Annotated in this window: 104 protein-coding genes and 1 tRNA gene; 35 read left to right on the forward strand and 70 right to left on the reverse strand. The window is 66.6% G+C overall.

Annotated features, from left to right (window positions below; translation table 11 throughout):
- On the reverse strand, nucleotides 1-526 hold a 526-nt coding region (locus tag BDI24065_RS27640), incomplete at its 3' end, for an outer membrane protein assembly factor BamE (RefSeq protein WP_175033954.1).
- Nucleotides 527-668: 142 nt separating this feature from the next.
- Between BDI24065_RS27640 and fur the strand changes: the two genes are divergently transcribed.
- On the forward strand, nucleotides 669-1,097 hold the full coding sequence (fur, locus tag BDI24065_RS27645) for a ferric iron uptake transcriptional regulator (RefSeq protein ID WP_043191276.1): 429 nt from the start codon (nucleotides 669-671) through the stop codon (nucleotides 1,095-1,097).
- A gap of 159 nt (nucleotides 1,098-1,256) precedes the next feature.
- On the opposite strand, the gene BDI24065_RS27650 is transcribed toward fur, so the two are convergent.
- The 3 genes from BDI24065_RS27650 to BDI24065_RS27660 form a co-directional block, all read right to left on the reverse strand.
- Nucleotides 1,257-1,775, reverse strand: a complete 519-nt coding sequence (locus BDI24065_RS27650) for an ureidoglycolate lyase (RefSeq protein ID WP_175033955.1) — start codon at nucleotides 1,773-1,775, stop codon at nucleotides 1,257-1,259.
- 14 nt (nucleotides 1,776-1,789) lie between these two features.
- Complete coding sequence (alc, locus tag BDI24065_RS27655; RefSeq protein WP_175033956.1) at nucleotides 1,790-2,797, reverse strand: allantoicase; 1,008 nt, start codon at nucleotides 2,795-2,797, stop codon at nucleotides 1,790-1,792.
- Nucleotides 2,798-2,901: 104 nt separating this feature from the next.
- Nucleotides 2,902-4,224, reverse strand: coding sequence for a C4-dicarboxylate transporter DctA (locus tag BDI24065_RS27660; RefSeq protein WP_175033957.1), 1,323 nt, complete (start codon nucleotides 4,222-4,224; stop codon nucleotides 2,902-2,904).
- A gap of 212 nt (nucleotides 4,225-4,436) precedes the next feature.
- Here BDI24065_RS27660 and BDI24065_RS27665 point away from each other — a divergent pair, with 212 nt between their 5' ends.
- On the forward strand, nucleotides 4,437-5,159 hold the full coding sequence (locus BDI24065_RS27665; protein WP_175033958.1) for a FadR/GntR family transcriptional regulator: 723 nt from the start codon (nucleotides 4,437-4,439) through the stop codon (nucleotides 5,157-5,159).
- A 45-nt stretch (nucleotides 5,160-5,204) separates the two neighbouring features.
- Here the strand turns inward: BDI24065_RS27665 and cynR are convergent, their stop codons facing one another.
- Nucleotides 5,205-6,095: a transcriptional regulator CynR gene (cynR, locus tag BDI24065_RS27670; protein ID WP_175033959.1), complete on the reverse strand. Its 891-nt coding sequence runs from the start codon at nucleotides 6,093-6,095 to the stop codon at nucleotides 5,205-5,207.
- 312 nt (nucleotides 6,096-6,407) lie between these two features.
- Between cynR and BDI24065_RS27675 the strand changes: the two genes are divergently transcribed.
- Complete coding sequence (locus BDI24065_RS27675) at nucleotides 6,408-7,607, forward strand: MFS transporter (protein WP_175033960.1); 1,200 nt, start codon at nucleotides 6,408-6,410, stop codon at nucleotides 7,605-7,607.
- 108 nt (nucleotides 7,608-7,715) lie between these two features.
- Here BDI24065_RS27675 and BDI24065_RS27680 read toward each other — a convergent pair whose 3' ends face one another.
- The 4 genes from BDI24065_RS27680 to BDI24065_RS27695 form a co-directional block, all read right to left on the reverse strand.
- A complete protein-coding gene (locus tag BDI24065_RS27680; RefSeq protein WP_175014534.1) occupies nucleotides 7,716-8,774 on the reverse strand; it encodes an L-idonate 5-dehydrogenase in 1,059 nt (352 codons plus the stop codon).
- A 10-nt stretch (nucleotides 8,775-8,784) separates the two neighbouring features.
- Nucleotides 8,785-9,741, reverse strand: coding sequence for a 2-hydroxyacid dehydrogenase (locus BDI24065_RS27685; RefSeq protein ID WP_175033961.1), 957 nt, complete (start codon nucleotides 9,739-9,741; stop codon nucleotides 8,785-8,787).
- Between the two features lie 69 nt (nucleotides 9,742-9,810).
- The gene (locus tag BDI24065_RS27690) at nucleotides 9,811-11,259 is read right to left on the reverse strand and encodes an MFS transporter (RefSeq protein ID WP_175033962.1); all 1,449 of its coding nucleotides are present in this window, start codon (nucleotides 11,257-11,259) and stop codon (nucleotides 9,811-9,813) included.
- A 142-nt stretch (nucleotides 11,260-11,401) separates the two neighbouring features.
- Nucleotides 11,402-12,175, reverse strand: a complete 774-nt coding sequence (locus BDI24065_RS27695; protein ID WP_041493006.1) for an SDR family NAD(P)-dependent oxidoreductase — start codon at nucleotides 12,173-12,175, stop codon at nucleotides 11,402-11,404.
- Nucleotides 12,176-12,326: 151 nt separating this feature from the next.
- Here BDI24065_RS27695 and BDI24065_RS27700 point away from each other — a divergent pair, with 151 nt between their 5' ends.
- Nucleotides 12,327-13,229 carry a LysR substrate-binding domain-containing protein gene (locus BDI24065_RS27700; RefSeq protein ID WP_175033963.1) on the forward strand — a complete coding sequence of 301 codons (903 nt, stop codon included), beginning with the start codon at nucleotides 12,327-12,329 and terminating at the stop codon, nucleotides 13,227-13,229.
- Between the two features lie 76 nt (nucleotides 13,230-13,305).
- Here BDI24065_RS27700 and gap read toward each other — a convergent pair whose 3' ends face one another.
- Together gap and tkt are read right to left on the reverse strand one after the other, a co-directional pair.
- Nucleotides 13,306-14,316, reverse strand: a complete 1,011-nt coding sequence (gene gap, locus BDI24065_RS27705) for a type I glyceraldehyde-3-phosphate dehydrogenase (RefSeq protein ID WP_174916851.1) — start codon at nucleotides 14,314-14,316, stop codon at nucleotides 13,306-13,308.
- Nucleotides 14,317-14,406: 90 nt separating this feature from the next.
- Nucleotides 14,407-16,479 carry a transketolase gene (gene tkt / locus BDI24065_RS27710; protein WP_175033964.1) on the reverse strand — a complete coding sequence of 691 codons (2,073 nt, stop codon included), beginning with the start codon at nucleotides 16,477-16,479 and terminating at the stop codon, nucleotides 14,407-14,409.
- A gap of 216 nt (nucleotides 16,480-16,695) precedes the next feature.
- Here tkt and speE point away from each other — a divergent pair, with 216 nt between their 5' ends.
- The 3 genes from speE (at nucleotide 16,696) to BDI24065_RS27725 (ending at nucleotide 18,916) form a co-directional block, all read left to right on the forward strand.
- Nucleotides 16,696-17,553 (forward strand): polyamine aminopropyltransferase, encoded by an 858-nt coding sequence (gene speE, locus BDI24065_RS27715; RefSeq protein ID WP_175033965.1) that lies wholly within the window; start codon nucleotides 16,696-16,698, stop codon nucleotides 17,551-17,553.
- A gap of 161 nt (nucleotides 17,554-17,714) precedes the next feature.
- Nucleotides 17,715-18,131, forward strand: a complete 417-nt coding sequence (locus BDI24065_RS27720) for a VOC family protein (protein ID WP_175033966.1) — start codon at nucleotides 17,715-17,717, stop codon at nucleotides 18,129-18,131.
- Nucleotides 18,132-18,148: 17 nt separating this feature from the next.
- A complete protein-coding gene (locus BDI24065_RS27725) occupies nucleotides 18,149-18,916 on the forward strand; it encodes a 16S rRNA (uracil(1498)-N(3))-methyltransferase (RefSeq protein ID WP_175033967.1) in 768 nt (255 codons plus the stop codon).
- 116 nt (nucleotides 18,917-19,032) lie between these two features.
- Here the strand turns inward: BDI24065_RS27725 and BDI24065_RS27730 are convergent, their stop codons facing one another.
- The 4 genes from BDI24065_RS27730 to BDI24065_RS27745 all read right to left on the reverse strand — a co-directional run bounded on the left by BDI24065_RS27730 (nucleotide 19,033) and on the right by BDI24065_RS27745 (nucleotide 23,688).
- Nucleotides 19,033-19,734, reverse strand: coding sequence for a hypothetical protein (locus BDI24065_RS27730; protein ID WP_175033968.1), 702 nt, complete (start codon nucleotides 19,732-19,734; stop codon nucleotides 19,033-19,035).
- Between the two features lie 221 nt (nucleotides 19,735-19,955).
- Entirely contained in the window at nucleotides 19,956-20,519 is a 564-nt protein-coding gene (locus tag BDI24065_RS27735) for a barstar family protein (protein WP_175014546.1), read from the reverse strand.
- A gap of 16 nt (nucleotides 20,520-20,535) precedes the next feature.
- Nucleotides 20,536-20,967, reverse strand: a complete 432-nt coding sequence (locus BDI24065_RS27740) for a ribonuclease domain-containing protein (protein ID WP_031398890.1) — start codon at nucleotides 20,965-20,967, stop codon at nucleotides 20,536-20,538.
- 378 nt (nucleotides 20,968-21,345) lie between these two features.
- Entirely contained in the window at nucleotides 21,346-23,688 is a 2,343-nt protein-coding gene (locus tag BDI24065_RS27745; RefSeq protein WP_302479477.1) for an NADP-dependent malic enzyme, read from the reverse strand.
- Nucleotides 23,689-23,823: 135 nt separating this feature from the next.
- On the opposite strand from BDI24065_RS27745, the gene thiL reads away from it, so the two are divergent.
- From thiL to BDI24065_RS27760, 3 genes are read left to right on the forward strand one after another with little or no spacing between them, the layout of a single operon-like run.
- On the forward strand, nucleotides 23,824-24,822 hold the full coding sequence (thiL, locus tag BDI24065_RS27750; RefSeq protein ID WP_175033970.1) for a thiamine-phosphate kinase: 999 nt from the start codon (nucleotides 23,824-23,826) through the stop codon (nucleotides 24,820-24,822).
- Nucleotides 24,812-25,363 carry a phosphatidylglycerophosphatase A family protein gene (locus BDI24065_RS27755; protein ID WP_175033971.1) on the forward strand — a complete coding sequence of 184 codons (552 nt, stop codon included), beginning with the start codon at nucleotides 24,812-24,814 and terminating at the stop codon, nucleotides 25,361-25,363. Before thiL ends, BDI24065_RS27755 begins: the two co-directional genes overlap by 11 nt.
- A 31-nt stretch (nucleotides 25,364-25,394) precedes the next feature.
- Nucleotides 25,395-25,895: a CinA family protein gene (locus BDI24065_RS27760; RefSeq protein ID WP_034186407.1), complete on the forward strand. Its 501-nt coding sequence runs from the start codon at nucleotides 25,395-25,397 to the stop codon at nucleotides 25,893-25,895.
- Between the two features lie 39 nt (nucleotides 25,896-25,934).
- On the opposite strand, the gene BDI24065_RS27765 is transcribed toward BDI24065_RS27760, so the two are convergent.
- The 18 genes from BDI24065_RS27765 to mpl all read right to left on the reverse strand — a co-directional run bounded on the left by BDI24065_RS27765 (nucleotide 25,935) and on the right by mpl (nucleotide 45,813).
- Nucleotides 25,935-26,993 carry a haloacid dehalogenase-like hydrolase gene (locus BDI24065_RS27765; RefSeq protein WP_175033972.1) on the reverse strand — a complete coding sequence of 353 codons (1,059 nt, stop codon included), beginning with the start codon at nucleotides 26,991-26,993 and terminating at the stop codon, nucleotides 25,935-25,937.
- Nucleotides 26,994-27,214: 221 nt separating this feature from the next.
- Nucleotides 27,215-28,042 carry an orotidine-5'-phosphate decarboxylase gene (gene pyrF, locus BDI24065_RS27770; protein ID WP_175033973.1) on the reverse strand — a complete coding sequence of 276 codons (828 nt, stop codon included), beginning with the start codon at nucleotides 28,040-28,042 and terminating at the stop codon, nucleotides 27,215-27,217.
- A 39-nt stretch (nucleotides 28,043-28,081) separates the two neighbouring features.
- Entirely contained in the window at nucleotides 28,082-29,143 is a 1,062-nt protein-coding gene (locus BDI24065_RS27775) for an aldose 1-epimerase (protein ID WP_175033974.1), read from the reverse strand.
- A 49-nt stretch (nucleotides 29,144-29,192) separates the two neighbouring features.
- Nucleotides 29,193-30,008 carry an SDR family NAD(P)-dependent oxidoreductase gene (locus tag BDI24065_RS27780; RefSeq protein ID WP_175033975.1) on the reverse strand — a complete coding sequence of 272 codons (816 nt, stop codon included), beginning with the start codon at nucleotides 30,006-30,008 and terminating at the stop codon, nucleotides 29,193-29,195.
- A gap of 29 nt (nucleotides 30,009-30,037) precedes the next feature.
- Nucleotides 30,038-31,054, reverse strand: a complete 1,017-nt coding sequence (gene araH / locus BDI24065_RS27785) for an L-arabinose ABC transporter permease AraH (RefSeq protein ID WP_175033976.1) — start codon at nucleotides 31,052-31,054, stop codon at nucleotides 30,038-30,040.
- A 70-nt stretch (nucleotides 31,055-31,124) separates the two neighbouring features.
- Nucleotides 31,125-32,636 (reverse strand): L-arabinose ABC transporter ATP-binding protein AraG, encoded by a 1,512-nt coding sequence (gene araG / locus BDI24065_RS27790; protein WP_175033977.1) that lies wholly within the window; start codon nucleotides 32,634-32,636, stop codon nucleotides 31,125-31,127.
- Nucleotides 32,637-32,703: 67 nt separating this feature from the next.
- Complete coding sequence (locus BDI24065_RS27795; RefSeq protein ID WP_175033978.1) at nucleotides 32,704-33,699, reverse strand: arabinose ABC transporter substrate-binding protein; 996 nt, start codon at nucleotides 33,697-33,699, stop codon at nucleotides 32,704-32,706.
- A gap of 102 nt (nucleotides 33,700-33,801) precedes the next feature.
- Nucleotides 33,802-34,581, reverse strand: a complete 780-nt coding sequence (locus BDI24065_RS27800) for an SDR family oxidoreductase (protein WP_175034024.1) — start codon at nucleotides 34,579-34,581, stop codon at nucleotides 33,802-33,804.
- Nucleotides 34,581-35,258, reverse strand: coding sequence for a 2-dehydro-3-deoxy-6-phosphogalactonate aldolase (locus BDI24065_RS27805; RefSeq protein ID WP_175033979.1), 678 nt, complete (start codon nucleotides 35,256-35,258; stop codon nucleotides 34,581-34,583). Before BDI24065_RS27805 ends, BDI24065_RS27800 begins: the two co-directional genes overlap by 1 nt.
- Nucleotides 35,259-35,280: 22 nt before the next feature.
- On the reverse strand, nucleotides 35,281-36,306 hold the full coding sequence (locus BDI24065_RS27810; RefSeq protein ID WP_175033980.1) for a 2-dehydro-3-deoxygalactonokinase: 1,026 nt from the start codon (nucleotides 36,304-36,306) through the stop codon (nucleotides 35,281-35,283).
- A complete protein-coding gene (locus BDI24065_RS27815) occupies nucleotides 36,303-37,202 on the reverse strand; it encodes an IclR family transcriptional regulator (protein WP_175033981.1) in 900 nt (299 codons plus the stop codon). The genes BDI24065_RS27810 and BDI24065_RS27815 overlap by 4 nt, the downstream gene beginning before the upstream one ends.
- A 348-nt stretch (nucleotides 37,203-37,550) precedes the next feature.
- Nucleotides 37,551-37,949, reverse strand: a complete 399-nt coding sequence (locus BDI24065_RS27820) for an EF-hand domain-containing protein (protein ID WP_175033982.1) — start codon at nucleotides 37,947-37,949, stop codon at nucleotides 37,551-37,553.
- Between the two features lie 82 nt (nucleotides 37,950-38,031).
- The gene (locus BDI24065_RS27825) at nucleotides 38,032-39,642 is read right to left on the reverse strand and encodes a S10 family peptidase (RefSeq protein ID WP_175033983.1); all 1,611 of its coding nucleotides are present in this window, start codon (nucleotides 39,640-39,642) and stop codon (nucleotides 38,032-38,034) included.
- 436 nt (nucleotides 39,643-40,078) lie between these two features.
- Complete coding sequence (gene mtgA, locus BDI24065_RS27830) at nucleotides 40,079-40,816, reverse strand: monofunctional biosynthetic peptidoglycan transglycosylase (protein ID WP_175033984.1); 738 nt, start codon at nucleotides 40,814-40,816, stop codon at nucleotides 40,079-40,081.
- A gap of 14 nt (nucleotides 40,817-40,830) precedes the next feature.
- On the reverse strand, nucleotides 40,831-41,697 hold the full coding sequence (gene aroE / locus BDI24065_RS27835; RefSeq protein WP_046544899.1) for a shikimate dehydrogenase: 867 nt from the start codon (nucleotides 41,695-41,697) through the stop codon (nucleotides 40,831-40,833).
- Nucleotides 41,694-43,781 carry a ribonuclease catalytic domain-containing protein gene (locus BDI24065_RS27840; protein WP_175033985.1) on the reverse strand — a complete coding sequence of 696 codons (2,088 nt, stop codon included), beginning with the start codon at nucleotides 43,779-43,781 and terminating at the stop codon, nucleotides 41,694-41,696. Before BDI24065_RS27840 ends, aroE begins: the two co-directional genes overlap by 4 nt.
- A gap of 80 nt (nucleotides 43,782-43,861) precedes the next feature.
- Nucleotides 43,862-44,431 (reverse strand): YqiA/YcfP family alpha/beta fold hydrolase, encoded by a 570-nt coding sequence (locus BDI24065_RS27845; RefSeq protein ID WP_175033986.1) that lies wholly within the window; start codon nucleotides 44,429-44,431, stop codon nucleotides 43,862-43,864.
- Nucleotides 44,428-45,813, reverse strand: a complete 1,386-nt coding sequence (mpl, locus tag BDI24065_RS27850; RefSeq protein WP_175033987.1) for a UDP-N-acetylmuramate:L-alanyl-gamma-D-glutamyl-meso-diaminopimelate ligase — start codon at nucleotides 45,811-45,813, stop codon at nucleotides 44,428-44,430. Before mpl ends, BDI24065_RS27845 begins: the two co-directional genes overlap by 4 nt.
- Nucleotides 45,814-46,059: 246 nt before the next feature.
- Between mpl and BDI24065_RS27855 the strand changes: the two genes are divergently transcribed.
- From BDI24065_RS27855 to BDI24065_RS27900, 10 genes are all read left to right on the forward strand, one after another.
- Entirely contained in the window at nucleotides 46,060-46,704 is a 645-nt protein-coding gene (locus BDI24065_RS27855) for a UDP-N-acetylmuramate--alanine ligase (RefSeq protein WP_069247084.1), read from the forward strand.
- 7 nt (nucleotides 46,705-46,711) lie between these two features.
- Complete coding sequence (locus BDI24065_RS27860) at nucleotides 46,712-47,263, forward strand: TlpA family protein disulfide reductase (protein WP_175033988.1); 552 nt, start codon at nucleotides 46,712-46,714, stop codon at nucleotides 47,261-47,263.
- Between the two features lie 194 nt (nucleotides 47,264-47,457).
- A complete protein-coding gene (aroQ, locus tag BDI24065_RS27865; protein ID WP_058901241.1) occupies nucleotides 47,458-47,910 on the forward strand; it encodes a type II 3-dehydroquinate dehydratase in 453 nt (150 codons plus the stop codon).
- A 66-nt stretch (nucleotides 47,911-47,976) separates the two neighbouring features.
- Nucleotides 47,977-48,450, forward strand: a complete 474-nt coding sequence (accB, locus tag BDI24065_RS27870; RefSeq protein ID WP_175033989.1) for an acetyl-CoA carboxylase biotin carboxyl carrier protein — start codon at nucleotides 47,977-47,979, stop codon at nucleotides 48,448-48,450.
- Nucleotides 48,451-48,534: 84 nt separating this feature from the next.
- Nucleotides 48,535-49,902, forward strand: coding sequence for an acetyl-CoA carboxylase biotin carboxylase subunit (gene accC, locus BDI24065_RS27875; RefSeq protein ID WP_021161890.1), 1,368 nt, complete (start codon nucleotides 48,535-48,537; stop codon nucleotides 49,900-49,902).
- Between the two features lie 2 nt (nucleotides 49,903-49,904).
- Nucleotides 49,905-50,807, forward strand: coding sequence for a 50S ribosomal protein L11 methyltransferase (gene prmA, locus BDI24065_RS27880; protein ID WP_175033990.1), 903 nt, complete (start codon nucleotides 49,905-49,907; stop codon nucleotides 50,805-50,807).
- A 45-nt stretch (nucleotides 50,808-50,852) separates the two neighbouring features.
- On the forward strand, nucleotides 50,853-52,208 hold the full coding sequence (locus BDI24065_RS27885) for a zinc-ribbon and DUF3426 domain-containing protein (protein WP_175033991.1): 1,356 nt from the start codon (nucleotides 50,853-50,855) through the stop codon (nucleotides 52,206-52,208).
- 73 nt (nucleotides 52,209-52,281) lie between these two features.
- Nucleotides 52,282-52,785 carry a thiol peroxidase gene (tpx, locus tag BDI24065_RS27890; RefSeq protein WP_011350875.1) on the forward strand — a complete coding sequence of 168 codons (504 nt, stop codon included), beginning with the start codon at nucleotides 52,282-52,284 and terminating at the stop codon, nucleotides 52,783-52,785.
- Between the two features lie 85 nt (nucleotides 52,786-52,870).
- Nucleotides 52,871-53,809, forward strand: a complete 939-nt coding sequence (locus BDI24065_RS27895; RefSeq protein WP_175033992.1) for a carbohydrate kinase family protein — start codon at nucleotides 52,871-52,873, stop codon at nucleotides 53,807-53,809.
- A 19-nt stretch (nucleotides 53,810-53,828) separates the two neighbouring features.
- Nucleotides 53,829-54,302: a glycine zipper 2TM domain-containing protein gene (locus tag BDI24065_RS27900; RefSeq protein WP_021161893.1), complete on the forward strand. Its 474-nt coding sequence runs from the start codon at nucleotides 53,829-53,831 to the stop codon at nucleotides 54,300-54,302.
- Nucleotides 54,303-54,529: 227 nt separating this feature from the next.
- Here BDI24065_RS27900 and BDI24065_RS27905 read toward each other — a convergent pair whose 3' ends face one another.
- From BDI24065_RS27905 to BDI24065_RS27935, 7 genes are all read right to left on the reverse strand, one after another.
- Nucleotides 54,530-55,246, reverse strand: a complete 717-nt coding sequence (locus BDI24065_RS27905) for a histone H1-like DNA-binding protein (protein ID WP_175033993.1) — start codon at nucleotides 55,244-55,246, stop codon at nucleotides 54,530-54,532.
- A 28-nt stretch (nucleotides 55,247-55,274) separates the two neighbouring features.
- Nucleotides 55,275-55,601, reverse strand: a complete 327-nt coding sequence (locus tag BDI24065_RS27910) for a hypothetical protein (protein ID WP_175033994.1) — start codon at nucleotides 55,599-55,601, stop codon at nucleotides 55,275-55,277.
- 82 nt (nucleotides 55,602-55,683) lie between these two features.
- A complete protein-coding gene (locus BDI24065_RS27915) occupies nucleotides 55,684-56,895 on the reverse strand; it encodes a ribonucleotide-diphosphate reductase subunit beta (RefSeq protein WP_039353057.1) in 1,212 nt (403 codons plus the stop codon).
- Between the two features lie 365 nt (nucleotides 56,896-57,260).
- On the reverse strand, nucleotides 57,261-60,257 hold the full coding sequence (locus BDI24065_RS27920; RefSeq protein ID WP_175033995.1) for a ribonucleoside-diphosphate reductase subunit alpha: 2,997 nt from the start codon (nucleotides 60,255-60,257) through the stop codon (nucleotides 57,261-57,263).
- A 451-nt stretch (nucleotides 60,258-60,708) separates the two neighbouring features.
- On the reverse strand, nucleotides 60,709-61,299 hold the full coding sequence (gene ampD, locus BDI24065_RS27925; protein WP_175033996.1) for a 1,6-anhydro-N-acetylmuramyl-L-alanine amidase AmpD: 591 nt from the start codon (nucleotides 61,297-61,299) through the stop codon (nucleotides 60,709-60,711).
- A complete protein-coding gene (locus BDI24065_RS27930) occupies nucleotides 61,296-61,613 on the reverse strand; it encodes a PP0621 family protein (RefSeq protein ID WP_175033997.1) in 318 nt (105 codons plus the stop codon). Before BDI24065_RS27930 ends, ampD begins: the two co-directional genes overlap by 4 nt.
- 13 nt (nucleotides 61,614-61,626) lie before the next feature.
- Nucleotides 61,627-62,520, reverse strand: a complete 894-nt coding sequence (locus tag BDI24065_RS27935; RefSeq protein ID WP_011350867.1) for a cytochrome C assembly family protein — start codon at nucleotides 62,518-62,520, stop codon at nucleotides 61,627-61,629.
- 89 nt (nucleotides 62,521-62,609) lie between these two features.
- On the opposite strand from BDI24065_RS27935, the gene ffh reads away from it, so the two are divergent.
- Together ffh and BDI24065_RS27945 are read left to right on the forward strand one after the other, a co-directional pair.
- On the forward strand, nucleotides 62,610-63,977 hold the full coding sequence (gene ffh / locus BDI24065_RS27940; RefSeq protein WP_174939063.1) for a signal recognition particle protein: 1,368 nt from the start codon (nucleotides 62,610-62,612) through the stop codon (nucleotides 63,975-63,977).
- A 94-nt stretch (nucleotides 63,978-64,071) separates the two neighbouring features.
- On the forward strand, nucleotides 64,072-64,623 hold the full coding sequence (locus tag BDI24065_RS27945) for a hypoxanthine-guanine phosphoribosyltransferase (protein ID WP_059528628.1): 552 nt from the start codon (nucleotides 64,072-64,074) through the stop codon (nucleotides 64,621-64,623).
- A 92-nt stretch (nucleotides 64,624-64,715) separates the two neighbouring features.
- Here the strand turns inward: BDI24065_RS27945 and BDI24065_RS27950 are convergent, their stop codons facing one another.
- Both BDI24065_RS27950 and BDI24065_RS27955 read right to left on the reverse strand, forming a co-directional pair.
- Entirely contained in the window at nucleotides 64,716-65,318 is a 603-nt protein-coding gene (locus BDI24065_RS27950; RefSeq protein ID WP_009688453.1) for a MarC family protein, read from the reverse strand.
- A gap of 21 nt (nucleotides 65,319-65,339) precedes the next feature.
- A complete protein-coding gene (locus BDI24065_RS27955; protein WP_175033998.1) occupies nucleotides 65,340-67,076 on the reverse strand; it encodes a proline--tRNA ligase in 1,737 nt (578 codons plus the stop codon).
- Nucleotides 67,077-67,304: 228 nt separating this feature from the next.
- Between BDI24065_RS27955 and BDI24065_RS27960 the strand changes: the two genes are divergently transcribed.
- Both BDI24065_RS27960 and BDI24065_RS27965 read left to right on the forward strand, forming a co-directional pair.
- Nucleotides 67,305-67,937: an RNA pyrophosphohydrolase gene (locus BDI24065_RS27960; protein WP_175033999.1), complete on the forward strand. Its 633-nt coding sequence runs from the start codon at nucleotides 67,305-67,307 to the stop codon at nucleotides 67,935-67,937.
- Nucleotides 67,938-67,964: 27 nt separating this feature from the next.
- Nucleotides 67,965-68,573 carry a CNP1-like family protein gene (locus tag BDI24065_RS27965; protein WP_175014577.1) on the forward strand — a complete coding sequence of 203 codons (609 nt, stop codon included), beginning with the start codon at nucleotides 67,965-67,967 and terminating at the stop codon, nucleotides 68,571-68,573.
- A 102-nt stretch (nucleotides 68,574-68,675) separates the two neighbouring features.
- On the opposite strand, the gene proB is transcribed toward BDI24065_RS27965, so the two are convergent.
- The 4 genes from proB to rplU form a co-directional block, all read right to left on the reverse strand.
- Complete coding sequence (gene proB, locus BDI24065_RS27970; RefSeq protein ID WP_175034000.1) at nucleotides 68,676-69,794, reverse strand: glutamate 5-kinase; 1,119 nt, start codon at nucleotides 69,792-69,794, stop codon at nucleotides 68,676-68,678.
- A gap of 90 nt (nucleotides 69,795-69,884) precedes the next feature.
- Nucleotides 69,885-70,997: a GTPase ObgE gene (gene obgE / locus BDI24065_RS27975; RefSeq protein ID WP_175034001.1), complete on the reverse strand. Its 1,113-nt coding sequence runs from the start codon at nucleotides 70,995-70,997 to the stop codon at nucleotides 69,885-69,887.
- Nucleotides 70,998-71,185: 188 nt separating this feature from the next.
- On the reverse strand, nucleotides 71,186-71,449 hold the full coding sequence (gene rpmA / locus BDI24065_RS27980) for a 50S ribosomal protein L27 (protein WP_006476999.1): 264 nt from the start codon (nucleotides 71,447-71,449) through the stop codon (nucleotides 71,186-71,188).
- Nucleotides 71,450-71,473: 24 nt separating this feature from the next.
- Nucleotides 71,474-71,785 (reverse strand): 50S ribosomal protein L21, encoded by a 312-nt coding sequence (rplU, locus tag BDI24065_RS27985; RefSeq protein WP_096718280.1) that lies wholly within the window; start codon nucleotides 71,783-71,785, stop codon nucleotides 71,474-71,476.
- 210 nt (nucleotides 71,786-71,995) lie between these two features.
- Here rplU and BDI24065_RS27990 point away from each other — a divergent pair, with 210 nt between their 5' ends.
- The 9 genes from BDI24065_RS27990 to BDI24065_RS28030 all read left to right on the forward strand — a co-directional run bounded on the left by BDI24065_RS27990 (nucleotide 71,996) and on the right by BDI24065_RS28030 (nucleotide 79,907).
- Nucleotides 71,996-72,991: a polyprenyl synthetase family protein gene (locus BDI24065_RS27990; protein ID WP_175034002.1), complete on the forward strand. Its 996-nt coding sequence runs from the start codon at nucleotides 71,996-71,998 to the stop codon at nucleotides 72,989-72,991.
- Between the two features lie 177 nt (nucleotides 72,992-73,168).
- A tRNA-Pro gene (locus BDI24065_RS27995) sits at nucleotides 73,169-73,245 on the forward strand.
- A 141-nt stretch (nucleotides 73,246-73,386) separates the two neighbouring features.
- A complete protein-coding gene (locus BDI24065_RS28000) occupies nucleotides 73,387-74,679 on the forward strand; it encodes an HlyC/CorC family transporter (RefSeq protein WP_175034003.1) in 1,293 nt (430 codons plus the stop codon).
- An 83-nt stretch (nucleotides 74,680-74,762) separates the two neighbouring features.
- Nucleotides 74,763-76,040, forward strand: coding sequence for a GspE/PulE family protein (locus BDI24065_RS28005; protein ID WP_175034004.1), 1,278 nt, complete (start codon nucleotides 74,763-74,765; stop codon nucleotides 76,038-76,040).
- Nucleotides 76,037-77,248 carry a type II secretion system F family protein gene (locus BDI24065_RS28010; protein WP_175034005.1) on the forward strand — a complete coding sequence of 404 codons (1,212 nt, stop codon included), beginning with the start codon at nucleotides 76,037-76,039 and terminating at the stop codon, nucleotides 77,246-77,248. Before BDI24065_RS28005 ends, BDI24065_RS28010 begins: the two co-directional genes overlap by 4 nt.
- A gap of 45 nt (nucleotides 77,249-77,293) precedes the next feature.
- Nucleotides 77,294-78,205: a prepilin peptidase gene (locus BDI24065_RS28015; protein WP_175034006.1), complete on the forward strand. Its 912-nt coding sequence runs from the start codon at nucleotides 77,294-77,296 to the stop codon at nucleotides 78,203-78,205.
- Between the two features lies 1 nt (nucleotide 78,206).
- Nucleotides 78,207-78,815: a dephospho-CoA kinase gene (gene coaE / locus BDI24065_RS28020; RefSeq protein ID WP_175034007.1), complete on the forward strand. Its 609-nt coding sequence runs from the start codon at nucleotides 78,207-78,209 to the stop codon at nucleotides 78,813-78,815.
- A gap of 110 nt (nucleotides 78,816-78,925) precedes the next feature.
- Complete coding sequence (gene zapD / locus BDI24065_RS28025; protein WP_039353119.1) at nucleotides 78,926-79,681, forward strand: cell division protein ZapD; 756 nt, start codon at nucleotides 78,926-78,928, stop codon at nucleotides 79,679-79,681.
- A gap of 25 nt (nucleotides 79,682-79,706) precedes the next feature.
- Nucleotides 79,707-79,907, forward strand: a complete 201-nt coding sequence (locus BDI24065_RS28030) for a DNA gyrase inhibitor YacG (protein ID WP_027788444.1) — start codon at nucleotides 79,707-79,709, stop codon at nucleotides 79,905-79,907.
- A 60-nt stretch (nucleotides 79,908-79,967) separates the two neighbouring features.
- Here BDI24065_RS28030 and BDI24065_RS28035 read toward each other — a convergent pair whose 3' ends face one another.
- From BDI24065_RS28035 to secA, 4 genes are all read right to left on the reverse strand, one after another.
- Complete coding sequence (locus tag BDI24065_RS28035) at nucleotides 79,968-80,411, reverse strand: NUDIX domain-containing protein (RefSeq protein ID WP_039353126.1); 444 nt, start codon at nucleotides 80,409-80,411, stop codon at nucleotides 79,968-79,970.
- Nucleotides 80,408-81,277, reverse strand: a complete 870-nt coding sequence (locus BDI24065_RS28040; protein ID WP_175034008.1) for an ATP-binding protein — start codon at nucleotides 81,275-81,277, stop codon at nucleotides 80,408-80,410. Before BDI24065_RS28040 ends, BDI24065_RS28035 begins: the two co-directional genes overlap by 4 nt.
- A 19-nt stretch (nucleotides 81,278-81,296) precedes the next feature.
- Nucleotides 81,297-82,538, reverse strand: a complete 1,242-nt coding sequence (gene argJ, locus BDI24065_RS28045) for a bifunctional glutamate N-acetyltransferase/amino-acid acetyltransferase ArgJ (protein ID WP_175034009.1) — start codon at nucleotides 82,536-82,538, stop codon at nucleotides 81,297-81,299.
- 144 nt (nucleotides 82,539-82,682) lie between these two features.
- Complete coding sequence (gene secA, locus BDI24065_RS28050; protein WP_175034010.1) at nucleotides 82,683-85,481, reverse strand: preprotein translocase subunit SecA; 2,799 nt, start codon at nucleotides 85,479-85,481, stop codon at nucleotides 82,683-82,685.
- A 256-nt stretch (nucleotides 85,482-85,737) separates the two neighbouring features.
- Between secA and BDI24065_RS28055 the strand changes: the two genes are divergently transcribed.
- Complete coding sequence (locus BDI24065_RS28055) at nucleotides 85,738-86,214, forward strand: DUF721 domain-containing protein (RefSeq protein ID WP_174934119.1); 477 nt, start codon at nucleotides 85,738-85,740, stop codon at nucleotides 86,212-86,214.
- 80 nt (nucleotides 86,215-86,294) lie between these two features.
- Here the strand turns inward: BDI24065_RS28055 and lpxC are convergent, their stop codons facing one another.
- The 18 genes from lpxC to coq7 form a co-directional block, all read right to left on the reverse strand.
- Nucleotides 86,295-87,212, reverse strand: a complete 918-nt coding sequence (gene lpxC, locus BDI24065_RS28060) for a UDP-3-O-acyl-N-acetylglucosamine deacetylase (protein ID WP_011350845.1) — start codon at nucleotides 87,210-87,212, stop codon at nucleotides 86,295-86,297.
- Nucleotides 87,213-87,452: 240 nt separating this feature from the next.
- Entirely contained in the window at nucleotides 87,453-87,959 is a 507-nt protein-coding gene (locus BDI24065_RS28065) for a peroxiredoxin (RefSeq protein WP_011350844.1), read from the reverse strand.
- Nucleotides 87,960-88,147: 188 nt separating this feature from the next.
- On the reverse strand, nucleotides 88,148-89,344 hold the full coding sequence (ftsZ, locus tag BDI24065_RS28070; RefSeq protein ID WP_011350843.1) for a cell division protein FtsZ: 1,197 nt from the start codon (nucleotides 89,342-89,344) through the stop codon (nucleotides 88,148-88,150).
- Nucleotides 89,345-89,461: 117 nt separating this feature from the next.
- A complete protein-coding gene (gene ftsA, locus BDI24065_RS28075; protein WP_165582120.1) occupies nucleotides 89,462-90,694 on the reverse strand; it encodes a cell division protein FtsA in 1,233 nt (410 codons plus the stop codon).
- 26 nt (nucleotides 90,695-90,720) lie between these two features.
- Nucleotides 90,721-91,473: a cell division protein FtsQ/DivIB gene (locus tag BDI24065_RS28080; protein ID WP_011350842.1), complete on the reverse strand. Its 753-nt coding sequence runs from the start codon at nucleotides 91,471-91,473 to the stop codon at nucleotides 90,721-90,723.
- Nucleotides 91,474-91,492: 19 nt separating this feature from the next.
- Nucleotides 91,493-92,434, reverse strand: coding sequence for a D-alanine--D-alanine ligase (locus tag BDI24065_RS28085; RefSeq protein WP_175034011.1), 942 nt, complete (start codon nucleotides 92,432-92,434; stop codon nucleotides 91,493-91,495).
- Nucleotide 92,435: 1 nt separating this feature from the next.
- Nucleotides 92,436-93,833, reverse strand: a complete 1,398-nt coding sequence (gene murC, locus BDI24065_RS28090; protein WP_175034012.1) for a UDP-N-acetylmuramate--L-alanine ligase — start codon at nucleotides 93,831-93,833, stop codon at nucleotides 92,436-92,438.
- Nucleotides 93,830-94,933 (reverse strand): undecaprenyldiphospho-muramoylpentapeptide beta-N-acetylglucosaminyltransferase, encoded by a 1,104-nt coding sequence (gene murG / locus BDI24065_RS28095; protein WP_175034013.1) that lies wholly within the window; start codon nucleotides 94,931-94,933, stop codon nucleotides 93,830-93,832. The genes murC and murG overlap by 4 nt, the downstream gene beginning before the upstream one ends.
- A complete protein-coding gene (gene ftsW, locus BDI24065_RS28100) occupies nucleotides 94,930-96,213 on the reverse strand; it encodes a putative lipid II flippase FtsW (RefSeq protein ID WP_175034014.1) in 1,284 nt (427 codons plus the stop codon). Before ftsW ends, murG begins: the two co-directional genes overlap by 4 nt.
- The gene (gene murD, locus BDI24065_RS28105) at nucleotides 96,210-97,724 is read right to left on the reverse strand and encodes a UDP-N-acetylmuramoyl-L-alanine--D-glutamate ligase (protein WP_175034015.1); all 1,515 of its coding nucleotides are present in this window, start codon (nucleotides 97,722-97,724) and stop codon (nucleotides 96,210-96,212) included. Before murD ends, ftsW begins: the two co-directional genes overlap by 4 nt.
- Nucleotides 97,725-97,752: 28 nt before the next feature.
- On the reverse strand, nucleotides 97,753-98,922 hold the full coding sequence (gene mraY, locus BDI24065_RS28110) for a phospho-N-acetylmuramoyl-pentapeptide-transferase (protein ID WP_006477019.1): 1,170 nt from the start codon (nucleotides 98,920-98,922) through the stop codon (nucleotides 97,753-97,755).
- Nucleotides 98,923-98,938: 16 nt separating this feature from the next.
- Nucleotides 98,939-100,345 carry a UDP-N-acetylmuramoyl-tripeptide--D-alanyl-D-alanine ligase gene (locus BDI24065_RS28115; RefSeq protein ID WP_175034016.1) on the reverse strand — a complete coding sequence of 469 codons (1,407 nt, stop codon included), beginning with the start codon at nucleotides 100,343-100,345 and terminating at the stop codon, nucleotides 98,939-98,941.
- A complete protein-coding gene (locus BDI24065_RS28120; protein ID WP_175034017.1) occupies nucleotides 100,342-101,880 on the reverse strand; it encodes a UDP-N-acetylmuramoyl-L-alanyl-D-glutamate--2,6-diaminopimelate ligase in 1,539 nt (512 codons plus the stop codon). Before BDI24065_RS28120 ends, BDI24065_RS28115 begins: the two co-directional genes overlap by 4 nt.
- A complete protein-coding gene (locus BDI24065_RS28125; protein WP_175034018.1) occupies nucleotides 101,877-103,724 on the reverse strand; it encodes a peptidoglycan D,D-transpeptidase FtsI family protein in 1,848 nt (615 codons plus the stop codon). The genes BDI24065_RS28120 and BDI24065_RS28125 overlap by 4 nt, the downstream gene beginning before the upstream one ends.
- Nucleotides 103,721-104,062 (reverse strand): cell division protein FtsL, encoded by a 342-nt coding sequence (gene ftsL / locus BDI24065_RS28130; RefSeq protein WP_009694564.1) that lies wholly within the window; start codon nucleotides 104,060-104,062, stop codon nucleotides 103,721-103,723. The genes BDI24065_RS28125 and ftsL overlap by 4 nt, the downstream gene beginning before the upstream one ends.
- Complete coding sequence (rsmH, locus tag BDI24065_RS28135) at nucleotides 104,059-105,000, reverse strand: 16S rRNA (cytosine(1402)-N(4))-methyltransferase RsmH (RefSeq protein WP_175034019.1); 942 nt, start codon at nucleotides 104,998-105,000, stop codon at nucleotides 104,059-104,061. The genes ftsL and rsmH overlap by 4 nt, the downstream gene beginning before the upstream one ends.
- A 23-nt stretch (nucleotides 105,001-105,023) precedes the next feature.
- Nucleotides 105,024-105,452: a division/cell wall cluster transcriptional repressor MraZ gene (gene mraZ / locus BDI24065_RS28140; RefSeq protein WP_006487094.1), complete on the reverse strand. Its 429-nt coding sequence runs from the start codon at nucleotides 105,450-105,452 to the stop codon at nucleotides 105,024-105,026.
- A 386-nt stretch (nucleotides 105,453-105,838) separates the two neighbouring features.
- Nucleotides 105,839-106,465 (reverse strand): 2-polyprenyl-3-methyl-6-methoxy-1,4-benzoquinone monooxygenase, encoded by a 627-nt coding sequence (gene coq7, locus BDI24065_RS28145; protein WP_175034020.1) that lies wholly within the window; start codon nucleotides 106,463-106,465, stop codon nucleotides 105,839-105,841.
- A gap of 276 nt (nucleotides 106,466-106,741) precedes the next feature.
- Between coq7 and BDI24065_RS28150 the strand changes: the two genes are divergently transcribed.
- A complete protein-coding gene (locus tag BDI24065_RS28150) occupies nucleotides 106,742-107,893 on the forward strand; it encodes a porin (RefSeq protein ID WP_175034021.1) in 1,152 nt (383 codons plus the stop codon).
- A 283-nt stretch (nucleotides 107,894-108,176) separates the two neighbouring features.
- Here the strand turns inward: BDI24065_RS28150 and BDI24065_RS28155 are convergent, their stop codons facing one another.
- The gene (locus BDI24065_RS28155; RefSeq protein ID WP_175034022.1) at nucleotides 108,177-109,850 is read right to left on the reverse strand and encodes a long-chain fatty acid--CoA ligase; all 1,674 of its coding nucleotides are present in this window, start codon (nucleotides 109,848-109,850) and stop codon (nucleotides 108,177-108,179) included.
- Between the two features lie 136 nt (nucleotides 109,851-109,986).
- Nucleotides 109,987-112,062: a molybdopterin-containing oxidoreductase family protein gene (locus tag BDI24065_RS28160; RefSeq protein ID WP_175034023.1), complete on the reverse strand. Its 2,076-nt coding sequence runs from the start codon at nucleotides 112,060-112,062 to the stop codon at nucleotides 109,987-109,989.
- Nucleotides 112,063-112,534: the final 472 nt, after the last annotated feature.

Genomic DNA, 112,534 nt, shown 5'->3' on the forward strand with positions numbered 1-112,534 from the left:
CGGACGCCGGCACGGCGGACGGGCTGGCGACAGCCTCCGGCGCCGGCGCGCTCGCTGCCGCTTGCGCGTCGCTCGCGGCGGCGGCAGCCTCGGCGGCCTTCTTCGCCGCTGCGGCCGCCTTCGCCTTCTTGCCGCCGCGGTCGCCGTCGATGTCGGCCAGCAGGTCGAGTTCCGAAGGCAGGTTGTCCGCCCCCGTCCAGCCCGCCAGGCGATCGCCCGAGAACGTCACGACAAGATCGCGCTGCTGGACGACTGCCGTCGAACCGCGCTTGAAGTAGAAGAGGTAATCCCAGCGGTCGGCGTGGAACATGTCGGCCAGCAACGGGGTGCCGAGCAGCGCGCGCACCTGCTCGCGCGACATGCCGATCTGCAGCTGCGCGGCCTTCTCCTGCGACACGAAGTTGCCTTGCACGACGGTGATCCGGTAGGGGGTGATGCTCTGCGCGATGCGCTGCGTCACGCTGTCGTACGACGAACAACCAGCCAGCGCGGCAACGGCGGCGGCAGCGATGATGACACTCCGCATGCGGCTCCTCTGAAAGTGCGAAAGAGATTCTGGAATCATTTCCCTCACCGTGCAGGCCCGCGTCGCAGGCCGCGCGTGTTTCTGGAACGGCGAAAAGCCGGTAACATTGAAGCCCTGCATTGTACTCTAGGGATGCCTAGCCATGACCAATCCGACGGATCTCAAGAATATCGGGCTAAAGGCCACCCTACCGCGCCTCAAGATTCTCGAGATCTTCCAGCAAAGCCCGGTGCGCCACCTGACCGCAGAAGACGTCTACCGGAACCTGCTCAACGAGCAGCTCGACATCGGGCTCGCCACCGTCTACCGCGTGCTGACGCAGTTCGAGCAGGCCGGCCTGCTCACGCGCAGCAACTTCGAATCCGGCAAGGCCGTGTTCGAACTGAACGAAGGCTCGCACCACGACCACCTCGTGTGCCTCGATTGCGGCCGGGTCGAGGAATTCTTCGACGCCGAGATCGAAGGCCGCCAGCAGGCGATCGCGAAGGAGCGCGGCTTCAAGCTCCAGGAGCACTCGCTCGCGATGTACGGTTCCTGCACGACCGAGAACTGCCCGCACCGCAAGCACTGACGCGCATCACCCGCATACGCAGCACGGCCCGGCCGGCATCTCGCCGGCCGGGCCGTGTTTTTTTCGGGATAGCGGCGGTGCGCCTCTGGCTTTCGAAAACCCTTCGATACGTCGGCCCGGGCTGCCGTCAGGCAGCCGGAGCCAGGCGTCTCGCGTGCGTCAGGCCGCGCAGGCCGGCTCGAACTCGAGCGCCCATGCGCGCTCGAGCGGGATCTCGTCGCAGTTCGGCTGCGGGCCGCCACGATCGACGATCACGAAATCGCTGACCGCGTCGAGCGCGAGCAGCGGATGGTGCCAGACGCCCTTCGCATAGTTCACGCCCTGCCAGCCTTCGGCCAGGAACGCGCGCATCGCGTCGGGCCGGAATTCGCCGGCGGGCGCGACCACGATCGCGTAGCGCGACACGGCCGCGAGCGGGATGAACGCCTGGCTGCCGTGCGGATGGCGCTCCATCAGCGTGACCGCGACCGGCAGCGCGCGCGGCTGCGCGCGGAACACGCTGACGAGCGGGCGGCCGCCGTCCGCGCACACGTCGATCGTTGCCAGGTCGTGGAAGCGCTCGGTTGTGCCGCCGTTGATCGGAAAATGCCGCGCGCCTTCGAGCGCGATCACGTCGCCGAACGGCGCGAACGCTTCGCGGGTCAGGCGCTCGACGCGCAGGATATGGGATCCGCTCATGCCGTTGCCCTCCTTCAAGCCGGCTCGCCCCACAGACGCAGGCGCGACACGCCGCCATCCGGGAAGATGTTGAAACGCACGTGCGTGACGGGGCCCAGCGCGGCAAGCTGGTCGAACGTATGGACGTGATCCATCTGCAGCTTCTGCTCGCCGAGCAGTTCGGCCCAGAACATCGCCTGCGTGACGAGCGAATCGTCGGTGCCGCCCGCGACCCGCGCGGCCTGCAGCGAGCAGCGGTCGGGGAAATTGCCCTTGAAGAACGCGGTGTCGACCTCGACGCGCCGGATGATGCCCGGCCGCGCGAGCGCGACGATCGCCCAGTCGTTGCCGGGCTCGCGGCGGCGCCGCGTTTCCCAGCCGTCGCCCATGTTCACGCCGCGCCCCGGCATCAGCATCTGCGACGCCGGGCCGAAGTGCTGGTTGTTCGCGGCCACCAGGTAGCCGCCGTTCTCGATCGCCGCGAGATCGACGAGCTCGCCGGCCGGCACCTGGCGCCAGTCGCGCTGCGGCTGGCCGTACACGCGCAGCCGCGCAAGGCCGCCGTCCGGGTACAGGTTCACGCGCAGGTGCGTATAGGGCTGCACATCGTCGACGCTCACGTAGTGATGCGAATTGCCCTGCAGCGTCGTCGCCGGGACGATCGGGCGCCACTGCGCGTCGTCAGGCGGCGTGTCGCCTTCGGCGACGCACGCGTCAATCGACGCGGCCGGCGGGAAGTCGCCGGTGAAATGGCTCGTGTCGAGGTCGACGCCGTGGATCACGCCCGGCCGCGCGAGCCGCACCACGCAGAAGTCGTGGCCGGTCGTGCGCTTGCGGCGCGTTTCCCAGCCGTCCATCCACTTGCCGTGGTCGTCGTACTTGCCGGGAATGAACACGGCCGGCTCGGGATTCAGCATGCGCTCCTTCGGCGCGAAGAACTCGTCGCTGGCGAAGAGCGCCTGCGCCCCGAGGCGCGGGTCGGCGAGGTTCATGTAACGCCGCGTAAAGGCCGGCGCATTCGGATCGAGGATGGGGGCTGCCATGTCGTCTCCTGTTTGATGACGTGCCGGCGCATCGAGGCGCCGGCCACATGAATGCGGTTTGCGCGGAACGGCCGGGGGCGAAACCGTTCCGCGCGAGGTTGCGCTCAGAGCGCGTGAGCCTGGTCGCCGGCGACCGGCGCAGCGCTGCCCGACGCGTCGGCCGCGACGTAGCGCAGCTCGCGGTTCAGCACGCGCGTCGCACGAGCGCGGTCGATGTCGTTTTCCCACACCGCGACGACGACCGTCGCGACGCAGTTGCCGATCAGGTTGGTCAGCGCGCGGGCGATGCCGACGAACCAGTCGACCGGCAGGATCAGCACGAGGCCGAGCACCGGAATCGCGGGGATCGCCGACAGCGTCGCCGCGAGGATCACGATCGCCGAACCCGGGATCCCGTGCGCGCCCTTCGACGTGACGAGCGACACGAGCAGCACGACGATCAGGTCATGCGTCGACAGCGGCGTGTTGGTGGCCTGCGCGATGAACAGCACGGCGAGCGTCAGGTAGATCGAGAAGCCGTCGAGGTTGAACGAATAGCCGGTCGGAATCACGAGGCCGACCGTCGAATCCTTGATGCCCATGTATTCGAGCTTGCTCATCACCTGCGGCAGCACCGCGTCCGACGACGCCGTGCCGAGCACGATCGACAGTTCCTCGCGCAGGTAGCGGATCAGCTTGAACACCGAAAAGCCCGCGAGCCGCATCACCGCACCGAGCACGACCGTGACGAACACGAAGCAGCTCAGGTAGAACACCGCGACCAGATAGCCGAGCTGCTTGAGCGACGCAACGCCGTACTTGCCGGTCGTGAACGCGATCGCGCCGAGCACGCCGAGCGGCGCGAGCTTGATGATGAAACCGATGATCCGGAAGAACACGTGCGACAGTTCCTCGATCAGCGAGTTGACGCGCTGCGCCTTGTCGCCGAGCAGCGACAGCGCGGAGCCGAACAGCACCGCGAACACGAGGATCTGCAGGATGTCGCCCTTCGCGAACGCGTCGATCGCGGTCTCGGGGATGATCTTCATCAGGTAGCCGGCCGTGTCCTTCAGGCTTTCGGCGTTCTTCGCGTACGACGCGAGCGAGGCCGCGTCGAGCGAGCGCAGGTCGATGTTCATCCCGACACCCGGGCGCGTGAGCCACGCGAGCACGAGGCCGATCCCGAGCGCGATCGTCGTCATGATCTCGAAGTAGACGACCGCTTTCAGGCCGACCCGGCCGACCTTCTTCAGATCGCCCGCATTGGCCATCCCGCTGACCACGACGCAGAACACGATCGGGCCGATGACCATCTTGATGAGCTTCAGGAAACCGTCGCCTAGCGGTCGCAACGACTCGGCGAAGTGCGGGAAGAACGCGCCGAGCGCGACCCCCAGGATCAATGCGACGACTACCCGGCCAAACAGCGAATTGAGGAATTTCGACACGGCGCTCTCCCGATCCAACGGTTGCAGTTTCGTCTGTTCATACTGGTAAGACCAGTGATGTTATGGTGGATAGTAGGAAGCCGATATAGTCGCGTCAAGGACGGACGAAATAGGGATTTCCCGCCCCCGCCCGCCCGGTTTCGATGCACCGGACAGGGGCAGATCGTGGCTTTCCCGTAGGTCGGGCATGCACCGCCTGCGTGCGGATTACAATGCCGGTCAGACCGGCCAAAGTTCACATCATGAAAAACGTTCCGCATACCGTGACCGACGCCGCCATCGCGACGATCCGCGACCGGATCGAGGCAGGCGTGTATCCGGTCGGCAGCCTGCTGCCGGCCCAGCGCCAGCTGTCCGAGGAGCTGGAGATCAGCCGCGCGTCGCTGCGCGAGGCGCTGTCGACGCTCGAGGCGCTCGGGATGCTGCGCATCCGCGCGGGCAAGGGTGTGTACGTCGAAAGTGCGCAGGCCACGGCCGCGCATGCATGGCGGTACGCCGAGCAGTCGTCGCCGCCCGACACGTACCAGATGCGCTACGCGCTCGAAGGGTTCGCCGCGCGGATGGCCGCGCACGTCGTCAGCGATGACGACATCGCGTGGTTCGAGGACAACCTCGCCGACCTGCACGTCGCGCTCAGCGAAAACGCGCTCGACGACGCGTCGCAGCTCGACTTCGACTTCCACATGCGGATCATCCATCTGGCCGGCAACGCGGCGATCGAATCGGTGCTGCGCAGCAGCGCGGACATCATGAAGGAAAGCCAGCGCATGCCGTTCTACCGGCGCGAGCTGCTGCTGTCGACGTGGCACGAGCACCGCGCGATCGTCGACGCGCTGATCGCACGCGATGCGGCTGCCGCGGGCACCGCGATCGAAACGCACATCGCGAACGCCGCGCAGCGCGCGGGCATCTTCTTCCCGACTCCGCGTACGTGACGGCCCGGGCGGCCGCCCGTCGCGCGCGCCGCCTGGTCGTACCGGTCAACCTCCCGACGGATCCCGATACGCGAGCGCTCGCTCGATGAACGCGCGCGCCGCGACGCTGCGGTACGCGCCCTTGCGCGTCAGCAGCGCCGCCGTGCGCGCGGGCAGCGGCGGATCGATCTCCAGCGCGCACAGGTCGGCGCTCTCGCGCGCGACGGCATCGGGCAGCACCGTCGCGAGCCGGCCGCACCGCACGAGCTCCAGCACCGCGCTGATCGTATTCGTCTCGATCGCGATCTTCGGCTGAGCGCCATGCTCGATGAAATACCGGTCGATGCTCTCGCGCGTGGCGAACGCGCGGCTCAGCAGCACCAGCGGCTCGCCGCCGAGCTCGGCCGGCGTCAGCGCGCGGCGGCGCCGTGCGAGACGGTGCGTGCGGCCCGTCACCAGCGCGAGCGGCTCGTCCCACAGCGGCAGCGCGTCGATGTCCGGCGCACGCGGCGGCATGAACGCAAAGCCCGCGTCGAGCCGGTCGTCGGCGAGCAGCGCCTCGATGCGCTCCTGCGGCATCGCGTCGATCGTCAGTGCGACGTTCGGATAGTCGGCATGGAACGCGTCGATCAACGAGCCGCTCAGGTAGGCCGCGAAGGTCGGCATCATCGCGAGCCGCAACGACCCGCTGCCGAGATCGGCGACGTCGTGCAGCGCGCGCTGCCCGGTATCGAGCTCGTGCAACGCGGCGCGCGCGTGGCGCGCATAGACCTCGCCGAACTCGGTGAGCTGCACCGTACGGCCCGAGCGGTCGAACAACTGCACGCCGAGCGTGTCCTCGAGCTGGCGCACCTGCTGCGACAGCGTCGGCTGCGAGACGTGCAGCGCGTCAGCCGCGCGCGTGAAACTGCGCTGCTCGGCAACGGCCAGGAAATAGCGGATGTGGCGGAGTAGCATGGCGGCCGACGTATTGGTTTTACCAATGAAGCGCATAACGATCCAGTCTTGGACGCTATGGTTCGATTCCCGCATCATACGCACATCCGTTCCCGTGCATCGCTGCTGTCACCGCACCGGAACGGCTCGCCCGGGCCCGCCCTGCCTCCGCCCGCCGCACGACGATCCGCCGCCCGCCCGATCCGGGCCCGGCCGCGATCCACCCGGCGCGCATCGGCTCACCGCCGATCCGTCGACGCCGGCCCCGATTTCCGTCACCCCGCGCAGCCGACGGCCCCATGCCGCCGGCCGGCGCCGCTGTTTTTCGCGACCATGGAACCGCATCACGACACCCATCCTCCCCTGACCCGCGGCATGACGCTGCTGTTCGCCTGCGCGTGCGGCATCGTCATCGGCAACATCTACTATGCGCAACCGCTGCTCGCCGCGATCGCGCGCAGCTTCGGCCGCGCGCCGACCGAGCTCGGCTATCTCGTCACGCTGACGCAGCTCGGCTATGCGGCGAGCCTGCTGCTGATCGTCCCGCTCGGTGACGCGGTCAACCGTCATACGCTGATCGTGCGGCTGCTGATGCTGAACGTCGTCGCGCTGGTCGCGGTCACGTTCAGCACGAACTTCACGATGTTCGTCATCGCAAACGTCGCGGTCGGCTTCGTCACCTGTTCGACACAACTGCTCGTGCCGTTCGCGGCGTCGCTCGCCGATGCACGCTCGCGCGGCCGCGCGGTCGGCACCGTGATGAGCGGGCTGCTGCTCGGCATCCTGCTCGCGCGCGTCGCGGCCGGTGCGATCGCCGACGGGTTCGGCTGGCGTGCGGTGTACGGCATCGCCGCGGTGATGGTGGCGGCGCTGACCGTCGTGCTCGCCGTGAAGCTGCCGAAGGATCGTCGCGACGCGCGCCTCGACTATGCAGCGCTGATGAAGTCGCTCGTCGCGCTGGTGCGCGCACAACCGCTGATCGCGCTGCGCTCCACCTACGGCGCACTCGTGTTCGCATGCTTCAGCCTGCTGTGGACGGGCCTCACGTTCCTGCTGAGCCAGCCGCCGTACAGCTATTCCGAAGGGCAGATCGGCCTGTTCGGCGTCGTCGGCGCGGTGGGCGCGCTCGCGGCGACGTCGGCCGGCCGGCTCGTCGATCGCGGGCATGGCAACGCGGCGACGGGTCTGTTCGCGGCGGCCGTGCTCGCGTCATTCGCGCTGATCGCGACCGGCGCGCACTCGCTCGCGGCGCTGATCGCGGGCATCCTGCTGCTCGACGTCGGCGTGCAGGGCATGCACATCTCGAATCAGAGCGTGATCTATGCGCTGGCCGGCAACGCGCGCAGCCGCGTGACGACGATCTACCTGACGAGCTACTTCATCGGCGGCGCGTTCGGGTCGTTCGCGGCGAGCGTCGCATATGGCATCGACGGCTGGCGCGGCGTGTGTGTCGCAGGCGCGGCGCTGTCGGGTGTGCTGATCGCGCTGTGGCTCGCATCGCAGCGCGTCGGCACCCGACAGGTCACGCAGTAATGCGGTAGCGCGTTTCCGCAGCACGACGAAAAAAGGCACGCCGCGCGAATCGCGGGCGTGCCTTTTTCATGACGTCGATACCGCCCGCCGCGCGCTAGCGCGTGATCGTCACGCCGCCTCGTCCGCGAAGTCGATCAGCACCTTCATCGCGCGCTGCCGGTCGCCGGCCAGTTCGAACGCGAGGTTCGCGTCGCGCATCGGGAACACACGCGTGACGGCCGGCCGAAGGTCGACGCGCCCCGCGTTGATGAGTTGCACGGCGAGCGCGAATTCCGCGTGGAAGCGGAACGACCCGCAGATCGACAGCTCCTTCGCGACCACGACGTTCTGCGGCAGGCTGACGTCGCCGCCGAGCCCGAGCTGCACGACCACCCCGCGCGGACGCATCACGTCCAGCCCGTCGCGCAACGCGCGCGCATTGCCCGAACACTCGATCATCACGTCGAACGTGCCCTTGTCGGCGCCGTAGCGCTCGACCCAGCCGGCATCGGCCGCCGCATTGATCGTGCGGTCGGCGCCGAGTGCGCTCGCCACTTCGAGCGGCGCCTCGACGACGTCGGTCGCGACGATCTCCGCCGCGCCGTGCACGCGCGCCGCCGCAACCGCCAGCACGCCGATCGGCCCGCAGCCCGACACGAGCACGCGCTTGCCGATCAGCGGACCCGCGCGCGACACCGCGTGCAGCCCGACCGCGAACGGTTCGGCGAGCGCCGCGAGCGACAGCGGCACGTGATCGGCAACCTTCACGCACTGCACCGCATCGCACACGAGCGCGTTGCGGAACGCGCCCTGCACGTGCGGCATCCGCATCGCGCTGCCGTAGAAGCGCATGTCGAGACACTGGTTCGGCAGCCCTTCGAGACAATAGCGGCACGCGCCGCACGGCCGGCTCGGATTGACCGCGACGCGATCGCCGACCTTCACCGACGTCACGTCCGGCGCCACTTCCGCGACCGTGCCGGCCACCTCGTGGCCGAGCACCATCGGCTGCTGCAGCCGGATCGCGCCGAAACCGCCGTGCCGGAAGTAATGGAGATCGGAGCCGCAGATGCCGCCCATCGCGACATCGACGCGCACCTGGCCCGGGCCGATCTCGCCCGCGTCCTGCTCTTCGACCCGCAGGTCGTTCGGCCCGTGGATCACGACACACATGCAACGCATACGCATGACCGCCTCCTCAGACGACCGGTGTGACCAGCGGCTCGCCGGCAAAGTGCGCGGCAAGGTTGTCGCGCACGAGCCAGCCCATCGCCTGGCGCGTCTCGATCGTACCGCTCGCATGGTGCGGCTGCAGCAGCACGTTCGGCAACGCGAGGAAACGCGGGTCGATGCGCGGCTCGTTCCAGAACACGTCGAGCGCCGCGCCGGCGATCGCATTGCGCTCGAGTGCGTCGAGCAGCGCCGGTTCGTCGACGGTCGTGCCGCGCGACACGTTCACCAGATAGCCTTGCGGCCCGAGCGCGTCGAGGACGGTTGCATCGACGAGGTGGCGCGTCGTCGGCCCGCCCGCGAGCGTGACGATCAGCAGGTCGCACCAGCCGGCCAGCTCCGCAAGATCGCCGAAGAAGCGGTGCGGGCTGTCCGCGCGCGGTGCGACGTCGAAGTAGCCGAGCTCGACGTCGAAGCCGGACAGCCGGCGCGCAATCGTCGTGCCGATCCGGCCGAAGCCGACCACGCCGACGCGCTTGCCGTAAAGCCGCGTGACGAGCGGCATGTCGCCGTCGCGCCATGCGCCGGAACGCACGTACGCGTCGCCGGCGCCGATGCGGCGCATCATCGCGAGCGCGAGCCCGACGCCGAGATCGGCCACGTCGCCGGTCAGCACGTCGGGCGTGTTGGTCACGCGGATGCCGCGCTCGCGCGCGGCGGCGAGATCGATCGCATCGGTGCCGACGCCGTAGCAGGAGATGATCTCGAGCTTCGGCAGCGCGGCGATCAGCTCGGCATTCGCACCGAGATCGCCGCGCGTTGCAATCGCGCGCACGCCGGCGCCGTGTTCGGCGAGGAACGCCGCGCGGTCGGCGGCCTCCCACAGCCGGTGGACCTGGTAGCCGGCCGACAGCCATGCTTCGTCCCACGGCTGGTAAGGGCCCGTCATCAGCAGTTCGGGCCGTTGGGTCGATTCGTGCGCCATCTGCGCTTGCTCCTGTCGAGGTAGGTTGAATGCGAAAGCGTGCCGGGCCGCGTCAGCCGCCCGGCACGTTCATGCGTGCCGCGCGAGCGCATCGGCGTCCGGTGCCGGCGCCGCCTGCGCCGCGTCGAACGGATCGTCGAGATCGCGGTTCAGCGTTTCGGGCATCCGCGACGTCGTGAACAACGTGATCAGCGTCAGCAGCACCAGGTACGCGGCGATCGGCACCCACGCGCGCACGCCGGCCGTGTGGTCGCCGCCGTGCAACGCGATCACGGTCGCGATGATCGTCGCGCCGACGAGCGGCGCAATCCCGCCCGCGAGCACCGCCGACACTTCGCGCGAGAACGACACGCCCATGTAGCGATGGCGCGCGCCGAACAGCTCGGGCAGCAGCGCGGCCTGCGCGCCGAGCATTCCCCAGTTCGCGAACCCCTGCGCGACCGAGATCGCAATCACGCTCGCGACCACGTTGCCGTGGCTGAAGATCCACCACACGGGAAATGCGAGTGCGAGCTGCAGCCACGCGAACGTGCGATACACGCGCACGCGGCCATAGCGGTCGCTGAGCCAGCCGGCCAGCGGCACCGTGCACGCGCCGACGGTCGCCGCGCACACCAGCGCGAGCGCGCCGATCGGCCCCTTCATCCCGATCACGCCGGCGAGATAGCTGACAGCGAGCGCCTGGTAGATCGACGAGCCGCCGTTCTCGGCCATCCGCAGGCCGATGCCGATCAGCAGCGAGCGCTTCGAATGCTGCACGGCGCTCTTCAGCGGATTCGCCGACACCTGCGCACGCTTCTCGAGCCGCACGAAGGTCGGCGACTCGTGCAGCCGCACCCGCATGTAGATCCCGACCGCGACGATCACCGCACTGAACAGGAACGGCACGCGCCAGCCCCAGCCGTCCGTCACTCGGTCGATGTTCGCGAGCAGCAGGAAGTAGACGGCCGCCGCGAGCACCGTGCCGAGCTGGATGCCGAGAAACGGCAGCGACGCATAGAAGCCGCGCTTGCCCGGCGGCGCATATTCGGTCATGAGCACCGCGGCGCCGGCCTGCTCCGCGCCGGCACCGAGGCCCTGCAGGATGCGCAGCAGGATCAGCAGCGCGGGCGCCCAGTAGCCGGCCGTCGCGAAGGTCGGCAGCACGCCGATCAGCGTGCTCGCGATACCCATCAGCAGCACCGTCGCCGTCAGCACGAACTTGCGGCCGATCCGGTCGCCGAGCACGCCGAACACGACGCCGCCGAGCGGGCGCACCGCGAAGCCGACGAAGTAGGTGCCGAAACTCGCGATCAGCCGCATCTCGGCGGTCTGCGCGGGAAAGAACAGCGGCCCGAACACCAGCGCCGACGCGAGCGTGTACAACGCAAAATCGTAGTATTCGAGCGCGCTGCCGAGCGAGCAGGTCCATGCCGCGCGGTTGAGCTGCTTCGTGTCGACGCCGCGGCGCCCGGCGGTCTCGCCCGGCGTGCCGGACCCTGCATCGTGCCGCGCGGGCGGCGGGGAAATGCGATCCATCGTTGTCTCCTGTCTCCTGCCTTCCGTTCCGGAACCGGCTGCGCATCGCGCGACCGGGACATCGGCCCGCTCGTCACGGCGGGCTCTTCTGGGAATTCGGATGCCGGCCGCAGCCGGCGCAACGGCGCGGGCGCGCCGCCGCTCAGACGGCGCTGGTCAAGCCGCCATCGACGAACAGCGTCTGGCCGTTCACGAAATCGGATGCGGCCGACGCGAGGAAGATCGCCGCGCCGCACAGCTCGTCGACGCGCCCCCAGCGGCCGGCCGGCGTGCGCTTGCACAGCCAGTCCGAGAACGCCGCGTCGTCGACCAGCGCGCGGTTGAGTTCGGTTTCGAAATAGCCGGGCGCGAGGCCGTTCGCCTGGATGCCGTGGCGCGCCCAGTCGGCGCACATCCCTTTCGTCAGCATCCGCACCGCGCCCTTGGTCGCCGCGTACGGCGCGATCGTCGGCCGCGCGAGCTCGCTCTGCACCGAGCAGATGTTGATGATCTTGCCGCGGCCGCGCGCGATCATGTGCCGCGCGACGGCCTGCGCGACGTTGAACACGCCGTCGAGGTTCACGCGCATCAGCGCATGCCAGTCGTCGGGTTCGAATGCGTCGAGCGGCGCGCGGCGCTGGATGCCCGCGTTGTTCACGAGGATGTCGATCGCGCCGACGCGCGCCTCGAAATCGTCGATCGCCGCGCGTACCTGCGCGTGCTCGGCGACGTCGAATACCGCGTAGTCGGCCGTGAAGCCTTCCTCGCGCAGGTGCCGCACGAGCGTCGCGGCCTTCTCCTCATTGCGATCGTTGATGACGATCGCCGCCCCCGCTTCGGCCAGCCCGCGGGCGAGCGTCAACCCGATCCCGCGACCGGAACCGGTAATCAGTGCGCGGCGGCCGTCGAGGCGGAACCGTTCAAGCGCGTTGGTCATGCGTGTCTCCTCGTGCCAGTCGAGCCGGCGGCCCATCGCGGCCGGTCTCGCGTTGACGGTATCTTCGGCTGCCGGCCGGGCGCCGCGCCAATGGTCTTTTTTGATCCGGTTATCATGAAACTTGATTACCGCCCTTGCCTGCCCGCCGTCCATGGAACTCAAGCAATTGCGCGCCTTCGTCACGCTTGCGGAAGAGCTGCATTTCGGGCGCGCCGCGCAGCGCCTGTTCATCGTGCAGCCCGCACTGAGCATGCAGATCAAGGCGCTCGAGGAAGAACTCGGCGCGCGCCTGTTCGAGCGCGACCGGCACAAGGTCGAACTGAGCGATACGGGGCGCGTGTTCCTGCCCGAGGCGCGCGCCACGCTGCAGCAGGCCGCGCGCGCGGAACAGCTGGCGCGGCTGTCGAGCCGCGGCGAGATCGGCACGCTGCGGATCGCGTTCGTGTCGTCGGTGCTGCCCGTGCTGCTGCCGGCCGTGCTGCGCACGATGCGCGAACGCTATCCGCTGATCACGCTCGAACTGAAGGATCTGCCGACGCCCGACCAGATCGCCGCGCTGCGCGACCGGCGGATCGATTTCGGGATGATCCGGCTGCCGGCCGCGTATGCGGGCATCGACACGCGCGTGGTGCTCGAGGAAGGCTTCGTCGTCGCGCTGCCGCTCGACCATCCGCTCGCCGCGCACGATGCGATCTCACCGGCCGCGCTGCGCGGCCAGCCCGCGTTCGTGCTCGCGCGCCGCTACGCGCCGGGCTTTCACGACGACATGCTGCTCGCGCTGAGCCGCGCGGGCACGACGCTCGAGATCGCGCAAGAGTTCGGGGAATTCACGACGATGCTCGCACTCGTCGCGGCAGGGATGGGAATCGGGCTGATTCCGGCGGAAGCCGCCAGCGCGCTGCCGCCGAACGTGCTCGCGCGGCCGCTCGACCTCGCCGGGCATCGCACCGGTATCGGCCTTGCGTGGACCGACCTCGACAGCCCGCTAAAGCGCGCATTCGTTGCCGCGCTCGAGCAGGTGACGGCAGCATCGAGCCATAACGGCGGGCAATAAAAAAGCCCGGCCGGAAAACCGGGCCGGGCTCGTTCGCTACGCAGGCCGCCTCGCGGCGGCCGCGCAACGTGCGGGATTACTTCGCGTTCGCGAACGCGACAGCCGTATCCAGCATGCGGTTCGAGAAACCCCACTCGTTGTCGTACCAGCTCGACACCTTGACGAGGCGGCCCGACACCTTGGTCAGCGTTGCGTCGAACGTCGACGAAGCCGGGTTGTGGTTGAAGTCGATCGACACCAGCGGTGCGGTGTTGTAGCCGAGGATGCCCTTCAGCGCGCCTTCCGATGCTTCCTTCATGATCGCGTTGACTTCCTCGACCGTCGTGTCGCGCTTCGCGATGAACGACAGGTCGACGATCGACACGTTGATCGTCGGGACGCGGATCGCGTAGCCGTCGAGCTTGCCGTTCAGTTCCGGCAGCACCAGGCCGACCGCCGAAGCAGCACCCGTCTTCGCCGGGATCTGGCTGTGCGTGGCCGAACGCGCGCGGCGCAGGTCTTCGTGATAGACGTCCGTCAGCACCTGGTCGTTGGTGTAAGCGTGGATCGTCGTCATCAGGCCCGTTTCAAGGCCGATCTTGTCGTGCAGCGGCTTGACGAGCGGTGCGAGGCAGTTCGTCGTGCACGATGCGTTCGAGATGACGGTGTGCTCGGCCTTCAGCACGTTGTGGTTCACGCCGTAGACGATCGTGGCGTCGACGTCCTTGCCGCCCGGTGCCGAGATGATCACCTTCTTCGCGCCGCCCTTCAGGTGCGCGCTCGCCTTTTCCTTCGTCGTGAAGAAGCCCGTGCACTCCATCACGATGTCGACACCGAGCTCGCCCCACGGCAGTTCGGCCGGGTTGCGGTTCGCCAGCACGCGGATCCTGTCGCCGTTCACGATGAGGTAATCGCCGTCGACCGACACTTCACCCGGGAACTTGCCGTGCGCGGTGTCGTACTGGGTCAGGTGCGCGTTGGTCTTCGCATCGCCCAGATCGTTGATCGCGACGATCTCGATGTCGTGCTTCTTGCCGTTCTCGTAGAACGCGCGCAGCGTGTTGCGGCCGATGCGGCCGTAGCCGTTGATTGCGACGCGAATCGTCATGGTCTATCTCCTGATGGCTGAAAAAAATTCGTTTCGTGCAGCTTCACGGTGCGACGCGCGCGAGGGGTAGCGCGCGTCGCGTATGTCTCTTTAGGCCAGCACGGCCTTGGCGGTCTCGACGACGTGCTCGACGGTGAAGCCGAAGTACTTGAACAGCACGCCTGCCGGCGCCGACTCACCGAACGTGTCGATCCCGACGACGCCGCCTTCGAGGCCGACGTACTTGTGCCAGAAGGCCGTCACGCCCGCTTCGATCGCGACGCGGCGCACGCCGTGCGGCAGCACGCGCTCACGGTACTCGGCGTCCTGGCGGTCGAACACGTTGGTCGACGGCATCGACACGACGCGTGCCGCGATGCCTTGCTGCGCGAGCGGCTCGACGGCCTTCATCGCGAGTTCGACTTCCGAGCCGGTCGCGATCAGGATGATCTTGCGCGCGACGATCTCTTCGTCCCAGTCCTTCAGCACGTAGCCGCCCTTGTCGATGTTCGCGATCTGCGAATCCGTGCGCGGGTTGAATGCCAGGTTCTGGCGGCTGAAGATCAGGCTCGACGGACGGTCGGCGGCAACCGCGTGCGTCCATGCGACGGCCGTTTCGACCGTGTCGGCCGGACGCCACACGTCGTGGTTCGGGATCAGGCGCAGGCTCGACACGTGCTCGATCGACTGGTGCGTCGGGCCGTCTTCGCCGAGGCCGATCGAATCGTGCGTGAACACGAAGATCGACGGCAGCTTCATCAGCGCGGCCACGCGCAGCGCGTTGCGGCTGTAGTCGGAGAACGTCAGGAACGTGCCGCCGAACGGCTTGTGGCCGCCATGCAGCGCGAGGCCGTTGATCGCGGCGCTCATGCCGAATTCGCGCACGCCGTAGTTGATGTGGTTGCCCAGCTGGACGCCCGGGCCTTCCGGATTCGCACGGACGGCCTTCGATGCCTTCCAGTTGGTCAGGTTCGAGCCGGTCAGGTCGGCCGAGCCGCCGAGCAGCTCGGGCAGCGCGGCAGCCAGACCTTCGATCGCCTGCTGCGACGCCTTGCGGGTCGCCACCGTCTCGCCGCGCTCGTTCGCGCCGGCGATGATCGCCGCAGCCTTCTGCGCCCAGTCGGCCGGCAGCTGGTTGGCCATCCGGCGCTCGAATTCGGCGGCTTCTGCCGGGAACTTGGCGCGATAGGCAGCGAACTTCGCGTCCCATTCGGTTTCCGCGCGCTTGCCGGCTTCCTTCGCGTCCCATGCCGCATAGACTTCCTGCGGAATCACGAACGGTGCCCACGTCCAGCCGAGCGCTTCGCGCGTCTTCGCGATTTCTTCCGCGCCGAGCGCCGCGCCGTGCACGTCGTGGCCGCCGGCCTTGGTCGCCGCACCCTGGCCGATCACCGTCTTGCAGCAGATCAGCGTCGGCTTGTCCGACAGCTTCGCCTTCGCGATGGCTGCGTCGACCGCGTCGACGTCATGGCCGTTTACGTGCGGGATCACGTTCCAGCCGTAGGCTTCGAAACGCTTCGGGGTGTCGTCGTGGAACCAGTTCACGACGTCGCCGTCGATCGAGATGCCGTTGTCGTCGTACAGCGCGATCAGCTTGTTCAGCTTCAGCGTGCCGGCGAGCGAGCAGGCTTCGTGCGAGATGCCTTCCATCAGGCAGCCGTCGCCGAGGAACACGTACGTGTGGTGATCGACGATCTTCGCGCCGTCACGGTTGAACTCGTCGGCCATCAGCGCTTCGCCGAGCGCCATGCCGACCGCGTTCGCGAGACCCTGGCCGAGCGGGCCGGTGGTCGTCTCGACGCCCGGCGTGATGCCGTATTCCGGGTGGCCCGGCGTCTTCGAGTGCAGCTGGCGGAAGTTCTTCAGCTCTTCCATCGGCAGGTCGTAGCCGGTCAGGTGCAGCAGCGAGTACAGCAGCATCGAGCCATGGCCGTTCGACAGCACGAAGCGGTCGCGGTCTGCCCAGTGCGGGTTCGTCGGGTTGTGCTTCAGATGACGCGACCAGAGCGCGACGCCGATTTCGGCCATGCCCATCGGCATGCCGGGGTGGCCGGAGTTCGCTTGCTGGACGGCGTCCATTGCGAGCGCACGGATCGCGTTGGCCATCAGGGTGGTGGAGGCGGGAGACGAAGTCGTCATGTCGAGTCCGGAGAACGAGTCGAGGAAACGGGGGCACGGCGGCATCCGGAAGCTCGAGCGTCGATCGTTCCCGGCGCGCGGTGCGGCGCCTGACGGACGCGAAGCGGACGGAGCCTACGGACGGGGCTGCAAAGCTCGTCATTTTAACAGATGGGCTGACATTTCCCTTGTCTGTGCACAGTGTTCCGGCACGGTTTTCCGTCAAACCGCCCGCCTCCTATAATTCAGACGTCGGAACTGCCAGCCCTGAGCCGCCCGCCCGTGAGCACCACGCTTCTCTTTCACCCTACGCCCGATGCCGCCTACGGCTTCCCGAACGCCCGGCGGCTCGCGCGCGTCGCGTCCCCGCACCAGCAGATCGAAGTCTGGGAGACCCCGCAGCTCGGCCGCCTGTTTACGCTGGACGGCCGGCCGATGACGTCGGTCGGCGACGAGTACGTCTATCACGAGTGCATGACGCACCCTGCCGCGCTCGCGCATCCGGCGCCGCGCCGGGCGCTCGTGCTCGGCGGCGGCGACGGCGGTGCAGCACGCCAGCTGCTCAAGCATGCGTGCATCGAGCGGATCGTGATCGCTGAACTCGACGACGAGGTGGTCGGGATGGCGCGCCGTTATCTCGACGACGTGCACCAGGGCGCACTCGACGACCCGCGCGTCGAGGTCGTGATCGGCGACGCCGCACATTTCGTCGAGTCGACCGTCGAGCATTTCGAGCTCGTCGTGTTCGACCTCACTCCGCCCGATTCGCCGGCGGCCGGCCTCTATACGCGCGAGTTCTACGCGCGGCTCAAGCGGATCCTGACACCGTGCGGCGCGATCTCGATGCACCTCGGCTCGCCGGTGTTCCACACGGCGCGCATCGCCGCGCTGCTCGACGACCTGCGCGCAAGCTTCGCGGTCGTCGATCCGTTGTCCGCGCACGTACCGCTGTACGGTTCGCAGTGGCTGATGGCGATCGCGAGCGACACGCTCGACGCGGCCGCGCTGTTCGCACACGACATCGACGAACGGCTCGCGGCACGCCGCGTCCAGGGCTTGCGCTACTACGACGCGCGGCTGCATGCGTCCCTCTTTGCCCTGCCGTGCGCGCTGCGCGATACACTGGGCGTTCGCCGCTGAACGTCCGCGCGGCCGCCTCGCTCCATTTTTCCATCGCGTCCTTGCAGGTTTCGTGATGCACGGCACCGGGGCGGAACGCCCCGGACACCGCGCCGCCCCCTGAACGAACGCCCAAGCATGGAATCGGAGCACGTGCCCAAGCGCCCCCACAGGAGATTTTCATGACCGATCCACGTCCGGCCAACGTGCCTTGGTTGACGCCCTACCTGGCCGTACGCAACGCGCGCGCGGCCATCGATTTCTTCAAGGCCGCATTCGGCTTCGAGCTGCGCGACGTGCACGACGAGGACGGCGTGATCATGCACGTCGAGATGGCCTATCGCGGCCAGCTGATCGTGATGTTCGCGCCCGAGGGGGCGTTCGGCTCGACTGCGCTCACGCCGAAGAGTGCGAACGCCACCGCGCCGCAGTCGTTCTACCTGTATGTCGACGACGTCGACGCCACCTGGCAGCGCGCGCTCGACGCGGGCGCGAAATCGCTGAGCGCGCCGCAGGATCAGTTCTGGGGCGACCGGTTCGCACAGATCGAGGATCTCGACGGCTACCGATGGGCGCTCGGGCGCCGTCTCGACGCATGACCCACACCGCTACACGCATGAACGAAGCCACCACCACCGCGGCCGTGCCGCGCTTTTTCGTCGACGCGGCCCTGCGCGCCGACGCCACGCTCGCGTTGCCGGCCGATGTCGCGCGCCACGCGCAGGTGCTGCGGCTGCAGCCCGGCGACGTGCTCGCGCTGTTCGACGGCACCGGCGGCCAGTACCGCGCCCGGCTCGTCGAGATCGACAAGCGCAGCGCGCTCGCCCAGATCGACACGTTCGAACCGGCCGAGGCCGAACCGCCCTATCGCGTGACGCTCGCGCAAGGCATCGCCGGCGGCGACAAGATGGACTGGGTGATCGAGAAAGCCGTCGAGCTCGGCGTGACGGCGGTCGTGCCGCTATCGACCGCACGCGGCGTCGTGAAGCTGTCCGGCGAGCGCGCGGACAAGCGCGTCGCACACTGGCGCAGCGTCGTGCGCGCATCGTGCGAGCAATGCGGGCGCAACCGCGTACCCGACGTCGCACCGGTCGCCGGCTTCAACGCGTGGCTCGATACGCTGCCGGCCGCACCGGCCGATGGCGAGCTGCGGCTGCTGCTGTCGCCGCGCGCGAGCATCCCGTTCGCGTCGCTGCCCGACGTGCCGCCCGCCGCCACCGTCACGCTGCTGATCGGGCCGGAAGGCGGGCTGTCGCCCGACGAGGAAAACGCGGCCCGCGCACGCGGGTTCACGGCGCTGTCGCTCGGGCCCCGCGTGCTGCGCACCGAGACGGCCGGCGCAGCCGTGCTTGCCGCGCTCGCGGCGCGCTGGGGCGGGTGGTAACGGGAAGTCGTGCCGCCGCGAGACGGTGCGGCACGCCCTGACCGCACGCCACCCGGCCGCTGCGCGACACGCGGCCGGCATCACCACCGGAATGCGACGCGCCGGTCTATCGCAACTTACTTGTCGCTCGACGAGCCATGCGGGATCGCTTCGGACAACGCGTCGAGCACCGGCGTCAGCACGTCTTGCGGGCTTCCGGTCGTCCAGCCGCCGTCCAGGCTGTAGACATCGATCTTGCCCGTTACGGGATGCGTGACGGGCGCCGCGTCCAGCACCTTCGCCATGCCGGAGCAGATCGCATTGAACGCGGCAATCCGGGCCGCATCATTCTTCAGGCGGCCGTTGCCGAGCTTCGCCTCCAGCGCCTTCGCGCCGGGCGCCACATCCGGGACGCGGCACGCAAATTCAACCGTCGCGATTGTTTCTCCGTCGCGAGCCGAGTTCGGTTGTTGCGACGACCCGGTTGCCTTGCACTCCGAGCGATTGATCGCACGCTGATAGGCCGCGGCCATGCTCTCGACCGATGGACGCAATGCGGCACTCGCCTTCGTCGGCATCGGCACCAGCAAGTCTTCGGCCATATCCTTGCGCATCGAATCGCCCATCTTCGACAGAACGTCGATGTTGAGTGCGTCCTTGCCGCTGTAACTCGAGCGTACGGCGTCGTTGAATTCGCGGGCTTTCGACACGTCGCCGTTGACGAGTGCGCCGATGTAAAGGTCGACGGTTTGCTCGGGCGTCAGCGGTGCTGCGTGCGCGGCGCCCGCCGCGACCAGCAGGGGCAGCACGACGGCGCGTGCGGAACGGGAAATATTCATGGGAAGACAGCCCTCTCTCGATGGTTTGTTGTAAGCACCCGATGCGGCGGCTGCCGCGGCCGGGCCGACCGCGATTGTCTCGAAAAAAGGTGCCCGATGAAAGGTCAATGTCAGCGAGCGACACGCCGCGCCGGCCCGGACGCATTGCGCGGGCGCAAAAAAGCCCGCTCGCGGCGGGCTTGTGGAGGGCGATTCACCGCATCGGCCACTGGCCGACGCGCTTACGCGAACGAATAGAACACGCGGAACGCAACCTTGCGCTCGGCCCAGAATTCGGCCGCCTCGCGGAACACGTCGAGCAGCGTCTCGCGCCCTTCCTTGTCGAACTTCTGCGCGATCGGCAGCCCGTCGAGGACGATCACGAAACCGGGCTGCGCGCCGGCCTTCGCGACGAGGTCGGTCAGGGAGTCGTACAGCGCGTCGTAGTTCTTCCCGAAATGCTTCGGGAACAGGAACGACGTCGCGATCGTTTCCATCACTTCCTGCTTCGACTGCGCGGCGCCGCAAAACGCATACAGGAAATGCTGGCCGAGCCGGCCGGCTTCGTCGGCAAGATCCTGCACGCGGAACGCGCGGATCGACTGCACGAGATTGGGTCGCACGGTCGTGAAAAGGCTCATAGGCTCCTCGTTCGATGAAAGCCCGGGTTCGGCTTCCTGTTGCTCCGGCGTGCCGCCAGCCTGCGCCGCCGCGTGCAGTTGGATCACGCGCTGAAACAGATTGCCGTCGCCGGCCGCGAACAGTTCCGCCGCCGCCGTTTCGTGCGCGTAGATGGAGTCGCTCATGCCATTCGTCCCGAAGTCATTCAACAATACGTTTAAAACTGTTGTAGTGGTCGCCCGTGTAATAACAGTTGTCGATCCGGCGCAATGGCCCGCCGCAGACGATCCGGCGCGCACCGCGATTGCGGGCACGCGGCGTCGGCACCGTGTACTCATGGTAGTAGCCGCGCTTCGCTTTTGGCAGGATCCGCTCGCGGTTGCCAAACACGACGCCGTCTTTCTCGTACGGATACGGACCGCCGGCGCCGATCAGGCCCAGCGTGGTCACGGCCTCGCGCGGAAGACGAGCGGTCGGAATCGTATCGAGCCCGCTCGCCGCCACGTCGGCCGGAACGGCCTCCCGTGCGTAAGCGGCGGAAACCAGACTGCCCGTCGGCGTGCCGACGATACCCATCGCGAACATCGCGAAGACGGACGCGAGCGCGCCGTTGCGGAGCCACTTGCGTGCCATGAACCAGGGTTCCCGCTGTTAAATCAAGTAGTTGACGACCAACAAAGGCGTTAGCGTAGCGTTATTGGCCGCGCGAATCAATGTCCGTTTGGGAATCGAAAGCGTCGTGATACCCGGAATTGCGCATTTTTTACCGAAATCACACTACATTTATCTTACATGGGATAAAATGCGGGCGGCATCTCTGGCATGGCGAGACTCTGCCTCCTTGCCACGCCGGCTACGCTGAGTGGAGAGAGATGCTGATGTTGCTTGAGGGAAGCGCGTTTGCGCCCTGCCCGCGGCGTGCCCATTGCGGGCACGCCTCTTTTTGCTTTTGTTTACAATTTCGCCCGACGCGCCACACCGGTTCGACCGGCCTGGCGCGTTCGTTTTGGCTCAACGCGTGGCGTTCACGTCGGCGACCAGCAGCGCCGCCATGTTGACGATGCGGCGAACGGTCGCCGATTCGGTCAGCACGTGCACCGGTTGCGCAGCGCCCAGCAGGATCGGCCCGATCGCGATGTTGTTGCCCGCGGCCGTCTTCAGCAGGTTGTACGCGATGTTCGCGGCGTCGATGTTCGGCAGGATCAGCAGGTTCGCTTCGCCTTCCAGCGTCGATTCCGGCAGGATTTCCTTGCGCAGCGCCGCGTCGAGCGCGACGTCGCCGTGCATCTCGCCGTCAACCTTCAGCTCCGGTGCACGTTCCTGCACGATCGCGAGCGTATCGCGCATCTTCTTCGCCGAAGGTGCGTTGCTCGTGCCGAAATTCGAGTGCGACAGCAGCGCGACCTTCGGCTCGATACCGAAGCGGCGCACTTCTTCCGCGGCCATGATCGTGATCTCGGCCAGCTGTTCCGGGGTCGGATCGACGTTCACGTGCGTGTCGACGAGGAAAATCTGGCGGCCCGGCAGCACGAGGCCGTTCATCGCCGCGTACACGCTGCAGCCCGGGCGCTTGCCGATCACCTGGTCGATGAAGTGCAGGTGGCGGTGCGTGGTGCTGATCGTGCCGCAGATCATCCCGTCCGCTTCGCCCTTCTTCACCAGCATCGAGCCGATCAGCGTCGTGCGGCGGCGCATCTCGACACGCGCGAGCTGCTCGCTGATGCCCTTGCGCGCCATCATCTTGTAGTACGTCTGCCAGAAGTCGCGGTAGCGCTCGTCGTGCTCGGTGTTGACGACCGTGAAATCGGTGCCCGGCGTCAGGCGCAGGCCGTAGCGCTGGATACGGTGCTCGATCACCGACGGGCGGCCGATCAGGATCGGCTTCGCGAGTTTTTCGTCGACGATGATCTGAACGGCGCGCAACACGCGCTCTTCTTCGCCTTCCGCGAACACAACGCGCTTCTTCTCTTCCGGCGCGGCGCGCGCGATCTGGAAGATCGGCTTCATCGTCGTGCCGCTGTGGTACACGAACTGCTGCAGGTGGACGCGATACGCCTCCATGTCCTCGATCGGGCGCGTCGCGACGCCGCCGTCCATCGCGGCCTGCGCGACGGCCGGTGCGATCTTAACGATCAGGCGCGGATCGAACGGCTTCGGAATCAGGTATTCGGGCCCGAACGACAGGTCCTGGATGCCGTACGCGGTCGCGACGATGTCGCTCTGCTCGTGCTGCGCGAGCTCGGCGATCGCATTGACGGCCGCGATCTCCATTTCACGCGTGATCGTCGTCGCGCCGACGTCGAGCGCGCCGCGGAAGATGAACGGGAAGCACAGGACGTTGTTGACCTGGTTCGGGTAATCGGTGCGGCCGGTGGCCAGCACCGCGTCCGGGCGCACTTCGAGCGCGAGTTCCGGCAGGATTTCCGGCGTCGGGTTCGCGAGCGCGAGGATCAGCGGGCGCTCGGCCATGCCCTTCACCATCTCCTGCTTCAGCACGCCGGCGGCCGACAGGCCGAGGAAGATGTCCGCGCCGTCGATCACTTCGGCCAGCGTCCGGGCTTCCGTTTCGCGGGCGAAACGCTCCTTGTCCGGATCCATCAGCTCGGTGCGGCCCTTGTAGACCACGCCCGCCAGGTCGGTCACGATGATGTTCTCGATTGGCAGGCCGATGTCGACCAGCAGGTCGAGACACGCGAGCGCGGCCGCACCCGCGCCGGACGCGACGAGCTTGACCTTCTTGATGTCCTTGTTGACGACCTTCAGCCCGTTCGTGACGGCCGCGGCCACGACGATCGCGGTGCCGTGCTGGTCGTCGTGGAACACCGGAATCTTCATCCGCTTGCGCGCTTCGCGCTCGACGATGAAGCAGTCCGGCGCCTTGATGTCTTCCAGGTTGATCCCGCCGAAGGTCGGCTCCAGCGCGGCGATCACGTCGACGAGCTTGTGCGGGTCCGATTCGTTCAGTTCGATGTCGAACACGTCGATGCCCGCGAACTTCTTGAACAGCACGGCCTTGCCTTCCATCACCGGCTTCGACGCGAGCGGGCCGATGTTGCCGAGACCGAGCACCGCCGTGCCGTTCGTGACGACGCCGACCAGGTTGCTGCGCGCGGTGAAGCGCGCCGCGTTGAGCGGATTCTCGACGATCTCCTCGCACGCGTACGCCACACCCGGCGAGTACGCGAGCGCGAGGTCGCGCTGGTTGATCATCTGCTTGGTCGGGGCGATCGCGATTTTCCCGGGGGTCGGGAATTCGTGATAGTCGAGCGCGGCTTCGCGGAGCTTGGCTTTGGAGGAGGCTTGGGTAGACATGTGTCTCTTGGCGGGCGGATTAGAATAACTCTTCGACGGCATTGTAGCGCCAATCATCGGCCGCCAGACCGGCGATTCGGGTGCAACAGCCGCGACAAAATTGTACCGAACGGTGCAGGAACGCCGCCGTTCGCCTCGTACAATGCCGTTCCTTCAACCGTTTCGGATCCATCCGCCGTGCCAGCCGCCCTCTCCGAGTTTTCGCTGATCGAACGCTTCTTCACGCGCCGCGCCGCGCAGGGCGCCCGTGCGTCGACGCTCGGCATCGGCGACGACTGCGCGTTGATCACGCCCCGACCCGGGAAATTGCTGGCCATTTCGACGGACATGCTGGTGGAAGGCCGCCACTTCTTCCCCGACGTCGCGCCCGACGCGCTCGGCCACAAGACGCTCGCGGTCAACCTGTCCGACCTCGCGGCGATGGGCGCCGAGCCACGCGCGTTTACGCTCGCGTGCGCGCTGCCGCGTGCCGACGCGGCGTGGCTGGAAGCGTTCAGCAACGGGCTGTTCGCGCTCGCCGAGCGCTACGGCTGCGAGCTGATCGGCGGCGACACGACGAGCGGCCCGCTGAACCTGTGCGTGACCGTATTCGGCGAAGTCGCGCCCGACGCGGCGCTGCGCCGCGATGCCGCGCGCGACGGCGACGATGTCTGGGTGTCCGGCACGCTCGGCGATGCGCGCGCCGGCCTCGGCGTCGCCCGCGGTGAATGGGCGGCCGGCGCGAACGAAGCAGCCGCGTTCCGGCGCGCGCTCGAGCGCCCCGAACCGCGCATCGCGCTCGGCCTCGCGCTCGCGGGCGTCGCACACGCGGCGCTCGACATCTCGGACGGCCTCGCCGGCGACCTGCAGCACATCCTGGATCGCTCGAACGTGCGCGCCGAAATCGATGCCGACGCGGTGCCGCGCTCGGCCGCACTCGCGACGCTGCCGCCCGACGTGCAGCGACGCTGCACGCTGGCCGGCGGCGACGACTACGAACTGTGCTTCACCGCGCCGGCGACGGCCCGCGCAGCGGTCGAAGCAGCCGGCGTGACGGCCAGTGTGCCGGTCACCCGAATCGGTACAATACGCGCGTTGTCCGCACCGTCGGAACAGCCCGCGATCGCGTGGCGCGACGCCGCCGGCGCGCCCCTCGCTCTCACGTTGCACGGCTTCGACCACTTCCATGCAGACTGACCCGACGCCCGCGCACGCCGCGGCCGAGCCCGGCGCCGCACCCGACGGCAACGCGCCGCGGCGCGCGACCGCGCGCTTCATGCTGTCGCACCCGGCGCACATCGTGTCGCTCGGCTTCGGCAGCGGGCTCGCGCCGATCATGCCCGGCACGTTCGGCTCGCTGTTCGGCTGGCTCTCGTTCGTGGTGCTCAACCGCTACCTGACGGTGCCCGAATGGTGGGCGCTGATCGCGGCCGGCTTCTTGGCGGGCACGTGGCTCACCGGTTTCACCGCGAGGAAGATGGGTTCGGCCGATCCGGGCGCCGTCGTCTGGGACGAGGTCGTCGCAATCTGGCTCGTGATGCTGTTCGTCACGCCCGCGACCTTCGTCGGCCAGCTGTGGGCGTTCGTCGCGTTCCGCTTCTTCGACATGCTCAAGCCGCCGCCGATCCGCTATTTCGACCGCCGCCTGAAAGGCGGGCTCGGCATCATGGTCGACGACCTGGTCGCCGCGTTCATGACGCTGCTCGTGATCGCCCTGTGGCGCTCCGTCGTCGGCTGACCGATTTCCCGACTCCCGTTTCCCGACGCGCATGCCAACCGATTCCGTCGTCCATCAGCTTGCGATCCGCGCAGGCAACAAGCTGCGTGACGAGCACCTGACGCTCGCCACTGCCGAATCCTGCACCGGCGGCATGATCGCCGCGGCGATCACCGACATTTCCGGCAGCAGCCAGTGGTTCGAGCGCGGCTTCGTCACGTACTCGAACCAGGCCAAGATCGAGATGATCGGCGTGCCGCCCGATCTGATCGACAAGCACGGCGCCGTCAGCGAGCCCGTCGCGCGTGCGATGGCCGAAGGCGCGCTGCGCAACAGTCGCGCGCAGGTCGCGCTGTCCGTCACCGGCATCGCCGGCCCGGCCGGCGGCAGCGAGAAGAAGCCGGTCGGCACCGTGTCGTTCGGCTGGAGCAACCGGCTGCATACCGACGTCGAGACGCTCGTGTTCAAGGGCGACCGCGAGCAGATCCGCACGCAGGCGGCCGCGCATGCGCTGCGCGGGCTGCTGAAGCTGCTCGACGAGCGCGAGGGCTGATCGGGCCGGGGGCGCGCGCCGGCTCCCCCGCCTGCCCGCTTACTGGATCGCGTCGGGCTTCACGACGATCCAGTTCTTGTCCGCCGTCACCGGCAGGCCGAGCGACTTCTGCTGCGCGGCCGATTCATCCGACCACGCGCGGATCTGCGCCATCTGCTTGTCCTTCTTGTTCACCCACACGCGCACGCCGCCGCGCGCGACGTCGGTCGCGTTCAGCAGCATGTAGCCGTCGGACGTCGGCGTGTCGCCCGCGACGAGCACCGGCTTCTTCCACTGGTCGATCCAGCCGACGATCGAACCGAGCTTGCCTTCGTACCACGTCATCGGGTTCATCAGGAACGGCGTGATCACCAGGCTGCGGTTCGCGGCCTCGTCGTACTTGCCGGCCTTGATCTGCAGCCGCGAGGTGGTCAGCGCGCCGGTCGCCGGGTTGCGCAACAGCGTCGTCACGCCGATCACGTTCTGCGGCTTCACGTTGTAGCCGTACTTCGGGTCGGACAGCACGAGCCGCGCCAGCTCCTCATGCGCGGCCGTCATCACGTAGACCTCGATGCCGTTCTCGCGCAGCGCGTGGTACAGCTCCTGCATCCCGCGGAAGAAGCGCGGCGGGTTCACCGTGCCGTCGACCACCTTGTCGCCCTGCCAGTAGCGGATCGGGATCGGCTTGCCGTCGGCGAGCATCGCATCGACGTGGCGCTTCAGGTCGGCCAGCGACTGCCCGGCGAACGCCTGTGCGATCCACGGGTAGCAGACCAGGTCGTCGATCTCGCACAGCCGGTAGTAATAGCTCGTCAGCGATTCCTGGTAGTCGGCGGAATCCTTGAACGGGATCAGCTTCAGCGACGGGTCGAGCGTGTCGCGCGTCAGCACGCCGCGGTTCTCGAGGTACGGCAGCAGCGACTCCTCGAGGTCGTAGCGATAGGTCGTGTTGTCGACGTCGAACACCGCGTAGTCGCCGCGGTTCGCATGCGCGGCGATCATCGCGTTCAGCGCCTTCGCGCTGTCGGCCGGCCAGTGCGAGAGATCCGCCGCATGGGCAAAGCTCATGCACAACGACGCGGCAAGCGCGCTCAGAAGACGTCGGAACAGCTTGGGCATGGCGTCGCTCCTTTCTTGACATTTTCGTTACGGATCGATGACAAGCGGCAGCATCGCGCGATTGGCGCGCAAGGATGCGGTGCGGAAGCGACGGGAAGTTGTCCGCGTGCGCCAGTGCGGGCCGGGCGGGCGGAGGAGCGGGAAAACGGGAGGGAAGCGGCGGGCCCGCGCGTGGGAGCCCGCCGCAACCGGCTGCCCGGGCGGGCAGCCGGCGCGCCCGATCAACGATGGGCGTTGATCGTGTCGCGGGTCTTCTGTGCGGCGAGCGCCGCGGCTTCGGCGAAATCCTCGCCGTTGCTCGCGTACAGGATCGCGCGCGACGAGTTGATCATCATGCCGGTGCCGTCGGCCGTGCGGCCCGCGTTGACCGTCGCCTGCACGTCGCCGCCCTGCGCGCCGATGCCGGGAATCAGGAGCGGCATGTCGCCGACGATCCCGCGCACGATCTCGATTTCCTTCGGGAACGTCGCGCCGACCACGAGGCCGAGCTGGCCGTTCTTCGCGTTCCACTTGTTCGCCGCGAGGTCGGCGACGACCTGGTACAGCGGCCGGCCGTTCGTGTCGAGGAACTGCAGGTCGGAGCCGCCCGGGTTCGACGTGCGGCACAGCACGATCACGCCCTTGCCTTCGTGCTCGAAGTACGGCTCGACCGAGTCGTAGCCCATGTACGGGTTCACCGTGACGGCGTCCGCGCGGTAGCGCTCGAACGCTTCGCGCGCGTACTGCTCGGCCGTGCTGCCGATGTCGCCGCGCTTCGCGTCGAGGATCACCGGCAGGCCCGGATGCTGGAGGTGGATGTGCGCGATCAGCCGTTCGAGCTGGTCTTCCGCGCGATGCGCGGCGAAGTAGGCGATCTGCGGCTTGAACGCGCTCGCGTATTGCGCGGTTGCGTCGACGATCTGCCGGCAGAATTCGAAGATCGCGTCGGGCTGGCCGTCGAACTGCGCGGGAAAGCGCGACGGCTCGGGATCGAGGCCGACGCACAGCAGCGAATTGGTGCGCTGCCACGCGGCGCGCAGCGATTCGATGAAAGTAAGCGGGGAAGACATGGCGGGTACTCGCGGCAAACCGTTGGTAGACCGCGTATTTTACCCGCGTCGCCGGCGCCCTTCGCGCGAAGCCGCATCGCTGCGTGCATCGGCGCGCTCGACGGTGAACGCGAAACGCCGCGTGAGCCGCTCGCCGGGCGCGAGCAGCGTCATCCCGTGCGCGGTCGCGCCGCCCGGCAGGTTCACCGCATTGATCGGATGATCGACCGGCTCGAAGCAGAAGAAATCCTCGCCGGGCGGCGTATAGAGCACGTACGCGTCGGCGTCGGCCGCCACCGTCAGCGACAGCCTGCGGCGCGGCCAGCTTACCGTCGCGTGGCCGCCCCAGCCGGTGAACGCATGATTGACGAGCGCGGCCGGCAGCGGATACGCGACGCCGAACTGCCAGGCCGGCGGCACGCTCACGTGCCGCACCGGCAGGAAATCGGCACCCGACAGCCACAGCCCGCCGGCGGCCGCGGCCAGCTCGGTCGCGGTGTCGCGCACGAGGAACGGATGCACGCCGAGCCCGAATGGCAGCCGCGCGCGCCCCGCGTTCTCGATCGTCAGCGCAATCGACAGCGTCGCATCGTCGAGTTCGAACGACTGGATCGCGCGGAACGCATACGGCGCACCGGCGGTGCGATCGAGCGACAGTTGCAGCGACGTGCCGGTCGCGTCGTCCACCTGCCACGGCGCGAGCCAGCCGTCGCCATGGATCGGCAGCGGCTCGTCGCGGCGGTTGCGCGGCACCGCGACGCTGCGCCCGTCGCATTCGAACCGCCCGTCGCCGATCCGGTTCGAGTAAGGCAGCAGCGGATAGCACGCGAGCTCGTTCGGGTCCGTCGCCGTCTCGGGGTGCTCGCAGCGGCGAAACACCGGCATCAGCGCACCGTTGTCGCCGCGCCAGTCGAAGCGCGCGATGCCGCCGCCGAGATGCGGCAGCACGTCGAGCCGCAGCGACGCGTTCGACAGCGTGACGGCCGCCGCATGCGCGGCGCCGACGCCCTGCGCGAAGGCAGCCGTCTGCGGGCCGGGGCTGACCGGCTGCGCGGCGGCGGCCAGGCGCGCGCGGCGCGACTGGCTGGTGGACGACGATGCGCTCGAGGACGTGGCGGTCATGGTGAACTCCTTTCCTTCGTCGAAGAAACGATGCGGGTCGTGCGGACGGTCAGGCCCAGCCGCCGTCGACGATCACGTCCTGCGCGGTGATCATCCGGCTGTCGTCGGCCGCGAGGAACAGCGCCATCCGCGCGAGATCGGCCGGCAGCAGCTCGGCATCGAGGCACTGGCCGGCCTTGATCGACGCGCGGCCCGCGTCGTCGAGCCACAGCCGGCGCTGCTTGTCGGTCATCACCCAGCCCGGCACCAGCGAATTCACGCGGATGCCGAACGGGCCGAGGTCGCGCGCGAGACCGCGCGTCAGCCCCTGCACGGCCGCTTTCGCCATCACGTAGACGGGATAGCCGCCGTTCTTCAGCATCCAGCTGATCGAGCCGAGGTTGACGATCGCGCCGCCACCCTGCTGCTTCATGTCGTCGATCACCGCCTGCGCGGCGAAGAACTGGTGACGCAGGTTCACCGCGATGCCCGCGTCGAACGATTCGGGCGTCACGTCGCCGATCGCGTGGCGCGTGTCGTTCGCCGCGTTGTTCACGAGCACCGCGATCGCGCCGATGCGCGCGCGGATCGCATCGATCGCATGGCGCAGCGCGTCGATGTCGGTCAGGTCGCACTGGAGGAACAGCGGCGCATGACGCACGTTCGGCACGTGCGCGAGGCTTTCCGCCAGCGCGGTACCGGCCGCCGCGTCGAGGTCGACGAACGCGACGCGCGCGCCCTGCTGCGCGAAGTGCTCGACGAACGCCGCGCCGATGCCGGTCGCGCCGCCCGTGATCAGCACCGCGCGATCCTCGAGGCTCGGGTAGCGGGCATAGCGCGCGTGGCTCGCGGCGTGCGGGTCGTGCGCGGAAGTGTCGATGGTCATGCGGTTCGTCTCCGTAAGAGCGGATCGGGTCAGTCGCGGACGCCGCGGTTCTTCAGCTGATCGAGCAGCACCGCCGCGAGCAGGATCGCGCCGCGCACGAGGTACTGGTAGAACGCGTCGATGTTCAGCAGGTTCATCACGTTCTCGACGGTGCCCATGATCAGCACGCCGATCACGACACCCGAGATCGTCGCGCGGCCACCCATCAGCGACACGCCGCCGAGCACGCATGCGGAGATCACGTTCAGCTCGAAACCCTGCGCGGCGTTCGGCTGACCGGATGTGATGCGCGACGCGAGGATCACGCCCGCGAGCGCCGTCACCGCGCCCTGGATCAGGAAGATGTACACACGCGTGCACTCGACGTTGATCCCCGCGAGCCGCGACGCCTCGGGGTTGCCGCCGATCGCGAGCGTATTGCGGCCGTACACGGTCTGGTTCAGCAGCACGCCGAACGCGATGAAGCACAGCAGCGTGACCCAGATCGGCAGCGACACGCCGAACAGCGACAGCCCGCCGAGCGCGATGAAGGTATCCGACGACACGCCGACCGCCTGCCCCTTCGACACGATGAAGCCGAGCCCGCGCACGATCTCCATCGTCGCGAGCGTCGTGATCAGCGCGTTGATGCGCAGGTACGCGATCACCGCGCCGTTCACGAAGCCGATCGCGGCGCCGGCCGCGACCGCCGCGACGATCGCGACGAACGTGTTGTCGGTCGCGTTCAGCACCATCGCGCACAGCACGCCCGAGAACGCGACGGTCGAGCCGATCGACAGGTCGAAGTCGCGCGACGCGAGACAGAACATCATCGTGCACGCGACCATCCCGATCTGCGAGATCGACAGCGCGAGGCCGAGCATGTTGTCGATCGAGAAGAAGTGATCGACGGTGAGCGACATCGTGATGAACATCACCGCGAAGATCGCGATCAGGCTGTATTCGGTCAGGTGCTGCCACCACTTCTGGCGGTCGCTCTGCTGCGGCACCAGCGCGTCGGCCGACGGCTTCACGGCGGCGCTGCCAAGGTTTTCGTTGACTTGCATGGTTGTGTCTCCTGCTCCTGCATCACGCGGCCCGCGCCGCGCGTGTCCGATTCGATTGTCGTGTCCTGCGTCAGGCCGCCTCGACGGCGCTCGTCTGCGGCAGCGCCAGGCTCAGCACCGCGTGCTCGTTCGCCTGTTCGCGCGGCAGCTCGCCCGCGATCCGGCCTTCGCGCATCACGACGATGCGGTCGGACACACCGAGCACTTCCGGCAGTTCCGACGACACCATCACGATCGCGCAGCCGCGCTCCGCGAGCCGGTAGATCACGTCGTAGATCTCGTGCTTCGCGCCGACGTCGATCCCGCGCGTCGGCTCGTCGAGGATCACGACCTTCAGGTCGGGCTCCGCAAGCCAGCGCGACAGGATCGCCTTCTGCTGGTTGCCGCCCGACAGGAAGCGGATCTTCTGGCGCCGGTTCGGCGTCTTGATCTTGAGTCGCTGGATGAAGCGGTCCGCCGTTTCGCTTTCGGCCTTGCGATTGATGAACAGCCCCGCGCGCAGCGAATGGCGGCGGCAGCTGATGTTGATGTTCTCCGCGACCGACGCGATCGCGATGATCCCCTCTTCCTTGCGATCCTCGGGGCACAGCACGATGCCGTGGCGGATCGCGTCGCCGGTGCGCTTCACGTCGATGCGCGCGCCGTCGAGCGTCAGCACGCCCGCGCGCCGGCGATCCGCGCCGTACACGAGCCGCATCAGCTCGCTGCGTCCCGCGCCGACGAGCCCGAAGAAGCCGACGATCTCGCCCGCGCGCACCGAGAAGCTCGCGGGTTCGCGCAATGCCGGGCCGTCGATGCCTTCGGCGGCGAAGCGCACGTCGCCGAGCGCGCGCGGCGCGTAATGGTAGATATCCGAAATCTCGCGCCCGACCATCTCGGCGACGAGCCGTTCGCGCGGCACGTCGGCCAGCGATGCGTGCGACGCGATCTTGCGCCCGTCGCGGAAGATCGTGCACGCATCGCACAGCCGGTAGATCTCGTCCATCCGGTGCGAGATGTAGATCAGCGCGCGACCCTGCGCACGCAGGTCGTCGACGAGCTTGAACAGCACTTCGGTCTCGCGATGCGACAGCGAACTCGTCGGCTCGTCGAGCGCGATCACGCGCGCATTGCGCATCAGCGCCTTGCAGATCTCGACCATCTGCCGCTGCGCGATCGACAACCGCCCGAGTTTCGCGTCGGGATCGAGGTCGACGCCCATCGCGGCGAGCCGCTCGCGCACGAAGCGCTTCGCCTCGCGCTTCCTCACCCAGCCGAACGCATTCGGCAGGCGGCCAAGCAGCAGGTTTTCCGCGACCGTCAGGTCGGGTACGTACTGCAACTCCTGGTGAATCACCGCGATGCCGGCCGCGATCGACGCGGCCGCACTCGCGAACTGCACAGGCTGGCCGTCGACCAGCACGCTGCCCGCATCGGGCTGGTATTCACCGCCGAGAATCTTCAGCAGCGTCGACTTGCCCGCGCCGTTCTCGCCCATCAGGCCATGCACCTCCCCCGCGTGCACGTCGAACGAGATGCCGTCGAGTGCGCGCACGCCAGGAAAGACCTTGCCGATATTGTCAAAACGCAGTGCCGCTGACACGTCGTCTCCCCACTTCCGGATCGATCGACCGCCGGCCGCCGCATCGCCGCGGCAGCCGGCGGGCCGCTTACTTCGATGCGAGCCCCATCTCCTCGCGCACCTTCGACACGTTGTCGCGCGTCGCGAGCATGCCCGTCGTCAGCGTCAGCGGCGGCGGTGCCTTGCCCTGCGTGATCCACGTGTACATCAGGTCCGAGGTTTCCTCGCCGTGGCGCTTCGGGCTGATGATCACGGTGCCGTAAAAGCCGGTCGGCTGCGGCTTCTTGAACTCGTTCAGCGCCGAATCGGAGCCGCCGATGCCGATGCCGATCATGTTGTCCGCCTTGAAGCCGCGCCCTTCGGCCGCGCGCACCGCGCCGAGCACGGCCTCGTCGTTCAGGCCGTACGCGACCCAGTGCTTGAACTGCGGGTTCTTCGTGAGCGCGATGTTCGCCGCGTTGAACGCGTTTTCCGTGTCGGTCTTCGCCTGCGGCGCCGCGATCACGTTCGCCTTCGGGAAGCCGGCGGCCACCAGCGCGTCGGTCGCGCCGCTCGTGCGGTCGTGCGCGGTCGGCAGTTGCTCGTAGGTGATGTCGATCGCGCCGACGTCCTTCATGTCCCAGCCGCGCTTCTTGATCTCGGCCGCGATGCCGTCGCCGACCTGCTTGCCGATGTTGTACGCGGAGATCCCCATGTGCGGCACCGCTTCGATCGGCTTGCCCGCGCCGTCGACGAGGCGGTCGTCCACCGTCATCATCTTCAGGTTGTGCGACTTCGCCTTCGCGACGATGCCCGGCCCGAGCTTCACGTCGGGCGTGCAGATGATGAAGCCCTGCGCCTTCTGCGCGGACAGGTTGTCGATCGCGCTCATCACCTTTTCACCGGACGGCGCGCCGATCTTCACGAGCGTGAAGCCTTTTTGCTTCGCCGCCATCTCGGCGAACTTCCACTCGTCCTGGAACCACGGCTCTTCCGGCTGCTTCACGAGGAAGCCGATCTTGACCGGATCGGCCGCGTGCACGACCGGGCTCCCGATCACCACCGCTGCCGCGGCGGCCAGCGTTACGAACGTTCTGCGTTTCATCTCCAGTGTCTCCTTGTCTTCATCGAACAGGATGCAGCCGCTTGTTGGTTTCGACGCAGCGTGCGCGCGGCCGTCGCACGTGCGGTCTTTCGAATCGTTGCGTCAGTCGTGATACAGCGCCGCGCGCCCGCCATCGACGGTGATGCACGCGGCATTGATGAACGGCGCCTCGTCGGACGCCAGGAACACGGCCGTCATCGCGACCTCCTCGGGCCGGCCGATCCGCTTCATCGGCTGCAGCGCGAGCGTCTCGGCGCGTGCGGCAGCCGGGTCGGGTTGCGCGTCCCACCAGTCGCGCGTGAGCTGCGTCTCGATGTAGCCCGGCGCGATCGCGTTCACTCGCACGTTGCGCGCCGCGTATTCGATGCCGAGCGCACGTGTGAGGCCCAGCACGCCATGCTTCGCGACCGGGTACGGAAAGCAGCCCGGGATGATCCTGAACGCGTGGGTCGACGCGATGTTCACGATGCTGCCGCGGCCGCGTTCGACCATCCCCTCCAGCGCCGCGCGGCAGCCATGCCACACGCCGTCGAGGTCGACCGCGAAGCAGCGGCGCCAGTCGTCGTCGGTCATCGTCAGCGGATCGGCGAACACGTTGATGCCTGCGTTGTTCACGAGCACGTCGAGCGGGCCGAATGCGGCCTCGGTCTGCGCAAGGGCCTCGCGCACCGCATCCTGCCGTGCGACATCCGCCTGCAGCGGCAGCACGCGCGCGCCGGCGATCTCACGTGCAATCCCGGCGGCCGTGCGCTGCGCCTGCGGGAAGTCGAGATCGACGAGCGCGACGGCCGCGCCCTCGCGAACGAACGCGCGGGCGATCGCGGCGCCGATACCCCGGCCCGCGCCCGTCACCATCGCGACCTTGTCCGCGAGGCGGCCCATCATGCCGCTCCGCCGCGTGCGACGCGCAAGCCGGCCTGGAACGCGCGTGCGTTCGCCGCGGTCGCGTCGGCCGACTGGCCGGGGCGGTACAGCGCCGAGCCGAGCCCGAAACCGTTCGCGCCCGCGCTGAGGAACGGCTCCATGTTGTCGGGCGAGATGCCGCCGACCGGGATCAGCGGCACCGCGCGGTCGATCACCGCGCGCCACGCCTTCACGACCGGCACGCCGAGCTGCTCGGCCGGGAACATCTTCAGCACGTCGGCGCCATTCGCGAGCGCCGCGAACGCTTCGGTCGGCGTCGCGACGCCCGGCGCGCTCGCGAGGCCGCGCTCGCGTGCGCGGCGGATCACGGCCGCGTCGCTGTGCGGCATCACGATCAGCGCGCCGCCCGCGTCCTGCACGCGGTCGACATATTCGGCGCGCAGCACGGTCCCGGCGCCGACGATCGCATCGTCGGGCAGCGCACGCCGCAGCGCCGCGATGCTGTCGAACGGATCGGGCGAGTTGAGCGGCACCTCGACGATCCGGAAGCCCGCTTCATAGAGCGCATGGCCGTGGTCGGCCGCTTCGGCGGGCGTGATCCCGCGCATGATCGCGATCAGCGGGCACGCGTCGAATGCACGCATCAGCGCGGCATGGGGCGTGTACGGCGCGGGCAAGGTCAGGTCGGACGGCATCGAAGGTTCCTCTGCAAACAGTTCATTGGTCGGCGCAGACGGGCTCGCCGTCTGCGCGCACGAGCCCGGCGCGCGACGCGATCCGCCACAGGCCGCGCTCGGTCGCATGCGCGACGACGCGCGCGTGCCGGTGGCCGAATTCCTGGAGCGCATCGGCGTAGCGCGCGCACAGGCCGTCATCGCCGATCAGCAGCAGCGCCTGGTCCGCGAGCGCGATGCCGCGCTCCGCGAGCATCGCGTCGAGCGCATTGAGCTCATGGCCGATCAGCAGGCCGGACAGGTAGTCGCCCTGCGCATCGGGCGCGAGCCGGTCGGTCAGGCCGAGCGTGCGCGTGCTGAAGATCGTCGCGAGCAGCCCCGTGTGCTGCGCGCCACGGGCGACCGAGACGCCGCGCACGAATGCCGCGCGATCGGGCGACGCGCCGGCGCGCATCGTGCGGCCAAGGATCGTGTGGTCGCGCAGCACCGCGAACAGCTCGCCCGTCATGAAGGTCTGGAAGCGCTCGATCAGCCCGTCCCTCACCCACGCCCATTTCGCATGCGTTCCCGGCAAGCCGATCAGTACCCCTGAACGATCTGCGCCAAGCATGGGATCGCTCGCGAGTGCACCGAATATCTGCGTTTCTTCGCCGCGCATCACGTCGGGCAATTCGCCCGTGGCGATGACGCCCGGGACGATCGAGATCGTCGTGCCGCGCGACGTCGTCACCGTGATGAGGCCCTTGACGAGTGCATCGGCACCGGCCGGCACCGCGACGTACGGCGCCTCGCGCCAGCCCTGCGCGCTGCCGACCATGCCGGCGGCGAGCACCGGCAGGCCGGGCGTGCGGTCGAGCCAGTCGCCGCACGCTTCCTCGAACACCGCGTCGAACGCGCGCGCACCGCCGCCGGGCACATGCATCACGCCCGCCGCGCGGCTGCGCGTGTCGATAAGCGCGCCGTGCGCGTCATACAGGTAAGCGCGCAGCGACGTCGTGCCCCAGTCGAGCGCGATCAGCGACGGGGTGGCGGAGCTGGCATCCGGAACGGGCCGGGTCGAAGTCGTCATCGTTTGATCCTGCGGGTACCCTGCGGCGGGCTCCAGCCCAGTTCCGCGGAAATGGCTCGCGCTTCGCGCTGCACGAGCGGAATCAGTTCGTCCATCCGGTCGTGCGGCATGTACGGAATCGTGCTCGCCACCGACACGGCCGCAACGATCGCGCCCGACGCGTCGCGGATCGGCGCGGCCACGCAGCGGATCGACGCCTCGTTCTCCTCGAGATCGAACGTGTAGCCGCCGGCCGCGTAATGCGCCATGCGCTGCAGGAACGCGCTCGTCTCGGGCCGGTTGTCCGGCTTGAAATTGACGCCGGCGAGCGCACGCCGGGCGGCCTCGAACAGCGAGCGCCACATGTCGGGATCGGTGTCGAGCATCATCGCCTTGCCGATGCCGGTCGATGCGAGCGGCATCCGGTGGCCGACGCGCGAGCGCATTTCGAGGCCGCGCGTGCCGGGAATCTTGTCGATGTACAGCACGTCGTCGCCGTCGCGCACGCCGAGATGGATCGTGTCGAGCGTCGCTTCCGCGAGCGCCTCGAGGTGCGGGCGCGCCACCGCGGTGAGCGGCATCTGCTCGAGCGCGATCGTACCGAGTTCGATCAGCTTCGGGCCGAGCAGGTAGCCGCCCTGCACCTGGCGCAGGTAGCGCGCCTGCACGAGACTGCTGACGAGGCGGTGCGTGGTGCTGCGCGTCGTGCCGAGCGCGGCGCCGATCGCGCGCATGTCGCGCGCGCCGTTCGCAATCGCTTCGAGGATCGCAAGACCGCGCAGCAACGTCTGCGTGCCGGCCTGCTGCGCAGCGAGATCGAGCGGCGTGCTGGTCGCGCCGATGCTGTCGGTCAGCGACGCATCGTCCGGCGTCGCACGCCGGGCGTCGAGGGCAAGTGTGTCGGGCATCTTGGTCATGGGGCGGGCTTCTTCAACGGAACCGGTGAAGCCGTTCGCACGACGCCGGAACGGCGTCCGGTATCGCGACGAGGCGGCGGTCGATGCACCGAGTAAAGCGCCCGGCGAACTTCATGGAAGGTGTCTCCGTATGCGTCGGGCGCCGCGCGATGCGTGGGTCCGAAGCTGTCGATGTGCTTCGGATTGTAGGAGCGCACGCACTCGTCTCCAATATTTGAATGCGTTGCCCAGATAATGAGATTCGACACGAATCCGCCGCATGCATGACGTCACGGCGGCGCCATGCGCAAGGGGGCGGAACCCGCCGTGTCGCAGGTTCCGCCCCCGTTTGCTTACCGCGTGCGGCGCTTACTGCTGGCTCGTACTGCGTGCCTGCATGTAGCGCTGCACGTCCGCGAACGACACGCGGCCGTTGCCACCCGAGTCGATCTGCCGGAAGTGGTTCGCGACATAGCCGAGGCCGGCCGCGCGTGCCTGCGACTCGGTGATCGAACCCGTGTTCTGCGAGTCGGCCGCGCTGAACTGCCGCGCGAGCTTGCGCACCACCTGCGCATGCAGCGCGGCGCCCGTCGTCCGCGTGCCGGCGGTCGGCTTGCGCGCGGCCGGCGGCACGTATGGATCGCCGAGCTGCGCCTGGCGCGCGCGCGCCGGTGCGGCGGCGTCGCTCGCCTGCGCGAATGCGGATACGGATGCTGCGGCGCCGACACAGGCGAGCGCCGCGGCAACGACGATGAAACGATTCTTCATATCAGGCTCCAGTCTGGAATGAGGTCGTCGACGGCAGGCGCGGCGCCACCGCGGGCGCGCGTCGCCTGCCTTGCGCATCGCATCAGTGCGCGGCCGCGTTGTAGAAGGTCACGAGGTCGGCTTTCTCCTGCGGACGCGACGTATCGTCGAGATAGACCATGTGTCCGCCCTGATAGTCCTTGATCGTCAGGTTCGGTTGCGTCCCGAGCCGCGCGAGGTCGAGCTCGGTCTGGTAGAACGGCGTCGCGATGTCGTGATACCCGTTCAGCGACAACACCTTCAGTTGCGGATTCAGCGACAGCGCCGCGGCGAGATCGGGGATCGTGTCGGGCATCGCTAGGCCGTCGTGCGTCCAGTCCCACGTGTTGATCGCATTGCTGCTCAACGAATACGCCGACTGCGCGGTGTACTTCAGCTCGTTCGGCAGGTACTTGCCGATCGTGTCGGTGAACGGCTGCGTGATGTACGTGCTCGACGGGTCGCCGCCGGATGCCAGCGGGCTCGACACCGGCACGTTCACGCGTGCGTCGTAGCGGCCGATCAGCGTGCCCGGGATCAGCGACAGCTGGAAGCTGTTGTCGAAGAAGGTCGGGATCACGTTGAAGTTCGCATTCCACAGCGACTGCTTCACGCCGGTCGAATTCACCATCGTCGTGACGAGGGTCGGCGGCGGCGGCGTATGGCTCGCCAGGTACGCGTTCACGGCAGGCGCGTAGCTGCCGGCCGTCAGCAGGCGCATCTGGTCCGCATACTGCGGCAGGCTCGACGGGTTCGGGTTGTCGAGCTGGTAGTACGCGCCGACGGTGCCATACGACGGCACGAAGCCCGCGCAACTCACCGGGCTCGACCCGTTGTTCGAGTTGCCGATGTAGTCGCTCGCCATGTCGCAGTTCACGTTGTAGTTCAGGATCGACGACTGCAGCACGATGCCGTCGAGCTTCACGCCGGCCGTCTCGAGCAGGTTCGCGAGCACGTCGGTGCGCGGCGTGCCGTATGACTCGCCGAACAGGTATTTCGGCGAATCGTTGCGCTGGTTCACGGTCAGGTAGCGCGTCACGAAATCGCGGAACGCGCCGCCGTCCTGATCGACGCCCCAGAACGTCTGGTTCGTGTTCGGCGCGACCGCTTCGGAGAAGCCGGTGCCGATCGCATCGACGAATACGAGGTCGGTCGTGTCGAGCAGGCTTTCCTGGTTGTCGACGAACGGGAACGTCGACGTGTTCGCGTTCGGGTCGCCCGTTTGGATCCGGCGCGGGCCGAACGAGCCGAGGTGCAGCCACACCGATGCCGAGCCGGGGCCGCCGTTGTACAGGAACGTGACGGGCCGCTTCGCCGCGGGCTGGTTGTCGGCCGTATAGGCGACATAGAAGAACGATGCTTCGGGCGCGCCGGTCTGCGGATTGCGCGCGACGAGGTGGCCGGCCGTAGCCGTGTAGCGGATCGTCTTGCCGTTGAGTGTGATCTGGTGATGCGTGACGGCGGCCTTTTCAACCGCGGCGGAGGCGTCGAGCGACGCGTTCGCGCTCGACGAATAACTGTTCGGATCGTTGTACGCCCTGTCCACCTGACTGGCGGGATCGGCTGAGTTGTCGGCGCTGGCAGCAGCGGACGATGTCACGTCGTCGTTGCAGGCCGTCAGAATCAGCGAAGAAAACACCACTCCCAACAACAGCTTCGCTTTGCTTGCTGGCATCGTTGCTTTCCTTCTCTCGGATGTTTTTGTGTCGAGCAGCCGGATAAGCCACCCCCCGCCTCGATTGCGGCCGATAAGCCGAGGCGCTGGCCAATATACGCGAGCCCGTCAGCTTTGAAAAATTTTGAAATATTTGGCTGAGGACAGGTGCGGTGCACACCTTTCAGGAATACTTCGGTTCGCGAAACGTTGCATTTCACGTACCTTTCACGGACTTTCTCGTTTAGCCGGGGATGCTAAAAATTCGCGAATTTCGTGCCATATCAGCCCACAAAATCGCACGGCGTCCGGTATTACTCAGCAAAACGAAATAGACGAATTCGTCTAAAGGATGTGGCCCGAAATGCGCGCGACATGAATGCGCTGCAGCGCACAAACGATCCGCGCATGGCGCACGGGCGGAGAAACGGTCAATGCGACGGCGCGAACGCGCCGCTCACTCCGATTGCGGCAGCTCGGCTGCCCCCATCCGGCGGGCAATGACTGCCGCGCGCTGCGCCTGGTACGCCGAGCCGCGGTGCGCGTCGAACCAGCGCGGCTTCGGCAGCATCACCGCGAGACGCGCGGACTGCCATGCGCCGAGCCGGCTCGCGGGAATCTTGTAGTAATAGCGGGCGGCCGCTTCGGCGCCGTACACGCCGCGCCCCCATTCGACGGAATTCAGGTAGATCTCGAAGATCCGCTCCTTGTCGAGCACCGTTTCGAGCATCCACGTGATGATGAGCTCCTGCCCCTTGCGGATGTAGCTCTTCTCGCGCGACAGGAACAGGTTGCGCGCGAGCTGCTGCGTGATCGTCGAGCCGCCCGCGACGATCCGGCCGCGCGCCTTGTTCTTCTCCCACGCCTGCAGGATCGCGTCGACGTCGTAGCCGTTGTTGGTCGCGAAAGTCGAATCTTCCGACGCGATCAGCGCGCGCTTCAGGTTGCGCGAGATCTGGTCGTACGGCACCCACTGGTGTTGAATCTGCGCGGGCGGCTTATCGCGCGACAGCCACCACGCGTCGGTGCGCATGAACGCGGTCGAGCCCGGGTTCACGAACGACCACAGCGCGATCTGCGCGAGATAGAACAGTTGCGTCGCGAGCCACGCACCCGCGAACACCGATCCCGCATAGACGATCCAGCGGGTCGGGCTCACCGTCCGCGTGTGCTGCGTGCCGCTCACCGCCACCACGTGCCGCGCTCCGCTCAGCTCGCCGCGAGCGCCTGGCGCAGCGCGGCCAGCACCGGTGCGCCGTCAGGCCGCACGCCGCGCCAGATGAAGAACGACTCGGCCGCCTGCTCGACGAGCATCCCGAGCCCGTCGGCCGTGCGCGCGCCGAGCGACGCCGCATGCTGCATGAACACCGTCGGCTGCGCGCCGTACATCATGTCGTACGCGAGCGTGCCCGCGCCGAACGCCGCCGCATCGCACTCCGGCAGCGCGGCATCGAGGCTGCCGGCCGTCGCATTGATCACCACGTCGTACGGCTCCGCGCGCACGACGTCGGGGCCGCCACCCGCGAGCGTGCAGCCCGCATCGTGCGCGGCCTGCATGAACTGGCCGACGAGCGCCTCGGCCTTGCTCGCGGTGCGGTTCACGATCGTGATCGACAGCGGCGCACGATCGAGCAGCGGCAGCACGACGCCGCGCGCCGCGCCACCCGCGCCGAGCAACAGGATGCGCGCGCCCGCCAGCGACACGCCGAGATTCGCTTCGATGTCGCGCACGAGGCCGACACCGTCGGTGTTGTCGCCGTGGATCCGGCCATCGGCATCGATGCGCAGCGTGTTCACGGCACCCGCCGCTGCCGCGCGCGGCGACAGCGTGTCGGCGAGCGCATGCGCTTCGAGCTTGAACGGCACCGTCACGTTCGCACCGCGACCGCCTTCGGCAACGAACGCGCGCACGGCCGCGTCGAAACCGTCGACCGGCGCGAGCCGGTGCGTGTATTCGACCGGCTCGCCCGTCTGTGCCGCGAACTGCGCGTGGATGAACGGCGACTTGCTGTGCGCCACCGGGTTGCCGAACACGACATAGCGGTCGGCGCCGCTCGTCGACGCAACCGCGGTCATGATGCGCGCCCCTCTTCGCCGGCGTTGCCGCTCGCGGCTTCGCCGCCATCCCCGGCTGCCGCGCCGTCCGCTTCCGCCAGCGCTTCGGCTTCGGTTTCGGCCGTCGCGTCTTCGGCGTCGATCAGCGTGTCTTCACCGCCTTCGGCGTCATCCTCTTCCTCGGCCGCATCGCCGCTCGTCACGGTCGGCGCGTCGAGCACGTTCAGCAACCGCACCGACGCCTCGATCGTCAATTCGTCGAGCGACATCACGTCGAGCAGCACGCGCGTGCCGCGCGCATGCACGCCGAGCCCCGGCACGTGCAGCAGCAGCGGAATTTCCTCGAGGCGCACGAGATCGCCCTTCACGACGCTCGCGACCACCTGCTTCTTCTGCTCCTGCGCAAGCCAGCGCAGGCACCAGAAATATTCCATCCGGCGCTGGTAGTCGGCGTAGGCCGTATAGGTGTCGTCGAAGCCCTGCACGACTGCGTACAGGTCGGCGTCCTTCGGCTTGAACGGTGCGGCGAGCTTCGCGGTGACGCCATGCTGCACGCACGCGAGCAGTTGCCACTGGTTCACGAGGTCGACGTAGCGGCGCAGCGGCGACGTGCTCCACGCGTACTGCGCGACGCCGAGGCCTTCGTGCGGCGCGGCCGTCGTCTGCATCCGCGTGCGCTTCGGGCCCGGCGCGCCGAAGCCGCGCTGCGAGCGGTAGATGCCCGGCACCGTGTGGTCGTGCAGGAATGCGCCCCAGGTCGAGTTCGCGAGGATCGCGAGCTCCGACACGATCAGGTCGAGCGGCGACCCGCGACGGCGCGGCGTGATCGACACGTGCTCGCCTTCGACGTAGAAGTTGTAGTCGGTGTTGCGCTGCACCTCGCGCTTCAGGCCGTAGCCCGCGCGCGCGACCTGGCGCTTCTCGAACAGCGCCTGCGCGAGCGGCCACAGCACGGCGATGTCGTCCTTGTGCGGATAGTCGCCGGTGCCGGCCGCGAGCGTCTCTTCGTTGACGAGCTCGTCGAGGTGGTTGTGCCGCAGGTTGTTCTTCACGAACACGAGCTCGGCGCGCGTCTCGTTCGCGACGATCTCCTGCGTTTCGCGATTGACGATGATGTACAGCGACAGCGCCGGGCGGTAATCACCCTCTTTCAGCGTGAACACGTCGACGACGTCGTCCGGCAGCATCGTGATCTTGTCGCCCGGCATGTAGACGGTCGACAGGCGCGTGCGCGCGATCGCATCGACCGCGTCGCCACGCACGATCCCGAGCGCCGGCGCCGCGATGTGCACGCCGATCCGCACACGGCCGTCGGCCAGGTGCTCGACCGAGAACGCGTCGTCGATTTCGGTCGTCGTGATGTCGTCGATCGAGAACGCCTGGACGTCCGCGCGCGGCAGGTCGTCCGGCAGCGCGCCGACCGCGACGGCCGGAAAGCCCGTGCCGTGCGGGAAGAATTCCGCGAGGAAACGCGCCTCGTGCAGCGCACGCGGCGACGCGATGCCGCCGCAGTCGAGCATCAGCCGCGCCGGCGACACGCCGCGCGCACCGGCCGCCGCTTCCATCGCCTTGTATTCGATCGCGTTCTTGTCCGGCCGCGTCAGCAGCCCGAGCACCTTGCCCGCGAACGCTTCCGGCAGCTTGCCGGCCTTCAGTTCCTCTTCATACTGCACCTGGACGAGCGCCTGCTGGCGCTTGCGCTCGAGCGACGCGAGCGCCATCTTGAGCTGCTCTTCCGGCGCGCGCTGGTACTGGCCGCGCCCCTTGCGGCGGAAGTAGACGGGCGAGCCGTGCAGTCGCAACACGAGCGCCGCGCGCTCCACCGGGCCGTACGTCGCGCCGAAGTATTCCGCGGCCAGCGCGGTATACGCGAACTCGTCGGCCGGCGCGCATTCCCACAGGAAATCCAGATCGATCTGCTGCGCGGCCGTGTCGGCCTCCTGCATCAGTTCGCTTGCGGCCGGCTTGTCGAATTCGATCAGCACGTCTTTCGCGCGCACCTTTGCACGCCGCCCGCCGGGCAACTCGACCTGAAACGCGTCGCCCTGGCGCGACAGCACGCTGCCCGCCTTGAAACTGCCCGATTCCTCGAAGAAAACGTTCACTCAGTACTCTCGTTCAGACTGCCGGGCGCCGCGTCGGCGGCGCCGCATGATGATGGGAATTCGATCGGCACATGGCCGGTTTAAGACGTCTTTCCGTCGCAAAACGCGAGAACGTCGTCGACATAGTCGGCAAATTCGCTGATCCCGTGATCGCTGCCTTCGATCACGCGCGTTTTCGCGCCCGGATAATGCGCGAGCATCTCGCGGTAATCGAGCACTTCGTCGCCGGTCGCCGCGAACAGATAGTAGCGTTCGGCACGCGTGATCGCCGGCACGCGCAGCGCATCGAGCTCATGCAGGTGACGACGCTCGACGACGATCGTGCCGCCGCCGTGGTACAGCGGCTGTTCGCCCAGATGCTGCTCGAGATCGCGCTGCGGCACGATGGCCGGATTCAGCAGCACGGCCTTCCAGCCGTGCTTTTCGGCCAGCCACGTGGCGTAATAGCCGCCGAGCGAGCTGCCGATGACGGTCACGTCGCGCGCGCCGGCCACCTCGGCTTCCGCGACCGCGATCGCTTCGAGCGGCGACACCGACAGCGACGGGCACCGCCACTCGCCGGTGCGGCCGAGTTCGGCCATGCGCGCGGCGAGCTGGCGCGACTTCTGCGATTCCGGCGACGACCGGAAGCCGTGCAGATACAGGATCACGTGCGGCTCCCGAGCGCATCGAGCAGCTTCTGGTGCACGCCGCCGAAGCCGCCGTTGCTCATCACGAGCACGTGGTCGCCCGGGCGGGCGGCCTCGACGACGCGCTTCACCAGCAGGTGCAGGTCGTCGAACGCGTGCGCCTTCTCGCCCAGCGGCGCCAGCGCCTCGGTCAGGTTCCAGCCGAGCGCGTCGCGCCCGGTCGGGGCGCCGTAGCCGAACACGAGATCGGCGTCGGCCAGGCTTGCCGGCAATTGCGACTTCATCACGCCGAGCTTCATCGTGTTCGAACGCGGCTCGAGCACGGCGAGGATGCGGGCATTCTCGCTGCCGATGCGTGCACGAAGGCCGGCGATCGTGGTTTCGATCGCGGTCGGATGGTGCGCGAAGTCGTCGTAGACGGTCACGCCGTCCACGCTGCCGCGCACTTCCATGCGGCGCTTCACGTTGCGGAACGACCCGAGGGATTCGGCCGCCTGCGCGGGCGGCACGCCGACGTGGCGCGCGGCCGCGATCGCCGCGAGCGCATTCATCCGGTTGTGATCGCCCTGCACCTGCCACGCGACTTCGCCGACACGCTCCGCGTGCGAATACACCGCGAAGCGCTCGTCGACCGGCACGCCGTCCTCCGCCGGCAACGCCTGCCAGCCGCCGTCGACGCCGAACCGCTCGACCTCGCTCCAGCAGCCGCGCGCCAGCACGCGCTCGAGCGCGTCCGAGCGGCCGTTCGTGACGATCCGGCCAACACCGGGCACGGTACGCACGAGATGATGGAATTGCGTCTCGATCGCGGCAAGATCCGGGAAGATGTCGGCGTGATCGAATTCAAGGTTGTTCAGCACCGCGGTACGCGGCCGGTAGTGGACGAACTTCGAACGCTTGTCGAAGAACGCCGTGTCGTATTCGTCGGCCTCGATCACGAAGAAGCTCGAATCGGTGAGCCGCGCCGACACGCCGAAGTTCAGCGGCACGCCGCCGATCAGGAAGCCCGGATTCAGGCCGGAGTCTTCCAGCAGCCACGCGAGCATCGACGACGTGGTGGTCTTGCCGTGCGTGCCCGCGACCGCGAGCACCCACTTGCCCGCCAGCACGTGCTCGCCGAGCCACTGCGGACCCGACACGTACGGCAGGCCGCGATCCAGGATCGCCTCCATCAGCGGATTGCCGCGTGTGACGACGTTGCCGATCACGAACAGGTCCGGTTTCAGGTCGATCTGCTCGGCGCCGTAGCCCTCGATCAGCGTGATGCCCTGCGCCTCGAGCTGCGTGCTCATCGGCGGATAGACGCCCGCGTCGCAACCCGTCACCGTGTGGCCCGCCTCGCGCGCGAGAACGGCGAGACCGCCCATGAAGGTGCCGCAGATGCCAAGAATGTGGATGTGCATAGATGAATGCTTTCGCGCCGCCGGGCGCCGTCGATTCGGAAAGGATGTGTGTGCGGGGCGCCGGACGGGCCGTGCGGCCGGCGCCCGGCCAACGGCTTTTGCCGCGACACAAAGATCACTATTGTAACTGACGGCCTGCGGTGCCCGGCGGCCCGAACGCTGCGCCCGAACGGCGCCCGCGCACCGGGCGGCAGGCCGCCGCACCCGCGCTCGGGCGCTGCGGCGATCGAGTATGATTGCCGGATCATGTCTCGCAAAACCCTTCTCGACCCGCGGCGCGTCCGCGAGGAAATCGCCCAGTCCGCCGCGCGCCTGATCGCGGAGGACGGTCTGGACTATGCCGGCGCGAAACGCAAGGCCGCGCGCCAGTTGCTGGGCGACACGCGCGTTGCCGGCGAATGGCTGCCGGATAACGACCAGATCGAGGAAGAACTGCGCGAGTACCTCGCCCTGTTCCAGAGCGACACGCAGCCGGACGAACTGCGCCGCCTGCGCGAAATCGCACTCGACTGGATGCGCCGGCTCGCCGAGTTCCATCCTTATGTGACGGGCGCCGTGCTGAACGGCACCGCGAACGCGCATTCGGATATCCATTTGCAGGCATTCACCGACAACCCGAAGGACGTCGCGATCTACCTGCTGAACCAGAACGTCCAGTACGACGTATCCGAGACGCGGCACTTCGCGGGCCGCGCCGACGTCGAGACGCTCAGTTTCCTGTGGCGCCCGCGGCGCGACGTCGATGCGATCGGCATCCACCTCGCGCTCTATGCGAGCGACGACCTGCGCGGCGCGGTCAAGGCCGACGCGCGCGGCCGGGTCGCCCGTGCGGATGCCGCCGCGCTGCGCGCGCTCGTCGAAGCAGGCAAGGCCCCTTCCGAACCGGAATGATTCAACGATGATGATGAAACGCATGTTGGCGCTCGCGGTGGTCGCGGCCGCCGCCGTTGCCGGCGGGCTCTCCGCCGGCCATTGGTTCCGCGGCACCGCCGACGACGGCGTCGCCGTCGCCGCACCTGCCGCACACGGCAGCCCGGTCGAACAGCTGTGGGCGGCGTCGCTGACGGGCACCGACGGCAAGCCGGCCACGCTGTCCGCCTTCAAGGGCCAGAAGGTCGTCGTCAATTTCTGGGCGTCGTGGTGCGGTCCGTGCGTCGAGGAGATGCCGGAACTCGTCGCGCTGTCGCACCAGTACAAACAGAAGGGCATCCGTTTCATCGGGATCGGCGTCGATTCCGAACAGAACGTGAAGAACTTTCTGCAGAAGGTGAAGGTCGATTACCCGGTATTCGTCAGCGGATATGCGGGCGCCGATCTGGCCCGTAATTTCGGAAACACCGCCGGTGCGTTGCCGTTTACGGTCGTCATCGACGAAACCGGCAAGATTCGCGAGACAAAATTGGGACAAATCCAGCCAGCCGAGCTGAAAAAGACGCTCGACGCGCTGTAAGCGGTTCGAACGGCAGCCCGCACGTTGGCGGCGATTTGCCCGTCGATCGCCGCAATTTCGCGTGAATTCGCCGATACTTTGGATGCGTGCCGGTAAATCTTGCGGGTCGCGCGCACTCGGCCGTTCGGCAAAACTAGACAAATTTCTCTAAATAGCGCTAAAGTTCGCGCAATTCCGCAGAAATAGAAGCGACCATGACACGATTGCTGGTGCTGCACGGCCCCAACCTGAACCTTCTCGGCACCCGGGAACCGGAGGTGTACGGCCGCGTCACGCTCGCACAGATCGATCAGGCGCTTGCCGCGCGTGCCCGGGAAGCCGGCGCCGAACTGTTGTCGTTCCAGAGCAACCATGAAGGTGCGCTGGTCGACCGCATCCAGGCCGCGCGGGAGGAACAGACCGATTTCATCCTGATCAATCCGGCCGCATACACGCACACGAGCGTCGCGATCCGGGACGCGATCGCCGGCGTTGGCATCCCGTTCGTCGAGGTTCACTTGTCGAACGTGCATCGCCGCGAAGCGTTCAGGCACCACTCCTACTTTTCCGACCAGGCCGAAGGCGTGATCTGCGGGCTCGGCTGGAAAGGTTATCTGTACGCGCTCGAGTACGCGCTGGACAAGCTGCAAGGCACGTCGCGCGGCTGATTTCGCGATCTAGATTCAGCGCCGGCCCCTAACCGGCGCTTTCACGTATTGAAAGGGGAATTCCCGATGGATCTTCGTAAGCTGAAAACTCTGATCGACCTCGTTTCCGAATCCGGCATCTCCGAGCTGGAAGTGACGGAAGGCGAAGGCAAGGTGCGCATCGTCAAGAACGCGCCGCCGGTCTACGTGCAGCCGACGGCTGGGTATGTCCCGCAAGTCAGCGCGCCCGTTCCGTCGGCTGCGCTGCCGACCGACGGCGCCGCTGCGCCGGCCGCGGGCGGCGCCGCCGCACCGGCTGTCCCGCAGGGCCACGTCGTGACGTCGCCGATGGTCGGCACGTTCTATCGCGCTCCGTCGCCGGGCGCGGACCCGTTCGTCCAGGTGGGCGACACGGTCAAGGAAGGCCAGACGATCTGCATCATCGAAGCGATGAAGCTGCTCAACGAGATCGAGTCGGACAAGGCCGGCGTGGTCAAGGAAATCCTCGTCGAGAACGGCCAGGCCGTCGAATACGGCCAGCCGCTTTTCGTGATCGGCTAAGTCCGCCGCGCGGCCTGCGGGCCGCGCGCCGCCGATGCCCGCCAGGCGCCGTTCGCGCGCCCCTCGAAGAGACGAATACTCGCTATGTTTGAAAAAATCCTCATTGCCAATCGTGGTGAAATCGCGCTGCGCATCCAGCGTGCGTGCCGCGAGCTCGGCGTCAAGACGGTGGTCGTCTACTCGGAAGCCGACAAGGAAGCCAAGTACGTGCGCCTCGCGGACGAAGCCGTCTGTATCGGCCCGGCCCCGTCGAACCTGAGCTACCTGAACATGCCGGCGCTGATCAGCGCCGCGGAAGTCACCGATGCCGAGGCGATCCACCCCGGCTACGGCTTCCTGTCGGAGAACGCCGATTTCGCGGAGCGCGTCGAGCAGTCGGGCTTCACGTTCATCGGCCCGCGCCCGGAAACGATCCGCATGATGGGTGACAAGGTCACCGCGAAGCAGACGATGATCAAGACCGGCGTGCCGTGCGTGCCGGGCTCGGAAGGCGCGTTGCCGGACGATCCGAAGGAGATCGTCAAGATTGCGCGCGCGATCGGCTATCCCGTCATCATCAAGGCGGCAGGCGGCGGTGGCGGGCGCGGGATGCGCGTCGTGCACACCGAGGCCGCGCTCGTCAACGCGGTCAACATGACCCGCGAGGAAGCCGGCCGTGCGTTCGGCAACCCGCAGGTGTACATGGAGAAGTTCCTCGAGAACCCGCGCCACATTGAAATCCAGGTGCTGTCCGACGCGTACAAGAACGCGATCTGGCTCGGCGAGCGCGATTGCTCGATGCAGCGCCGCCACCAGAAGGTGATCGAGGAAGCGCCGGCGCCCGGCATTCCGCGCCGCCTGATCGACCGCATCGGCGACCGCTGCGCGGACGCGTGCAAGAAGATGGGCTACCTCGGTGCGGGCACGTTCGAATTCCTGTACGAAAACGGCGAGTTCTACTTCATCGAGATGAACACGCGCGTGCAGGTCGAGCACCCGGTATCGGAGCTGATCACGGGCGTCGACATCGTGCAGGAACAGATCCGCATTGCAGCCGGCGAGAAGCTCACGCTGCGCCAGCGCGACATCCAGTTCCGCGGACATGCGATCGAATGCCGGATCAACGCAGAAGATCCGTTCAAGTTCACGCCGTCGCCGGGCCGGATCACGTCGTGGCATACGCCGGGCGGCCCCGGCGTGCGCGTCGATTCGCACGCCTACAATGGCTATTTCGTGCCGCCGAACTATGATTCGATGATCGGCAAGCTGATCACCTACGGCGCAACGCGTGAGCAGGCAATCAGCCGGATGCGCATCGCGCTGTCCGAAATGGTCGTCGAAGGCATCCAGACCAACATCCCGCTGCACCGCGAGCTGATGATCGATTCGAAGTTCGTCGAAGGCGGCACCAGCATCCACTACCTCGAAAACCGGCTCGCCCAGAAGCAGCAGGTCGCACCGGAAGAAGCGTAAGCATGAGCTATCGCGAACTCGTCGTCGAACTGGCCCGTGAGCATGCGGAGGCGCTGTCCGACGCGCTGCTCGAACTCGGCGCACTGTCGGTGTCGGTCGAAGATGCCGACGCCGACACGCCCGACGAACAGCCGCTCTTCGGCGAGCCGGGCCTCGTGCCCGACCGCACCGCGTGGCAGCACTCGCGCGTGGTCGCGCTGCTTGCGGCCGATCACGAGCCGGCCGTGCTGCTCGCGGCGGCCGCGAACGAGATCGGCATCGCCGAGGCGCCGGCGTTCACCGTCCGTGAAGTCGAGGAACAGGACTGGGTGCGGCTCACGCAATCGCAGTTCGAGCCGATCCCGATCGGCGAGCGGATCTGGGTCGTGCCGTCGTGGCACGATGCGCCCGATCCCGATGCGCTCATCCTCGAACTCGATCCCGGCCTCGCATTCGGCACCGGCAGCCACCCGACCACGCGCCTGTGCATGGAATGGCTCGAGCAGTCGGTGAAGCCCGGCCAGTCGGTGCTCGACTATGGCTGCGGCTCGGGCATTCTCGCGATCCTCGCGAAGAAATGCGGGGCGAACCCCGTGATCGGCATCGACATCGATCCGCAGGCAGTCGAATCGGCGCGGCAGAACAGCGAACGCAACCGTGCGGAAGTCACGTACGGGCTGCCCGATGCGTGCCCGGACGCCGAATTCGACATCGTCGTCGCGAACATCCTGTCGAATCCGCTGAAGCTGATGGCGTCGATGCTCGCATCGAAGGTCAAGCCGGGCGGGCGCATCGCGCTGTCGGGCGTGCTCGCGCGCCAGGCGGACGAAGTCGCGGCCGTCTACGCACGCTACGTCGACATCTCGGTCTGGCGTGAACACGAAGGTTGGGTGTGCCTCGCCGGAACCCGACGCGAAAGCCATTAGAATAGCGCTGTCCTTCACTCTGGCCAGCAGGCCGCCCGGCTCGACATGCTTCTTGCGACGCGCTGCCCTCATTGCGAAACCGTCTTCCGGCTGCAGCAGGAACAGCTCTCGCTGCATCAAGGGCTCGTGCGCTGCGGGCATTGCCACGAAGTCTTCAACGCATCCGAGTCGCTCGTTCCCGAGCACGCGCAGCAGCCCGAGCCGGTCCTGACCGAACCGGCTGCCGCGCCGGATGACGGCGACGCGCACCATCAGGCCCCGCCTCGGCTGTTCGCCGCCGAAGCGCCGGCCGGGTTGCCTTCCGACACCGATTACAAGCCGGAAGGCTGGGACATGTGGGCGCCGTGGCTCGATGCCGGCGTCGACCCGTCTCTGCAGCACAGCGTGCAGACCGTGCGCACCGAGCCGCTGATCCCGCTCGCCCTTCCGTCCACCGACGCCGGCGTCGTTCACCTGTCGGGTACGCCCGCACCGTTCGCGCCCTCCCCGGCCGAGCTGCCCCCCTCCGCTGCCGTCGAGCAACCGGCCGAATCGCTGCCGATGCAGACGCAAACGCAAACGCCGCAGGATACCGAACCATCGGCCACGCCCGTCGAGTACGACCCGCGCGAGCCCCGCTTCGTCACTCACCGTCCGTCGGACACAGATACCGCTCGCGAGACCGCCGAACCCGTCGGCACCGCGCACTTCGCGGTGCCGGACGACGAACGCGCGCCGCGCGAACCGCGCTTTGCGTTTACACCTGCGCCAGCCGTCACCGAAGCCAGGAAAGAGCCCGATACCGATACCGGCACCGCACGGCATGACGAGACGCCCGCCGCAGCCCCCAACGCACCGGCCGCCCCGTTCCCCGCTGCGCTGACCGACGACGATCGTCCGCACTTCGCCGTCACGCGCGAGACGCGCGCGCCGCAGCAGCGCGGCATGCTCGGCGGCTTTTTCGGCGGCCTCGTCGCCGCGGTGCTGGCCGTGCTGCTCGTCGCGCAACTCGCGTGGTGGCAGCGCGAGACGGTGATGATCTACTGGCCCGTCACGCAGGGCTGGTTCCGGCAGGCCTGCGCGCCGCTTGGCTGCACGGTCACGCCGCCGCGCGCGATCGACGGCCTGCGGCTCGATGCGACCGACCTGCGCCAGCTCGACGGCCCGCGCGAGCTCGAGCTGAAGGTGCCGCTGACGAACCGCTACCGCGTCGCACTCGCCTACCCGTCGCTCGAGCTGACGCTGCTCGACGATACCAACCACGTGACCGTGCGCCGCGTACTCGCGCCGCGCGACTACGTGCGCCCGGGCACGCCGATCGACGCCGGGCTGCCGCCCGGCGCGACGCAGACGATGGTCGTCCGCCTCGAAACGAACGGCACGCCCGCCTCGAATTTCCGCGTCCAGATTTTCTATCCGTGACGCGCCGCGGCGCGCGCCTGCGCGCCCGTCTCAACCCGCGCGCCCGAGCGGCGCGCTATTTCGGAGCACGAACATGAGCAAAGTTACGCTGGGTGGCAACCCGATCGATCTCGCCGGCACGTTCCCGGCCGTCGGCGCACAAGGCGCCGATTTCAAGCTGGTCGGCAAGGACCTCGCCGACCTGTCGCTCGCCAGCTTCGCCGGCAAGCGCAAGGTGCTGAACATCGTCCCGAGCCTCGACACGCCGACCTGCGCGACGTCGACCCGCAAGTTCAACGAAGCCGCATCGTCGCTCGACAACACGGTTGTCGTCGTCGTGTCCGCCGACCTGCCGTTCGCTGCGACGCGCTTCTGCACGACGGAAGGCCTCGAGAACGTCGTGACGGCTTCGACGTTCCGCACCGGCCGCGCGTTTGCGAACGCATACGGCGTCGACGTGACGAGCGGCCCGCTGAACGGCCTGACCGCGCGTGCAGTCGTCGTGCTCGACGCGCAGGACAAGGTGATCCACGCGGAACTCGTCGGCGAAATCAAGGACGAGCCGAACTACGATGCAGCGCTCGCCGCACTGAAGTAAGCTTTCTCTCGCTTTCCCCTGCCGCGCCGCGCCTTTCGCGCGGCGTTGTCGCGCAGGGCTCCTCATTTCTACAGGAACGCACACCTTGGCTACGTTGATTTGCGGCTCGATCGCCTACGATTCCATCATGACCTTCGAAGGGCGGTTTCGTGAGCACATCCTCCCCGACCAGGTGCACCTCATCAACCTGAGCTTCCTCGTGCCGACGATGCGCCGCGAATTCGGTGGCTGCGCGGGCAACATCGCGTACGCGCTGCACCTGCTCGGCGGCGATGCGCGCATCATGGGGACGATTGGCGCGCTCGACGCGCGGCCGTATCTCGACCGGCTCGATCAGCTCGGCCTGCGCCGTGACCACGTTCGCGTACTGCCCGACACGTACACCGCGCAGGCGATGATCACGACCGATCTCGACAACAACCAGATCACGGCGTTCCACCCGGGCGCGATGATGCAGTCGCACCTGAACCACGCGGGCGACGCGCCGGGCATCAAGCTCGCGATCGTCGGCCCGGACGGCTTCGACGGGATGGTGCAGCACGTGGAAGAGCTCGCCAAGGCCGGTGTGCCGTTCGTGTTCGATCCGGGCCAGGGCCTGCCGTTGTTCGACGGTGCGACGCTGCGCCGCAGCATTGAACTTGCGACCTATGTAGCGGTCAACGACTACGAGGCCAAGCTGGTGAGCGACAAGACGGGATGGTCCGAAGATGAAATCGCCAGCCGGGTCGACGCCCTCGTCATTACGCGTGGCGAGCACGGCGCGACCATCCGCCACAAGCAGGGCACGGAGCAGATTCCTGTCGTGCCGGCCGAGCGTATCTCCGATCCGACCGGCTGCGGCGATGCCTTCCGGGGTGGCCTGCTGTACGGCATCGAGCATGGCCTCGACTGGGCAACCACGGGCCGCCTCGCGAGCCTGATGGGCTCGGTCAAGATCGCCCACCAGGGGCCCCAGACTTACGTACTGACGCGCGCCGAAATCGACGCGCGCTTCGAGACTGCATTCGGTTACAGTCTCAAATGAATTTTGTGGGAGAGCAAAGATGTTGACGAAAAAGACCCTCACGCTCGCGGCCATGCTGACGGCCTCGCTGACGCTCACCGGCTGCTTCACCGCACCCGGTTCGGCGGATGTCTATAGCGTCGGCCAGGCGCAGCGCGAACAGACGGTCCGCATGGGCACGGTCGAAAGCGTCCGTGCGGTGCGCATCCAGTCCGACGGCGGCGGCAGCGCGATCGGCACGCTCGGCGGCGGCGCACTCGGTGCGGTGGCAGGCAGCGCGATCGGTGGCGGCAAGGGATCGATCCTGACCGCGATCGCCGGCGGTCTCGTCGGTGCCGTCGCGGGCAACGCGGTCGGCGAAAACCTCAGCACGGCGAACGGTGTCGAAATCACCGTGCGCCTCGACAATGGCGATCTGCGCTCGATCACGCAGGCAGCAAGCGGCGAAGCGTTCCGCGCCGGCGAGCGCGTGCGACTGCTGTCGAGCGGTGGCGTCACGCGCGTCACGCACTAACGGGTACCTCAGCACGCGGCGCAAGCCGCGGTCGAACGCATGTGCGAAGCTGCACATGCGTTTTTTTTCGTCCGTCCTCACCGCAGCCGGCATTCGGGCAGCCTGCAAATCGGCAAGGACGGACGAAAAAAATCCCGCCACCTGAGCCAGATGGCGGGACTGATTGAGTAGCGCTACTCAACCCACGGACACCACGTGAGTGTCCGGGTGGTGCAGGTCAGCCTCGATTACGGACGGCTGCCGGTCGGGAACGGCCATGCCGCTGCCGGGTTGAGCGCGGTCTTCACGCCCGATGCCGGCGCAACCGATGCGGTCGACGCGGTCGTTGCCGGCGCAGCCTTCTTCACGACGGCCTTCTTCGGAGCAGCAGCCTTCTTCGGAGCCGCAGCCTTCTTGGCCGGAGCCGGAGCCGGAGCAGCAGCGGCAGCCTTCTTCGCCGGAGCAGCAGCCTTCTTCGCGGGAGCAGCGGCCTTCTTCGCAGGGGCAGCCTTCTTCGCAGCAGGCGCAGCCTTCTTGGCAGCAGCCTTCTTCGCAGGCGCAGCCTTCTTGGCAGCAGCCTTCTTCGCCGGCGCGGCCTTCTTCGCAGCAGCCTTCTTGGCCGGTGCAGCCTTCTTCGCAGCAACCTTCTTCACTGCGACTTTCTTGGCTGCAACCTTCTTCGCTGCGGCCTTCTTAGCCGGCGCTGCCTTCTTCGCAGCAACCTTCTTCACTGCGACTTTCTTGGCTGCAACCTTCTTCACTGCGACCTTCTTGGCAGCAACCTTCTTCGCTGCGGCCTTCTTGGCCGGTGCTGCCTTCTTCGCGGCAACCTTCTTCACCGCGACCTTCTTGGCAGCAACCTTCTTCACTGCAGCAGCCTTCTTCGCCGGAGCAGCAGCCTTCTTCGCAACGGTCTTCTTTGCAGCAACCTTCTTCGCAGCCGGTTTCTTCTTGGCGGTAGCCATGTTGTTCTCCTTCAGGTTCAGATGAGAGTCAGTTCAAACTACACCCTTCGTCAAAACCCGCTTCCCGCGGACGCTGTTCAGGACGTGCGCTTCGAAGCGGGCTATTCATCGGCGTACGCGGATACCACGCGCTTACGCTAATGAATACGGTATGGCGCGCGTGACCACCCGGCCTCGCGCGCCAAATCAAGTCGGTAGCCGGCGCACCTCGCGCCGCTACCCCTAATCGCTTGATCAAGCGGACCGCCACACGGCCGTCCGCTTTTTCCGGAGGGAAGTTTGCCCATCCCACTGAAGGGTTCGCAAAGTGCCTGTCATATCGTCGTGCCGTTAAGGCACCGGGCATGCTTTGCATCAGGCGTTCTTGCTCCTAAACCTTGGGCCGGGGCCGAGAGGCCGCCGGCTGCACCATCATGTGACGGGTTCGCTGCTGCGGGTTATTCCCAGGACAGCGCGCCGCCCGTCTGATACTCGATCACACGCGTCTCGAAGAAGTTGCGTTCCTTCTTCAAGTCGATCATCTCGCTCATCCACGGGAACGGGTTTTCCTCGTTCGGATACAGCGGGTCGAGGCCGATCTGCTGGCAACGGCGGTTGCTGATGAAGCGCAGATAGCTCTTGAACATCGACGCGTTCAAACCCAGCACGCCGCGCGGCATCGTGTCCTCGGCGTAGCGGTATTCGAGTTCGACAGCCTGCTTGAACAGCTCGCGGATCTCGGCGCGGAATTCGGCAGTCCAGAGATGCGGGTTCTCGAGCTTGATCTGGTTGATCAGGTCGATGCCGAAGTTGCAGTGCATCGACTCGTCGCGCAGGATGTACTGATATTGCTCTGCAGCACCCGTCATCTTGTTCTGGCGGCCGAGCGCGAGGATCTGCGTGAACCCGACATAGAAGAACAGGCCTTCCATGATGCAGGCGAACACGATCAGCGACTTCAGCAGCTTCTGATCCGCTTCGAGCGTGCCGGTCTTGAAGGCCGGATCCGTCAGCGTGTGGATGAACGGGATCAGGAATTCGTCCTTCGCGCGGATCGACGTGACCTCGTGGTACGCGTTGAAGATCTCGCCTTCGTCGAGACCGAGCGATTCGACAATGTATTGGTACGCGTGCGTGTGGATCGCCTCTTCGAACGCCTGGCGCAGCAGGAACTGCCGGCACTCGGGCGCCGTGATGTGGCGGTACGTGCCGAGCACGATGTTGTTCGCCGCGAGCGAATCGGCCGTCACGAAGAAGCCGAGGTTGCGCTTCACGATGCGGCGCTCGTCCTCGGTCAGACCGTTCGGGTCCTTCCACAGAGCGATGTCGCGGGACATGTTGATTTCCTGCGGCATCCAGTGGTTCGCGCAACCGGCCAGATACTTTTCCCACGCCCACTTGTACTTGAACGGCACCAGCTGATTGACGTCAGTCTGGCCGTTGATGATGCGCTTGTCGGCGACATTGACCCGCGCTTCCGAACCGCCGGCGGGAACAGCCGATGCTTGCGGCGGCACCGCAAGATCGCCTTCGAAAATGTCGCGGACCTGATGGGCGGCAGGCGTTGCAGCCTGCAGTCCGACAGCCGTTCCTGCGGAGGTGCGCATCGCGTTTTGCTGCGCTCCGCTCGCGGGAGTTACGGCAGTCTTCTCTTCATCCCAGTTGAGCATAAATTCTCACCATCAATTTAGAACGGTTTGTACCATCTTTTCCTGAGCGATAAAAGGGTTCGCTCACGAAAAATCCTTTTTTCGATTCGCGTTGCGACCTCGATACAACACTTTGAGCAACGCATCGTCGTTCATGCAGAGCGCGACGTGTATCGCGCGTGTATCGCGAGGTGCGCTCGACGCATCGAACGCTGATCGAAACGCGACGTCGTCGGGGATGTTTCGATCGCTTGTCACTGCCTGCAACGCAGGTGCCGCGTTACAGATTCCTTATCATTTTTTTAGTTGAGAGCGGCGCACACTTCAACCTCGATCGGTTGTCGTGTGCGCCGCGCTGACCTTCTTCTCAGGTCAGCCGCACTGCGTTACTGGCACGCTTCGCACTCGTCGAAGCCAGGATCGCCCGGACGCATCGTGCACACCGGACCATCTGCCTCGACCGGCGCGAGTGCCGGTGCTGCGTCGACTGCGCCCGACGACGATGCTGCGCCGCCTGCCGCGCCGAAGCCGCCGGCCGCGCCTTGCGCGCCGCCGCTGCTCGAACCGCCGCTCGTCGGCACTGCGTTCAGCGCGCCGTGTGCGACCGTCGACTTCTCGACGTGCGTCGCCGCCATCGTGCGGAGATAGTAGGTCGTCTTCAGGCCGCGCAGCCATGCGAGCTTGTAGACCTCGTCGAGCTTCTTGCCCGACGCGCCGCCCATGTAGATGTTCAGCGACTGCGCCTGGTCGATCCACTTCTGGCGACGCGATGCCGCTTCGACCAGCCACGTCGGGTCGACCTCGAACGCGGTCGCGTAGATCGCGCGCAGGTCGGCCGGGATGCGGTCGATGCGCGACAGCATGCCGTCGAAGTACTTCAGGTCGGCGACCATCACTTCGTCCCACAGGCCGCGTTCCTTCAGGTCGCGCACCAGGTACTCGTTCACCACCGTGAATTCGCCCGACAGGTTCGACTTCACGTACAGGTTCTGGAAGGTCGGCTCGATACAGGCCGACACGCCGATGATGTTCGAGATCGTCGCCGTCGGCGCGATCGCGACGCAGTTCGAGTTGCGCATGCCGTGCGTGGCGATCCGCGAACGCAGCGACGTCCAGTCGAGCGATTCGGACGTGTCGACCTCGACGTAGCCGCCGCGCGCTTCGGCGAGCAGCTTCAGCGTGTCCTGCGGGAGGATGCCGCGATCCCACAGCGAGCCGCGGTAGCTCGAGTAGCGGCCGCGCTCTTCGGCCAGCTCGGTCGACGCGTGGTACGCGTAGTAGCAGACCGCTTCCATCGAACGGTCGGCGAACTCGACCGCCGCTTCCGACGCGTACGGCGTACGCAGCAGGTGCAGGCAGTCCTGGAAGCCCATGATGCCCATGCCGACCGGGCGATGCTTCAGGTTCGAGTTACGCGCCTTCGCCACCGCGTAGTAGTTGATGTCGATCACGTTGTCGAGCATGCGCATCGCGACGCTGACCGTGCGCTTCAGCTTGTCGTGGTCGAGCGCGTAGCTGCCGTCGGCCTGCTTCACCAGGTGGGCGACGAGGTTCACCGAGCCGAGGTTGCACACCGCGATTTCGGTGTCGCTCGTGTTCAGCGTGATTTCCGTGCACAGGTTCGACGAGTGGACGACGCCGACGTGCTGCTGCGGCGAGCGGATGTTGCACGGATCCTTGAACGTGATCCACGGGTGGCCCGTCTCGAACAGCATGCCGAGCATCTTGCGCCACAGCTGCGCCGCCGGGATCTTCTTGAACAGCTTGATCTCGCCGCGCGCGACCTTGTCTTCGTAAGCCGTGTAAGCCGCCTCGAATTCCGCGCCGAACTTGTCGTGCAGGTCCGGGCAGGTCGACGGCGAGAACAGCGTCCAGTCGGCGCCTTCCATCACGCGCTTCATGAACAGGTCGGGAATCCAGTTCGCCGTGTTCATGTCGTGCGTACGGCGGCGGTCGTCGCCCGTGTTCTTGCGCAGCTCCAGGAACTCCTCGATGTCGAGGTGCCACGATTCGAGGTACGCGCAGACCGCGCCCTTGCGCTTGCCGCCCTGGTTGACCGCGACCGCCGTATCGTTGACGACCTTCAGGAACGGGACCACGCCTTGCGACTTGCCGTTCGTGCCCTTGATATGCGAGCCGAGTGCGCGCACGCGCGTCCAGTCGTTGCCCAGGCCGCCGGCGAACTTCGACAGCAGCGCGTTTTCCTTCAGCGCTTCATAGATGCCGTCGAGATCGTCCGCGACCGTCGTCAGGTAGCACGACGACAGCTGCGAGCGGTGCGTGCCCGAGTTGAACAGCGTCGGCGTCGAGCTCATAAAGTCGAAGCTGGACAGCACGTTGTAGAACTCGATCGCGCGCGTTTCGCGGTCGATCTCGTTCAGCGACAGGCCCATCGCGACGCGCATGAAGAATGCCTGCGGCATTTCGATGCGGGTGCCCTCGACGTGCAGGAAGTAGCGGTCGTACAGCGTCTGCAGGCCGAGGTAGCCGAACTGCAGGTCGCGGTTCGCGTCGAGCGCTTCGCCGAGACGCTTCAGGTCGAACTGCAGCAGCTTGTCGTCGAGCAGGCCGGCATCGACGCCGCGCTTCAGGAACTGCGGGAAGTATTCCGCGTAACGGGCCGACATCTCGGCCTGGACCACTTCCTCGCCGAGGATCTCGCGACGGATCGTGTGCAGCAGGATGCGGGACGTGACCTGGCTGTATGCCGGATCCTTTTCGATCATCGTGCGCGCAGCCAGGATCGCCGAGTCGTAGACCTGGCTCATCGGCACGCCGTCGTACAGGTTCTTCACCGTTTCGGCGACGATCGGGTCAGGGTTAACCGCAGCGCCGAGGCCGTCGCATGCCGACACGATCAGCGCGCGCAGCGCGTTCAGGTCGAGCGGACGCGTGACGCCGTTGTCGACGACGTTGATGCCGGTGCTCGCGTCGCCGCCCGCTGCCGCAGCTTCCTCGCCCGAATGCTGGCGCTCGAGGTGACGCTTCTCGCGATACAGCACGTACGCACGCGCGACGTTGTGCTCGCCGCCGCGCATCAGCGCGAGTTCGACCTGGTCCTGGATGTCTTCGATATGGAACGTACCGCCGTTCGGGCGGCTGCGCACGAGCGCGCGCACGACGTTGTGCGTCAGTTGCTCGACCTGCTCGCGTACGCGCGCCGATGCCGCACCCTGCCCGCCGTTGACGGCCAGGAAAGCCTTGGTCACCGCGATCGCGATCTTCGAAGGTTCGAACGACACGACGCTGCCGTTGCGGCGGATCACCTTGTAGTCGGCGAACGTGGCCTGCGGCGCGAGCGCCTTCGCGCCCTGTTCGGTCCCGCCGAGCGGACGGCTCGAGGCGCTCTCGTACTGGGACGTCGCGTTGTCGGTGGTTTGCATGTGCAAAGCTCCTGGTGTTGGATGGTGCGGAGAGAACCGCGGATTAAAACGAACGCTGCGCAACGCGGTGCGCGAGCGGTAAGAGGCGAGCGATGCGCCGGGGAAGCCGGTTCGGTCGATGCGCGACAACCGATCCGGTCGTGTGCTTCGTCATGTGTACCCTGCCCCGTCGAAGTTCGCTGCGCTGATCGCGACGCCCGGACCGCCCGGCCTGACGCGCCGCCCTGAGAACCCTGTCCGCCGGCGTTGCCCGCCGGCCGGTGCCGCTCGGGTTTCCCCTGCGACACACACTATATCTAGTGCAGAACTGCTCAACTGGCACCAAGTATAGTGGACATTCGGAGGACGTCCAAACGGATAATTTGCGATGGAGGTCTTGACATCGCTCACGCGCAGACACGACAAGGCATTGGTCGGAGAAAAAACTTTCTCCGGTCAAAAAACCCCGCGATCAGTGCTGACGGAAAGGAAAGTATTCGGCGGAAAAACCGGCATCGCTCGCGAAGCGTTGCCAATCGAAATGCGGGCCCGGGTCGGTCTTGCGGCCCGGCGCGACGTCCGAGTGCCCCGCGAATGCGTCGACCGGGTAGCGTGCGGCGAGCGCGCGGGAGAGCGCGGCGAGCATCGCATACTGCGCGTCGTCGAACGGCACGTCGTCCGCGCCTTCGAGCTCGATGCCGATCGAGAAGTCGTTGCAGCGCGGCCGGCCGAAGAACTCGGACGAACCCGCGTGCCACGCACGCTCGTCGCACGACACGAACTGCACGAGTTCGCCGCTGCGGCGAATCAGGAAGTGCGCGGACACGCGCACGCCGTGCAGGTGGCTCTGGTAATAGGGGTGCGCATCGCAGTCGAGGCGGTTCAGGAACAGCGCCTCGATCGCATCGCCGCCGAATTCACCGGGCGGCAGGCTGATGTTGTGGACGACCACGAGCGTCGGCACCGCGCCCGCGGGCCGCACCTCGTAGTTCGGCGACGGCGCATGGCGCGCTTCGCGCACCCAGCCGTTCGCGTCGACCGACAACAGCGGCGCGTCGCTCATTGCGCGTCGTGACCGCTCGCACGCGCGGCGTGGCGTTGCGCGTGCTCGGCACTGCAGAAGTATTCGCCGCCCGCGGCGACGGCGTCGCCCTTCGGCGCATGCACGCCGCATTCTGCGCAGCGCACCATCGGCTCGGGCAGCGCCCGCGCGTCGCCGTTCGGGCGCGCCGCACCCGCGCCACCGGCGCCGGGCGTACTGCCGTAATCGGCGCCACGGCCGGTGCGCGCCTGCGCTTGCTCCTGGGCCTGGCGCAGCTTGCGCGCGACCCACGAACCCGCGAAGAAGAGAAGAATCAGGAGAAGAATCTGTCGCATCGGAAACCTGCGGTCAAACCACGGAACGGTGCAGCAGCACCTCGAAAACGAACCGGCTGCCGACATACGCGAGCAGCAGCGCGGCGAACGACACGAGCACCCAGCGGGCGGCGCCACGGCCACGCCAGCCCGACGTCTTGCGGGCGACCAGCAGGCCGCCGAACATCAGCCACGACAGGATCGCGAACACGGTCTTGTGGTCGAGCCGCAGCGCGCGCGCGTCGACCTGCTCGCTGAACAGGATGCCCGACGCGAGCGTCAGCGTGAGCAGCACGAAGCCGGCGCCGATCAGGCGGAACAGCAGCTTCTCGAGCGTGAGCAGCGGCGGCAGCGTCTCGAGCCAGCTCGCGATCCAGCCCGTCGAGCCGTCGCGCCCGCCGCTCCTCAGCGACTGCAGGCGCCGCTCGACCATCAGCATCAGGATCGCGTGCAGCGCCGCGATCGCGAACAGGCCGTATGCGATGTTCGCGATCAGGAAATGCAGCTTGAACAGCGGCGCTGCGGCATAAGGAAGCACCCGCACGCCGCCGAACACGAGCGGCAGCAGCGACGCGCCGCACGCCAGCGGCAGCACCAGCAGGCGCAGGCTGTCGAGCGGGAAGAAGAAGCTCTCGATCCAGTAGATGCCGGCGCCGAGCCAGAACATCGCGGACAGCGCGAACGCGAAGCCGAACACCATCGCGTCGTTCGGAAAGATCGTCGTGTGGAGCAGCACGCCGTGCGCGACGAGCGCGGCAAACAGCAGCGCGCGGCCGGCCCCGCTCATCCCGGACGCGGCGGACGCAGGAACCGGCACGGCCGGCACGCTCGCGACGAGCGGCGTCGCGCCCTGGCGGTGCGTGCGCCAGCCTGCGACGGCGAGGCCGCCGTACAGGAATGCGGTGAGGGCATACAGTACAATATCCATGTTCGAAGTTTACACTAGGCCCCCTTCCCGCGACGGCTCCCTTTGTTCGGTTCCGCCGCGCCTTCGGGCCCCACTGTCCATCGCTCCCCATGCTCGACAATCTCACTCAACGGATGGCACGCGTCGTCAAGACGCTGCGCGGCGAGGCCCGGCTTACCGAGGCGAACACGCAGGAGATGCTCCGCGAGGTGCGTCTCGCCCTGCTGGAGGCCGACGTCTCGCTGCCGGTCGTCCGCGAATTCATCGCCAAGGTCAAGGAAAAGGCGCTCGGCGAAGAAGTGATCAGCAGCCTGTCGCCAGGCCAGGCGCTGGTCGGCGTGGTCCAGAAGGAACTGACCGCCGTGATCGGCGGCGACTACGAAGGCAAGGCCGCCGAGCTGAACCTCGCGGTCACGCCGCCCGCGGTGATCCTGATGGCCGGCCTGCAGGGCGCGGGCAAGACCACGACCGCCGGCAAGCTCGCGAAGCTGCTGCGCGAGAAGTACAAGAAGAAGGTGCTGACCGTGTCGTGCGACGTGTATCGCCCGGCCGCAATCATGCAGCTGAAAACGGTGAGCGAACAGGTCGGCGCCGACTTCTTCCCGTCCACGCCGGACCAGAAGCCCGTCGACATCGCAATCGCGGCCGTCGACTGGGCGAAGCGCCACTACCATGACGTGCTGATCGTCGATACGGCCGGCCGCCTCGGCATCGACGAGGCGATGATGCAGGAAATCGCCGCGCTGCACGACACGCTGAAGCCGGCCGAAACGCTGTTCGTCGTCGACGCGATGCTCGGCCAGGACGCGGTCAACACCGCGAAGGCGTTCAACGACACGCTGCCGCTCACCGGCGTCGTGCTGACCAAGCTCGACGGCGATTCGCGCGGCGGCGCCGCGCTGTCGGTGCGTCACGTCACGGGCAAGCCGATCAAGTTCGTCGGCGTGGCCGAGAAGCTCGACGGCCTCGAGGTGTTCCACCCCGACCGGATGGCGAACCGGATCCTCGGCATGGGCGACATCCTCGCGCTCGTCGAGGAGGCGCAGCGCGGCGTCGACGTGCAGGCCGCGCAGAAGCTCGCCGACAAGGTCAAGAAAGGCGGCGACTTCGACCTGAACGATTTCCGCGCGCAGATCTCCCAGATGAAGAACATGGGCGGCCTGTCGTCGCTGATGGACAAGCTGCCTGCGCAGTTCCAGCAGGCGGCGGCCGGCGCCGACATGGGCCAGGCCGAGAAGTCGATCCGCCGGATGGAAGGCATCATCAGCTCGATGACGCCCGCCGAGCGCGCGAAACCCGAGATCATCAAGGCGACGCGCAAGCGCCGCATTGCAGCCGGCGCGGGCGTGCCGGTGCAGGAAGTCAACCGGATGCTGAACCAGTACGACCAGATGCGTACGATGATGAAGAAGCTGAAGGGCGGCAACATGCAGAAGATGATGCGCGGCCTGAAGGGCATGATGCCCGGCATGCGCTGATTCCGCCCATCGGCCGGCGCGCGGGTTTTTGCTGTAGCGCGCGCCAGCCGTTCTGCTTCATTCTTATTTGTATACCGACTGCCCGCCAGAACACATGAACCGCGAAGAAGCCCTCCACATTTTCAACCACTCCGAAGAGATCGTCTCGGCAGACGCCGTCAATGCGTCGATCTCCCGGATGGCCGACGCGATCCGCGCCGAGATCGGCGATGCGTTCCCGCTCGTTCTCTCGGTGATGGGTGGCGCCGCGGTGTTTACCGGGATGCTGCTGCCGCATCTCGATTTCCCGCTGGAGTTCGACTACATCCACCTGACCCGCTACCGCAACACGACGCAGGGCAGCCCGGAAATGCACTGGCGCGTCGCGCCGCGCGAATCGGTGAAGGACCGGATCGTGCTCGTGCTCGACGACATCCTCGACGAAGGCGAGACGATGGCCGCGATCCGCGACCGCATCCTCGACATGGGCGCGCAACGCTTCATGTCGGCCGTGCTGTGCGAGAAGACGCTCGCGAAGGCCAAGCCGCTGCATCCCGACTTCTGCGGCTTCGCGGTGCCGGACCGCTACGTGTTCGGCTGCGGGATGGATGCGAAGGGCTACTGGCGCAACCTGCCGACGATCCGTGCGCTGACCACGAACGTCTGAGCGCCCCGCTCCGCACTATATAAATAGAAAGCGGCGCTCCGGTTTCCCGGAGCGCCGCTTTTTTTGGGCGTCTTGGGTGCGCGCCGCCTGCCCTACAGCTGGTGCACGAACGCGCGGATGCCGCCCAGCATCATCTCGACCGAAATCGCGACGAGCACGAGGCCCATCAGGCGCTCGAACGCCGCGACGGTCCGCTCGCCGATCCATTGCTGGATCCGCTCGGCCAGCACCAGCGTCACCGCGCAGACGATCATCGTGACCGTCAGCGCGCCGACCCACTCGAGCATCTTGCCGGGCCCCTGCGACGTCAGCAGCATCACCGTCGCGAGCGCGGACGGCCCGGCGAGCGCCGGAATCGCGAGCGGCACGATGAACGGCTCGCCGCCTGCGCGCGGATCGTTGCCGAGTGCGCCGTCGGGATGCGGAAAGATCATCCGCAGCGCAATCAGGAACAGCACGATCCCGCCGCCGAGCCGCAGCGACAGGTCGGTGAGGCTCATCATCCGCAGGAAGCGGTCGCCGACCAGCATGAAGAACAGCAGGATCACGAACGCGATCCCCACTTCACGCAGGATCAGCTTCACGCGCCGCTCGCGCGGCACATCCCGCATCGCCGAAATGAACAGCGGGATGTTGCCGAGCGGATCGGTGATCAGCACCAGGAGCACGGTGGCCGACAGGAAGGTGTATTCCACCGCGTTCCCCGGTCGGTGCGCTTAGCGCGCGAGCGCTGCGCGGATCTTCTCCGCGACCGTCGCCGCAGCCGCGTCGGCCGGCAGCAGCGTCGCTTCGGCGTCGCGGCGGCCCTGATACTCGATCTTGCCTTCCTTCAGGCCGCGCTCGCCGATCACGAGGCGATGCGGCACGCCGATCAGCTCCCAGTCGGCGAACATCACGCCCGGGCGTTCGCCGCGATCGTCGAGGATCACGTCGATGCCGGCCGCGGCGAGTTCCGCGTACAGCTTGTCGGCCGCTTCACGCACCATGTCGCTGCGGTCATAGCCCATCGGGCACAGCACGACTTCGAACGGCGCGATCGACTCGGGCCAGATGATGCCCTTGTCGTCGAGGTTCTGCTCGATCGCCGCGCCGAGAATACGCGTGACGCCGACGCCGTAGCAGCCCATCAGCATCGGCTGCGGCTTGCCCGACTCGTCGAGGAACGTCGCACCCATCGCTTCCGAATACTTGGTGCCGAGCTGGAACACGTGGCCGACCTCGATACCGCGGCAGATGTCGATCACGCCCTTGCCGTCCGGCGACGGGTCGCCCTTCTTCACGTTGCGCACGTCGGCGACGTCCGGCTCGGGCAGGTCGCGGCCCCAGTTCACGCCAGCGATGTGATAGTCGACCTCGTTCGCGCCGACGACGAAATCGCTCATGTTCGCGACCGTGCGGTCCGCGATCACCTTCACGGGCTTCTTCGTACCGACCGGGCCGAGATAGCCCGGCGGCGTGCCGAACCACTCGACGATTTCCTGCTCGGTCGCGAAGCGGTGGTTCTTCAGGCCCGGCAGCTTCGACACCTTGATCTCGTTCAGGTCGTGATCGCCGCGCAGCATCACGAGCCAGATGGTCGGCTCGGCGCCTTCGTTGTCGGTCGCGAGCACGATCGACTTGATCGTGCGCTCGAGCGGGATGGCCAGCAGTTCGGCGACGGCTTCGCACTTCGCCTTGCCGGGCGTCGCGACCTTCTCCATCGCTTCGGCCGGCGCTGCGCGCTCGGGCGTCAGCGGCAGCGCTTCGGCCGCCTCGATGTTCGCCGCGAATTCGGACGTCGGGCAGTACGCGATTGCGTCTTCACCGGTGTCCGCGATCACGTGGAATTCGTGCGAGAAGTTGCCGCCGATCGAGCCGCTGTCGGCCGCGACCGCACGGAACTCGAGGCCGAGGCGCGTGAAGATGCGCACGTACGCGTCGTACATCTTGCGATACGACTCGTTCAGGCCGGCCGCATCCTTGTCGAACGAATACGCGTCCTTCATGATGAATTCGCGGCCGCGCATCACGCCGAAGCGCGGACGGATCTCGTCGCGGAACTTCGTCTGGATCTGGTAGAAGTTCACCGGCATCTGCCGGTAGCTCTTGATCTGGTTGCGCGCGATGTCGGTGATGACTTCCTCGTGCGTCGGCCCGATCACGAAGTCGTTGTCCTTGCGGTCCTTGAAGCGCAGCAGCTCGGGGCCGTACTGCTCCCAGCGGCCCGACTCCTGCCACAGTTCGGCGGGTTGCACGGCCGGCATCAGCAGCTCGATGGCGCCCGCCCGGTTCATTTCCTCGCGCACGATCGCCTCGACCTTGCGAATCGAACGCAGGCCGACCGGCAGGTAGTTATAGATGCCGCCGGCGACGCGACGGATCATGCCGGCGCGCACCATCAGCTTGTGGCTGACGATCTCTGCGTCGGCGGGTGCTTCTTTCAGGGTGCCGATAAAGAAACGGGAAGCTTTCATGCGGACGGTTCCAAAAACGGCGCCCCCAGGCGGGGCGCCCGAAAAAGTTTCAAGGTGAAAAAGCTGCGCGCGGCGAACAACGAGGGACGACGATGGCGCAGATGACGTAGCAGACTAATCAGGGACAATTCAGCCGGTGTACCCCGCGCGGATTCGCTCCGTCACGGTGCGCAGCGCCCGTTATCTGTTTATAATCAAAGCAATTTTAAAGGATTCGAAGGTGGTTGTATGCTGGATCGTGAAGGCTTTCGCCCGAACGTCGGCATCATCCTCTTGAACGCGCGCAACGAGGTGTTTTGGGGCAAGCGGCTCCGCGAGCATTCCTGGCAGTTTCCTCAAGGTGGGATCAAGTACGGCGAGACCCCCATGCAGGCGATGTACCGGGAACTGCACGAGGAAACGGGCCTGCATCCGGAACACGTCAAGATAATCGGCCGCACCCGCGACTGGTTGCGTTATGAGGTGCCTGACAAGTTCATTAAACGCGAAGTACGCGGTCATTACCGCGGCCAGAAGCAGATCTGGTTCCTGCTGCGGATGGTTGGACGCGATTGCGACATTTGTTTGCGCGCGACCGACCACCCGGAGTTCGATGCGTGGCGCTGGAACGAGTACTGGGTGCCGCTCGATGCGGTGATCGAGTTCAAGCGGGATGTCTATCAGTTGGCGCTGACGGAACTGTCGCGCTTCCTGCGCCGCCCGGCGCAGCGAGCCGAGAAGCCGCGCGGGCCGCGTCTGTCGCGCTATCCGCGCGTCATTGGCGTACAGGCCCAGCAGACGCTGACGATTGTCGACACATCGGTAGTCTGTTCGGAGATCGAAGTGGAAGCGGGCACGCTCGACGAGATGCCGCCCCCGTGATCGTCGGCAAATGACGAATCGAACTGCATGACCGGGCGCGACCTTGGTGTCGCGCCCTTTTTTTACGAGGAATGCATATTGAAAGCGATTGCTCTCGCGCTCGCATCGATTGCCGCGGCGGCCACGCTGGCAGGTTGCGCGAATTCGAAGACGCCCACCAACAAGGATGACAGCGAGTTCGTGTATCTGCTGGACCGTCAGGGCACCTGGAAGGAAAACGCAGTCGACTCGCTGCCGCCGCTGCCGCAGACGGGCGACCTGCTGCCCTTCAACGTATCGCAGAACACGCCGCTCAAGTTCTTCGTCGATGCGAAGTCGCTCGCGGTCGGCACCGATGGCGTCGTGCGCTACGCGGTCGTCATCACGAGCCCGGCCGGCGCGCGCAACGTGAACTACGAAGGCATCCGCTGCGACACCTACGAATGGCGTCAGTATGCCGGCCTGAACTCGGAACACGACGGCTGGGATCGTACGGTCGAGAACGACTGGCGGCGCATCGAGAATGGCGAGCTGAATGCCTACCACTCGGCGCTCTATCAGGACTACTTCTGCGCGAACAAGATGCCGCAGGGCACGACCCAGCAGATCCTGGAGAACGTCCGGTTTCACCGCACCGCGATGAGCCAGTTGCGCTGACGGCGCGCGGCGCCTGCCGCGCCCTCCCCCGTTTGCCGCAAGAAAAAAGCCCGCATCACGCGGGCTTTTTCATTTGACGGCCGGAACCGTCAGCGCGAATGGTCATACCAGCACCAGGTTGTCGCGATGGATCAACTCGGGCTCCAGCATGTAGCCGAGCACGGATTCGATCTCGCCGCTCGGCTTGCGGTGGATCAGCTTCGTCTCCGAGCTGCTGTAATTCGTGAGCCCACGCGCCACTTCGCGCCCGTCGGGACCGACACACGCGATGACTTCACCGCGCGCGAACGCGCCCTGCACGTCGATCACGCCGATCGGCAGCAGGCTCTTGCCACCGGCCGTCAGCTTCTCGACCGCGCCCGCGTCGATCACGACATGGCCGCGCACCTGAAGATGGTCGGCCATCCACTGCTTGCGCGCCGCCATCCTCGCGGTACGCGCGATCAGTTGCGTGCCGATCGCCTCGCCGGCCGCCAGACGCACGAGCACGTCGGTCTCCCGGCCGCTCGCGATCACGGTGTTCGCGCCGCTGTGCGCTGCACGCTTCGCCGCGAGGATCTTGGTCAGCATCCCGCCACGGCCAAGGCTCGAGCCCGCACCGCCGGCCATCGCCTCGAGCTCCGGCGCGCCCGCATTGGCTTCCGCAACGAGCGTCGCGTTCGGATCCTTGCGCGGATCGGCCGTGAACAGCCCCGACTGGTCGGTCAGGATGATCAGTGCATCGCCTTCGATCAGGTTTGCAACGAGCGCGCCGAGCGTGTCGTTGTCGCCGAACTTGATTTCGTCGGTAACGACCGTGTCGTTCTCGTTGATGATCGGCACGACGCCGAGCCGCAACAGCGTCAACAGCGTCGATCGCGCATTCAGGTAACGCTCGCGGTCCGCCAGGTCGGCATGCGTCAGCAGGATCTGCGCAGTGCGGATGTCGTGCTCGGTGAAGCGGCTCTCATAGACCTGCGCGAGCCCCATCTGGCCGACGGCGGCGGCAGCCTGCAGCTCGTCGATTTCCCGCGGCCGCTTGCTCCAGCCGAGCCGCTGCATCCCTTCGGCAATCGCGCCCGAACTGACGAGTACGACTTCCTTGCCCTGTGCACGCAGCGCGGCGATCTGAGCCGCCCAGCGGCCGATTGCTTCGTGATCGAGCCCCTTGCCGTCGTTGGTCACGAGGCTGGAGCCCACCTTCACCACCAATCGCTTCGAATCCGCGATGATCGAACGCATCCTGCACTGTCTCCTGTTTCTGATGCCTGCCCGGCCGGGCGCGATTGAACGCGGACGCCGGGCGGCACGCCCGGCGCGTTCCGGAACGACTCAGGCGTCGTCGCCCGGCGCCGCATCGCCCTTGGCAGGCGGTGCGTCGCGGAAACGCACGTCTGCCGCGAGATCTTCCGCCTCCGCCGCACGATGCGCGTCCGAATGTTCGGAGAGGTAGTCGTAGATTGCGTAGCACAGCGCTTCGCAACCCTGGCCCGTCAGTGCCGAGATCTCGAACACGGGGCCGTCCCACTCGAAGCGCTCGAGGAAATCCTCGACGCGCGCCTTGCGCTCGTCTTCCGGCACCATGTCGAGCTTGTTGAGCACGAGCCAGCGCGGCTTCTCGTAGAGCGCCTCGTCGTACTTGCGCAGCTCGCCGACGATCGCCGTCGCTTCCGCCACCGGATCGACGCTTTCGTCGAACGGCGCGAGATCGACCAGATGCAGCAGCACGCCGGTGCGCTGCAGGTGGCGCAGGAACTGATGGCCGAGGCCCGCGCCTTCGGCGGCGCCCTCGATCAGCCCCGGGATGTCGGCGATCACGAAGCTCTTGCTCGGGCCGACACGCACCACGCCGAGATTCGGCGCAAGCGTCGTGAACGGATAGTCGGCGATCTTCGGCCTCGCATTCGACACCGACGAGATGAACGTCGACTTGCCTGCGTTCGGCATGCCGAGCAGGCCGACATCGGCGAGCACCTTCAGTTCGAGCTTCAGCATGCGACGCTCGCCGGGCTTGCCGTCCGTCTTCTGGCGCGGCGCGCGGTTCGTGCTCGACTTGAAATGCAGGTTGCCGAGCCCGCCGGCGCCGCCCTGCGCGAGCATCACCTGCTGGTCATGCTCGGTCAGGTCGGCGATCAGCTCGCCCGTATCCATATCGTTGATGATCGTGCCGACCGGCATGCGCAGCGTGACGTCGTCGCCGCCCTTGCCGTAGCAATCCGAGCCGCGCCCGTTTTCGCCGTTGCGCGCCAGATGCTTCTTCGCGTAACGGTAGTCGATCAGCGTGTTGATGTTGCGGTCGGCGATCGCGTACACGCTACCGCCCCGGCCGCCGTCGCCGCCGTCCGGCCCGCCGAACGGGACGAATTTCTCGCGGCGCATCGACGCACTGCCATCGCCTCCGTCTCCGGCGATGACTTCGATTCGTGCTTCGTCAATGAACTTCATTCGTCACTCCGCCCAGTATTTCCGCTATTGTGCCGCGCGCCGGCGCGCTTGAACAATCAGCCGTTCGGCCGATCGTACGCCGGTTGCGCGATGGCCGCCCGAACGCACACGCGCCCGGCGGCCAAATAAAAAAAGGCCCCGCGAAGACTGCGGGGCCTTTCGGCTACGAAGCCCGTGGGTGCCTGAACTTAGGCAGCCGCCGGGACAACGATGACCAGATGCTTCTTGTCCGCGCCCTTCGTCGCGAACTTGACGTGACCGTCGACCAGCGCGAACAGGGTGTGATCCTTGCCCATGCCGACGTTCTCGCCTGCGTGCATGCGCGTACCGCGCTGACGCACGATGATGCCGCCGGCATTGATTGCCTGGCCGCCGTACACTTTCACGCCGAGACGCTTCGACTCGGAGTCGCGGCCGTTCCGGGAAGAGCCGCCTGCCTTTTTGTGTGCCATCTGATTGCTCCTTAACCGAGGCGCTTACGCGGTGATCGCGTCGATGCGCAGCTCAGTGTAGTTCTGGCGGTGGCCGCCATGCTTTTGGTAGTGCTTCCGGCGACGCATCTTGAAGATGGTGACCTTGGCATGACGACCGTGCGACACAACGGTGGCCTTGACGGAAGCCCCACTGACCAGCGGCGTACCGAACTTAATCGATTCGCCTTCGCCCACTGCGAGAACCTGGTCGAGCGTGATTTCAGCGTCAATGTCAGCCGGTATCTGTTCTACTTTGAGTTTTTCGCCAACGGCAACCTTGTACTGCTTGCCGCCGGTTTTTATGACCGCGTACATTGAGAACCTCACTCTGGATCCAATTTTTCCGCACACCGTGCGCGGAAAACACGTGATTATACATGGGGTTAGCACCGAAGTCAAAACCGATCGACAATTGCCGCGCGCGGGCCTCGGCCGGATGGCCAAATTCATGGCTGGGGCACGTGCGACAGACCGGGATATCTCGGATTCGACTTATAATCCGCCGCATCACCCAATTCCATCATCATGTCGTCGTCCACCGCCTCCCCCACCCTCAGCGCCGCCCACCTGCTCGCCCCGATCAGCAGTGACATGGAGCAGGTGAATCGCGTTATCCGGCAAAGCCTCGCGTCCGACGTGCTGCTGATCAACCAGATCGCCGAGTACATCATCGGCGCGGGCGGCAAGCGGCTGCGTCCGGCGTTGCTGCTGCTCGTCGCCGGCGCGCTCGGCGAGACGTCGCACCAGCGGCACGTGCTGGCCGCCGTCGTCGAGTTCATCCACACGGCCACGCTACTGCATGACGACGTCGTCGACGAATCCGAGCTGCGCCGCGGCCGCCAAACCGCCAATGCGCTGTTCGGCAACGCGGCGAGCGTGCTGGTAGGCGACTACCTCTATTCGCGCTCGTTCGAGATGATGGTCGGCGTCGGCAAGATGCGCGTGATGGAGATCCTGTCCGAAGCGACGACGATCATTTCCGAAGGCGAGGTGCTGCAGCTCCTCAACATGCACGACGCGGACGTCGACGAAACGCGCTACATGCAGGTGATCCGCTACAAGACAGCCAAGCTGTTCGAGGCATCGGCACGCCTGGGCGCAGTGCTCGCCAGCGCCGATGCGCCGACCGAAGCCGCCGCCGCCGAATACGGCCGCCGGATCGGCACCGCGTTCCAGATCATGGATGACTGGCTCGACTACGCAGGTACCGTCGAGGCAATGGGCAAGAATGCCGGCGACGACCTCCGCGAAGGCAAGCCGACGTTGCCGCTCATCTATCTGATCGAGCGCGGCACGCCGGAACAATCGGCGCTGGCACGCGAGGCGATCGAACAGGGCGGCACCGATCGCTTCGACACGATCTTCGAAGCGATCACGCGCTCGGGCGCACTGGATCACACGCTCGAATGCGCACGCCAGGAAGCGCAGGCGGCAGCAGCGGCGATCGCCGCGTTCCCGGATTCGATCTATAAGGAAAGCCTGCTCGCGTTGTGCTCGTACTCGACGTCGCGGCAGTCGTAAGTGCATGTCGTGCGTCGCCGCCACGGCTGCGACGTACGTTCGACACGGGAAAATCACCTGTCTCGAAAAATTTTCTCTCCAAGGTCTTCCCTTTTTAAAGAAACGTCGTTATAGTTACATTCTTGCTTGACGACGCAGCGGTCTTGAAGAAGACGGCGAAGTCGGAAGAGTCCAAATCGGGGTGTAGCTTAGCCTGGTAGAGCGCTACGTTCGGGACGTAGAGGCCGGAGGTTCGAATCCTCTCACCCCGACCAGATTTGTAAAAAACCGTGCACTCCGTGCACGGTTTTTTTTTACCCGGCCGCCGCAGGCCCCTCGTGTCGCGCACGACACATCGCGGTCGCCGGCCTCTGCTATATTCCTTCCATCCCTGTCCTTCACTGCCCTTCCAACGCGTGGACCAAATTCCCTTATGGGCGCAAATCGGCGCCGTCTTCCTGCTTCTCCTCTGTTCCAGCTTCTTTTCGATTTCCGAGACCGCGATGATGGCGCTCAACCGCCATCGGCTGAAGCATCTCGCCGGCCAGGGCGCACTCGGCGCGAAAACCACGCAAGGCCTGCTCACGCGGACTGACCTGCTGCTCAGCGTGATCCTGATCGGCAACAACCTGTTCAACACGATCATCCCGGTCCTGACGACGTCGCTCGCGCTGCATACGTTCGGCCGCAACAACCTCGCGCTGTCGATCGCGACCGGCCTCGTCGCGTTCCTGATCATCGTGTTCGCGGAAATCGCACCGAAGATCGTCGGCGCGACGTTCCCCGAACGCATCGCGCTGCCCGCGAGCCTCGTGATTGCGCCGCTGATGCGCGTGTTCAAGCCGGTCGTCTGGTTCGTCAACGCACTCGCGAACGGCGTGCTGTGGGTGCTGCGCATCAACACGAAGAAGGGTCGCGACCAGCGCATGTCGGCCGACGAGCTGCGGGCCATCGTGCTCGAGTCGAGCAGTTTCATGCCGACCAAGCACCGCAGCATCCTGCTCAACCTGTTCGACCTCGAGAACATCACGGTCGACGACGTGATGGTGCCGCGCCGCCAGATCGAGTCGCTCAACTTCTACGCGCCGCTCGACGACGTCCTGCACCAGCTCGAAACCTGCTATCACAACCGGCTCGTTGTCTATGAAGGCGACATCGACAAGGTGCTCGGCGTGCTGCATGTCCGCAAGACGCTGACCGCGCTGCACAACCAGGAGTTCGACCGCGAGACGCTGCGCACGCTGCTCGCCGAGCCGTACTACGTGCCGTCCGGCACGCCGGTAGTCCAGCAGCTCCAGTTCTTCCAGGAAACCCGGCAGCGGACCGCGCTCGTCGTCAACGAGTACGGCGAGCTCGAAGGGCTCGTGACGCCCGAAGACATCATCGAGGAGCTGATCGGCGAATTCACGACGTCGATGCCGCGCAGCGAACGCAAGGGCGGCTGGGACGAGAACGGCGAATGCATCGTCTCGGCAAGCATGCCACTGCGCGAACTGAATCGCTGGCTGCACCTGAAGCTGCCGACCGACGGGCCTAAGACGCTGAATGGGCTGGTTCTCGAAATCCTCGAGGAAATTCCGGAAGACGACGTGTGCCTGAAAATCGGCGACGTGATGCTCGAGGTGATGCGCAGCGACGATCAGGCCGTGCGCACCGTCAAGCTCTTCAAGCCGCGCGGCGCGCGCACCGCACGCGTCACCGCGCGCTAGCCGAACGGCTGACTGCCGGCGCCGCCCGCGACGCGCGACCATCTGCTGGTCACGGTCAACAGGCGGCCAGCGTGCCGGCTCACATGCACTTCCCTCCTCCCGGGGCGCCGCTGCGCACGCAGCCGCCGCCCGCCCACTCCGATGCGTCGCCCGCCACGGCACCGCGCGCGCTCGACGCGGCCCAGCTCGACGATGCGCCGGCCGTGCGGCTGCTGACGGACACGCTTCACGCGGCACGCGTGCGCGACGCATCCGACATCCACGTCGAACCGTTCGAAGCCGGCTGGCGCATCCGCCTGCGCATCGATGGCGTGCTGCACGAACATGCACGGCCGCCTCTTCATCTGCGCGATGCACTCGTCACGCGGATCAAGGTGCTCGCGCGCATGGACATTGCCGAGCGGCGGCTCCCGCAGGACGGCAGGCTGCGCATCGCGATCGACGGCGGTACGCGCGGTGACTACCGGGTCAGCTCGCTACCCACGTTGTTCGGTGAAAAGCTCGTGCTGCGGCGGCTCGAAACCATGCCGCCCGACCTCACGCTCGCCCGCCTCGGCTTCGACGCGCAACAGGCAGCCGCAATGGAGGCCGCGATACGCGCACCGCACGGCCTCGTGCTCGTCACGGGCCCGACCGGCAGCGGCAAGACGCTGTCGCTCTACTGCGCGCTGCAGATGCTCGATCGCGACGCGCACAACGTCTGCACGGTCGAGGATCCCGCCGAGATCCAGCTCGACGGCATCAGCCAGGTCAGTGTCGTCGAAAAGGCCGGGCTCACGTTCGCGACTGCACTGCGCGCGCTGCTGCGGCAGGATCCGGACATCATCATGGTCGGCGAGATTCGCGATGCGGAGACGGCCGACGTCGCGATCAAGGCCGCGCAGACCGGCCATCTCGTGCTGTCGACACTGCACACGAACGACGCGCCGGCCGCCGTCGCGCGGCTGCTCGACATCGGCGTCGCACCGTACAACCTCGCCGCCGCGCTGCACCTCGTCACCGCCCAACGCCTCGTCCGGCGGCTGTGCACCGCCTGCCGCGTGCACTCGGACGCACCGGTGCCGGTACTGCGCGAAGCCGGCTGCGACCCGGCCGCCCTCGCAACCGGATGGCGGCCGTTCGTTGCGCGAGGCTGTTCGGCCTGTCACGGCATCGGCTATCGCGGCCGGGTCGGCCTGCATCAGACGATGCCGGTATCGCCCTGGCTGGCGGAACGCATCGTCGCACGGGCGAGCGTCGGCGAGCTCGCGCAATGCGCGGCGGCCGAAGGCGTGCGCAGCCTGCGCGACGCGGCGCTCGCGCGTGTCCATGACGGCACGACGAGCATCGCGGAAGCCATCGCCGCGACGCCTGCGACATGAACATGCGCACGCCGCCGCGCGAAATCCGCTTCGCATGGCGCGGCCGCCGTCGCGACGGCACGCCGCGCCACGGGATCGTCATCGCGTTCGACGCCGAGGCGGCACGCGCGTCGCTCGCGCGCGACGCCATCGCAGTGTTGTCGCTCGACGCCCGCGGGCCGGCCCGCCCTCCAAGGGCCGGCGCACGGGACGTCACGCGTTTCACGCGCCAGCTCGCAAGCCTGCTGCAGGCCGGGCTGCCACTCGCGCCGTCGCTCGAGATGCTCGCGCGTACGCGGCCGCGCGACGGCATGCCGCGCATCGCCGCAGGTCTCGCCCGCGAGATCGTCGGCGGCCGGCGCTTCGCCGATGCACTCGCACGCTACCCATCGCAGTTCGGCACGCTGTATCGCCAGCTGATCGAGGTCGGCGAAGCGTCCGGCTCGCTCGGCGTCGTGCTGACACGGGTCGCGGAACACCGCGAGCGCGCCGACACGCAGTGGCGCAAGCTACGTGCCGCGCTCGCCTACCCGGCGGCCGTCATCCTGTTCGGGCTCGCGATCTCGGCCGCGTTGATGGTGTGGGTCGTGCCGACGTTCCGCCAGATCTTCGACGGTTTTGGCGCCGCACTGCCGGCACCGACCCGCGCGCTGCTCGTGCTGTCCTCCGCACTGTCTGCGTGGGGCGGTGAGTTCCTTGCCATTGCCGCGGCGGCCGGGATGGCCGCACATCACGCGCTGCGGCGGTCAGCACCACTGCGCCACGCTGTCGCGCGGCGCCTGCTGCACGCCCCGCTCGCGGGTAGCGCACTGGGTCGATTCGCAGCCGCACGCTGGTGCCGCTCGCTTGCGACGCTGCTCAGTGCCGGCGTGCCGCTCGCCGACGCCTTCGCCACGCTCGAGCGCACGGCCGGCCATCCGGTGTTCGAGCACGCTACCGCGCACATCGCGGCCCGCGTGCTGCGCGGCGCGCGTCTCGCGGACGCGATGCAGTCGGCCGGCTGCTTTCCGGACGACGTCGTGCAGCCGATCGCCGTCGCCGAGGAGACGGGTGCGCTCGACACGATGCTCGCCGACATCGCCGCGCTGTGCGAACGCCAGCTCGATGCGCGTCTCGATACGCTCGCCGCGCTAGGCGAACCGCTGATCGTGATCGTCCTGGGCGCACTCGTCGGCGGCCTCGTGATCGCGATGTACCTGCCCATCCTTCAGCTCGGCAACGTGGTGTAGCATCGCAACCGATTCTGTCGCCTTTTAGTCCGAACCTTGAGCCTCATGACGCCTGCGCCCCTGTCCGCCGTTACCGATTCGCCCGAGAGCACGCTGCTCGCGCTGGCGATGCTGCCGCCCGCGCTGCAGTATGCGTTCGCGGTCGTCATCGGCCTTTGCATCGGCAGCTTCCTGAACGTGGTCGTGCACCGGCTGCCCGTGATGATGCAGCGTGCGTGGCAAGCCGAGATCGATGAAGCGACCGGCAACGCGAGCGCCCCGCCCGACGACGGCTACCCGCCGCACTACGATCTGTGGCGCCCGCGCAGCGCCTGCCCGCATTGCGGCCACGTGCTGCGCGCATGGGAAAACATCCCGCTCGTCAGCTACCTGATGCTGCGCGGGCGCTGCCGGCGCTGCGGCCACGCGATCGGCATCCGCTATCCGCTCGTCGAGCTCGCATGCGCGCTGCTCGCCGCCGGCTCGCTCGCGACATTCGGCCCGACCGTCGCAGCGCTTGCCGCGTTCGCGCTGTGCGCGGCGCTGCTCGCGATGAGCGCGATCGATATCCGGACGGGCTACCTGCCCGACTCGATGACGCTGCCGCTCCTCTGGGCCGGGCTCGTGCTGAACCTCGGCGGCACGTTCACGTCGCTGCGCTCGGCCGTGATCGGGGCCATGGCCGGCTACCTGTTCCTGTGGTCGATCTACTGGCTGTTCAAATGGCTGCGCGGCATCGAGGGCATCGGTTTCGGCGACCTGAAGCTGCTCGCCGCGCTCGGCGCATGGATGGGCTGGGCCGCATTGCCGCAGGTCGTGCTGTTCGCCGCGGTAACGGGCGCGATCGTCGGGCTCATTGCGACCTGGCGCGGCCGCATGCGCTTCGAGGAGCCGATTCCGTTCGGCCCGTTCCTCGCGGCAGGCGGCGTTGCGACGCTGTTTTTCGGCACCCCTTTCTATTCGGCGCTCGGAGGCTGACATGTTCGCAATTGGACTCACCGGCGGCATCGGCAGCGGCAAAACGACCGTCGCCGATCTGTTCGGTGCCCGCGGCGCGTCGCTGGTCGATACCGATCTGATCGCCCACCGCATCACCGCCCCGGGCGGCCTCGCGATGCCCGCGATCGAACAGGCATTCGGCCGCGGCTTCGTTGCCGCCGACGGCTCGCTCGACCGTGCGAAGATGCGCGCACTGATCTTCAGCGACGACGCCGCACTCCGGCGCCTCGAAGCGATCACGCATCCGCTGATCCGCGCGGAGACCGATCGCGAAGCACGCGAAGCGCAGGGCGCGTACGTGATGTTCGTCGTACCGTTGCTCGTCGAGTCAGGCAACTGGAAGGCGCGCAGCGATCGCGTGCTCGTCGTCGACTGCCCGGTCGAAACGCAGATCGCGCGCGTGATGCAGCGCAACGGTTTCACGCGTGAGCAGGTCGAAGCAATCATCGCGAAACAGGCGACGCGCGAAGCCCGTCTCGCGGCGGCCGACGACGTGATCGTCAACGACGCTGTCACGCCCGACGCGCTCGCCGCGCAGGTCGATGCACTGCACCAACGCTATCTCGGGTTTGCGGCCGCCGCGCGCTAAGCCATCGCGCCCAATCGTGATGGTGTACGAAATTGGCGCGTTGCTAGGGTAGAGAGTGAGCATTAGAATGTCCTGCATTGTTTCAATCCCTACCCAAGAGGCGAGCGCGCTTGATTCTTTACGAGTATCCGTTCAACGAGCGAATTCGCACGCTGTTGCGCCTCGAAGATCTCTTCGAGCGCTTCGCGTTCTTTTTGGCTCAGGAGGACCCGCGTGAACACCACGTCGCGCTGACGACGCTGTTCGAAATCGCCGAGGTAACGGGCCGCGCGGACCTGAAATCGGATCTGATGAAGGAGCTCGAACGTCAGCGTCAGACGCTCGCCCCCTTTCGCGGCAATCCGGGCATCGAGCAGAACGCGCTCGAGGCCGTGCTCGGTGAAATCGAGCAGACGCTCGCGAATCTCGCGCAGATGCAGGGCAAGACCGGGCAGCACCTCGTCGACAACGAGTGGCTCGCCAGCATCCGCAGTCGTGCGGTGATTCCTGGCGGCACGTGCAAGTTCGACCTGCCGTCGTACTACGCATGGCAGCAATGGCCCGCCGAGCAGCGGCGCCAGGACATCGCGAAATGGATCCTGCCGATGCTGCCGCTGCGCGACGCCGTGACGATCGTGCTGCGACTCGCGCGCGAATCGGGCCAGGCGTCGAAGGTCATGGCGATGCAGGGCAGCTATCAGCAGATGCTGTCCGGCCGCACCTACCAGTTGATGCAGGTGCGCGTTCCGCCGGAGTTGCGCGTCATTCCCGAAGCGAGCGCGAACAAATACATGCTGTGGGTACGGTTCACCATGCAGGACGGCGACGTACGGCCGCGCGCGGTGGATATCGACGTGCCGTTCCATCTGACACTGTGCAATCTGTAACGGCCGCGTGCCGGATCGCTTTCGTATGACTACCGTTGTGAAATGCCCGTCGTGCGGCGCCGAAGTGCGCTGGACGCCCGAAAATCAGTTCCGCCCGTTCTGCTCGGCCCGCTGCAAGCAGCTCGACCTCGGCGCCTGGGCCGCGGAAAAGTACCGGATCGGAGGATCCTCCGACGAGGGCCCCTCGTCGGAAGAGGACGGCACGGACGGCCGCCGCGACAGCTGAGCGGCGCGCAGCACCGCCCGCCAGTGATATGGCCCGCCTTTCCGGCAGGCCATCATCGCGTCAGTTCGACGCGGCTTCCTTCTCGAGCAGTTCGAGCACCGGCAGCGCGGCCGGCAGCAGCGGCGCGACGGCGACCGGCAGTTGCTGCCACACGAACGCCTGCCCTTCCTTGCTGTGCGGCTCCCCCGTCCAGCCCGTCACCTTGCAGAAATAAAGCCGCACGTACGCATGCGGATAATCGTGCTCGAGCGTGTGCCAGCGGTGGCTGGCCGTGACTTCGATGCCGAGCTCCTCGTGCAGTTCGCGCGCAAGCGCGTCCTCGACGCTTTCGCCGGCCTCCAGCTTGCCGCCCGGAAATTCCCAGTAGCCTTCATACGGCTTGCCCTGCAGCCGCTGCGCAAGCAGGTAACTGCCGTCCGGCTGCACCATCACGCCGACCGCGACTTCCGTCACCTTGCGGCCATCGGGCGCGCGCACGGCGCCTTGTGCGAGATCCGCGCTCATGCCTGCTCCTTGCGGCCCGACCAGTCACGCGCAAACTGCCACGCGACGCGCCCCGACCGCGAGCCGCGCTCGAGCGCCCACACGAGCGCGTCGCCGCGTGCGGACTCGATCTCCGCATCCGGGCAGCCGAAATGACGCAGCCAGTGCCCGACGATGTCGAGGTAGTCGTCCTGCTTGAACGGATAGAAGCTGACCCACAGGCCGAAGCGCTCCGACAGCGAGATCTTTTCCTCGACGACTTCGCCGGGGTGAATCTCGCCATCCGGAAGATGCTTGTACGACTCGTTGTCGCTCATGTACTCGGGCAGCAGATGGCGGCGGTTCGACGTCGCGTAGATCAGCACGTTGTCCGACTGCGCGGCGATCGAGCCGTCGAGCGCGACCTTCAGCGCCTTGTAGCCCGACTCGCCTTCCTCGAACGACAGGTCGTCGCAGAACACGATGAAGCGCTCGGGACGCTGCGAGATCAGGTCGACGATGTCGCCGAGATCATGCAGGTCGTCCTTGTCGACTTCGATCAGCCGCAGGCCATCCTTCGCATGTGCGTTCAGGCACGCCTTGATCAGCGACGACTTGCCGGTACCGCGCGCGCCGGTCAGCAGCACGTTATTGGCCGGCTTTTGCTGCACGAACTGCCGCGTGTTCTGTTCGATCAGCCCTTTCTGGCGATCGATGTTGTGCAGGTCGTCGAGCGTGATCGACGACACGGCCGGCACCGGCTGCAGATAGCCGCGACCCTGGCGCTTGCGCCAGCGGAACGCGTGGGCGGCATTCCAGTCGACCGCCGCCGGTGCGGGCGGCAGCATCCCCTCGAGACGGCCGAGCAGTGCTTCGGCGCGCGTCAGAAACTGTTCAAGCTTGTCCATGTCGTTCGGGCACTCCCGATCAGGAGCGGTAATCCGCGTTGATGCTCACGTAGTCGTGCGACAGGTCGCACGTCCAGATGGTGGCCTGCGCGTCGCCGCGGCCGAGCAGCACGCGGATCGTGATTTCGCTCTGCTTCATCACGCGCTGGCCATCTTCCTCTTGGTAGGCCGGGTTGCGGCCGCCCGCCTTCGCGACGAGCACGTCGTCGAGATAGAGGTCGATCTTGTCGACGTCGAGATCCGCGACGCCCGCATAGCCGATCGCCGCGAGAATCCGGCCGAGGTTGGGGTCGGATGCGTAGAAGGCCGTCTTCACGAGCGGCGAATGGCCGATCGCGTAAGCGATCTGGCGGCATTCCGCGACGTTCTTGCCGCCTTCGACCTGTACCGTCATGAATTTCGTCGCGCCTTCACCATCGCGCACGATCAGTTGCGACAGCACCTGCGCGACTTCCGTCACCGCATCGCGCAGCGCCGCATACGCCGGCGAATCGGTCGACGTGATCGCCGGCAGCGAGCTCTTGCCCGACGCGATCAGGATGAACGAGTCGTTCGTCGATGTGTCGCCGTCGATCGTGATGCAGTTGAACGAGCGGTCGGCCACTTCCTTCACGAGCGTGTCGAGCACCGGCTGCGCGACGTTCGCGTCGAAGGCGAGAAAGCCGAGCATCGTCGCCATGTTCGGCTTGATCATGCCCGCACCCTTGCTGATGCCCGTCAGCGTGACCGTGTGGCCGTCGATCGTGACCTGGCGCGACGTGGCCTTCGGCAGCGTGTCGGTCGTCATGATTGCATGCGCGGCGTCAAACCAGTTCGCGGCCTTGCGGTTCGCGAGCGCGGCCGGCAGGCCGGCCTTCAGGCGGTCGATCGGCAGCGGCTCGAGGATCACGCCGGTCGAGAACGGCAACACCTGCGCCGGCTCGATGCCCGCGAGGCGTGCGAGTTCCGTGCAGGTTTCGCGTGCGTTCACGAGGCCCGGCTCGCCGGTGCCCGCGTTCGCATTGCCCGTATTCACGACGAGCGCGCGAATGCCCGCGCCGCCTGCGCGCACCTTCGCCAGGTGCTCGCGGCAGACGGTGACCGGCGCTGCGCAGAAACGGTTTTCGGTGAACACGCCCGCGACCGTCGCGCCTTCGTCGACGGAGATGACCAGCACGTCCTTGCGATTCGGCTTGCGGATGTTCGCTTCCGCCCAGCCAAGCGTGACGCCGGCGACGGGATGCAGTTGGGCGGGATCGATCGACGGAAAATTGACAGCCATGGGGCACACCTGCCGGATGGAAAATGCCGGCATGCGCCGGCATCGATTGGAAGAACCGGCGGCCGCACGCGCGGGCCGCCGCAACTCACATCACTCACTCGAAGCTGCGAACGAAGCGGCACGCGTGATGCGCGCCGCCGTCGATCATGACAGCTTCCCGTGACATTGCTTGTACTTCTTGCCGCTGCCGCACGGGCACGGGTCGTTGCGGCCGACCTTCGGCATTTCGCCGCCGGGGCCACTGTGCGACATCGCGCTGCCGACCATGTCGGCCGTCGCGGTGGCCGCCGCGGCCGCCGTGACGTTCGCCACCGGTGCACCGGCTTCCGCGTAATCGGCGTGCTGGTACTCGACGTTCTCGAGATGACCGCCGCGCTCCTCGATCTGCTCGGCGGCTTGCTCGAGCTGCTCCGGCGACTGGATCTGCACGTTCATCACCACGCGCGTGACTTCCTGCTTGATCGCCTCGAGCATCGCGGCGAACAGCTCGAACGCCTCGCGCTTGTATTCCTGCTTCGGATTCTTCTGCGCATAACCGCGCAGGTGGATGCCCTGGCGCAGGTGGTCGAGCGCCGCGAGGTGTTCGCGCCACAGGCGGTCGACCGTCTGCAGCATCACCGAGCGTTCGAACGCGCTGAACGATTCGCGGCCGACCATCGCGACCTTCGCCTCGTACTGCTCGTCGGCGGCCGTCATCACCGCGTCGAGGATCTCCTCGGCCGTGATCGACGACGACTCGTTCACCATTTCCTGGATCGCGAGGTCGAGCTGCCAGTCGTTGCGCAGCGCTTCCTCGAGCTCGGGCACGTCCCACTGCTCTTCGATGCTGCCTTCCGGCACGAACTGGCGGACGACTTCGGTCACCACCCCATGACGCATCGCGGTGATCGTCTCGGTGATGTCGTGCGCTTCGAGCAGCTCGTTACGCTGCTGGTAGATCACCTTGCGCTGGTCGTTCGACACGTCGTCGTATTCGAGCAGCTGCTTGCGGATGTCAAAGTTGCGCGCTTCGACCTTGCGCTGCGCGGACTCGATCGAACGCGTGACGATGCCGGCCTCGATCGCCTCGCCTTCCGGCATCTTCAGGCGATCCATGATCGAGCGCACGCGGTCGCCCGCGAAGATGCGCAGCAGCGGATCGTCGAGCGACAGGTAGAAGCGCGACGAGCCCGGATCGCCCTGGCGGCCCGCACGGCCGCGCAGCTGGTTGTCGATCCGGCGCGATTCGTGGCGCTCGGTGCCGATGATGTGCAGGCCGCCCGCGGCCTTCACCTGCTCGTGCAGCGTTTCCCACTCGTCGTGCAGTTGCTGGATGCGGCGCGCCTTTTCGTCGGCCGGGATCGCTTCGTCGGCTTCGATGAACGCAGCCTGCTTCTCGGCATTGCCGCCGAGCACGATGTCGGTACCGCGACCGGCCATGTTGGTTGCGATCGTGACGCGCTTCGGACGGCCGGCTTCCGCGACGATCGCGGCTTCGCGCTCGTGCTGCTTCGCGTTCAGCACCTCGTGCGGCAGCCCGGCCTGCTTCAGCAGGTGCGACAGCAGCTCCGAGTTCTCGATCGACGTCGTGCCGACCAGCACCGGCTGACCGCGCTCGTAGCAGTCGCGAATGTCGCGGATCACCGCGTCGTAACGCTCCTTGGCCGTCTTGTAGATCTGGTCCTGCTTGTCGATCCGCTTCGGCGGACGGTTGGTCGGGATCACGACCGTCTCGAGGCCGTAGATCTCGTTGAATTCGTACGCTTCGGTGTCGGCGGTACCGGTCATGCCGGCCAGCTTCGCGTACATCCGGAAGTAGTTCTGGAACGTGATCGAGGCGAGCGTCTGGTTCTCGCTCTGGATCTTCACGTGCTCCTTCGCCTCGACGGCCTGGTGCAGGCCGTCCGACCAGCGGCGGCCGGCCATCAGGCGGCCCGTGAATTCGTCGACGATGACCACTTCGCCGTTCTGCACGACATAGTGCTGATCCTTGTGGAACAGCGTATGTGCGCGCAGCGCCGCGTACACGTGGTGCATCAGCGTGATGTTCTGCGGTGCGTACAGGCTCTCGCCCTCGCCGATCAGGCCCCATTCGGCGAGCAGGCGCTCGGCCTTCTCGTGGCCCGATTCCGTCAGGAACACCTGGCGCGCCTTCTCGTCGAGCGTGTAGTCGCCCGGCTTCTCGACGCCCGTGCCGTCGGCCTTCTCTTCGCCGATCTGGCGCTCGAGCAGCGGCGGCAATGCGTTCATCCGCACGTACAGCTCGGTGTGATCTTCGGCCTGGCCCGAAATGATCAGCGGCGTACGCGCCTCGTCGATCAGGATCGAGTCCACTTCGTCGACGACCGCGAAATTCAGTGCCCGCTGCACGCGCGCGTCGGTCTCGTAGACCATGTTGTCGCGCAGGTAGTCGAAGCCGAATTCGTTGTTCGTGCCGTACGTGATGTCCGCCGCGTAGGCCTGCTGCTTCTGGTCGTGCTCCATGCCGGACAGGTTGATGCCGACCGACAGACCGAGGAAGTTGTAGAGGCGCGCCATCCATTCGGCGTCGCGCTGCGCGAGGTAATCGTTGACGGTCACCACGTGCACGCCGCGGCCTGCCAGCGCGTTCAGGTACACGGGCAGCGTCGCGACGAGCGTCTTGCCCTCGCCGGTGCGCATTTCCGCGATCTTGCCGTAGTGGAGCACCATGCCGCCGATCATCTGCACGTCGAAGTGCCGCATCTTCAGCACGCGACGGCTGGCCTCGCGGCAGACCGCGAACGCCTCGGGCAGCAGCTTGTCGAGCGACTCGCCGGCCGCGACCCGCTGGCGGAATTCGTCCGTCTTGCCGCGCAACTGGTCGTCCGTCAGCTTCTCGATCTGCGTTTCGAGCGCATTGATCGTCGTGACGGTCTTTTGGTATTGCTTGACGAGCCGCTGGTTGCGGCTGCCAAAAATTTTCTGGAGAAAACCGGTTGTCATCGGATCGGATCCTGCGTCGCAGCACCGGCGCCCGGCGCGTGTTGCGCGCCCCGACGCCCGAGCCTCGGCGGCTTAGCGAATTAGTGGACTCAAACGAGGAATTTTAGCACGCGGGAACGCGCGCGCCCGTGTCTCGGCCTGACGGGCACTGCGCGCCGGCAGCCGGGCTGACGGGGCGAAAGCCGCCCGTGCACGGGCCCGCGCGGGTACAATCGGCGTCAACGTCCGCGCGCGTACGCGCCCGAAGAATGTCTCGATGAACCGATTTTCCAAGCGTTTCGGCCCGCTCGCCCCGTATCGCCCGCAACCCGTGTCCGAAGTGCTCGGCCGCACCGACGCGTTCGCCGCGCTGCGCGCCGGCGTCGAACAGATCGCGTCACTGCAGCGCGATCTTGCCGCGCTCCTGCCCGACTACCTGGCGAACCACGTCGAGCCCGGCTTCGTGAAAGATGGCACCCTGACCCTCTTTGCCGCGCACAACGCATTGGCCGCTCGGCTGCGACAGGTCGAACCACGGCTGCTCGGCGACCTGCAAAAGCGCGGCTGGCCGGTCTCGACGCTGCGCGTGCGCGTGCGCCCGAAGGATGCGCCGGAGCCGCCGCACGTGAAGCAGGCGCGCATGACGTCGGTCGGCGCGGCCGCGTTGCGCGATCTGGCCGACCATCTCGAACCGTCGCCGCTGCAGGACGCGCTCGCGCGGATGGCGGCCCGGCATGGCGCGAAGCCGCGCTGACGGCACGCGCCGCCGCCGGCCCCCGGCCAATAAAAAAGCAGCCCGAAGGCTGCTTTTTTATTGCTTGCGCGGAACGCAGGTCAGGCGAAGGCCGTCTGCATGTCGAACGCGAAGCCCTTCGGCGCGGCTTGCGGATCGTCGAACGTGACGATCTCGTACGCATCTTCGTTCGCGAGCAGTTCGCGCAGCAGCGCGTTGTTCAGCCCGTGGCCCGACTTGTACGCCGTGTACGACGCCAGCAGCGGATGGCCGATCACGTACAGGTCGCCGATCGCGTCGAGCATCTTGTGCTTCACGAACTCGTCGTCGTAGCGCAGCCCGTCGTTGTTCAGGATGCGGTACTCGTCGAGCACGATCGCATTTTCCATGCTGCCGCCGCGGGCAAGGCCCATCTCGCGCAGCATCTCGGCTTCATGTGCGAAGCCGAACGTGCGCGCACGCGCGATCTCGCGCACATACGACGTATTCGCGAAATCGACCTCGAGCTCCTGGCCGGTCTTGTCGACGGCCGGGTGACGGAAGTCGATCGAGAATTTCAGCTTGAAGCCGAAGTACGGATCGAGACGCGCGAACTTGTCGCCATCGCGGATTTCGACCGTCTTCTTCACCTTGACGAAGCGTTTCGGCGCGTTCTGCTCCTCGATCCCGGCGGACTGGATCAGGAACACGAAGGTCGCCGCGCTGCCGTCCATGATCGGGATTTCCTCGGCCGTCACGTCGACATAGAGGTTGTCGATGCCGAGGCCCGCGCAGGCGGACATCAGGTGCTCGACGGTCGACACGCGCACGCCATCCTTCTGCAACACCGACGCGAGTCGCGTATCGCCGATCGACGTCGCCGCGGCGGGAATGTCGACGGGCGTGGGAAGGTCGACGCGCGAGAAGACGATGCCCGTGCCGGGTGCGGCAGGACGGAGCGTCAGCTCGATCTTGCGGCCCGAGTGGACACCGATACCCACGGTCTTCACGATGGACTTGATGGTGCGCTGCTTCAGCATGATGTTCTTCGTCGTGATTGAAGATATCAATCAGGAGTTATATTCGATAGGGGAGATTATAGCGTAATTCCCTATTCAACGTAGTTTGAAACTGCGTATCAATCTGTTTCGGCCGTTTACCCGCGCCGATACGGGACGGGCCGATGCCCGGAACGGAGGCGTTTCCGGTCATCAGCCCGTGTTACAACTGCCCTGAGGCCGGTGAGCAGCGTTGCCGGAAGGCAACGGCGCACCGCACGATCAGGACGTCAACGTCGCGAGAACACTCGCCGCATCGCTCACTTCGAATTTGCCCGGCGCCTCGACGGCCAGCGTCTTGACCACACCGCCGTCAATCACCATCGCGTAGCGCAGGGAACGAATTCCCATGCCACGCGCGGACAAATCCTGCGTCAGCCCCAGCGCATGAGTGAAAGCCGCGCTGCCGTCCGCCATCATGCGCACCTTGCCCGCGGTGTGCAGATCACGTCCCCATGCGCCCATCACGAATGCGTCGTTGACGGACACGCACCAGATCTCGTCGATGCCCGCCGCGCGCAATTGCTCGGCGTGTTCGACGTAGCCCGGCACATGCTGCGCCGAGCAGGTCGGCGTGAAAGCGCCCGGCAATCCGAAGATCACCACCCGCTTTCCCGCAACCTGGTCGCGCACGCTGTAGGCGTTCGGCCCCAGCGTGCACCCTTCGCGCGCGTCGTCGATGTACTCGAACAATTGCGCGTCGGGCAGCGCGTCGCCCACTTGAATCATGGCTGGTCCCTCATAGCGATACGGTTTTTCAGCGTGTCGCGGACAGCACGGTCCATCCCGCCCCGCTTGAGCGGAGAGGGCACGTTTCCCGGCCCGGCGTCGCAGTCGACGCGGCCTGTCGTGGTCCGTAGCATCCGTCACGCCGGCGATACCGCGGCAGTTTCGCCGCGGCTTCGCCTGTGTTTGCGTCAGTCAGCCTGCTTGCGCAGGAAAGCCGGGATGTCGTACGTGTCGACACCCTTCTCCTGCAGCGCCTGCACGTGCGATGCCGCGGTTTCGCGCGAATTGCGCCACACCGCCGGCGTGTCGAGCGCGCCGTAGTCGGCCGTGCTGACGTGATGCGTCGGAGCATAGCCGTGCGAAACCGCGCTGACCGGCTGGTTGTCCGTACCCGTGCGCAGCAGCGTCATCGGTGCCGACTGCTGCTTCTTCGCCGCACGGCCCAGACCCGTTGCCACGACCGTCACGCGCAGTGCATCGCCCATCGCGTCGTCGTACACCGCACCGAAGATCACCGTCGCATCTTCCGCCGCGTAGCTCTTGATCGTGTTCATCACTTCGCGCGTTTCCGACAGGCGCAGCGAACGGCTCGACGTGATGTTGACCAGCACGCCGCGCGCGCCCGACAGATCGACGCCTTCGAGCAGCGGGCTCGCCACGGCCTGTTCCGCCGCGAGGCGTGCGCGATCGACGCCGGCGACCGTCGCCGTGCCCATCATCGCCTTGCCCTGCTCGCCCATCACCGTCTTCACGTCTTCGAAGTCGACGTTCACGAGGCCATCGACATTGATGATTTCAGCAATGCCTGCAACCGCGTTGTTCAACACGTCGTCCGCGCACTGGAAGCACTTGTCCATCTCGGCGTCGTCGCCCATCACGTCGAACAGCTTGTCGTTCAGAACGACGATCAGCGAGTCGACGTGATCCTCCAGTTGCTGCGAACCGGCTTCAGCGACGCGCATGCGCTTGCCGCCTTCGAACTCGAACGGCTTGCTGACGACACCCACCGTCAGGATGCCCATCTCCTTCGCGATCTGCGCGACCACCGGTGCCGCGCCCGTGCCCGTACCACCGCCCATACCGGCCGTGATGAACACCATGTGCGCGCCGCGCAGTGCGTCGGCGATGCGCTCACGCGCTTCTTCCGCTGCAGCACGGCCCATTTCCGGCTTCGCACCGGCGCCCAGGCCCGTGTTGCCGAGCTGGATCACCGACGATGCGCGCGAACGCGACAGCGCCTGTGCATCCGTGTTCATCACGATGAAGTCGACGCCCTGCACGCCACGGTTGATCATGTGCTGGACGGCATTGCCGCCAGCGCCGCCAACGCCGACCACCTTGATGATGGTGCCGTTGGTCTCGGTTTCCAGCATTTCGAATTCCATTGTTGCCTCCGTCAAGAGAATTACTGCTACTCGGCCGTTATTCGGCAGGAGATCGGGCAACCCCCTGTCGCGCGCCAGCCGCCGGCACCGGCGCGAATTTCGATTCAGTTCGGTTCGTCAGAAGTTGCTCAGGAACCATTCCTTCATCCGCGAGAACACCTGCCCCGCGTTGCCGGACTGCACGGCGACCTTGCGGCCGCGCATGCGCTGAGCACTGCCTTCGACAAGCAGCCCCATCGCCGTCGAGTAGCGCGGATTGCGCACGACGTCGGACAGGCCGCCTGCATACTCCGGCGCGCCGATGCGCACCGGTTTCAGGAAAATGTCTTCGCCGAGCTCGACCATGCCGGGCATCATCGACGCACCGCCGGTAATGACCACGCCGGAGCTCAGCAGTTCTTCGTAACCCGATTCGCGCACGACCTGCTGCACGAGCGAGAACAGTTCCTCGACGCGCGGCTCGATCACGGCTGCAAGCGCCTGGCGCGACAGCGTGCGCGGGCCGCGTTCGCCGAGACCCGGCACTTCCACCATTTCGTCCGGATCGGCGAGCGCCTGCTTGGCAATGCCGTAACCGACCTTGATGTCTTCCGCATCCGGCGTCGGCGTGCGCAGGGCCATCGCGATGTCGCTCGTGATCTGGTCGCCGGCGATCGGAATCACCGCGGTGTGGCGGATCGCGCCTTCGGCGAAGATCGCGATGTCCGTCGTGCCGCCGCCGACGTCGACCAGCACCACGCCGAGATCCTTTTCGTCTTCCGTCAGCACGGCCAGCGACGAGGCGAGCGGCTGCAGAATCAGGTCGTTCACTTCGAGCCCGCAGCGGCGCACGCACTTGACGATGTTCTGCGCGGCACTCACCGCGCCCGTCACGATGTGCACCTTCACTTCCAGCCGGATGCCGCTCATCCCGATCGGCTCGCGCACGTCTTCCTGGCCGTCGATGATGAATTCCTGCGTGAGGATGTGCAGCACCTGCTGGTCGGTCGGGATGTTGATCGCCTTCGCGGTCTCGATCACGCGCGCGACGTCGGTCTGCGTGACTTCCTTGTCCTTGATCGCGACCATCCCGCTCGAGTTGAAGCTGCGGATGTGGCTGCCTGCGATCCCCGTGAACACGTTGGTGATCTTGCAGTCGGCCATCAGCTCGGCTTCCTCGAGCGCGCGCTGGATCGACTGCACGGTGGCCTCGATGTTGACCACCACACCTTTCTTCAGACCCTTCGACTCGCTCTGGCCGAGACCGATCACCTCGTAGTGGCCTTCGCCCTTCAGCTCGGCGACGATGGCCACCACCTTCGACGTGCCGATGTCGAGGGAAACCAGCAGATCCTTGTAGTCTTTGCTCATAAAGTGCTCTTGCGTGTGATCTCTCGTTACTTCTTGCGCTTGTCGGTATCGGTCAGGAACCGCATGCCTGCCGCGCGAATCGCGAATCCGTTCGGATAGCGCAGGTCCGCGTACTCGATGTCGTTGCCCCAGCGTTCCGTGACGGCCGGCCATGCGGCGACCAGGCGCTGGCTCCGGTCATGCAGCGACTCGCTGTTGCGTTCCTTGCCCAGCTCGACCTGCATGCCGTTCGACAGCTTCACCGTCCACGCATACCGCGCCGACAGCGTCACTTCTTCCGGCGCCGCCTTCAGCGGCGCAAACCATTTCCCGAAGTCGCGATACCGCGTGACGACTTCCTTCGCACTGCCCTCCGGGCCATCGAACGCCGGCAGTTCCTGCTCCAGCTCGCCCTGGTTCGCGGTGAACAGCTCGCCATCGACGCTCACGAGCTGGTCGCTGCCCCAGGTCCCGAGCGGTTTGTACTCCTCGAGCGTGACAGCCAGCGCGTTCGGCCACACCCGGCGCACGCTCGCGTGGCGCACCCAGGGCATCTGTTCGAACGCGGCGCGCGCTGCATCGAGATCGACCGTGAAGAAATTGCCCTTCAGCCGGCCGACCACGCCCGCGCGCACCGTCGGTGAATTGATGTGCTCGGTGTCGCCGTCGATCCGGATTTCCCGCAGCGCGAACGTCGGGCGCTGGATCAGCCAGTAGCAACCGGCCGCCGCCAACACGAGCAGCAACAGCGCGTACAGCGCGCTGGCGGCAAGGTTGAGTTGGCGAACGTTGTTCCACATACGTCGTTCCGTTCCTGCGTCAGTCGTTGAGCGTGAGCGACAGCACCTTCACGACCAGCTCCGAATAGCTGATGCCGACCGCGCGCGCGGCCTTCGGCGGCAGCGAGTGGTCGGTCATGCCCGGCGCGGTGTTCACTTCGAGGAAGTACGCGTTGCCGTCGGCGTCGAGCATGAAATCCGCGCGGCCCCAGTCGGTGCAGCCGAGCACGTCGAACGCACGGCGTGCGATGCGCTTGAGCTCCGCTTCCTTGTCGGCGGACAGCCCGCACGGAATCAGGTATTGCGTGTCGTCGGCGATGTACTTCGCGTGATAGTCGTAGAACTCGCCGGCCGGCACGATCTTGATCACCGGCAGGTCGAGATCGCCGGCGATGCACGCGGTGTATTCACCGCCGCCCTCGATGCTCTTCTCGACGATCACGATCGGGTCATGCGTCGCGGCTTCCGCGAGTGCAGCCGGCAGCGCGTCGGCCGTCTTCACCTTCAGCACCGCGACGCTCGAGCCTTCGCTCGCCGGCTTCACGAACAGCGGCAGGCCCAGCTTCGCGACGATGTCCGTCGCGCGCGCCGCGAGGTCGTCGCCGCGCAGCACCGTCTCGAACGGCGGCGTCGGCACGCCCGTCTGCTGCCACACGAGCTTCGTGCGGAACTTGTCGAGGCCGAGCGCCGACCCGAGCACGCCGCTGCCCGTGTAGCGGATCCCGTAGAAATCGAGCGCGCCCTGGATCTGGCCGTTCTCGCCGTAGCCGCCATGCAGCGCGTTGAACGCGCGCACGAACCCTTCGTCCTTCAGCGCCGCCAGCGGGCGCTCGGCCGGGTCGAACGGGTGTGCGTCGATGCCCGCGTCACGCAGGCCCTGCAGCACGAGCTTGCCCGACGTGAGCGACACCTCGCGCTCCGAGGACTCGCCGCCGAACAACACTGCCACCTTGCCGAAACGTTTCGGATCAATCCCGCTCATGTCATGCCTTCTGTTGAGTGTGCTGCGCGACCTTCGCCGGCACGCCGCCGATCGAACCCGCGCCCATCGTGATCACCACGTCGCCGTTCTGCGCGACCTTCGCCAATGCGTCCGGCACGTCGTCGACCGTCGCGACGAACACCGGGTCAACCTTCCCTACCGCGCGCAGTGCACGCGACAGCGCTTCACCGTTGGCGGTCGAGATCGCCGCCTCGCCGGCCGCGTAGACTTCGGTCAGCACCAGCGCGTCGACCGTCGACAGCACGTTGACGAAATCGTCGAAGCAGTCGCGCGTGCGCGTGTAGCGGTGCGGCTGGAACGCCAGCACGAGGCGGCGGCCCGGGAACGCGCCGCGCGCGGCCGCGATCGTCGCGGCCATCTCGACCGGGTGATGGCCGTAGTCGTCGATCAGCGTGTACTGGCCGCCGTCCGCGGTCGGCACGTCGCCGTAGCGCTGGAAGCGCCGGCCGACACCGTTGAATTCCGCCAGCGCCAGCTGGATCGCGTCGTCCGCCACGCCGAGATCGGTCGCGATCGCGATCGCCGCGAGCGCGTTCTGCACGTTGTGCAGGCCCGGCATGTTCAGCACGACCGCAAGCGGCGCGCGCCCTTCGCGGATCACCGTGAAATGCATGCGGCCGTCGCGCGCGTCGATGTCTTCCGCGCGCACCTGCGCGTCCGGCGACAGGCCGTAGCGCACGACCGGCTTCGAGATGAACGGGATGATCTGCCGCACGTTCGGATCGTCGACACACACGACCGCGCTGCCGTAGAACGGCAGGCGCTGCGTGAATTCGATGAACGCCTGCTTGAGCCGCGCGAAATCGTGGCCGTAGGTGTCCATGTGGTCGGCATCGATGTTCGTGATGACTTCGATCACCGGATACAGGTTCAGGAACGACGCGTCCGACTCGTCAGCCTCGGCGACGATGAAATCGCCCGTGCCGAGTCGCGCGTTCGCGCCGGCGCTGATCAGGCGCCCGCCGATCACGAAGGTCGGATCGAGCCCGCCCGCCGCGAGCACGCTCGCAACGAGGCTCGTCGTCGTGGTCTTGCCGTGCGTGCCGGCGATCGCGATCCCCTGCTTCAGGCGCATCAGCTCCGCCAGCATCACCGCGCGCTGCACGATCGGCACGCGCTTCGCGCGCGCGGCCAGCACTTCCGGGTTGTCCGAGCGCACGGCCGTCGATACGACGACCGCGTTCGCGCCCTCGATGTTCGCCGCGTCGTGGCCGATCGCAATCCGCGCGCCGAGCGCCTGGAGACGATCGGTCACCGCATTGCGCGACAGGTCCGAGCCGCTGACCTCGTAGCCGAGATTGACGAGCACTTCGGCGATGCCGCTCATGCCCGCGCCGCCGATCCCGACGAAATGAATGTGTTTGACGATGTGTTTCATTGCAGTGTTTCCAGGTTCGCGCCAGCCGCCTTCGCGCACACGCGCGCGACTTCGTCGGTGGCCTCGGGCTTCGCCAGCGAGCGCGAACGTTCCGCCATGTCCGCGAGGGATGCCCGCGACTGGCCGCGCAGCCAGTCGGCGAGCAGTTCCGCCGACAGGTCGCGTTGTTGCACCAGCACGGCCGCGCCCGCATCGGCGAGGAACGCGGCGTTGCTCGTCTGGTGATCGTCGACCGCGTACGGGAACGGCACGAACAACGCCGCCACGCCCACCGCCGCGATCTCCGACACCGTCATCGCACCCGACCGGCAGATCACGAGATCCGCCGCCGCATACGCGGCCGCCATGTCGTCGATGAACGGCACGAGCCGCACGTCTTCGCCGGCCGCGAAACCGGCCGCTTCGTAATTCGCCTTCAATGCTTCGATATGCTTCGCGCCGGCCTGGTGCACGATGCGCGGGCGTTCGCCCGGCGTCAGCATCGCCAGCGCGCGCGGCACGACTTCGTTCAGCGCGGCCGCACCGAGACTGCCGCCGACGACCAGCACGTTCAGCGGGCCGCTGCGCGATGCATAGCGTGCTTTGGGCGCTTCCGTGCCGGCAAGTTCCGCGCGAATCGGGTTACCCGTCCATTCCGCGTGCGGCAGCGCGCCGGGGAACGCGACGAGCACGCGTTTCGCGAATTTCGCGAGCACCTTGTTCGTCAGGCCCGCGATCGAATTCTGTTCATGCAGCACGAGCGGACGCCCCGACAGCGCGGTCATCACACCCGCCGGGAACGTGATGTAGCCGCCCATCCCGAGCACGACGTCGGGCCGCACGCGGCGCAGCGCGGCGAGGCTCTGCCCGCATGCGCGCAGCAGGTTGAACGGCAGCGTCAGCTTGGTCTTCAGGCCCTTGCCGCGCAGCCCGCCGAACCGCACGTACTCCATCGGAATGCCGTGCTTCGGCACGAGCGTCGCTTCCATCCCGGCCGGATTGCCGAGCCACACGACGCGCCAGCCCGCCGCTTCCATCCGGTGCGCGACCGCGAGCCCCGGGAACACGTGGCCCCCGGTGCCGCCTGCCATCACCATCAGCGTGCGTTGCGACGCGGTCATACCTTCCCTCCGCGCATCAGCACCCGGTTTTCATAGTCGACCCGCAGCAGCACCGCGAGCGCGACGCAGTTCAGCAGAATGCCCGAGCCGCCGTAGCTCACGAGCGGCAGCGTCAGGCCCTTGGTCGGCAGCAGCCCGAGGTTCACGCCCATGTTGATGAAGGTCTGCGCGCCGAACCAGATGCCGATACCCTTCCCCATCAGGCCCGCGAACGTGCGATCGAGTGCGAGCGCCTGGCGGCCGATCTCGAACGCGCGGCGCACGATCCAGTAGAACAGCAGGATCACGACCAGCACGCCGACGAAACCGAGCTCCTCGCCGATCACCGCGAGGATGAAGTCGGTATGCGCTTCCGGCAGGTAGTTCAGCTTCTCGACGCTGCCGCCGAGGCCGACACCGAACCACTCGCCGCGGCCGAATGCGATCAGCGAGTGCGTGAGCTGGTACGCCTTGCCCTGCGCGTAGCGCTCGTCCCACGGATCGAGGTACGCGAAGATCCGCTCGCGACGCCACGGCGACAGCCACACCAGCATCGTGAAGGTGCCGATCGCGGTTGCGACGAGGCCGCCGAACAGCTTGCCGTTCACGCCGCCGAGGAACAGCACGCCCATCGCGATCGCCGCGACCACCATGAACGCGCCCATGTCCGGCTCGAGCAGCAGCAGCGCACCGACCAGGCCGACCGCGAACGCCATCGGCAGGAAGCCCTTGGCGAAGCTCTGCATGTATTCCTGCTTGCGCACCGTGTAGTTCGCCGCGTAGATCGTCACCGCGAGCTTCATGATTTCCGACGGCTGCATGTTCGTGATGCCGAGCGGAATCCAGCGGCGCGCACCGTTCACGCCCTTGCCGACGTGCGGGATCAGCACGATCACGAGGCCGACGAGCGCGATCAGGAAGAGTTGCGGCGCGTATTTGTCCCACGTCGACACCGGCACGCGGAATGCGATCACCGCCGCGATGAACGCGACGACGAGCGAGATGCAGTGGCGCATCAGGAACGCGTAATCGTGATACGACGCGTATTTCGGCGAATCGGGCATCGCGATCGAGGCCGAATACACCATCACGACGCCGAGCCCGAGCAGCGCGATCGCGACCCACAGTAGCGAGTAGTCGAAGTCGAGCATCCGCGAACGGCTCGGACGCACGCCGTTGACGACGCTCGCAAGGCCGCCCGTCGCGGCGCGCGTGGCGGATGCGACGCGGCCGCCCGCGGCATTGCCGCCGGTGTCGCGGCGATCGTTGAAACGGGAGACGAGGCGATCGGACCAGCTCATGGCGTCGCTCCTTTGTCGATGGCGATTTCGTCGACCGCCGCGCGGAATACATCCGCGCGATGGGCGTAGTTCCTGAACATGTCGAGGCTCGCGCAGGCGGGCGACAGCAGCACCGCATCGCCCGGTTCGGCGAGGTCGGCCGCCGCGTGCACCGCGCCTTCGAGCGTCGCGTGGTCGGCGAGCGGCACGCCCGTTTCGGCGAGCGTGTCGCGGATCGCCGGTGCGTCACGGCCGATCAGCATCACCGCGCGGCACCAGCGCGCAACCGGCGCGACCAGCGGCGCGAAATCCTGACCCTTGCCGTCGCCGCCCGCGATCAGCACGATCTTCTGCGCAAGCCCGTCGAGCGCGGCAACCGTCGCGCCGACGTTCGTACCCTTGCTGTCGTCGACGTAATCCACGTCGTCGATCGTCGCGATCACTTCGACGCGGTGCGCCTCGCCGCGGTATTCGCGCAGCGCGTGCAGCAGCGGCGCGGCCGGCAGGTCGATCGCACGTGCGAGCGCGAATGCAGCCAACGCGTTCGCCGCGTTGTGCAGCCCGCGGATCCGCAGCGCGTCGGCCGGCATCAGGCGCTTCTGCGCGATGTCCGGCGTATGCGCGGCGTCGCGCTTGCGCCGGCGGGTCGTCGTCGCGACTTCGTCCGGCGCGTCGCGATCGACGGCTTCGACCAGCCACGCGATGCCGTTGTCGCGCGACAGCCCGTAGTCGCCGTCCTGCACCGGTTCGTTCAGGCCGAACGTGACCGTGCGCGGCGCATCGGCCGCGCCGGCTGCCGGCGCGAACTTCATCACGGCCGCATCGTCGCGGTTCAGCACGCGCGTCGTCGTCGCGCCGAAGATCCGGCCCTTTGCCTGCGCGTACGCGTCGAAGCTGCCGTGCCAGTCGAGGTGGTCCTGCGTGATGTTGAGAATCGCCGCCGCATCGGGCGCGAACGTGCGCGCGGTCTCGAGCTGGAAGCTCGACAGTTCGAGCACCCACACGTCGGGCAGCGCGGTTTCGTCGATCGCACCGGCGAGCCGGTCGAGCATCGCGGGGCTGATGTTGCCCGCGACGGCGACCTTCTTGCCCGAGCGCTGGCACAGCAGGCCGGTGAGGCTCGTCGTCGTGGTCTTGCCGTTGGTGCCCGTGATCGCGAGCACCTTCGGCTGGTAGCCGCTCGTGCCGAGCGCGCGCAACGCCTGCGCGAAGAATTCCAGTTCGCCCCATACCGCGACGCCGCGCTCGTTCGCAGCCGCGACCAGCGCCGCGAGTGCGGGTTCGAGCGGCGACAGCCCGGGGCTCAGCCCGACGAGCTCGACGCCGCCGTCGAGCAGCGCAGGCGTGAACGCCCCGCCGACGAATTCCGCATCGATGCCTTCGGCCTGCAGCGCGGCAAGGTTCGGCGGCGCCTCGCGGGTATCGGCAATACGCAGCCGGCACCCGTGCCTCGCGCACCATCGCGCGATCGCGAGACCCGATTCCCCGAGCCCCAGTACGAGCACCATCGGCCGTTGCCGATCTCCAAACATCTCGCCAGACATCCTTGTTACCTTTCCTTTACCGCAGCTTGAGGGTGGTCAGACCGAACAGGCACAGCATCAGCGTGATGATCCAGAAACGCACGACCACCTGCGTTTCCTTCCAGCCGGACAATTCGAAATGGTGATGCAGCGGCGCCATCTTCAGCAGACGACGCCCTTCGCCGTAGCGCTTTTTCGTGTACTTGAACCACGAAACCTGCAGCATCACCGACAGCGTTTCCGCGACGAAGATGCCGCCCATGATGAACAGCACGATTTCCTGGCGCACGATCACCGCGACCGTGCCGAGCGCGCCGCCGAGCGCCAGCGCGCCGACGTCGCCCATGAACACCTGCGCGGGGTGCGTGTTGTACCAGAGGAACGCGAGCCCTGCCCCACCCATCGCGGAACAGAAGATCAGCAATTCGCCCGCGCCCGGAATGTGCGGGAACAGCAGGTATTTTGAATAGACAGCACTGCCCATCACGTACGCGAACACACCCAGCGACGCGCCGACCAGTACGACCGGCATGATCACGAGGCCGTCGAGGCCGTCGGTCAGGTTCACCGCATTACTCGCGCCGACGATCACGAAGTACGTCAGCACGATGAAGCCCCACACGCCAAGCGGGTAGCTGATCGACTTCAGGAACGGCAGCATCAGGTCGGCGCGTGCCGGCAGCCCCATCGACAGGCCGCTCCTCACCCACGCCATGAACAGGTCGAACACGCGCACGTTGTTCGCCTCGGACACGCTGAAGGCGAGGTAGACCGCTGCGAACAGCCCGATCACCGACTGCCAGAAATACTTCTCGCGCGACGACATCCCGCGCGGGTCCTTGTGGACGACCTTGCGGTAATCGTCGACCCAGCCGATCACGCCGAAGCCGAACGTGACGAGCATCACGATCCAGATGAAACGGTTCGTCAGGTCGCCCCACAGCAGCGTCGCGACCGCGATGCCGATCAGGATCAGCACGCCGCCCATCGTCGGCGTGCCGGACTTGACCAGGTGCGTCTGCGGACCGTCCTTGCGCACGGCCTGACCGACCTTCATTTGCGTCAGCTTGCGGATCACCCACGGTCCGCACACGAGCCCGATCCCGAGCGCGGTGATGGTGGCCATCACCGCACGGAACGTGAGGTACGTGAACAAGCGCAAAAAGCTTGCGTCTCCTTGCAGCCATTGCGCCAGCGCCAGCAGCATGCTTCCTTCCTTCTACTCAGTGTGCAGCGGGCGCCGTGCCCGCCGCGGGTTGGTTCGTCAGCGCGTCGACCACGCGCTCCATCTTCATGTACCGCGAGCCCTTCACGAGCAGCGTCGCTTGCGCGCCGTAGCCCGCCGCGAGCAATGCGTCGACCAGCGCGCCGACGTCGCCGAAATGGCGGGCCGTGTCGCCGTATGCCGTGCAGGCATCGCGCGACGCGTCGCCGAGCGCGAACAGCGCGTCGATCCCGCGCTCGCGCGCGTAGGCACCGACTTCGCGATGGAAGGCCGGCCCTTCGTCGCCGACCTCGCCCATGTCGCCGATCACCAGCACGCGCGGCGCCGGTTGCGCGGCGAGCACGTCGATCGCGGCACGCATCGAATCGGGATTCGCGTTGTACGTATCGTCGACGACCGTTGCACCCGCGAGGCTGCCTGCGATCGCCTGCTTCACCTGCAGCCGGCCCTTGACCGGCTCGAACGATTCGAGGCCCTGCTTGATCGCCGACAGCGCGACGCCGGCGCCCAGCGCCGCGGCCGTCGCGGCCAGCGCGTTGCGCGCGTTGTGCTCGCCGAGCGCGCGCAGCCGCACCGTGACGGCGCCCGCGGGCGTGTCGATCGCGAGCTCGCCGCCGTGAAGACGCCCCGTGACCTGCGCGTCGTTCTGCCGTTCGGCATCGTGCAGCGCGAAATCGAGGATCCGGTTGCCGGTCGCGGCGACGCGCCAGATGCCCGCATACGCGTCATCGGCCGGGAACACTGCGACACCGTCCGGCGGCAGCGCGTGAATCACGGCCGCGTGTTCGAGCGCGACGGCTTCGACCGTCGCCATGAACTCCTGGTGCTCGCGCTGCGCGTTGTTGACGAGCGCGACCGTCGGCGCCGTGAGGCGTGCGAGGACTTCGGTCTCGCCCGGGTGGTTCATCCCGATCTCGATCACCGCGAGACGATGCGCGGCCGACAGGCGCAGCAGCGTCAGCGGCAAACCGACATCGTTGTTCAGGTTGCCGGCCGTCGCGAGCCGCGCGTCGGCGCCGACCGCCGCCGCGAAGATCGACGCGATCATTTCCTTGACGGTCGTCTTGCCGTTGCTGCCCGTCACCGCGACGAGCGGCAGCGCGAATCGTTTGCGCCAGCCGTGTGCGAGCGCGCCAAGCGCGGCCCGCGTTTCACCGCCTTCGATCGCCGGCATCGCGACGCCCGCCGGCATGTGCGCGACCAGCGCCGCGGCAGCACCGCGCGCGGCGACATCGCCCAGGAAGTCGTGCGCATCGAAGCGCTCGCCTTTCAGGGCGACGAACAGGTCGCCGGGGCCGGCCGTGCGGCTGTCCGTCGACACGCGGTCGAACGTGACCCCCGCATCGCCGTGGACGGTTGCGCCGGGAATCAGGCGAGCGGCTTCACCGAGGCTGAGCATCGTCATTCGGCGCCTCCCTTGCCGTGCGTCGCGCGTGCTGCCAGCGCGAGCCGCGCGTGATCCTGGTCGGAGAACGTGCGCTTCTTGCCCATGATTTCCTGCGTGGCCTCGTGGCCCTTGCCGGCCAGCACGACGACATCCTCGCGTGCCGCGCCGCGCACGGCCTGCAGGATCGCGCTCGCGCGATCCTCGATACGGCGTGCGCGATCGGGCGCGGTCATGCCCGCGACGATCTGGTCGATGATGCGCGGCGGATCCTCGCTGCGCGGGTTGTCGCTCGTGACGACGGTTTCATCGGCGAGCCGCTCCGCGATCGCGCCCATCAGCGGACGCTTCGTCGCGTCGCGATCGCCGCCGCAGCCGAACATGCAGACGAGCCGGCCGCCGCGCGCATTGGCGATCGGGCGCAGCGCGTCGAGCGTCTTTTCGAGCGCGTCGGGCGTGTGTGCGTAGTCGATCACGACGAGGGGTTCGTCGTTCTGCAGCCGGCCGCCGAGCCGCTGCATCCGGCCGTTGACGGACTCGAGCCGTGCAATCTCGGCAAGCGCCGCGTCGAACGGCACGTCAGCCGCGAGCAGCGAGCCGAGCACGGCAAGCAGGTTGCTGACGTTGAACGTGCCGAGCGTGCCGACTTCGACGTCCGCGTCGCCCCACGACGAACGCAGGCGGAACGCCGTGCCGGTCGTGGTGGCGCGCACGTCGATCGCGACCAGTTCGCGATCGGCGTCAGGCGCCGATGCGTCACCGATCCCATATGCGATCGTGCGCACGCGGCCGGCCAGTTTCTCGAGCAGGCGCTGTCCGGCTACGTCGTCGCGATTGACGACCGCCGCGCGCAGGCCACGCCACGCGAACAGCTTCGCCTTCGCGGCCTCGTATGCATCGAACGTGCCGTGATAGTCGAGGTGATCCTGCGTGAGGTTCGTAAACACCGCGATGTCGAAGGCCGTACCGTTCACGCGCCCCTGGTGGAGCGCGTGCGACGACACTTCCATCGCCACGGCCTTCGCGCCCGCGTCGCGCAACTGCGCGAGACTGCGCTGCAGTTGCGACGCATCGGGGGTCGTGAAACCGGTCGGCACGAGTTGACCCGGCATCCCGGTGCCGAGCGTGCCGATCACCGCGCACGGCTGGTGCAGCGCCGTCAGCGCGGTGGCAATCCACTGCGTGCACGAGGTCTTGCCGTTCGTGCCGGTCACACCGACCGTGAGCAGGCTGTCGCTCGGATCGCCGTACCAGCCGCTGGCGATCTCGCCGGCGAGCTGGTCGAGCGCAGGCACCGCAAGCGCGACAGGCACGGCCGGCGCAGCGTCCAGCCCTTCCGGCTGATACAGCACGGCGGCTGCACCGCGCGCGACGGCATCGGCGATGAAGGCACGATTGTCTGCCCCGTCGACGGCATATGCGACAAACACGTCGCCAGCCTTGAGGCTGCGCGTGTCGGCATGCAGTTGTGCCGCGGGGGCCACATGCTGACGCAGCCACGCAAGCGCGGCTGCGATCTGCTGATGCGCCGGATGGGAACTGCGGGCGGCGCTCATCGAACAACTCCTGGTGAATTACGCGTCGTGCTGGACACGATCATATGCTTCGCGCCGCCACCCGCGGCCAGCTTTTGCGGCCCCGTTGCGGAAGGGGCTGCCGGCGAATCGTCAGACACGACGAGTTGCTTGATCGGCATGTTCGGGGGCACGTTCAGCGCACGCATCGTGTCGCCGGCGATCGCCGAGAATACGGGGCCGGACACCTGGCCGCCGAAGTGGCTGCCGGCCGTCGGCTCGTCGACCGACACCGCAACGACGATGCGCGGATTCGGCATCGGCGCCATCCCGACGAACGACGCGCGGTACTTGCGCGTGTAGCCGTGACCTTCATGCTTATACGCGGTACCGCTCTTGCCGCCGACGCGATAGCCCGGCACGGCCGCATCCGGCGACGTGCCGCCCGGTGCGACCACCGTCTCGAGCATCGCGCGCACTTCGCGCGCGGTGGTCGGGTTGAACACCTGAGTGCCCACGACCGGCTGGTTGGGGTCGGTCTTGAAAATGGTCACGGGCATCAGCTCGCCGTCGTGCGCAATCGCCGTGTAGGCGCGCGCAAGCTGGAACAGCGACACCGACAGGCCGTAGCCGTACGACATCGTCGCCTGCTCGATGCGGCGCCAGCTCTTCCACGGACGCAGGCGGCCGGCCACCGCGCCCGGGAACCCGACCTTCGGCGCCTGGCCGAGGCCGATGCTCGTATACATATTCCACATTTCCTCGGGCCGCATCGTCATCGCGATCTTCGTCGCGCCGATGTTGCTCGACTTCTGGATCACGCCGCCGACCGTCAGCGTGCCGAAACCCGCGTCGTCGGTGATCGGCGCGCCGTCGAGCACGAAGTGCCCGTTGCCGGTCTCGACGAGCGTGTTCGGTGTCACGCGGTGCAGGTCGAGCGCAAGCGACACCGTGAACGGCTTCATGATCGAGCCCGGCTCGAACACGTCGGTCATGATCCGGTTGCGCAACTGCTCGCCCGTCATGCGCGAGCGGTCGTTCGGGTTGTACGTCGGGTAGTTGACGAGTGCGAGCACCTCGCCGGTGCGCACGTCGACGACCATCGCCGCGCCGGCCTTCGCCTTGAACTTCTCGACGGCGGCCTTCAGGTTCGCGTACGCGATGTACTGGATCTTGCTGTCGATCGACAGGTCGACGTCGGTGCCGTTGTGCGGCGGGATCTGCTCGGCGACGTCCTCGACGATGTGCCCCATCCGGTCCTTGATCACGCGACGCACGCCCGACGTGCCGGACAGCATCTTCTGGTCGCCCAGTTCGACGCCCTCCTGCCCTTCGTCCTCGACGTTCGTGAAGCCGATCAGGTGAGCGGTGATCTCGCCTTCCGGATAGAAGCGCTTGTATTCGTTGCGCTGATAGATGCCGGGAATGTCGAGCGCGGCGACCTTGTCCGCGACGTCGATCGGCACCTGGCGCTTGACGTAGACGAAACCCTTGTCTTCCGACAGCTTCACGCGCAGCTCCTTCGGCGTCATGCCGAGGAGCTTGCCGAGCTGGTTGACCTTGTCGGCGTCGAGATCGTCCGGCACCGTGTCGGGAATCGCCCAGATCGCGCGCACGGGCAGGCTCGTCGCGAGCACGAGCCCGTTACGGTCGAGGATCTTGCCGCGCGTCGCCGGCAGATCGATCGTGCGCTGGTAGCGGCTTTCGCCCTGCTTCCGATAGAACGCGTTGCCGGGCCCCTGGATCCAGAACGCGCGCGCGGCCAGCGCGACGAACGCCATGAAGAGCAGGAACACGACGAGCTTCGAGCGCCACATCGGCAGATGCACGCCCAGCACGGGGCTCGACGAGAACTTCACGTTCTGGCGCTTCTGGGACGGCTTCATCGCGCGCCCCCCTTGCCCTTGCCGGCCGTGTCCGCCGAAGCCGGGATCGGCGCGTCGATCGCCTTCGCGGCGCCCGGCGGCAGCGTCAGGTATTGCGTGCGGCCGGTCGTGATCGGCTGCATCTTCAGCGAATCGTTCGCGAGCTGCTCGATGCGCGACGTCTTCGACAGCGCGCTCTGCTGATATTGAAGCTGCGCATAGTCCTGCTGGAGCTGACGCTCCTGCGACTGCGCACGCTGCAGCTGGATGAAGATCTGGCGCTGCTGGTTCGTCGAATTGACGACCGACAGCGCGCAACCCATCACGATGATCAGCAGGAAGATATTGAAGCGGCTCATGGCGTGACGCGCTCCGCAATGCGCATCACGGCCGAACGGGCACGCGGATTCGCCGTCACTTCCGCTTCGCTCGGGAAATGACGGCCGATGATCTTGAGCGGGGGGCTCGGGAGATCGACGGCACGGATCGGCAGGCGACGATCGACCGCAGGTGCACTCGCGTGCGCCTGCATGAATCGCTTGACGATCCGGTCCTCGAGTGAATGAAAGCTGATGACCACCAGCCGCCCCCCTTGCTCCAGCAACGACAGTGCCGCGTCTAGTACGACTTGCAGGTCCGCAAGCTCTTGATTGACGTGAATCCGTATAGCCTGAAAGGTGCGGGTTGCCGGATCCTTGCCCTTCTCACGGGTTTTGACGACGTGACCCACGATTTGGGCAAGCTCGCCCGTGGTGTCGAGAGGCCCAAGACGGTCGGACTCTGCCCGGCGAGCAACAAGCGCCTTTGCAATCTGAAAAGCAAACCGTTCTTCCCCATAATCCCGTATCACCTCCGTCAATTCCTGCACCGAAGCCCGTGCGAGCCATTCCGCCGCCGACTCGCCGCGCGTCGGATCCATCCGCATGTCCAGCGGACCATCGGCGCGGAAGCTGAAGCCGCGCGCCGGATCGTCCACCTGCGGCGAGGACACGCCCAGGTCGAGCAACACACCCGACACCTTCTCGACGCCGCGCGCCGCAAGCGCGTCGCGCATCGATGCAAAGCTGTCATGCACGATCGAGAAGCGCGCATCCTCGATGCCCTGCGCCGTCTCGATCGCTCTCGGATCCTTGTCGAACGCGATCAGCCGCCCGGCCGGCGCCAGACGCGCGAGCACCGCGCGGCTATGACCGCCGCGCCCGAACGTACCGTCGACATAGATGCCGTCCGGTCGCGTCACGAGCGATTCGACCGCTTCGTCCAACAACACGGTCCGATGCTGCAATTCGTTTCCCATCGCGGGCGTCTCCGTCACCGCAATCAGAACGTGAAATTCTTCAGCGCGTCGGGCATGCCCTGCGCCATCGCTGCCTGCTCCTTCGCGTTGTAGGTCTGCGAATCCCACAGCTCGAAGTGACTACCCATTCCCAACAACATGACTTCCTTTTCCAGTCCGGCTGCCATGCGCAGCTCGGGCGATACAAGAATCCGGCCGGCGCTGTCGAGATCGACGTCCATCGCATTGCCGAGAAAAATTCGCCGCCACCAGTGCGCGTCCATCGGCAGCGCGGCGATCTTGGCGCGGAATACTTCCCATTCGGGGCGCGGAAACAGCAACAGGCAGCCGTCCGGGTGCTTGGTCACAGTCACCCGTCCTTCTGCCTGTCCTTGCAGCGCTTCGCGATAGCGAGCCGGCACCGACATCCGCCCTTTCGCATCGAGCGTCAGCGCCGACGCCCCTTGGAACACGTTCCGCTCTCCCGTTCAGGGCACCGAAGTACCCGCTCCATGCTGAGAATTTAGCCGGAATAGCCCGCCAAATCACACAAAAATACACTTTCTCACACTGTCTCCCACTTTAGAGGAAGGGTGTGGCACGGTCAAGGGAGCGGCCCGCTTTTTTGACGAATTTTGTTAGTTAGAACAAGGACTTACGCGCACATGCTCATGCGGCCCCTCATTCCAAAAACCGTTATAAATGAATGAGCTAGTGCAACTTGTGAAGGTGATACGTGAGAAAGACGGGCCAGAGGGGTGTGCGGACGGGGCTTTCGGGGGCGGGAAAACGAGGAATAAACGGGCGGTATCAGGGGCGGGGAACCGGGGCGGCGTCCCACGTCGCCCCGGTGCGAATCTCACAGATAGTACGCAGTGCTCGTCATGACTTTCGACGCGGCGCGCATCAGCATTCGCACAGGCAGCGGCAGCTCGATCCCGCCGGCGTCGGCCGCGGCCTTGCCGTGTTTCACTTCGTCGATACGCATCTGGTCGACGATCGCACGCGACGCGGTATCGGCCGCCGGCAACTCGGACATATGGCCTTCGAGATGGCTCTCGACCTGCCGTTCGGTCTCGGCCATGAAGCCGAGGCTGACCTTGTCGCCAAGCGCGCCTGCCGCCACGCCGATCGCGAGCGAACCCGCGTACCACAGCGGGTTCAGCAGGCTCGGGCGCGAGTCGAGCTCCTTCAGACGATGCGCGGTCCACGCGAGGTGGTCCTCCTCCTCCCGCGCGGCCTCTTCGAACATCGCCTTCGCCGATGCCGTGCGCGCGGTGAGCTTCTGCGCCTGGTAGAGGGCCTGCGCACAGACCTCGCCGACGTGGTTCACGCGCATCAGCCCAGCGGCATGCGTACGCTCCGCAGGCGTCAGTTCGACGGCCGGCGCCTCTGCCGGTGCGGGCACCGGCCGGCTCATCCGGCTAATGCCGGTCAGCGATCGCAGGCCGCGATCGAATTCGCTGATCAGTTCATCAAACACCATCCTGTTCTCCTGGCTGCAGGTGCTGCCGCGAGCGGCAAGGGCACGAGTCCGCTGCGTAACCGACTTGATTATTCAGCGGAAATTGCGGTTAACCCGTGATTTTAACCATTGTTGCATAAAGGAAACATGGCGACCTTGAGCTGCGGCATTTCGCTTTGTGGCAAAAAACGGTTTTGCTACATTACGTCCGACTTCTTGCGAAGTTGATGGGGCCCGTCAACAGAACATAACTATCTGCCCCGCCAAAAAAATTCAGTGATTCTTGGAGATCCGTTAATGAAAAAGTCGCTTCTCGCGCTCGTCGCGCTGGGCGCGTTCGCTGGCGCTGCCCATGCGCAAAGCAGCGTGACGCTTTACGGCATCATCGATGAAGGCCTGCTCTTCAACAACAACGCGGGCGGCAAGCACCTGTACAGCATGGCCAGCGGCGTGATGCAAGGCAGCCGCTTCGGCATGCGCGGCACCGAAGACCTCGGTGGCGGCCTGAAGGCGATCTTCACCCTCGAAAACGGTTTCGACGTGAACAGCGGCAAGCTCGGTCAGGGCGGCCTGATGTTCGGTCGCCAAGCTTACGTCGGCCTTTCGAGCCAGTACGGTACGGTCACGCTGGGTCGTCAGTACGACTCCGTCGTCGACTTCGTCGGCCCGCTCGAGGCTGGTGACCAGTGGGGTGGCTACATCGCCGCTCACCCGGGTGACCTCGACAACTTCAACAACGCCTATCGCGTGAACAACGCGGTCAAGTTCACGAGCAACACCTACGGCGGCTTCTCGTTCGGCGGCTTGTACAGCTTCGGCGGTCAGGCAGGCCAGTTCTCGAAGAACCAGGTCTGGTCGCTCGGCGCAGGCTACAACAACGGCCCGCTGGTCTTGGGCGTCGGCTACTTGAACGCACGTACGCCGAACCAGTTCGGCGGCATGTTCAACAACGGTTCGGCGTCTTCGTCGGTCTCGTCGCCGATCTACGGCGCGTACGCGAACAACGCGAACACGTACCAGGTCATCGGTGCCGGCGGCGCCTACACGTTCGGCGCAGCGACGATCGGCGCGACGTACTCGAACACGAAGTTCAAGGGCTTCTCGGCAGGCCCGTTCGTGAACCAGTCCGCGACGTTCAACAACGGCGAACTCAACTTCAAGTATCAGCTGACTCCGGCGTTGATTCTCGGCGCGGCGTACGACTACACGCAGGGCAGCAAGATCAACGGCAGCTCGGCAGCCAAGTATCACCAGGGCTCGCTGGGTGTCGACTACTTCCTGTCGAAGCGCACCGACGTCTACGCGATCGGCGTGTACCAGCACGCATCGGGCAACGTGCTCGACGCGAACGGCAACGTGATCCAGGCAACCGCAGCGATCAACGGTCTCGCAGGCTCGAGCACCAGCAACCAGGTTGCAGCACGCGTCGGTATCCGTCACAAGTTCTAATCAGCTTGCCTGACAAGCCGCAGCATATTGAAGGCGCCTTCGGGCGCCTTTTTCTTTTCCGGCCGGCGCAGCCGCCAAGCTAAAGCGCGGTGAGCCGTTATCGACCGCGACACGCCCGTCGTGGAGGCGCCGCGCCGGCTCTATCGCGCCGATACGCACTGCCGCCGCAGCGAGCCCATTCCACAAGCAAGCCTCGTTCGGAAACAGCCCCTTCGGAACCGCGCCGCAAACAAAAAAGCCCGGCACAAGCCGGGCTTTTCCGTTCGCTCGATCGAGCGCGCCGTTACGCGCGCCCGTCGCGCAGTTCGCGCCGCAGGATCTTGCCGACGTTCGTCTTCGGCAGCTCCGTACGGAACTCGACCAGCTTCGGCCGCTTGTAGCCGGTGAGCCGCTCCTTGCAGTAGGCGAGGATGTCCTTGTCGGTGAGCGCCGGATCCTTCTTCACGATGAACAGCTTCACGGCCTCGCCGGAATGCTCGTCAGGCACGCCGACCGCCGCCACCTCGAACACGCCCGGGTGCGACGACACCACGTCCTCGACTTCGTTCGGATACACGTTGAAGCCCGACACGAGAATCATGTCCTTCTTCCGGTCGACGATCTTCACGTAGCCTCGCGCATCCATCACGCCGACGTCGCCTGTCTTGAAGAAGCCGTCCGCGAACATGACCTTCGCGGTCTCGTCCGGCCGGTTCCAGTAGCCGGCCATCACCTGCGGCCCGCGGATGCAGATCTCACCGGGCTCGCCGAGCGCGACGTCGTTGCCGGCGTCGTCGCGAATGGCCACTTCGGTCGACGGCAGCGGCAGGCCGATCGTCCCGCTGTACTCGGTCGCCGTCACGGGGTTGCAGGTCGCCACCGGCGACGTTTCGGACAACCCGTAGCCTTCGATGATCGCCGTATGGGTCTTTTCATACCAGCGCTTCGCGACGCCCTCCTGGATCGCCATGCCGCCGCCGTTGGCGATCACGAGCTTCGACAGGTCGAGCTGGTTGAATTCGGGGTGATTCAGCAGTGCGTTGTATAGCGTGTTGACCGCCGGGATCGTCGAGATCTGGTAACCCTTCAGTTCCTTGATCATGCCGGCGATGTCGCGCGGGTTCGGGATCAGGATGCCCATGCCGCCCGTACGCATCGTCAGGAAGCCGCAGACGGTCAGCGCGAACACGTGATACAGCGGCAACGCGACAACGGTCACGAACTGTTTCACGTCCGGAAACTTCTCGTGAGCCGGATGATGCCAGGCGCCCGCCTGCAGCACGTTCGACACGATGTTCCGATGCAGCAGCGTCGCCCCCTTCGCCACGCCGGTCGTACCGCCCGTGTATTGCAGGAACGCTACGTCGTCGGGGCCGATCTTCTGCGCCTTGAATCCCTGGCGTGCACCCTCCGACAGCGCAGCCTTGAAACGCGTGAACGACGGCAGCTGCCAGGCAGGCACCATCTTCTTCACGTTGCGCACGACGTAGTTGACGAGCCATCCCTTGATGCCCAGCAGATCGCCCATCGATGCGACGACGACGTGCTTGACGCTCGTATTCGCGATGACGGCCTGCAGCGTCGACGCGAAATTCTCAAGGATGACGATTGCCTCCGCGCCGCTGTCCTTCAGCTGGTGCTCGAGCTCGCGCGGCGTATAGAGCGGATTGACGTTGACGACCGTGTAGCCCGCGCGCAGTACCGCGGCGATCGCCACGGGGTACTGCAGCACGTTCGGCATCATGATCGCGACGCGGGCCCCGCGCGCCAGCCCACGCGATTGGAGCCACGCGCCGAACTGGCGCGACAGCTTGTCGAGTTCGCCGTACGTGATGCCCTTGCCCATGCAGACGAACGCCGTGCGGTCGCGATACTGCCGGAAGCTTTCGTCGAGCAGGTCAGGGACAGAGGGATAAGGAGACGCGTCAATTTCGGCTGGAACGCCGGGTGGGTACGATTTCAGCCAAATTTTGTCCATACTGCGCGTCTCCTCACAGATTTTCGAATGGTCGTGCTAAAACGCATCGTAACGGCTCGCTCGTCCCGAGACAACAGGGTTAGATGTCCACTTCGAACTTCCGTGGAAATTCGTCCGATCATACGGTGATATCCGATCAAATGCGTTCAACCTCCACAAGGCAATCGTAAAACGTCGCCGAATTGCCAAGATCGGTGAGCGCCTGGCTCGTCACCTCGTTCGCGTTCCTGCCGTCCGGTGACAGCTTCTTCCACCAGATCGACAGCCCGACGACAAGCCCCGCACGTGCGCGATCGGTAATTCTCGCGAGCGCCTGCATCGATCCGCGATCGTTGAAGATGCGTACGACATCGCCCTCGCCGATGCCGCGCGCGTCGGCGTCTGACGGGTGGATGTCGAGATGCGGCTCGCCTTCGGTATGGCGCAGGCTGTCGACGTTCACGAACGTGCTGTTCAGGAAGTGGCGGGCCGGCGGCGAAATCATCGCGAGCGGATAGCGTGCGGCCAGCTCGGGCGCGGCCTCGGCCGATTCGAACGGCGGCAGGTAGTCGGGCACGGGATCCACGCCCATCTGCTCGAGCCGCGGGCTATAGAACTCGCACTTGCCGGACGGCGTACGGAAACCGCCATTCGCGAACGGCGCCTCCGGCAGCTTGAGCTTCAGCCAGCCATCGCGTTTAAGCGTGTCCCAATCGCTGTCGAGCACCGGATCGTCCCAGCGGAGCGCTGCGCGAGCCACCTCTTCGTCGCTGTGATAGAGCGCAGGCTCGTCGAGCTCCATGCTGCGCGCGATGCCGCGGAAGATCTCCGTATTCGGCCGCGCGTCTCCCACCGGGGGAATCGACGGCAGGTTCGCCATCACGTAGGTGTGGCCGTACGATTTGTGGATGTCCAGATGCTCGAGCTGCGTGGTTGCCGGCAACACAATGTCGGCGAAATCGACGGTATCTGTCTTGAAATGCTCGAGAACGACCGTGAACAAGTCGTCTCGCGCGAATCCCGCGGCAACCTTCGATGAATCGGGCGCGACGGCCACCGGATTCGAGTTGTACACGATCACCGCTTCGACTTTCGGTCCGAAGGCCGCATCGCCCGGGTGCAATAGTGCGTCGCCGATCGCGTTCATGTTGATGATGCGCGGCAGCTTGTGCGGCCAGCCCGGCATGAGATCCGGGCGCAGCAGCGCCGCCTGGTTGACCGGCGCGGATTCCGACGACGAGAGCAACAGCCCGCCCGCCCGATCCCGCCATGCCCCCGTCAGCGCCGGCAGGCTTGCGATCGCGCGTACAGCGTTGCCTCCGCCGCGGACGCGCTGCATGCCGTAGTTGAGGCGAATCGATGCCTTGCGGGTAGCGCCGTAACGACGCGCGAGGTCGACCAGCTCCGACGCGTCGATGCCGCAGATCTGTGCGACCCGCTCCGGCGGATAGGACATCGCCCGTTCCTTGAGCGCGTCGAAACCGAGCGTATGGCTGGCGATGTAGTCGTGATCGAGCAGGTTTTCGGCTATCAGCACGTGCATCATGCCGAGTGCGAATGCGCCGTCGGTGCCTGGTTTCAACGCGATATGCTGATGACACTTCTCGGCTGTCAGCGAACGGTACGGATCGATGGCGACAAGGCGTGCGCCTCGGCGCTTCGCTTCCTGCGCGCGCGTCCAGAAGTGCAGGCTTGACGCGATCGGATTCGCCCCCCAAATCAGGATCAGCTCGCTTTCCTCGAAATGCTCGAGGTGCATGCCGAGACTGCCGCCATAGGTGTAACGCAAGCCTGCTGCACCCGCTGCCGCACAGATCGTGCGCTCGAGCCGCGAAGCGCCGAGCTTGTGAAAGAACCGCTGGGCAATCCCCTCCCCTTGGACGAGCCCCATCGTCCCCGCATAGCTATAAGGCAGGATCGCTTCCGGTGCGCGCGCCGCGATTTCACCGAGACGACGGCCGATCTCATCGAACGCCTCTTCCCAGCTGATCGGTACGAAATGCCCTTCCCCTTTCGCCCCGATGCGTTTGAGCGGGACGGTGAGGCGGTCGGGGTGATGAACGCGATCGGCGTATCGGCTGACTTTCGTGCACAACACGCCTTGTGTCGGCGGATGGTCGGGATCGCCCGTGACCTTGATCGCCTTGCCGTTTTCGACAGTCACACGCATTGCGCACGTGTCCGGACAATCATGCGGGCAAACGGCCCGGGCTACCTGAATGGCGGCGTTCATCGTTTTAAGTGCAGAGATGGGGATCCGCAAATTTTACGTGGACACGCCGAATAAAGCGTTCATTTCGTACGGGTTCGGGGGTATTTAGCTGAAAAGCGATGACGAGAAGTGGCGAAGTTTCGGTGGTTCCGTGCGCCTATTGCGGCGGGACTTGCATGGCCAACCCGACATTCGTTGTCGACGATGGTAAGCAGATCGCGCACGACAGCGCTGACCGATACACAGGGAGAGGAATCGCAGCTTTGAGCGGAGATGCGATCAATAGACGCAGGGATCGCGAATGATGTCGACCAATCAGGAAACCGGGAGCCGCGTTTGACGGCGATTGGGAGCGGTGATATGAATACGCCAGCCAGGCCACCTACCCCGGCTCCGCTGCGCATTTCCGCCGCTGAAATGCAAAAACCCCCGCCTTTCGGGCGGGGGTTCTTGGCTTAGGGAGCCTGACGATTACCTACTTTCACACGGGAAT

The organism is Burkholderia lata, assembly GCF_902499025.1.
Taxonomy (GTDB): domain Bacteria; phylum Pseudomonadota; class Gammaproteobacteria; order Burkholderiales; family Burkholderiaceae; genus Burkholderia; species Burkholderia lata_C.

Excerpts from the sequence above, each read along its gene's own strand:
- fur (WP_043191276.1), top strand. The coding sequence starts at position 669 with ATGACCAATCCGACGGATCTCAAGAATATCGGGCTAAAGGCCACCCTA.
- BDI24065_RS27650 (WP_175033955.1), bottom strand. The coding sequence starts at position 1,775 with ATGAGCGGATCCCATATCCTGCGCGTCGAGCGCCTGACCCGCGAAGCG.
- alc (WP_175033956.1), bottom strand. The coding sequence starts at position 2,797 with ATGGCAGCCCCCATCCTCGATCCGAATGCGCCGGCCTTTACGCGGCGT.
- BDI24065_RS27665 (WP_175033958.1), top strand. The coding sequence starts at position 4,437 with ATGCCGGTCAGACCGGCCAAAGTTCACATCATGAAAAACGTTCCGCAT.
- cynR (WP_175033959.1), bottom strand. The coding sequence starts at position 6,095 with ATGCTACTCCGCCACATCCGCTATTTCCTGGCCGTTGCCGAGCAGCGC.
- BDI24065_RS27675 (WP_175033960.1), top strand. The coding sequence starts at position 6,408 with ATGGAACCGCATCACGACACCCATCCTCCCCTGACCCGCGGCATGACG.
- BDI24065_RS27680 (WP_175014534.1), bottom strand. The coding sequence starts at position 8,774 with ATGCGTATGCGTTGCATGTGTGTCGTGATCCACGGGCCGAACGACCTG.
- BDI24065_RS27685 (WP_175033961.1), bottom strand. The coding sequence starts at position 9,741 with ATGGCGCACGAATCGACCCAACGGCCCGAACTGCTGATGACGGGCCCT.
- BDI24065_RS27690 (WP_175033962.1), bottom strand. The coding sequence starts at position 11,259 with ATGGATCGCATTTCCCCGCCGCCCGCGCGGCACGATGCAGGGTCCGGC.
- BDI24065_RS27695 (WP_041493006.1), bottom strand. The coding sequence starts at position 12,175 with ATGACCAACGCGCTTGAACGGTTCCGCCTCGACGGCCGCCGCGCACTG.
- BDI24065_RS27700 (WP_175033963.1), top strand. The coding sequence starts at position 12,327 with ATGGAACTCAAGCAATTGCGCGCCTTCGTCACGCTTGCGGAAGAGCTG.
- gap (WP_174916851.1), bottom strand. The coding sequence starts at position 14,316 with ATGACGATTCGCGTCGCAATCAACGGCTACGGCCGCATCGGCCGCAAC.
- tkt (WP_175033964.1), bottom strand. The coding sequence starts at position 16,479 with ATGCCGCCGTGCCCCCGTTTCCTCGACTCGTTCTCCGGACTCGACATG.
- BDI24065_RS27720 (WP_175033966.1), top strand. The coding sequence starts at position 17,715 with ATGACCGATCCACGTCCGGCCAACGTGCCTTGGTTGACGCCCTACCTG.
- BDI24065_RS27725 (WP_175033967.1), top strand. The coding sequence starts at position 18,149 with ATGAACGAAGCCACCACCACCGCGGCCGTGCCGCGCTTTTTCGTCGAC.
- BDI24065_RS27730 (WP_175033968.1), bottom strand. The coding sequence starts at position 19,734 with ATGAATATTTCCCGTTCCGCACGCGCCGTCGTGCTGCCCCTGCTGGTC.
- BDI24065_RS27735 (WP_175014546.1), bottom strand. The coding sequence starts at position 20,519 with ATGAGCGACTCCATCTACGCGCACGAAACGGCGGCGGCGGAACTGTTC.
- BDI24065_RS27740 (WP_031398890.1), bottom strand. The coding sequence starts at position 20,967 with ATGGCACGCAAGTGGCTCCGCAACGGCGCGCTCGCGTCCGTCTTCGCG.
- BDI24065_RS27745 (WP_302479477.1), bottom strand. The coding sequence starts at position 23,688 with ATGCCGTCGAAGAGTTATTCTAATCCGCCCGCCAAGAGACACATGTCT.
- BDI24065_RS27755 (WP_175033971.1), top strand. The coding sequence starts at position 24,812 with ATGCAGACTGACCCGACGCCCGCGCACGCCGCGGCCGAGCCCGGCGCC.
- BDI24065_RS27760 (WP_034186407.1), top strand. The coding sequence starts at position 25,395 with ATGCCAACCGATTCCGTCGTCCATCAGCTTGCGATCCGCGCAGGCAAC.
- BDI24065_RS27765 (WP_175033972.1), bottom strand. The coding sequence starts at position 26,993 with ATGCCCAAGCTGTTCCGACGTCTTCTGAGCGCGCTTGCCGCGTCGTTG.
- pyrF (WP_175033973.1), bottom strand. The coding sequence starts at position 28,042 with ATGTCTTCCCCGCTTACTTTCATCGAATCGCTGCGCGCCGCGTGGCAG.
- BDI24065_RS27775 (WP_175033974.1), bottom strand. The coding sequence starts at position 29,143 with ATGACCGCCACGTCCTCGAGCGCATCGTCGTCCACCAGCCAGTCGCGC.
- BDI24065_RS27780 (WP_175033975.1), bottom strand. The coding sequence starts at position 30,008 with ATGACCATCGACACTTCCGCGCACGACCCGCACGCCGCGAGCCACGCG.
- araH (WP_175033976.1), bottom strand. The coding sequence starts at position 31,054 with ATGCAAGTCAACGAAAACCTTGGCAGCGCCGCCGTGAAGCCGTCGGCC.
- BDI24065_RS27795 (WP_175033978.1), bottom strand. The coding sequence starts at position 33,699 with ATGAAACGCAGAACGTTCGTAACGCTGGCCGCCGCGGCAGCGGTGGTG.
- BDI24065_RS27800 (WP_175034024.1), bottom strand. The coding sequence starts at position 34,581 with ATGGGCCGCCTCGCGGACAAGGTCGCGATGGTGACGGGCGCGGGCCGG.
- BDI24065_RS27805 (WP_175033979.1), bottom strand. The coding sequence starts at position 35,258 with ATGCCGTCCGACCTGACCTTGCCCGCGCCGTACACGCCCCATGCCGCG.
- BDI24065_RS27810 (WP_175033980.1), bottom strand. The coding sequence starts at position 36,306 with ATGACGACTTCGACCCGGCCCGTTCCGGATGCCAGCTCCGCCACCCCG.
- BDI24065_RS27815 (WP_175033981.1), bottom strand. The coding sequence starts at position 37,202 with ATGACCAAGATGCCCGACACACTTGCCCTCGACGCCCGGCGTGCGACG.
- BDI24065_RS27820 (WP_175033982.1), bottom strand. The coding sequence starts at position 37,949 with ATGAAGAATCGTTTCATCGTCGTTGCCGCGGCGCTCGCCTGTGTCGGC.
- BDI24065_RS27825 (WP_175033983.1), bottom strand. The coding sequence starts at position 39,642 with ATGCCAGCAAGCAAAGCGAAGCTGTTGTTGGGAGTGGTGTTTTCTTCG.
- aroE (WP_046544899.1), bottom strand. The coding sequence starts at position 41,697 with ATGACCGCGGTTGCGTCGACGAGCGGCGCCGACCGCTATGTCGTGTTC.
- mpl (WP_175033987.1), bottom strand. The coding sequence starts at position 45,813 with ATGCACATCCACATTCTTGGCATCTGCGGCACCTTCATGGGCGGTCTC.
- BDI24065_RS27855 (WP_069247084.1), top strand. The coding sequence starts at position 46,060 with ATGTCTCGCAAAACCCTTCTCGACCCGCGGCGCGTCCGCGAGGAAATC.
- BDI24065_RS27860 (WP_175033988.1), top strand. The coding sequence starts at position 46,712 with ATGATGATGAAACGCATGTTGGCGCTCGCGGTGGTCGCGGCCGCCGCC.
- aroQ (WP_058901241.1), top strand. The coding sequence starts at position 47,458 with ATGACACGATTGCTGGTGCTGCACGGCCCCAACCTGAACCTTCTCGGC.
- accB (WP_175033989.1), top strand. The coding sequence starts at position 47,977 with ATGGATCTTCGTAAGCTGAAAACTCTGATCGACCTCGTTTCCGAATCC.
- accC (WP_021161890.1), top strand. The coding sequence starts at position 48,535 with ATGTTTGAAAAAATCCTCATTGCCAATCGTGGTGAAATCGCGCTGCGC.
- prmA (WP_175033990.1), top strand. The coding sequence starts at position 49,905 with ATGAGCTATCGCGAACTCGTCGTCGAACTGGCCCGTGAGCATGCGGAG.
- BDI24065_RS27885 (WP_175033991.1), top strand. The coding sequence starts at position 50,853 with ATGCTTCTTGCGACGCGCTGCCCTCATTGCGAAACCGTCTTCCGGCTG.
- tpx (WP_011350875.1), top strand. The coding sequence starts at position 52,282 with ATGAGCAAAGTTACGCTGGGTGGCAACCCGATCGATCTCGCCGGCACG.
- BDI24065_RS27900 (WP_021161893.1), top strand. The coding sequence starts at position 53,829 with ATGTTGACGAAAAAGACCCTCACGCTCGCGGCCATGCTGACGGCCTCG.
- BDI24065_RS27905 (WP_175033993.1), bottom strand. The coding sequence starts at position 55,246 with ATGGCTACCGCCAAGAAGAAACCGGCTGCGAAGAAGGTTGCTGCAAAG.
- BDI24065_RS27910 (WP_175033994.1), bottom strand. The coding sequence starts at position 55,601 with ATGCAAAGCATGCCCGGTGCCTTAACGGCACGACGATATGACAGGCAC.
- BDI24065_RS27915 (WP_039353057.1), bottom strand. The coding sequence starts at position 56,895 with ATGCTCAACTGGGATGAAGAGAAGACTGCCGTAACTCCCGCGAGCGGA.
- BDI24065_RS27920 (WP_175033995.1), bottom strand. The coding sequence starts at position 60,257 with ATGCAAACCACCGACAACGCGACGTCCCAGTACGAGAGCGCCTCGAGC.
- ampD (WP_175033996.1), bottom strand. The coding sequence starts at position 61,299 with ATGAGCGACGCGCCGCTGTTGTCGGTCGACGCGAACGGCTGGGTGCGC.
- BDI24065_RS27930 (WP_175033997.1), bottom strand. The coding sequence starts at position 61,613 with ATGCGACAGATTCTTCTCCTGATTCTTCTCTTCTTCGCGGGTTCGTGG.
- BDI24065_RS27935 (WP_011350867.1), bottom strand. The coding sequence starts at position 62,520 with ATGGATATTGTACTGTATGCCCTCACCGCATTCCTGTACGGCGGCCTC.
- ffh (WP_174939063.1), top strand. The coding sequence starts at position 62,610 with ATGCTCGACAATCTCACTCAACGGATGGCACGCGTCGTCAAGACGCTG.
- BDI24065_RS27945 (WP_059528628.1), top strand. The coding sequence starts at position 64,072 with ATGAACCGCGAAGAAGCCCTCCACATTTTCAACCACTCCGAAGAGATC.
- BDI24065_RS27955 (WP_175033998.1), bottom strand. The coding sequence starts at position 67,076 with ATGAAAGCTTCCCGTTTCTTTATCGGCACCCTGAAAGAAGCACCCGCC.
- BDI24065_RS27960 (WP_175033999.1), top strand. The coding sequence starts at position 67,305 with ATGCTGGATCGTGAAGGCTTTCGCCCGAACGTCGGCATCATCCTCTTG.
- BDI24065_RS27965 (WP_175014577.1), top strand. The coding sequence starts at position 67,965 with ATGACCGGGCGCGACCTTGGTGTCGCGCCCTTTTTTTACGAGGAATGC.
- proB (WP_175034000.1), bottom strand. The coding sequence starts at position 69,794 with ATGCGTTCGATCATCGCGGATTCGAAGCGATTGGTGGTGAAGGTGGGC.
- obgE (WP_175034001.1), bottom strand. The coding sequence starts at position 70,997 with ATGAAGTTCATTGACGAAGCACGAATCGAAGTCATCGCCGGAGACGGA.
- rpmA (WP_006476999.1), bottom strand. The coding sequence starts at position 71,449 with ATGGCACACAAAAAGGCAGGCGGCTCTTCCCGGAACGGCCGCGACTCC.
- rplU (WP_096718280.1), bottom strand. The coding sequence starts at position 71,785 with ATGTACGCGGTCATAAAAACCGGCGGCAAGCAGTACAAGGTTGCCGTT.
- BDI24065_RS27990 (WP_175034002.1), top strand. The coding sequence starts at position 71,996 with ATGTCGTCGTCCACCGCCTCCCCCACCCTCAGCGCCGCCCACCTGCTC.
- BDI24065_RS28005 (WP_175034004.1), top strand. The coding sequence starts at position 74,763 with ATGCACTTCCCTCCTCCCGGGGCGCCGCTGCGCACGCAGCCGCCGCCC.
- BDI24065_RS28010 (WP_175034005.1), top strand. The coding sequence starts at position 76,037 with ATGAACATGCGCACGCCGCCGCGCGAAATCCGCTTCGCATGGCGCGGC.
- BDI24065_RS28015 (WP_175034006.1), top strand. The coding sequence starts at position 77,294 with ATGACGCCTGCGCCCCTGTCCGCCGTTACCGATTCGCCCGAGAGCACG.
- coaE (WP_175034007.1), top strand. The coding sequence starts at position 78,207 with ATGTTCGCAATTGGACTCACCGGCGGCATCGGCAGCGGCAAAACGACC.
- BDI24065_RS28030 (WP_027788444.1), top strand. The coding sequence starts at position 79,707 with ATGACTACCGTTGTGAAATGCCCGTCGTGCGGCGCCGAAGTGCGCTGG.
- BDI24065_RS28035 (WP_039353126.1), bottom strand. The coding sequence starts at position 80,411 with ATGAGCGCGGATCTCGCACAAGGCGCCGTGCGCGCGCCCGATGGCCGC.
- BDI24065_RS28040 (WP_175034008.1), bottom strand. The coding sequence starts at position 81,277 with ATGGACAAGCTTGAACAGTTTCTGACGCGCGCCGAAGCACTGCTCGGC.
- argJ (WP_175034009.1), bottom strand. The coding sequence starts at position 82,538 with ATGGCTGTCAATTTTCCGTCGATCGATCCCGCCCAACTGCATCCCGTC.
- secA (WP_175034010.1), bottom strand. The coding sequence starts at position 85,481 with ATGACAACCGGTTTTCTCCAGAAAATTTTTGGCAGCCGCAACCAGCGG.
- BDI24065_RS28055 (WP_174934119.1), top strand. The coding sequence starts at position 85,738 with ATGAACCGATTTTCCAAGCGTTTCGGCCCGCTCGCCCCGTATCGCCCG.
- lpxC (WP_011350845.1), bottom strand. The coding sequence starts at position 87,212 with ATGCTGAAGCAGCGCACCATCAAGTCCATCGTGAAGACCGTGGGTATC.
- BDI24065_RS28065 (WP_011350844.1), bottom strand. The coding sequence starts at position 87,959 with ATGATTCAAGTGGGCGACGCGCTGCCCGACGCGCAATTGTTCGAGTAC.
- ftsZ (WP_011350843.1), bottom strand. The coding sequence starts at position 89,344 with ATGGAATTCGAAATGCTGGAAACCGAGACCAACGGCACCATCATCAAG.
- ftsA (WP_165582120.1), bottom strand. The coding sequence starts at position 90,694 with ATGAGCAAAGACTACAAGGATCTGCTGGTTTCCCTCGACATCGGCACG.
- BDI24065_RS28080 (WP_011350842.1), bottom strand. The coding sequence starts at position 91,473 with ATGTGGAACAACGTTCGCCAACTCAACCTTGCCGCCAGCGCGCTGTAC.
- BDI24065_RS28085 (WP_175034011.1), bottom strand. The coding sequence starts at position 92,434 with ATGAGCGGGATTGATCCGAAACGTTTCGGCAAGGTGGCAGTGTTGTTC.
- murC (WP_175034012.1), bottom strand. The coding sequence starts at position 93,833 with ATGAAACACATCGTCAAACACATTCATTTCGTCGGGATCGGCGGCGCG.
- murG (WP_175034013.1), bottom strand. The coding sequence starts at position 94,933 with ATGACCGCGTCGCAACGCACGCTGATGGTGATGGCAGGCGGCACCGGG.
- ftsW (WP_175034014.1), bottom strand. The coding sequence starts at position 96,213 with ATGAGCTGGTCCGATCGCCTCGTCTCCCGTTTCAACGATCGCCGCGAC.
- murD (WP_175034015.1), bottom strand. The coding sequence starts at position 97,724 with ATGTTTGGAGATCGGCAACGGCCGATGGTGCTCGTACTGGGGCTCGGG.
- mraY (WP_006477019.1), bottom strand. The coding sequence starts at position 98,922 with ATGCTGCTGGCGCTGGCGCAATGGCTGCAAGGAGACGCAAGCTTTTTG.
- BDI24065_RS28115 (WP_175034016.1), bottom strand. The coding sequence starts at position 100,345 with ATGACGATGCTCAGCCTCGGTGAAGCCGCTCGCCTGATTCCCGGCGCA.
- BDI24065_RS28120 (WP_175034017.1), bottom strand. The coding sequence starts at position 101,880 with ATGAGCGCCGCCCGCAGTTCCCATCCGGCGCATCAGCAGATCGCAGCC.
- BDI24065_RS28125 (WP_175034018.1), bottom strand. The coding sequence starts at position 103,724 with ATGAAGCCGTCCCAGAAGCGCCAGAACGTGAAGTTCTCGTCGAGCCCC.
- ftsL (WP_009694564.1), bottom strand. The coding sequence starts at position 104,062 with ATGAGCCGCTTCAATATCTTCCTGCTGATCATCGTGATGGGTTGCGCG.
- rsmH (WP_175034019.1), bottom strand. The coding sequence starts at position 105,000 with ATGGGAAACGAATTGCAGCATCGGACCGTGTTGTTGGACGAAGCGGTC.
- coq7 (WP_175034020.1), bottom strand. The coding sequence starts at position 106,465 with ATGGTGTTTGATGAACTGATCAGCGAATTCGATCGCGGCCTGCGATCG.
- BDI24065_RS28150 (WP_175034021.1), top strand. The coding sequence starts at position 106,742 with ATGAAAAAGTCGCTTCTCGCGCTCGTCGCGCTGGGCGCGTTCGCTGGC.
- BDI24065_RS28155 (WP_175034022.1), bottom strand. The coding sequence starts at position 109,850 with ATGGACAAAATTTGGCTGAAATCGTACCCACCCGGCGTTCCAGCCGAA.
- BDI24065_RS28160 (WP_175034023.1), bottom strand. The coding sequence starts at position 112,062 with ATGAACGCCGCCATTCAGGTAGCCCGGGCCGTTTGCCCGCATGATTGT.